Source organism: Clostridioides sp. ZZV14-6387 (genome assembly GCF_020657835.1).
Classification (GTDB): domain Bacteria; phylum Bacillota; class Clostridia; order Peptostreptococcales; family Peptostreptococcaceae; genus Clostridioides; species Clostridioides difficile_A.
In genome coordinates this window covers 1-115,343 of the sequence record NZ_JAGWCW010000006.1, presented here as the reverse complement: position 1 = coordinate 115,343, position 115,343 = coordinate 1, and the positions used below count along the sequence as shown (strand labels likewise).

Sequence of the window (115,343 nt, the reverse complement as noted above, 5' to 3'; positions counted from 1 at the left end):
TTAATACTAAATTATCACCTAAAAAATATAGCATTGGGAAAGAGAGTTTCATTTTAATTGGAGTGTTAAGTTTAACTATGTTTTGCTCTATATTGATTGTAAATCCTGGCACAAGAAAAAATATAATTAGATTCATAAAAATAAAAAAATAATTTTTAGAAAGGTATTGCTTATCAAATTATGAGTTTGTTAAGTGATACCTTTCATTATTATGAAAACTATATATTGTTATCAATAAAATGTACAATACATATAATTTGACTAAATAGTATAAAAATAATAGAATATTGAAAAAAAATTGACAAATGAAGGTATAGGTATTAAAATATATTAAATATATACATAAAAAGTGATTTACTAACAAATAAATGAAATATATGCTAATAAAAGGTTCAATTTGTAAAAATGTAAGATTTATAAAAAAATAAGGGAGGATATTATCATGAGAGCAATTTTAACAGTAATTGGGAAGGACAAACCAGGTATAGTAGCAGGAATCAGTGATGAGTTATTCAAGCAAAATATTAACATAGTAGATATTTCACAAAAGATATTACAAGAGTATTTTACAATGATTATGATAGTTGATTTAGAGAAAGCATTAAACTCTTTTGAGCAAACGGTTGAAGACTTAATAAAAAGAGGAAAAGAATTATCAGTAGATGTAAAAATTCAAAGAGAAGAAATATTTAACTCAATGCATAATCTGTAAAAAACAGTAATAGGGAGGTGATAATAGTGAATGTAGGAAATATACTTGAGACAATCAAAATGATAGATGAAGAACAATTAGATATAAGAACTATAACTATGGGGATTTCTTTATTAGATTGTATAGACCCTGATGGAGATAAGGCTAGAGAGAAAATATATAACAAGATTATGAATTCTGCTAAAGACTTAGTAAAAGTTGGAAAAGATATAGAGCGTGAATATGGTATTCCAATTGTAAATAAGAGAGTATCAGTAACTCCAATATCTATTATTGCAGGTGCAACAGATGAAAGTGACTATGTAAAGTTTGCACAGACATTAGATAAAGCTGCAGAGGATTTAGGTATAGATTTTATAGGTGGATTCTCAGCATTGGTTCAAAAAGGGTATACAAAGGGTGATAAGATATTAATTAAATCAATTCCAAAAGCCTTGGCAAGTACAAACAAGGTATGTGCTTCAGTAAATGTAGGTTCTACAAGATGTGGTATAAATATGGATGCAGTAAAAGAAATGGGAGAAATTATAAAAGAAACTGCAGAATTAACGAAAGATGCAAAGGGATTTGGTTGTGCAAAACTAGTAGTATTCTGTAACGCAGTTGAAGATAATCCATTTATGGCAGGAGCTTTCCATGGTGTTGGTGAAGCTGATAGGATAATAAATGTCGGTGTAAGTGGTCCTGGGGTTGTTAAAAGAGCCTTAGAAAAGGTAAAAGGAGAGCCATTTGATGTTGTAGCAGAGACAGTTAAGAAGACTGCCTTTAAAATTACAAGAGTTGGACAATTGGTAGCAAAAGAAGCTTCTAGTAGACTGGATGTACCATTTGGAATAATAGACCTATCATTAGCACCTACACCAGCTATTGGAGACTCAGTGGCAAATATATTAGAAGAAATGGGTCTTGAAGTTGTTGGTACTCATGGTACTACAGCAGCGTTGGCTCTTTTAAATGATGCTGTTAAAAAAGGTGGAGTCATGGCGTGCTCACATGTTGGAGGTCTAAGTGGTGCATTTATACCAGTATCAGAAGATGCGGGTATGATTGATGCTGTTATCAAAGGTGCTTTGAGTATAGATAAGCTTGAAGCAATGACTGCTATTTGTTCTGTAGGTCTTGATATGATAGCTGTTCCAGGAAGTACTACAGCAGGTACACTGGGAGCTATGATAGCTGATGAGGCAGCAATAGGTATGATTAATAATAAAACTACAGCAGTTAGAATTATACCAGCTCCAGGATGTGACGTAGGTGATATGGTGGAATTTGGAGGTCTTTTAGGGCGAGCACCAGTAATGCCTATAAATACAAATTCGTCTGAGTTATTTACTCAAAGAGGAGGAAGAATTCCAGCTCCTATACATTCATTTAAAAACTAAGTATGTTTACATATAGTAATATTTATAAAACTGATTAAAGATATTCATATATTAAAAAATTATAATTAAAACAATAATTCTAAAAATTATTTATTAAAATTATGATAATAATAAAGCGATATATAACCTAGTAAAATGGTCATATATCGCTTTATTTTAATACTATCTAATTAATATAAAATTTTTTATGTATTTTAAAAGTTATGTTATCTAATAGTAATTATACTAATTTTTGATGTTTGGTATATCAACTAAATAAAAAACTAAATTAAAAAATAAAAAAGTTAAAAAATAAAAATTTATCTAAATATTCAACACACATAATAATTATAAATATAAATAAAAAATAAAACGCTTGCAATAAATAAAATTGCTACAATATAAAACTCTACTATTTAAAATATTGACTTAAAATATAAATTTATAAGTCTTATAAATTTAAGCAATTTCTTCTTCTACATCAGTACCACGTATTTTGTCAGCAGTAAGAACTTTAAAGGTACTGAATATTTTTGAGCCTACAAATCCTGCAATTACATTAAATAAAGCACATAGCCCAGCTGTTATAAGAACCTGATTAACTGGATTATAGGCAAACATTATAGCAAATCCAGCCACAGGTGTAGCTGTACCTGGTGTCATGTTTACAAGACCCATCAAAGCTACAATGATACCAGAAAAAGCTCCTCCAAAGAAATTAGTAGAATATATTGGTATTGGATTAGCTGAAATTATGTCTGATTGAGTCAGGGGTTCAATAGCAACAGATATAATATCTTTTTTAGAACCTAACTTTAATCTTGCGAATAGTGTTGAGTTCATAAAAGCTGAACCAAAAGCTCCTAATGCTCCTATTGCCATAGGAAGACCAGTAAGACCGATTATAGATGTAAGAGCCATTGAACTAAGTGGGGATGTTCCAACCACTGTTATCAGACCTCCTAATATAATTCCCATTATTATAGGGCTAATATTAGTAGCCTCTATTAGAACTTGTCCAATTTGTAATAGTGTACTATTAACTAATGGGTCTACATTTGATGCTATAAAACGAGATAGTGGAGCACATAAAAGTATTACAACTACTAAATCTACTCCAGGTGGTACTTTTTTCTCTATAAACTTAATTAAGAAAGAAACAAAGTATCCAGCAACGAATCCAGATAATATAGAGAAATCTAAACATGATAATCCTATTAAAACTGCATAAACTGGGGATACTCCTAAAGCTAAAGGTACAAGTATAGCAGCAGCAACTCCACCAAGACTACCATTAGCAGCACCAACACTTCTAAAAAATTCCATACCTAGAACATCACCAAGTAAAGAAAGGTTGAATGCCTCTACTAAAAAAGTAGCACATGCAGCATTTGCTAAGGCTCCCATAGCTTTCATACCATATGGAGCTTTGTAACTAAAAATTGTGAAACAACATAGAACCAATAAAAGTAAACCTGTTCCTAATAAAATTTCTGACATAAGAAAATCCTCCTTGTATTTTTTTTAGGACATAAACCTTTGCTGTGATAACGTTATCCTAATGCATGAATGCCTAAATGAATTAATATCAACAAAACAAAAGTCATTTTAAATTTTAATTGGTTTTATATTGCATCTAAAAATAAAAATAACTATAAAAGAATATAAAGTAAGTTTGAGATGTAAAATGTAAATTAAACTTATACTTTATAATATAATTATATATAAATAATACAGTCTTGTATAGGAAGATTGATAAAAAATAAATTTAATATGAAAAAAACAATTATTAATACATAAAATATTAGTCTATAAAAAAGGAATAAACATTTTTTAGAAGAAGTACTTATAATGATAGAAATTTTATAGGGGGAGAGTTTTTGAAAAAGATTAAATATACCAGATTGATGATACTTGGTATTCTTATATATTTAGTATTTAATGTTTTAGTAATGATTATTAGCAAAAATGTAGATACATTGGTATTAAAAGTAGAAAAATTTGATGCAAAGATTCATGTAGAAGGAAATATAGAAAAAGATGCTAATGACCAAAGCAATTATCTATCAGCATACATAAGTAAAGAAGATTCTAAGAACTTTGAAAAAAATCAAAATGTAGCAATTGAATATCGTGAGCAAAAAATAGATGCAAAAGTTTACAAAATATATAAAAATAATAATAAAATAATGCTAAAATTAAAAATAAGTAACCAAATTGTTTCAAATCAGGATACAAGTGTCGAAGAATTTGATATAATATATAATCAGATGGAGTGTTTAAAAATACCTAAAACTTCTATAAAAACAAAAGACAATAAACGTGGTGTATATGTAATTGATGAACAATCACAAAGTGTAAAATTTGTCATATTAGAAGGAATAACTTATGAAAATGAATCTTCTGTATTTGTGGATTATTATAAAAATGACATAAATGGGGTGACAAGTGTTAATCTATATGACAAAATAATTTTAAGACCTAATTGTATAAACACAAATATAAGGATAAAGTAGGTGATAGTAATGGGTTCTATTAAAGATAATTTATCTGAAATAAGAAGTAAAATTGAAAAGGCTGCAAAAAAGGTAAATCGAGATAGCAAAGAAATAACCCTTTTAGCAGTCACAAAAACTGTGGATGTGGATTTAGTTAATGAGGCAATGAATGAAGGAATTACTTCTGTTGGTGAAAATAAACCTCAAGAATTGGCTAGAAAGTATGATATTATAGGTGACAAATTAAACTGGCACTTGATAGGAACTTTGCAAACGAATAAAGTTAAGTACATAATAGATAAAGTTTGTATGATACATTCTTTAGATAGAATTGCATTATGTGAAGAGATTCAAAAACGTGCAGAGCAAATAAATAGAGAGATAGATTGCTTAATACAAGTGAATATATCTAAAGAAGAATCTAAGCATGGACTTGATAAAGATGAAGTTATAGATTTTGTCAAAGAAGTGTCAGAAAAATATAAAAATATAAAGATAAAAGGTCTAATGACAATGGCACCTTTTATAGAAGATGAAAATGAAATAAGAGGTGTATTCAAAGGTCTTAAAGATTTATCAACACAAATAAAAGAGCTAAATATACCTAATGTAGAAATGGATGCTTTGTCAATGGGAATGAGTCATGATTATGAGATTGCTATAGAGGAAGGGGCTACCATTGTTAGGGTTGGAACATCAATCTTTGGAGAAAGAAACTACAATAAAAAATAATTACTCAAATCTGAATAAATTCTAAGGAGGAAGTTAATAATGTCAAATGGAATAATATCTAAATTTAAGAACTGGATAGTTGACGAAGAAGAAGATTACATTGAAGAAGAATATGAAGGTGGTATGGACGATATAGTTCAAGAAGAAGAAATAAATAGTGGATTTAGTACTGCAAAAGCAAATAAAATTGTAAATTTACATACAACAAGTCAAATGAAAGTTGTAATAGTTGAACCTAAAGTTTATGATGAAGCTGCAACTATAGCAGACCATCTAAAACAAAGAAGGGCAGTTATAGTGAATTTGGAAGGGTTGACTAATTCTGAAGTTCGTAAATCTATATTTAACTTTATGAATGGAGCAGTTTATGTTTTAGATGGAAGTATACAAAAGGTTTCTAAATCAATATTTATATTAGCTCCTAACAATGTGGATATAGATGCAAATATGAAAAAAGAATTAGAAAGTAAAGCATTCTTCCCTTGGCAAAATAAATAGTAAAAAGGCGGTTAATATATGGGAACAATAAGAATTGCACTTTATTATCTTTTGGATATAATAGCATGGATGATAGTTATAAAAAGCTTGATGACTTGGTTTCCAAATGGAAGACAAAGCAAAATTTTCGAGATTTTAGAAAATCTTACAGAGCCAATAGAAGGACCAATAAGGTCAATAATGTACAGATACACAAACGGACCTATAGATTTTTCTCCTTTAATTGCAATAGTATTATTGATGTTCCTAAGACAATTAGTATTGGTTATATTCTAAGGTGATAGAATGGATAAATTAAAATTAACAAATCACATAAAGGATATAGACTTGAAAAATAAAATGTTTAAAGTAATAGACAAGGCTAATAGTTGTATAAAAAACTATGATGTTAAGTTTACTGAGTTTCTTAATCCATATGAAGTGAAAAATGCTGTAGCGATATTAAATTCTACAAATGAAATAAAATACAGTGTGGATGGAGGTTATGAACAAGCTGAAAGAAGCACTGTATTTATTTATCCATTTTACATGGAATATGAGGATATAGAAGATACTCTTAGATTTTTACAGATAGAAGGGAATTTCAAATTTAAGAATATATCTCATAAAGATTATTTAGGTGCAATTATGAGTCTAGGTATAAAAAGAGAAAAAATTGGAGATATAATTATACATGATAGCTTTTGTCAAGTAATTGTAAGTAGTGATATTTGCGATTTTATAATCGTGAATTTGGAGAAAGTTTCAAGAAATAATGTAATTGTAAAGGAAATTTCCAGAGAAAACATTGTTAATAGTTCTTCAAAATATAAGGAAGTATCATTTACAGTATCTTCAGATAGGTTAGATTGTGTCATAAGTGGTCTTTACAATATATCTAGACAAGATAGTGCAAAATACATAAATGGAGAAAAAGTCCATGTCAATTATGAAAAGATAACTTCAACCTCTAAAATAGTTAAAAATGATGATTTGATTTCTGTTAGAGGCAAAGGAAGAGCTAATGTAACACAAATAGGAGATATTACTAAAAAAGGTAAAATAAAAGTTCAAGCAAGATTAATTGTATAAGGACTAATTTAAATTATAGCTGGGAGGAAATGTAATGCTAACTCCAATTGAGATAGAAAATAAAGAGTTTAAAAAAGGTTTAAGAGGGTATAGAGATGAAGAGGTTGATGAATTTTTAGACATCATTAAAGAAGATTATGAATCTCTATGTAGAGAAAATACAGCTCTTAAAGAAAAATTAGGATTATATCAAGACCAAGTAAACAAGTATGAAAATATTGAAGAGACATTAAAAGCTACTCTAATAACTGCTCAAAGTGCAGCAGAAGACACTTGTAGCGCGGCTAATAAAAAAGCTAAAATAATTGTTGAAGAGGCAGACTTAAAAGCTAGACAAATTATAGAACAAGCCAATAATCGTGTTATAGAGATAAGAAAAGAGTATGATGCTTTAGTTAAAGAATTTAAGATATTTAGAAATAAATTTAAATCACTATTAGAAGATGAGATAAGAAGTGTTGATGAAATTTTTTATGATGTAGATGAAAAATGTGTAAATGCATTTGAAGGAACAACAGTGTATAATTATAGTAATGATGAAGCTGCTACAACTCTAGAATAAAGCTATGATTTATTGGATTTTTAGGTGAAATTATTGTAGAAGTTTGAGAAATCTATAACAAAAATTTAAAATAGGATAAAAATGTAAGAAAAATAGAAATTATTATATTTTTCAAAAATATATTGACTATTCAAATTATTTGTTATAGAATTTCATATAAACACAGATAAATTTTTAAAAGCGTTGATAGAGACAATTATCTTTAGATAATTTTACAGAGAATTGGGTATGCTGAGAACCAATGAATTTATAAAGGTAAAAATCACTCTTGAGCTGCAGGCTGAACGATTAAATTCTATTAAGCTGTGCCGGTTAGTACCGTTATACTATTAGAGTGTTATATGTGGATAGAATTAAATTCACATATAGAATTAGGGTGGTAACGCGATTTATAACTCGTCCCTTTGTTTAAAGGGGACGAGTTTTTTAGTATTTAAATTTATGTGAAAGAATAAAAAATTTTGGAATTATAATATTTATAGGAAAGGGTGATTTATATGGCGAAATTTAAGCCATTAGTAGACAGTTCAGTAAAACAAGCAGAAGCACAAGTTTTTGATTATTGGAAAGATATAAATATACTTGAAAAAACTTTAGAAAAAGGGGAAAATGACCCAAGTTTTGTATTCTATGAGGGACCTCCTACAGCCAATGGAAATCCTGGAGTACACCATGTTTTATCTAGAACACTTAAAGATTCAGTTTGTAGATATAAAACAATGTCTGGTTATCAAGTAAAGAGAAAAGCTGGTTGGGATACACACGGATTACCAGTTGAAATACAAGTAGAGAAAGAATTAGGTCTTACTAGTAAGCAACAAATAGAAGAGTATGGAATAGCTGAGTTCAACCAAAAATGTAGAGAATCAGTTTTCTCATTTGAAAAACAATGGAGAATAATGACTGAGAGAATGGCTTATGAAGTTGATTTAGATAATCCATATATAACTTTAGACAATAACTATATAGAGTCTGTATGGTGGATACTTAATAAATTCAACAAAGAAGGATATATCTATGAAGGGCATAAAATACTTCCTTATTGCCCAAGATGTGGAACTGGTCTTGCTAGTCATGAGGTTGCACAAGGATATAAAGAAGTAAAAACTAATACAGTTATAGCTAAATTTAAGAAAAAAGATGCTGATGAATATTTCCTAGCATGGACAACAACTCCATGGACTTTACCATCAAATGTTTCATTAACAGTAAATGCTGATGTTGATTACTTAAAAGTTAAGAAAGGTGACGAGGTATATTATGTATCTAAACCTTTAGCTAATAAAGTACTAGGTGAAGATTATGAAGTTTTAGAAGAAATGAAGGGTAAAGACCTAGAAGGATTAGAATATGAACAATTAATGCCTTTTGTAGAAGTTGACAAAAAAGCATTTTTCATTACAGTAGGAGATTATGTAACTACTGAAGATGGTACTGGAATAGTTCATACAGCACCAGCATTTGGTGAAGATGACTATAATACAGGTAAAAGATATGATTTACCAGTTGTACAACCAGTAGATGAAACTGGTAAATTTACAGCTACTCCTTGGGAAGGTAAATTTGTAATGGAAGATGGGCTAGATGTTGAAATAATAAAATGGCTGGCTTCTGAAAATAAATTATATAGTAAAGAAAAAGTAGTTCATAACTATCCGCATTGTTGGAGATGTCAAACTCCACTAGTATACTATGCAAAACCAAGCTGGTATATAGAGATGACTAAACTTAAAGATAAATTAATAGAAAATAACAATGGTGTAAAATGGTTCCCAAGCTTTGTAGGTGAAAAGAGATTTGGAAACTGGTTAGAAAATCTAAATGACTGGGCAATATCAAGAACTAGATATTGGGGAACTCCACTTCCTATATGGAGATGTGAATGTGGTCATACAGATTCAGTAGGTTCAAGAGCTGAATTAGCTCAAAAAGCTATAGAAGATGTAAATCCAGAGACAGTTGAACTTCATAGACCATATGTAGATGATATACATTTAAAATGTGAAAAATGTGGAAAACCAATGACAAGAGTAACAGAAGTTATAGACTGTTGGTTTGATAGTGGGGCTATGCCATTTGCTCAACATCACTATCCATTTGAAAATAAAGAGAACTTTGACCAATTATTCCCAGCTGATTATATATCAGAAGGTATAGACCAGACTAGAGGTTGGTTCTACTCATTACTTGCAGTATCAACATTTGTATTAGGTAAAGCACCATATAAGAGTGTGTTAGTTCCAGACCTTGTACTTGATAAAGAAGGAAAGAAAATGAGTAAATCAAGAGGAAATACAGTAAATCCAATGGAGTTATTTGACCAATATGGAGCAGATGCATTAAGATGGTATCTACTATATGTTTCTCCACCATGGACTCCAACTAAATTTGATATGGATGGATTAAAAGAAATACAAAGTAAATTTATAGGAACTATGAAGAATGTATATAACTTCTTCACTTTATATGCAAATACAGATGATATAAATCCAACTGAATTCTTTGTAGAATATAAAGATAGACCAGAACTTGATAGATGGATACTATCTAAGTTTAATAATTTAATGAAAGATGTAGAAGAAAATTTAGCTATATTTGAATTAAATAAGACTTTAAGAATGATACAAGATTTCATAAACGATGATTTATCTAACTGGTATATCAGACGTTCAAGAAGAAGATTCTGGGCAACTGAGTTAACAGAAGATAAAAAAGCAGTATATAATACAACTTATGAATTATTACATGGTCTTTGCAGAGCTATAGCTCCATTTGCACCATATATGTCAGAAGAAATGTACAGAAATCTAACAGGAGAAGTATCTGTTCACTTAGCTGAATATCCTAAGCCTAATGAAGAATTAATGGATGCTAAATTAGAAGAAAAAATGGATTTAGCTAAAAATCTAGTTACTTTAGGTAGAGCTTCAAGAGAAGTTGAAAGAATAAAAGTTCGTCAACCATTACAAAAAGTATTAGTAGATGGTAAGTTTGAAGATACAATAAGTGATGTAGTTGATTTAATAAAAGAAGAACTTAATGTTAAAGAGGTAGTATTTGCTAAAGACTTAGATGAGTACATGAACTTTAGTCTAAAACCAAACTTTAAGGCAGCAGGACCATTACTAGGTGCTAAGATGAATTTATTTGTAGGAGCATTAAATAAATTAAATGCACATGAAGCTGTTAATAAACTTGAAAATGGTGAAAGTTTAACAGTTGATTTAGATGGTGAAGCGTTTGAGTTTAATAAGGATTTAGTGTTAATAGGTATAACTGCTAAAGAAGGATTTAATGTATCTGTTGAAAACAATCTTTTCGTTATACTAGATACTAAGTTAACTGAAGAATTGGTTGATGAAGGTTATGCTAGAGAATTTATATCTAAAGTACAGCAATTAAGAAAATCTAATAACTTTGAAGTATTAGATAATATAGTGATAGATTACTGTGGTGATGATGAAATTGCTAAGGCTGTTGACCATTTCGATGAATATATCAAGTCTGAGACTTTAGCTTTAGAAATAAACAGAGTGGATGATAAATCTTTAGAAGAACAAAACTTAAATGACCATATGACAGGTATAAAAGTTACAAAAAAATAAAAATAATAGTTAGTTAATTAAAATCCCTATAGAAATTAGTTTATAAATTTCTATAGGGATTTTTTAATACAGTATAATTATCTATTCAATAAAATGTTGAAATATTCCAAAATTTACAGTAAATAAATCTATATAAATCATATAAATTATTTATAGTATGTGATAGAATATTAGTGAATAAACGTTTAAGTGAGGATGAATAATATTTTAGAGTAAACTACTTCTAATAAATTTATTTATAAATTTATTGTGTATAATGCAGGGTGGTTTATTTATTATGCAAAGGGGTGCGTTTTGATGTATGGTGAAAGTAAAAAGCTAAGTATTGATAATAACATATTTTTACAATATGGTCTTATTATATTGGGGATGATTCTATCAACCATAGGAATAAATTTATATCTAGCACCAGCCAAGTTATTAAGTGGAGGAGTAGCTGGGATTTGTGTTATATTATATAAGTTATTTGGTATAAATCAAGGAATATCCAGTTTTTTGATGAATATACCAATATTTATTATAGCTAAAAAGTATTTTGATAATAAATTTTTGTTAATAAGCTTTGTTAATATGCTGTTATTTTCTGTTGCTCTTGGATTAACACAGGATATTGCTAAATATTTTCCAATAGATGACACTATGCTACAGTGTATTTATGGTGGTGCCTTAACTGGAATAGGTATGGGGTTGACTTTTAAAGCAAGAGCTACTGCTGGAGGTCTTGACATAATAGCAGCTATAATGAAAAGAAAGTACGATATACCTATGAAAAATACATTTTTATTTATAAATTTCTTTGTAGTATGTGCAGGTGCATTTTTATTTGGAGCTAAGTTGGTAATGTATACTTTAATTGCTATGTATATAATTTCTTTTACAATGGACATAGCAAAGGATTGTTTTGATAGAAAAAAATCTATACTTCTAATATCTAATAAATATGATGAAATATCCAAAGTAATAATGAATAAGATGGGAAGAGGAGTAACTTTTCTAGAGGCAGAAGGAGCATATACACAAAATAAGAAAAAAATGATTTATTGTATAATATCTGCAAATGAGATAGGTAAATTTAAAGATTTGATTTATGATATGGATAGTGAAGCCTTTATTTCTGTTAATAATGTGGAAGAAGTAAAAGGAGGAGGTTTTAAAGATAAGTTTCTTTAAAATGGCAATGTTAAAAAATACCATATGTATTGTGATTGCACCTAGTTAGATGTATACTATAATTAATGGGGTACATGAAGTACTCAATAATATACTAGGAGGTATAAGAATATGTTAAGAGAGAGATTTGTAGTAAGAAATCACCATAATCCACACACAAGTGGATGTTGTGGAACTGGGGGAGAAGGCTGTTGTGGAGGAGATAATCATGAGCATTCACATCAACATTCTCATAGTCATGGGCATGGACATGAACATGTAAATGGTGTAGGTCACGACCATAATCATGAGGATGGTTTCTCAGGGACTCATGAGCATAGTCATGAGCATGCACATACACATGGGCATGAACACTCAGATGGACATACGCATGAACATAAATAGAGATATTTAAAATTTATAAAAGATTTTTATTTTGTGATTCCATGAAGGTTTAAATAAAAATTAAATGTTTTAAATAAAATTATTAATAATAAATAAGAAAGTGAACTGTTAAATTCAAAGAATTTAATAGTTCACTTTTGTTACATATTAAGCATTAAATTTAAATCCAATGGTTAACTAAAAAAGAAGCTATATTTTCATAAGGTATTTTTTCTGTCCTTAATAAGCTTTGGACAACTAAACCATCTACTATAGACATAAGTAAGAAGGAAAATGATTCAGCATCTTGTTCATTTTCACTTCTACTGTATTTTTCTAAGGACTCAACAATTTCAGATTTAAGAGTAGTTCTCCATTCAATATATTTTAATCTCATTCTTTCTTTCAAATCATCATTTGAAGTAATTGCTTCACAAATAAGATACATATGTACTCTACCACGACTTTCTATAGTAGATATTTTCTCTAAGATTAAATTAACCATTTCTATTTGAGAATTTTTTGATTTGACGTTTTTTACACAGTTTAATATAGCACTGGTTATAACTTCTAAATGAGTGTCTGCAATATCATATATAATATCATTTTTAGATGCGTAGTGATAATACAAAGTACCTTTACTTATATTTACATCTTTTGCAATATCAGCAAGACTAGTATTTTGAACTCCATTTTTGGCTATTAAATTAGTTGCAGATGATAAAATAGCCTGTTTCATATTGTTTGTTTTCATAAAACCTACCTTTCTATGTATATTTATAACAAATTAATAACATTATAAGCTTATGGATATTTATTGTCAATAAAGCAAGAATCTATATCTATTGACTTTTTTTCATTCAAAATATAAAATAGTAATTAAATCGGTCGTACGACCGACTGAATAAATAAAAACAATATCTTATAGTGAGGTTAATATGGATAAAATAAAATTGATAGTGGATAGTGCATGTGACTTACCTAATGATATAATAGAAAAATACAACATTGAAGTTGTTGGTTTAAATGTATCTTTTGGAGAAGAAAGTTATATATCTGGAAAGGAAATAGATAATGAAACTTTCTATAGAAAAATGAGTGAAAGCAAAGTACTACCAAAAACATCATGTCCTTCACCTGATAAATTTTTAGAAGCATATCATTGTCAGGAAGAAAGTATATTGGTGATTAATATAAGTTCAAGACTATCTGGGACTTATAATAGTGCACTTTTGGCAAAAGATATGTTTGAAAAGGAAGGGAACAATAAAAAAATTGAGGTTATAGACTCACTTAGTGGGTCAATTGGAATAGGACAACTTGTGTTAAAAGCAGCAATATTAATCAAAGAAGGAAAAGAAATCGAAGAAGTTGTTTCAATAATAGATAAATACAAAGATAATCCACCATTTTTGGGGACTTTAGAGACATTAGAAAATGCTATCAAGGGTGGAAGAATAAACCCTATAGCAGGAAAAATTATAAATACATTGAATTTTAAGGCTATAATACAAGTTGCAGATGGTATTGTAACTCCAATAGATAAGGCAAGAGGTGAAGGGAATAGCTTGAAAAAGTTGATTAATTTAGTAGAATCCAAGATTAAAGACAGAGAAGAAAAGGTCTTATTTATAGGACATGCAAACTGTCCTGAGAAGGCTCAAAAAGTAAGGGAAGTTATGGAGAAAGATGTAAAATATAAAGATGTTGTAATCTGTGAAGTTGGCTCAGTTATGGGTACATATACTTCAAAAGGTGCAATTTTAATTACTGCTATATAAATCATGATGTGAAAAATTGAAGCCATATAAAAATGCTTAAAGCATTTTTATATGGCTTGTTTTAATTTTAGTAAGTTAATTTTATAATTAACCAACTACACATATTTCTTTATCATATTTATTTAATATCTCACAACCATCTTCAGTAACAAGTACTAAATCTTCTATTCTAACTCCGAATTCACCTGGTAAATATATACCTGGTTCTATAGAGAATATCATTCCTGGTTGTACAGTATCTGTATTTATAGAAGATACATCTCCCTTATCATGAACTTCAAGTCCTATAGAGTGACCTGTTCTATGAGTGAAGTATTGTCCATATCCTTTTTCAGTTATGTAATCACGAGCAGCAGCATCTATATCACAGAATCTAACTCCTGGTTTTACAATAGCTTCAGCTCTCTTATTAGCTTCAAGAACTATTTCAAATATCTCTCTACCTTTTTCAGGTATTTCTTTATAGAATACAGTTCTTGTCATATCAGCACAATAATTGTCTTTTATACAACCTATGTCTAATATTATTGCATCTCCTGGTTTTACAAGTGCGTTTCCAGGCTCACCATGTGGGTTAGCTCCATTAGGTCCAAATCCTATAATAGGGTCAAATGAAAATCCATCAGCACCTAAATCTTCATATATTTTAGATAATTTACCAACAAGTTGTTTCTCTGTAAGTTCACCAGAAACAGTAGCTTTAAGTTGCTCCATACCCTTGTCATTTAATCTTGAAGCTATTCTCATTAATTCTTTTTCTTCTTCATCTTTACACATTCTTAAAGTATCTATTATATAAGATGAATTTACAAATTTGCTTCCTCCACCTAATTCCATTAAGCTTAATAAGAATCTAGCTGGCCAGTTTTTATCAACACCCATAGTAGCATTTTTGTCTATATGTTCAGTTATTATTTCTACTGGATTTTGAGTATCATTAAACCAAATCATTTCAACACCTAAATCTTCTGTAACAGGGAATAATTCATTTATAAATAATTTATTATTTCCATTTAAATTTAGGTATAATGCTAATAATCTTTCGCCTGGGTGGATTAGTGCTCCTGTTAGATAAAATATCGAAGTAGGGTCACTTACCAACATTTGAGAAATATCATCTTTTTTCATTTGTTCAAGTACAGCATTCAATCTTTGAGTCTTCATAATAATTTCCTCCTAATCAAAATTTAATACAAATCAATTTTAGCATTATTAAACAAAAAAGAGTATACTTTTCTTTTAGAAATATAAAAAATTTTTGTTATATATTTTTTATATTAAATTTAATCATCACTTTTACATTAAATATAGAGGTAAATTATTTTTTATTGTGAAAAATTTATAAAAATAATAAATAAAATTTATAAATTTGTGATTTTAAGTTTTTTATATCATCATGAAAAATAACAAATAAAATTTTATATTAAAATAATATTGAAACAATTTTAAAAATTTAGTATGATTAGAATTAAAGTGGCAGAGCTTTTGAGATTTACCACTTTTAATAAAATTTGATTTCAAAGTATTTAGATTTTTTTAATAAAAGACCTTAATAATTTAAAAACTCTGAATGCTATTGATTTAATGACAGTGAATCTGTTTTATCAATTTTGAAATCAACTTTTAACTAATTAATAGAGAGGAGAATTTAAATTAGGATGGAAAAGAAAAAAATAGGCCTGTGGAGTTTGGTATTTATGAATGTATCAGCTTTATATGGTATCAGATGGATAGCTAAATCTACAGCATCAAGCTTTGGTTTAGGATTAGGTGCAATACCTATGTGGTTATTATTCTCATTTATATATTTTGTACCAGGAGCTTTAATTTGTGCTGAATTAGCTTCTACATATCAAAAAGGCGATGGAGGTTTATATGATTGGGTTAAGGAAGCCTTTGGAGAAAAATATGGATTTTTAGTTTCTTGGCTAAATTGGACAGCTAAAATATTTTGGTATTCTTCATTCTTAACTTTTTTAGCAGTAAATGTTTCTTATACAATAGGAAATCCAGCACTTGCAGATAATAAGATGTTTGTACTTATATTATCTTTAGTAATATTCTGGGCATTATCTCTTATAGCAACTAAAGGAATAAGTTTTACAAAGATATTTACTAATACAGGTGCATTAGGTTCAACAATACCAAGTGCTATACTTATAATATTTTCATTTGTAGCAGTATTTGTATTGAAAAAACATGATATAGCTTCAACATATACAATAGCTTCAATGACTCCAAAGCTTAACATGGATGCATTTGTCGCTATATCAGCTATAATGTTTGGTTTAGCAGGAGCAGAAACTGCAGCTAACTTTATAACAGAGATAGATAAGCCTGAAAAGAACTTCCCTAAAGCTATATTAATATCAGCTGGGATAGTAGCTTCATTATATGTATTAGGTTCAATTGCAATAACAATGATAATACCACCAGACCAAATTACTGCTTCTAAAGGTGTATTGGATGCACTTGCAGCTGTTTGTCAATCTTTAGGAATAGGCTCTTGGTTGGTTCAATTAATAGCTTTTGGTATAGCTTTCTCAATACTAGGAGCAATAGTTCTTTACATAGCATCACCAATAAAAATGTTATTTGGTAGTGTCAAAAAAGGAGTATTCCCAGATAGCTTAGTAGAAGTAAATGAACATAAAATACCTTCTAAAGCTGTTATACTTCAAGCAATAATAGTTACTATAATATTATTAGTGACTACATTAATGCCTTCTGTTGATGCTATATATAATGTTCTTGTAACTATGACAGCATTAACTGCTTTATTCCCATATGTGTTATTATATGCTTCTTATATTAAATTAAGAAAAGAGAGACCAGATGAAATTAGACCTTATACTATGGCAAAATCAACAAGTACTTGTATAGGTTTAGCGAAAATGGTTCTAGTAGTAACTGTAGTTGGTATACTATTATCTGCAGCACCAGTTATGCCTACATTTGTTGAAAATATCATATATGAGATAGAGATGATTGGTGGAGGTCTTCTAGTTATACTATCTGGTATATGGTTGTGGAATAGATATGAAAAGAAAACAGCTAAATAAAAATGTATTTTAATAATTTCTTTTGGATATTATAATATATAGTTGACAATTTATAGTGTAAGGAATATTATAAAATAAAGAAATTAATAAATTTAATCCTGTGATAAGAAATAGTAAATAAATATACTTTTGTACAGAGAGTTAAGGGTGCTGAGAACTTAATAAAAAGTGTTTATTGAATGGGTCTTTAAGGAGTAAGGTGAAATGTAGTTTAAGGCTACAGAGTATCTGATATCGTGTGTGCACGTTACAGCATATATTGAGATATATATATTCAACTTTGAGTATATATAAATTTAGGTGGTACCACGGAAAATATATCCGTCCTATTGATTTAGGACGGATTTTTTAATATAGAAAATTTAGGAGGAAAAATGAACGTAATAGGAATTATAGGTGCAATGGATGAAGAAGTAAGTATTTTAGTTAATTTAATGGATATTAAAGAAACTGTAAAAAAAGCTAGTTTAGAGTTTCATCAAGGAACATTAGAAGGAAAAAATGTAGTATTAGTAAAATGTGGTATAGGTAAAGTTAATTCTGCTCTTTGTGCACAGATACTAATAAGTGAATTTAAAGTTGATGCTATTGTTAATACAGGTGTAGCAGGTGCTTTGAACGAAAATCTTGATGTTAATGACATAGTGATATCGACTGATGCTATACAATATGATATAGATACTACAGCATTTGGAGACCCTAAGGGAGTTATACCAAGAATGAAGACTTCTGTATTTAAAGCAGATGAAAGACTTATAGATGCTGCTTACAAATCTTCTGTAGAGGAAGTAAAGACTCACAAAGTACTGAAAGGAAGAGTTGTTACAGGAGATAAATTTATAAATTCTAAAGAATTAAAAGATGAATTAGTAAATGATTTTGGTGGGTATTGTGGAGAAATGGAAGGTGGAGCTATAGCTCATGTATGTTATCTAAATAATACTCCATTCGTAATAATAAGAGCAATGTCTGATAAGGCAGATGGAAGTGCTGATGTTACGTATGATGTATTTGTACACGATGCTGCCAACAATTCTAAGGATATAGTTTTAAATATGTTAAAATCAATATAAATATAAGGAGGTACAAGTAAAATGAGTGAAAAAAAAGTTATATTTAGTGGTGCACAACCATCAGGAAAAATGACTTTAGGAAATTATATAGGAGCTATAAAAAACTGGACTGAACTTCAAGATAATTATGATTGCTATTATAGTATAGTTGATTTACATGCAATAACAGTACCTCAAGACCCTAAAGTTTTGAGAGCTAATGCTATAGAATTGCTTGCTCAATATATAGCTTGTGGATTAGACCCAGAAAAAAATACTATATTTATTCAATCTCATGTTAAAGAGCATGTTGAACTTATGTGGGTATTAAGTACAATGACTTATATGGGAGAATTAAGCAGAATGACTCAGTTTAAGGATAAATCACAAAAAAGTGAAGCAAATCTAAATGCAGGTTTGTTTACTTATCCAGTCCTTATGGCTGCTGACATATTATTATATCAAACTGATTTGGTTCCAGTTGGAGATGACCAAAAACAACATTTAGAGTTATCTCGTGATTTAGCAAATAGATTTAATAATAGATTCTCACCTACATTTGTGGTTCCAGAAGGATACTATCCAAAAGGTGGAGCAAGAGTAATGAGTTTACAAGAGCCAACTAAGAAAATGAGTAAATCTGATTCAAATGAAAATGCCTTTATATTATTAGCAGATGATTCAGATACTATAAAGAGAAAGATAAAGAGAAGTGTTACTGATTCTTTAGGTGTTGTAAAATATACTGATGAGCAACCTGGTATTAAAAATCTACTTGATATATACTCTAATTTAAGCAAAAAGAGTGTGGAAGAGATTGTAAACATGTATGAAGGTAAAGGTTATGGAGTATTTAAAGAAGATGTGGCTGAAGTAGTAGCAGAAAGTTTAAGACCTATAAGAGAAAGATATGTGGACCTTCTTAATAATAAAGATTATTTAGAAAAAATATATAGTATGGGAGCAGAAAAAGCTGAAAAACAAGCTAGAAAGACTCTTAGAAAAGTTTATAAAAAAGTTGGTTTTATAGAAAGAAGATATTAATGATTAACTATAGATAAACATTTATCTTTTTAGTTAAATAAATTATAATAATAAATTAAAAATAATATTTATTTATGAAAAGGTTGTAAGTAGATTTGTATAAAAATACATTTACATACGACCTTTTCTTATCAAATAAGTTTAATAATTATTAGAAGATTTACTTAGATTCTTTTAATTTTCTCCATAAAGTACTTCTGCATATCCCAAGCTTATCAGCCACTATTTGTTTATTCCATTTACATTCATTTAAATAAGATAAAATAATTTCTCTTTCCATTACTTCAAGGGTATCTCTGTGTATCTTAATAATCTCCTTACTTTCTTTTTTGTCTTCTACAACATTATTTTCCATAACATCAGTTGTATTTTCTAAACAATTATAAATCAAATTATTATTATTATTTTCTTTGCCATAAAGAAGTACAAATCTATGAATAGTATTCTCTAATTCTCTAACATTACCTGGCCAATTATAATTTGTTAATATATCCAACTCATGTTTTTCTAAATATGGAATGTTTACTTTGTATTTTTTTGAATAGTAATTTAAAAAATGAATGGATAAAATCTCAATATCTCCCTTTCTATCAGAGAGAGTAGGTAAGTTCAAATTTAATATATTTAAACGATAATACAAGTCAGTTCTGAATTTATTATTGCGAGTTAATTTATTCATATCTTGATTTGTAGCTGCTATTATTCTAACATCAACTGAAATTATAGAATCTGAACCTATTCTATTAAATTCTTTTTCTTGTATTACCCTTAACAATTTACTCTGGAGAGAAATTGGTAGAGAATTAATTTCATCTAAAAAAATTGTTCCTGTATGAGCTAGTTCAAATAAGCCTTTTTTTCCATTTTTTTTTGCACCTGAGAATGCTCCTTCTTCATAACCAAAAAATTCACTTTCAAGAAGATTTTCAGGAATTGCTCCACAATTTATAGGTACAAAAGGTCCATTTTTTCTGTTACTTTCATTATGTATACTTTGTGCTAATAATTCTTTTCCAGTACCACTATTTCCAGATATTAGAATGCTTGCATCTGTTGAAGCATAGATGCGTGCAGAATTAATAACATTTTTAATAGCATTACTTTTTCCTATTATATCATCAAAATTATACTTTGCTACAAATCCTTTAGCATTCAATTTTGACCTAATTTTCTGTTCTTGCTCTTGAATTTTTTCAACGTTATGGAAACGTAATATCTTTTCTGCAAAACCACTTTCATTAAGATTGGATTTTTCTATCAGAAAATTTGACTTATCAATTTTGATTATTTCTTTGTCCTTACCTTCTTTATTTAAAAAATCAGCTATTGTGTTGTTTATGTCAACAATTTTTTTATTAAACACCTGAATATTTTTAATACCTAAGATATCTTCTAAGGTTGAGTTAATCAGTACCACTTTATCACCATTAATTGCCATGACACCTTCTGATATATAGTTTACAATTAATTTTAGACTTTCTAATTGTTTTCTTTCTTTTTTTCTTACTTTAATTATAGAAAGAGCTTGTTTTATAGCTTCAATTACAGAAGTTTTACTTGATTTAACAAATACTACAGGCATTTTATTTGATGTACCACTTTCTAATGCGGCTATTCCTCCGCCCACCATTGCATCCATACCATCGGATTTTCCACAAATTACTTGGTTATGAATGTCATCTATAGTTTCAAAAGCATATATTTTAAGTTTATGTAGATTAAGGATATTTTTAATTATGTCAACTTTGTCTGTTATCAATTCTATTGTTTCTGAATGCATTATAATACCTATATTATCACCATATATCTTTGCAGAATTAACCGCATTTATAATATCAAAGTAATCAGGCTCCATTCTAATTATAACTGTATTTTTAAATATTTTACTTATGTGACTTGCCACACCACCTCTACTAATTATTACTTCAGGATATGAATACTCTGTAAAAAGATTGTTTAATTTACTTATTAAATAATCATTTATATTGTATCCCTCAATTACAGTTGGATATAAATTCATTTCATTAAGTATCTCAGATAATTGGGATTCAAATCCCTCATAAGGAGATAAAATCACCAAATCTTTTTCTAAATTGTTTGTTTCTGAATTAGTTATTTTCAATTTAATCACCTTCAAATCGTAATAATATGTCTAAATCAAGTCTTTAAAGTGTATCTATTAACAATCATTATATATATGTTTGTTTAATTATTCAACAAAATGTTTTATAAGATTATATAAATAAACATTATTGATTTATAACTATAATAAATATTAAACATAGAATACCCATTTGAATCTATTTCAAAGAGCTGGAATAGCATTGATGAGCAAGAAAACGATTTTTTAAAAAATTATTTGGCATACTTGTTGCTTATTATACTGTTGAAAGACTTAATTACATTTAGATAGGAGAAATATAATATGATTGATTTAAGAAGTGATACACTTACACAACCATCAGAAGAAATGTTAAAAATGATTCTTTTAGCACAAACTGGAGATGCGGGTAGAGAAGATGAGTATGGTAGAGGAGAAGATAAAACAGTTAATGAATTAGAAGATTTTGCAGCACAATTAACTGGAAAAGAATCTGCTGCATTTTTTCCTTCAGGAACATTGGCAAATACTACAGCAATCCTTACATATTGTAAGCCTAGAGATAAGGTACTTGTAGATGAAAAACAACATATTTTACTTAGCGAAAAAGTGGTTTTTGATTCACGTTTTGGACAGTTGTTGCCAATTAAATTTAAATTAGCAGAAGATGGTATTCCTGATAAAAGTGATATCATTAGACTAATTAAAACAAATAATATCAAATTGATAAGTATTGAAAATACACACAATTTTGCAGGTGGTAAATGTATACCTTTGGAAGATTTAAAAGAATTAAGAAAAGTATCTATAAAACATAATATTCCTATTCATATGGATGGAGCTAGACTATTTAATGCATCTATTGCAACAGGGGTTGATGTAAAAGATATTTGTAAGAATGTGGATTCAGTTATGTTTTGTATTTCTAAAGGTTTAGGTGGACCTATAGGTTCAATTTTATCTGGGAGTAAAGATTTCATAGGTGAAGCTAGAAAACTTAGAAAGCTATTAGGTGGTAATATGAGACAAGCTGGCATAATAGCTGCTACTGGAATCTATGCTCTAAAGCATAATGTAGAAAGATTAGCTATTGACCATAAAAATGCAAAATATTTAGCCGATAATTTAAAAGATATTAAGGATATAAATATAGACCATAATGTTCAAAGTAATATTGTCATTATAAATATAGGCAAATCTAGAGTAGCTCAAGAGGAGTTTTGTAATAAATTATTACAGAATGGTTTGAAGGTCACAGTATTGCCATCTGGAGAGATTAGATTAGTATTTTATAAAGGAATTACTACTGAAAATGTAAAGCAAGCTGTGAAAATCATAAAACAAGTTTTAAATGAAATATAAAAAGTTATAAAAAAGATTAGTGTTTATAAAAGTTATTAAAAAACGTATAAAGGGGTGGCAAGTTTTATGGAAAAGGTAGATAATAATAAAAAATATATTATTTTAGGTATACTATTTATTGCTTGGTTTGTAGGGTATTGTGATAAGATGGCAATTAATGTTGCTGCAATACCAATAAGTAAAGAGTATGGTCTAAATCCAACACAAGTGGGTTTTTTAATTAGTTCATTTTCTTTTGGTATGGCCATTATGTCCCTTTTTGGAGGATACTTTGCTGATAAATATGAATCTAAAAAATTGATTATAGTAATAGTATCTATATGGGCTATATTTTCTACACTTACAGGTATGTCATGGTCATTTGTTTCTCTTATGGTGATAAGGTTTATGTATGGATGTGCAGAAGGAATATTTCCACCAGCAAGTTCAGTTACAATAGCAGAGAATTTTAAAAAAGAGCAATTTGGAAGAGCAAAGTCTTTTCTTATATCAGCAGGTCAGTTAGGGACTGCTTTTGCGGGTTTAATTATAGCGTATTTGGCATTTTCTTATGGATGGAGAAAAGCATTTTTCATTTTTGCCATAGCTGACTTAATAATTGCTTTGTCTTTGTACTTATTAAATAAAAATGAAAAAAATACAGGTAAGAGTACACAAAAAACAAAATCAAAAAAAGTTCCTCTTAAAGAAGCTTTTAAAAATCCTATTGTGTGGAAGACACCAATTATTCAATTTGGCGTAGGATTTTTAATGTGGGGATTAAACTCTTGGTTGCCACAATACTGGGTGAATGTCAAACATTTAGATATTAAAACTATGGCTACTTATTCAATGATACCAGCACTTGCATCATTTGTTTTTGTAAATATATCAGGATGGATTATTGACAAATATTTTGTTGGACGTGAGAAAATAGCTATTATTGCTTCTCTAATCATAATGTGCATTTCTGTTTTCTTAATGTATAATACTGGAAGTATTGTTTTAGGATTTATATATCAAACGATTGCTAATTTGGGAGTATGTTGTCTGAGCCCAGCATTTTATACATTAGTGTTAAAATATGTTCGAAAGGATTTAGTTGGTACAGCAACTGGATTTATAGCTTTTGGGTCATCTGTTGCTGGAATTATTGCACCATTAATAATGGGTCTTTCAATTACTCTTCTTAAAGGGTCTTATATAGCAGTTTTCGGAATGATTATAGTTATACTTATATTATGTATATTTCTTGCAGCTACAATTAATACACGTGAACAAGCTGAAAAAAACATGAATGAGCAGAATTTGTAGTGAATAAGGTTTTTTAATATTTGGAATGAATAATATTTATAAAGGGAGTGTGTATTATGTATTATAATTTTGAAAGAATTGATGAAGTAGAATTTAAGAAAGAGCTTATTAAGGTTCGCAGAGACTTACATAAATATCCAGAATCAGCATGGACTGAGTATCGTACTACTGTAAAAATAATTGAAATGTTTGAAGAATTAAAAATTACTTATATGTATGGAACTGAAATTCATTCACCTGAACATATGCTTGGAAAGCCTGATATAGACATTCAAGAAGAGTGCATTAAACGTGCTATCAAAGAAACTGGAAGAGAAGATTTAATCAATAAAATTGCTGGAGGATTTACAGGAGTAGTTGGTATTATTGAAGGAGAACAAACTGGTCCTACTGTTGCAATTCGTTTTGATATTGATTGTAATGATTTGATAGAAAGTGATGAACCTGGACATGTTCCTGTAAAGGAAGGTTTCAATTCAGAGCATCATGGATGTATGCATGCCTGTGGTCATGATGCACATACTGCTATTGGATTTGGGACAGCAAAGATTTTATCAAAATACAAAGACAAGATTAAAGGAAAAGTTATGCTTATATTTCAACCTGCTGAAGAAGGTGGAAGAGGTGCAATTTCTTTAGTAGAAAAAGGAATTCTACATGAGGTTGATTACATATTTGGTGGTCATATTGCAAATGTAACAGGTAATTTAGGAGCAATAGCAGCTGGTAGTTATGGATATCTTGTTAGTAGTAAATTTGATGTCTGTTTTGAGGGAAAATCAGCTCATGCAGGTAATTGTCCAGAGGTTGGTCATAATGCCCTTGCTGCAGCAGCAACAGCAACACTAAATATGCTTGCTATACCTAGAACTGGAAAAGGTGCAAGTCGTATTAATATTGGAGTGTTGCAAGCAGGTACAGGGCGTAATGTTATCCCTGATAATGCTATTTTGAAAGCTGAAACAAGAGGTATTACAAATGAAATTAATGAATATATGCTTGAAAGTGCAATTAGAGTATGTGAATCTTCTGCATTAATGTATAAGTGTAAATATAGTCTAAATTTTAAAGGAAAATCTGCTGATTCTTATTGTGATAAAGATTTTGTAGAGTTTGTAGCAAAATCAGGTAAATGTATTGATGGGATTAGAGAAATAGTTGATTATGCTGATTTGGGTGCAGGAGAAGATTTTACATTTATGATGAATGATGTTCATAAGCATGGTGGAAAAGCGACATATCTTCTACTTGATGCTGAATTAACTGAAAAACATCATAATAGAAATTTTGATTATAATGAGGATATTATACCAATCTCTGCCATGTTATACTCTAAAGTTGTTTTAGATATCTCATCCAACTATTAAAGTTGTTATAAAAAATTAAGATAAATATAAAATGGGGGCATATCAAACAGAGATTAGCCCCTATTTATATGTAAATGTTGATAAACTTAATTTTACATATATAGAAATATACATAAAAAAAGATGAGCTTCTGCTCATCTCAAAGGGGTTAGATTATTCTTACTTTGGGGAAAGTAGAATAAAGGTAAAAGTTAACTAACGTTAACTTTGTCTTTTTTGCATATCACTACTGAGCATAAAAAAATCAGAAAACCATAGCCTTCTGAACTAACTTTAAATATGTACTTTATACCCAATATGTAATTTATGAGTTAATTTTAACTCTTATAATAAAAATTGTCAATAATATATCAAAAAAACATTTTTTAAATTTATATAATTAAACAGATTTATGTTTCTATATAGATGATATGATACAATAACTATGGAATTTATTTTTATGTATTTAACTTACAGTAAAAATAATAAATTTAAAGTGTATGAATAGTTACTTTTTAAGAGGGAAAATATGAAAACATCAATTTTAATAGCATTAATAGAAAAAACAAGTCTTATTGTTGTATTATTTCTTCTGATAACAAAGTCAAAAACGTTTAAGCAAATATTTCAAAAAGAAGAATACAGTTTTAATGATTTGGTATGTATAGCATTAGTTTTTACCTTTTTGGCTATATTTGGTACTTACAATGGTATAAATTATATGGGTTCAATAGTAAATACCAGAATAATATCTATAGTATCAGGAGGTGTTTTATTTGGACCAATGGTAGGTATTACAGCAGGGGTTCTTTCTGGTATTCATAGATACTTTATGGATATTGGAGGTATAACATCTGTCCCATGTCTTTTATCAAGTATCCTAGCAGGTGTATTGTCTGGATTTCTATACAAGAGGATACCAAAACAACATAGAGTAATATATGGCATACTGGTAGGTATGGTTTCTGAAAGTTTTACTATACTACTTATATATTTAATATCGCATCCACATTCTTTAGCGATTCAAATAATTGGTGGAATATATTTGCCTTTAATTGTTGGACAGATTGGAATAGGATTTGTTATATCCATAGTTGAGGGGATTGAAAAAGATAAAAAGGATATAGAAGCAAGAAATAAAGCAGAAATAAAGGCACTTCAAAGACAGATTAATCCTCATTTTTTATTTAATTCCTTAAACACAATAGCTTCATTTATAAGATTCAGTCCAGATAAAGCCAGAGAACTAATAATAAATTTATCAACTTATTTAAGATATAATCTGGAATATAGTGATAATTTAATAGATATAAATAAAGAAGTTGAGCAGGTCAAATCTTTTGTAGAGATAGAAAAGGCTAGATTTGGAGAATTATTAACTGTATCTTATGATATAGATGATGTAAATATAAAGATTCCAAGTTTGATTATACAACCATTGGTGGAAAATGCAATAATACATGGGATTTTAGAAAGTGGTAGAGCTGGTACAGTAAAAATATCTATAAAAAAATTACAATATTCATTAGAAAATACTGTAAGAATATCAATTGAAGATGATGGTATAGGTATAAGTGAGGAAATCATAAATAATGTATATCAAGATAATATGCCTGAAAATAAGATTGGGCTTTATAATGTGCATTTAAGACTCAAATTAATGTATGGAAATGGGCTTAATATGAGAAGAACTGACAATGGGACTTTGATAGTATTTTATGTAAAGGAGTAGTAGGATGAGAGCTATAATAGTGGAAGATGAGTTTCCAGCAAGAAAGGAATTGAGATATTTTATTGAAAATAAAAGTAGCATTGAGGTAGTGAGTGAATTTACTAATGGTATAGAGGTGTTAGATTTTATTCAGGAAAATAAAATAGATGTAATTTTCTTGGATATAAATATACCTCATCTTGATGGTATATTGCTTGCAAAAACATTGAATCAATTTAAATCGAGACCTAAAATTATTTTTATAACAGCGTATGAAAATTATGCAGTTGATGCTTTTTCTTTGGGTGTATTTGATTATGTGCTTAAGCCATATTCTGAAGAGCGAATAATTTCTATGCTGAATAAGTTAGAAAAAAGTGAAATGAATAGTTCTGAACTATCTAATGATAATAATAATTTATCCAATGACAGGAAAGACATAATAAATCAAAATATAGAAGAAATAACACATAAAATTAGTCTTTGGAAAGGTGACAAACTGGTTGTAATAGATATTGATGATATATATTATTGTGAAGCCAATGAAAGGCAGACATTCATATATACAGAGAAAGAAAAGTTTATATTAAAAGAAGGAATTTCAGAAGTAGAAACTATGGTAAATGATAAAGCTTTTTTTAGAACACATAGGTCTTATATCGTAAATTTAAGCAAAGTAAAAGAAATTATACCATGGTTTAATAATACATACATATTAAAATTAAAAAATAGTGATTATGAGGTAACTGTAAGTAGAAGCAAAGTAAAAGAATTTAGGTTATTGATGCATATATAAAGTCATTTCATGTACTTAAATATGCACTTAATGTAATTAACATTTATATTAGCATAAAAAAGTATTACTATTTGAACTGGAAATAGTTTTCTTAAACTTATAAAAATTTATAAAGCAATTATACAAAAAACTAAGGGGATGAATTTATGGTAAGTTTTTTAGGTTCAATAGTAGTACTTATAGCAGGGTATTTTATCTATGGTACATTTGTAGAAAAGGTTTTTGGAATCAATGATAAAAATCAAACTCCAGCTATAGCTTGTAGAGATGGAGTAGATTATGTTCCAATGAAATGGAAGAGAATCTTTTTAATTCAATTTTTAAATATCGCAGGATTAGGACCTATATTTGGTGCTATACAAGGAGCATTATTTGGACCATCAGCATTTTTATGGATTGTATTTGGAACAATCTTTGCAGGTGGAGTACATGATTTTGCTTCTGGATATTTATCAATGAAGAATAAAGGTACATCTGCATCAGAGCTGGTAGGTCTTTATTTAGGTAATGGTGCAAAAATAGCAATGAGAATATTTAGTGTTATTCTTCTAGTACTGGTTGGAGTTGTGTTTGTAACAGGTCCAGCAGGATTATTAAAAACATTGACAGGTATAAATACGCAAATATGGGTTGGGGTGATAATTCTTTATTATATTATGGCTACTGTTTTACCAATAGACAAATTAATTGGTAAAATATATCCTGTATTTGGAGCTGCTTTGTTAATTATGGCAGTAGGTGTAGCAGGAGGATTAATAATAAAGGGATATAACATACCAAATATAAATTTACAAAATATGAATCCAAATGGAACACCTTTATTTCCATACTTATTTATAACAATAGCATGTGGAGCAATATCAGGTTTCCATGCAACACAATCACCACTTATGGCAAGATGTGTTGAAAAAGAGAGTGAAGCAAGACCTGTATTTTATGGGTCAATGGTTGCAGAAGGTATAATAGCTTTAGTTTGGGCAGCAGCAGCTATGTCATATTTCCATGGTATACCTCAACTTAATGTAATATTTAATGATGGTGGAGCAGCAACAGTTGTAAATACAGTGTCTGTTGGATTGATGGGTCCTATTGGAGGGGCTTTGGCTATACTTGGAGTTGTAGCATGTCCTATAACTTCTGGAGATACAGCATTTAGAAGTGCTAGATTAACAATAGCAGATGCAATGAATTATAATCAAGATGCAGTTAAAAATAGATTTTTAATAGCTTTACCATTGTTTGCAGTTGGTGTTGCTCTTACATTTATAGATTTTAATATAATTTGGAGATATTTCTCTTGGGCAAATCAGACACTAGCTATGATAATGTTGTGGACTGGTTCTGCATATTTGGTTAAAGCAAATAAAAATCATTATATAACTACATTACCAGCACTTTTTATGACTGTAGTTACATTTAGTTACATAATGCAGGCAAAAGAAGGTTTTAGATTGCCAGTTAATATATCTAATGGAATAGGTATTGTTGTTGCAATAATCCTGGGACTTTTATTCTTTAAAAAGGCTAAAGATATCAAAGAACAAAATAGTCATAAATTGGCAAGTTAGAGAAATGTTTATTATAAAAAATTAAAAATTTATATTTAAATTATGTTCAAAAAATTGTAGGTAAATTTAAAATTTACCTACAATTTTTTTTATCAAATCTTATTTTTTACTGTATGTTTAATTTAGTTTTCCACATACTATTTTTATGATATAAATATGAAAATAGAGGTGTTGAAAATGGATACTAAAAAATATAAAGATAGATTATTAAAGGAAAAAGAAAAATTAACTAATTTAGTAGTAGATATGAAAGACAATACTTTATTTGGAGATACGACTAAACATACAAGCGAAAAGTATTCATCAGGAGAGCTATCTAGTTATGATAATCATATAGGAGATATGGGAACAGATGTATATATGCAAAATATGCAAAATAGCTTAATAAATCATGAAGAAGGAAGAATGTATCAAATAGATTTAGCCTTATCTAAAATAGAAGATGGAACGTATGGGATTTGTGACTTATGTCATAAAAAAATAGATTTAGAAAGATTGGATATATTACCAGATACAAATTTATGTAATAGTTGTGCTAATAAGAATGATGATTTATTAGGAGATGCAAGTGAAAATCCTGAAGTTGAAAATACTAATTTTTATTCTGAATACTTGACTGATTTGACTGATTTAAATAAAAATGAATTATTGAAAGACTAAAAACTGACATCACATATTATTCAAGTGAATTGGAAAAGAGGTAATGACATGAAAAAGGTAATATGGGGTATATGTATATGTTTATTATCACTAGTAGGTGTGTATACATATAATCATAATCAAGATAACTTAAAAGAAACTTATAGTTTGAGTGATAGTAAAATCAGTGATTATGAAGATGTGATAATAAAAAAAGGAAATGATGATGAAAAGGTTATAGCTTTGACCTTTGATGATGGTCCAGATGAGGTCTTTACACCACAAGTACTTGATATACTAAAGAAAAATGATGTGAAGGCAACTTTTTTTGTGGTTGGAGAAAAGGTAGAATATAATAAAAAATTATTAAAAAGACAGTATGATGAGGGACACGAGATAGGGAATCATACGTTCACACATATAAATGTTGCAAAAAATAGTTATGGTAAGGTAGAAAAAGAAATAACAGACACACAAAATGCTGTAAAAAATGTAATTGGAGTAGAACCCAAAATATTTAGACCTCCATATAGAGCCATGAGTAAGAGTGTTTGTGATATTATAGTTTCTAAGCGTATGAACATAATTCTATGGTCAAACTTAGACCCTAGAGATTGGTCTAATCCCGGGGTGGGAAGTATTATAAATACTATTCTTACAAAAGTTCAAAATGGTAATATAATACTTTTACATGATTATAATAATAAAAGAAATGATAAGTCACAAACTATACAAGCCTTAGAAGTAGTAATACCTAAATTAAAAGAAAAAGGATATAAATTTGTAACAATATCAGAACTTATAGCTCACTTAGATAAAAATGAACAAGTACAAAAATAAAAAATACTTATTAAAATATTAATGATGTTTGTATTGCAAATTTACAAGCATCATTAATATTTTAAGATAGTTGCTCTTTGGAGTATTTTTTTTGTATAATAGTAATAGCGTGTTTCAAATAAAATTGATTTTTAAATAATTTATAGGGGGAAAAATAATTGCTATATGTATTAATAATAATTCTACTTATAGGATTAGACCAACTGTCTAAAATATGGGTATTGAATAATTTGGTAGATGTATCAACAATACCAATAATAAATAATGTATTTCATTTAACTTATGTAGAAAATAGAGGTGCAGCATTTGGATTACTACAAAATAACCAATGGATATTTATAATAGTTGCATTACTTGCAACAGTATTTGGATTATATTATCTTAATACAAGAAAAGTACATATATTTGGTAAGCTGGGTATTATATTAATAATATCAGGAGCATTAGGAAATCTAGTTGATAGAGTTAGACTGGGTTTTGTAGTAGATTATTTCGACTTTAGGATTATATGGGAATATGTATTTAATATAGCAGATGTATTTGTAGTTGTAGGAACTGTATTTTTATGCATATATGTTTTATTTTTTGAAAGTAAAAGTAGGTGATTTAATGGATGAAGTAAAAGAGTTTTTGGTACTTGAAGAAGAAGAAGAGATTAGACTTGATGTTTATCTAGCAGAGCAACTAGGTGATATGTCACGAAGTTATATACAAAAAATTATAAAAGATGGTAAAGTAAAGGTTAATGATAAGGTAGAAAAGGCTAAGTATCTAGTTAAAGAAGACGATAATATTGTTATAGAGATACCAGAACCTAAAGTTTTAGAAGTTGTAGCTCAAGATATTCCAATAGATATTGTATATGAAGATGATGATGTTTTGATAATAAACAAACCTCAAGACATGGTTGTTCATCCGGCTCCTGGAAATTATGAAAATACATTGGTAAATGGGATTTTATACCATTGTAAAGATAAATTATCATCAATAAATGGTGTTATTAGACCAGGTATAGTTCATAGGATAGACAAAGATACTTCTGGTCTTCTTATGATAGCTAAGAATAATTATGCACATAATTTTTTAGCAGAACAATTAAAGGAACATACTATAACTAGAGAGTATGAATTTATATGTTATGGTGTGGTTAAAGAAGATAAAATAACTGTAGACAAGCCTATAGGAAGAAACCCTAAAGATAGGCTAAAAATGGCTATAGTAAAAGATGGTAGAAATGCAACTACGCATTTTGAAGTAGTAGAAAGATTTGATAAATTTACTCATATGAGGGCTAGACTTGAAACTGGTAGAACTCATCAAATAAGAGTTCATGCTTTATCTATAAATCACCCGCTTTTAGGTGATAGTGTATATGGTCCAAAAGAAAATAAATTTAAATTAAAAGGACAAACTTTACATGCCAAGAAGTTAGGATTTATACATCCTACTACAAAGGAGTATATTGAATTTAATTCAGAATTACCCGAGTATTTCAAGGAAGTTATTAGAAAAATTAAATAAGAGTTTGTGTGGTACTATAAATCATTTATTTGTTTTTGTATAAGTGATAAATTTAGTGAAATTTAACTAAAATATTTTATATTAAAGTATTTTGCTTAAAAAAGCTTGAAAAATTTGAAATATAAATATATAATTTGAGTTAATGGATTATAAAAATTATCTTTAAACGATACAGAGATATCGTAAGACAATTGCTAAATTAGACTGTATATTTTTATATAAGAGCTTCTTGTCTTGTGATGAGGAGTTTTTTGTTGTTTAAATTGAAATTTTAATTAAGAATAAAATTATAAAAATTAAAAGAAAGGAGTAGACTTGTCAAAAATATATATTATATATTTGACAATAATTATGATATGGTAGAAAAAGCTCAATTAATGGATGAAAAAGCAATAGTAAGAGCAATTACTAGGATAAGTCATGAAATAATTGAAAGAAATAAAGGTGTAGAAAATCTAGTTTTAGTTGGAATAAAAACCAGAGGTGTACCAATTGCAAATAGAATTTCTAAAAGAATAGAACAAATAGAAGGAACAAAAGTGGATACAGGAGATATTGATATAACCTTGTATAGAGATGATTTGGAAAAAATTGATGTGGAACCTGTAGTTAAGGGAACGTATTTAGACTTTAATGTAAATGATAAGACTGTGGTTCTAGTTGATGATGTTTTGTATACAGGAAGAACTGTGAGAGCAGCGCTGGATGCTATTATTGATATAGGAAGACCTAAGTCAATACAATTGGCAGTATTAGTGGATAGAGGACATAGAGAGTTGCCTATAAGAGCAGATTATGTAGGAAAAAATGTACCTACTTCTAGACATGAAATTATATCTGTTAGTTTACTAGAAATTGATGGAGAAGATTCAGTTACAATCAAAGAATAATAATTTTAATATATTGTATAAAAGCTTAGCATTGAATAGTCAGGGAGGAGGATAAAGCTTACATAGATTGCACAAAATAAATATTATAATTTTATGTATGTGTGTCTTAATGTAGTCTTTATTCTCCTTTATTTGAGTTTTAAATGTCGTAAAATGTAAAAAAAGATAAGTTTTATGATAAGTATATAGAGATTAAAAAATAGAATCTAGGGAATGATAATTAATTAAAAGATATTAATTAAACAGAGGATTTATTTATATATAATAATTTTGGAGGTTTTTATGAAAAAAACGATAATGTCTTTACAGCATCTATTAGCCATGTTTGGAGCGACGGTATTAGTTCCCATTTTGACAGGCTTCAATCCGTCAGTTGCGATTTTCTGTGCTGGTGTTGGTACATTGATATTTCATTTTTGTACAGAAGGAAAAGTACCTGCCTTTTTAGGTTCAAGTTTTGCATTTATACCAGTTATACTGGCTGCTAAAGAGGCATATGGTGGAGACTTAGCATATGCTCAAGGTGGTATAATAGTAGCAGGATTAATTTATATTATAATGTCAATTATAGTAAAAGTAGTTGGAGTAAATAAAATTAAATTGTATTTTCCAGCACAAGTTACAGGAGCTATGATAGTAGTTATAGGATTAAATTTATTGCCAACAGCTTTTAGTATGGCTTCAGCAAATTTTGTAATAGCATTTATAACTTTAGCAATAGCAATTTTAACTAATAAATTTGGTAGAGGATTTATAAAGCAATTAGGAATATTAATAGCTGTTTTTTCTGGCTATATAATATGTTTAATATTAAATTTAGTAGATGTAACTACAATTACAGAAGCAAGTTTATTTGCAATACCTAATTTTACAATACCTAAGTTTAGCTTGGGAGCAATTGTAATTATATCTCCAGTTGTATTAGCTGTATTTATGGAACATATAGGAGATATGACTACTAATGGAGCTGTAGTTGGTAAAAACTTTATAGAAAATCCAGGTTTAAACAGAACTTTACTTGGAGATGGATTTGCAACTATAGTTGCAGGTTGTTTAGGTGGACCAGCTAATACAACTTATGGAGAAAATACAGCTGTACTTGCTATAACTAAAAACTATGACCCTTCAATACTTAGACGTACAGCAGTCTTTGCTATATTACTTGCTTGTGTAGGTAAGTTTGGAGGATTTCTTCAAAGTATACCAAGCTCAGTTATGGGTGGAATTAGTATAATGCTATTTTCAATGATAACTTATGTGGGATTAAAAACTATAAGAGATAGTTCTTGTGTAGAAAGTAAAATCAATTTGTTAATAATAGCAGTTATATTACTAATAGGTCTTGGAACAACATACCTGTCTAATAAAGGTATATCCATAGGGATACCAATAACAAGTACAGTAAAGATAACAGGTCTTAGCTTAGCTGCAATTGTTGGAATTGTATTAAATAGAATTTTAAATAATAAGGATTTTAAAGTTGAAGAATAGTAAATAATGACTTGTGTAATTTTAAATAATTAAATTTATATAGACATTTATAATTAATGTTGATATAATGGTTAAAAATAAATGAAAGAAAGGGCAAGGTAACTGGGACAATGAGAATATAATCTATTTTTTATAATTTAAAGTATTGTAATTTTTGAAAAGTCTATTTTGGTGGCTTTATTTACGATGCTTAAATTAAGGAGAGTAGATTATAGTCTATACGTTTGTTTGTTATGCCTATTTATGTAAATCTCTCCTTATATTTAAGTGTGTTAAGGAGGGATTTTTTTATGTTGTTAGTAAAAGTAGAAAATTTAAAGAAATATTATTCTGATAGATTAATTTTAGATATAGATAAGTTTGAAGTGTCAGAAGGTGAGAAAATAGGTCTAGTTGGTTCAAATGGTCAAGGAAAAACAACTTTATTAAAGGCAATATTAGGTGAAATAGAAATAGATGAAGGTCATATTCATCTTACAGATAGCTATTCTTATATAAGTCAAAGTGAGAATAACATTGAAATGTGTAGTAATAGTAAAGAAAAGAGTATTTTAAATGCTCCAGATAGATTTGAAGAGTACTTATCAGGAGGTGAAAAAATCAAGCTAAAGATAGCAGATGCGCTAAGTGATAAGAAAAGTATATTAATAGCTGATGAACCAACTTCAAACTTAGATAAAAAAAGTATTGGTATTTTAGAAAATATGTTTAAAAGGTATGAAGGTGCATTATTATTAATATCTCATGACAGACGTTTCTTAGATGAGTTATGTACAACTATAGTGGAGTTAGAGGATGGAAAATTAAAAGCTTACAAAGGTAATTACACTGATTATTTAATGCAAAAAGATGAAGAAGTAAAAAGAGCTGATTTTGAGTATCAGGAATATGTTAAAGAGAAAAAAAGACTTGAAAAAGCTCTTTTATACAAAAAAGCTTTAAGTGATGGTGTAAGAAAAACTCCAAAACGAATGGGTAATTCAGAGGCCAGATTACACAAAATGGGTGGGCAAACTAATAAGAAAAAATTAGACTCAAATGTGAAGGCTATAAAAAGTAGAATTGATAATCTTGAGATAAAGAATAAACCTAAGGTCTCCACTGAAATGAAGATTAAGATTCAAGATGGTATGGAGATAATTAGCAAAAACTTAGTAGAGATAAAAGATATGACTTTAAATCTAGGAAATAAATGTCTACTAGATAATGTTTCTTTTAAAATAAAAAGAGGCAAAAAAATAGCTTTATTAGGTGAGAATGGATGTGGAAAAAGTACTCTGATAAAAGAAATATTAAGTAATAAAAATGACTGTATAAAAATAAATAACAAGGTAAATATAGGTTATTTCGACCAACATCAAAATATCTTAGATGAAGAAAATAGTGTTTTATACAACATTAAGGTTAATAGTTCATTTGATGAGTCTTTTATAAGAATAAATTTAAATTTATTTGGATTTAATGGTGATGATGTCTACAAAAAGGTAAAAGTACTAAGTGGTGGAGAAAAAGTAAAAGTAGCACTATGTAAAATAATATTGGAAGATAACAACTTTTTAGTGTTTGATGAACCAACAAACTACTTAGATATAAAATCTATGGAAGCACTAGAAAAGGCATTGATAAATACTGATAAAACTATGCTTATAGTATCTCATGATAGAATATTTACATCACATATTTGTAACTACATTATGGAAATAAAAAATAATAAAATAAGAGAGTTTGATTGTTCTTATGATGAATATATAATCAATAGAAATAAAAAAACTCCGAGTAGAGAAAACAAAACTAAAAAAGAAAATCTTTTAGTATTAGAAAATAGACTTACAAATATTATCTCTATGTTGTCTATAGAAAAAGATAATATAAAGAAAGAACATTATGAATCAGAATATAATGAGTTGTTAAAGCAAATCAGTAAAATAAAAAATAGTTTGTTAGAAGATTAAATGTATCTTCATCATTTTAACAATGAAAAAGAGGCTATCCCTATTTTGAGATAGCCTTTTTTCATTTGACAGACAATGTATAATTATTTGATATCAAATCTTGTATTTAATTTAAAATTTATTCTGATTTAACTTTAAGCTTGGCTACCATTTCTTCTTCGGGAGTAACATAAATAGTACTATTAGTCTCATAAATAACCATCCCTGGTTTAGAACCACTAGGTTTTTTTACATTTTTTCTTTTAGTATAGTCTATAGGTACCTGAGAAGAAAGCTTTGACTTACTAAAAAATGCTGCTAGCATTGCCCCTTCAAATATAGTGTTATCAGGAACTTCTTTACCAGCACATTTTATTATTACATGAGAGCCAGGAATATTCTTTGTGTGCATCCACAAGTCATCATTATCAGCAAGTCTTAGTGTAAGATAGTCATTCTGTTTATTATTTTTACCAACTAAAATCTTAAATCCATCAGAAGAAATAAACTCATGAGGTTTTGTAGAAGGAATAGTATCTTTTTTACTGTTCTTCTTTTGAGCCTTGATATAACCAACCTTAGCAAGTTCTTCTTTTATATCTTGTAATTCAGCTAAATTTTCGCAGTTTTCAATACTTAAAATTATATTTTCTAAGTAATCTATTTCTTCCTTATTTAATGAAATCTGATGAGATATTTCAACTTTAGCATGTTTCATTTTATTATACTTTTTAAAATATTTCTGAGCATTTTCAGATGGTGTCAGGTTTTTATTTAATTCTATAGTTACATTCTTACAATTTTCATCATAAAAATTAGCAACTTCAATACTCTCCATACCTTTTTCTACCATATAGATATATGAAGTAATCAACTCTCCTTTTACCTTGTAAATATCTGCATTTTCAGACTCTGATAATTCTTCCTCTTGTTTTTTTAGTTTATTATAAAGTCTATCGAGTTTAACTGATATACTCTTCTTTAAGTCAGATGAACGTTGATTAATTCTATCCTTAATATCTTTAGTTCTATAAAAATCTTCTAGAATACGAGACATACTATCTTTATTGATATATGATAAATCACTAAATAATGTAAGATTTACACAACTGAAATCTACTACTTTATCCACTTTTTTATCTATAACAATACAAGGTGAGTATTTGCTAGCATTTATAGCACTGAACAAACTACAAAATTCTTTGTATAAAGAATCAAACTGTTCACTAGTTACATCCTTTATAGAAGTACTTTGATTTATATTTGCTCGGTAACAGATTTCTTTTGCTATAGTAGGGCTTATGCCTAGAAATTTAGAATATATAGACTTAAAAATAGGTCCTTCAAATTCATTCAAGTTATTAATAAACAAATCTTTAGATATACTCTCAAGAGGGTTAAGTTTATCTTGTTTTGGTGGCAACGAATAGCTATGAGCAGGTAAAACCTGACGCACTCTACTTATGCTAAGAGGTACTCTTTTTATTGAATCTATAATTTTGTCATCTTCATCATGAGTTATTATTATGTTGCTGTGTCTTCCCATAATTTCAATCATAATATTTTTAGTTGTCTTTTCTTTTAGTTCATCCAAAGATTCAATACTTATCTTTATTATTCTTTCAAAACCTATTTGAGAAATTTCTACTATGTTACCACCTTGTATGTATTTTCTAAGTAACATACAAAACATAGGTGCTTTTAGAGGGTTTTCTTTTTGATAATTACTTGTAAGATAGACTCTAGGATTTGAAGCACTTGCACTTAAGACCAATCTAAAATTTTCTTTATTATTTCTTATATTAAAAATTACCTCATCGTCTTCAGGTTGATGTATTTTATCTATTTTACCACCTGTAAGTTTTGATGATAATTCATCTACTATTGAATGTATAACTAATCCATCTAATGCCATATATAGCACCCCTTTCTTTGACCAAAATAGTCAGTAAATTAATTATACACATAATATATGCTTTGTGACTAGGGGAAATTTAAACAAGATAGTAATATTTAAATTGAATAATTATTTATGCTTATTATGAAAGGAAATACTATATTTTAAAATTAATAATTTAAAGTTGATTAAATGTAAAATAAATATAGTATAATTATTGTGTAAAGTATAAGTTATTATATATAAGCTTTAAAAAATAAATCAATTTTAAAGTGTAATAGTATATAAATTATGAAAGAAGGTTGAAAAAATGAAATTTATTGATTTAAGAAGTGATACTGTTACTATGCCTACTGATGAAATGAGAGAAGCTATGGCAAAGGCTCCTGTTGGAGATTCAATCTTTAGGGATGACCCAACTGTAAATAAACTTGAAGAATTAGCAGCAGCTAAAGTTGGAAAAGAAGATGCTATTTTTCTTCCAAGTGGAACTTTTGGAAATCAACTAGCTTTATTTACTCACTGTCTAAGAGGACAAGAAATCATTATTGGTAAAGGTTATCATATTGTAACTCATGAAGTTGGAGCACCTGCTGTAATAGCTGGAGTTCAACTTAGAACTATAGATGAAGATGAAAATGGAGCTCTTAATCCTGAACTTGTTGAAAAGGCAATTAGAAGAGATGACATACATGAACCACAAACAGGTCTTATATGTGTGGAAAATGCGTATTCAGGCGGAACTGTTGTGAGCCTTGAAAATTTAAAAGAGATTAAAAAGATAGCTGAGAAACACAACTTACCAGTACATCTTGATGGAGCAAGATTATTTAATGCTGCCTTAACTTTAGGTATAGAAGCTAAAGAAATGGCAAAGTATTGTGATAGTGTTATGTTCTGTGTATCAAAAGGTTTAGCTGCACCAATGGGCTCTATACTTGCTGGAAGTAAAGAATTTATAGCAAAAGCTAGAAGAAAGCAAAAAGTTATGGGTGGTGGAATGAGACAAGTTGGTATAGTTGCAGCTGCTGGTATCATTGCCATTGAAAAAATGACATTAAGATTAAATGAAGACCACGAAAATGCAAAGTATTTAGCCTGTGAATTAAATAAAATAGATGGCATTGAAGTAAACAACATTAATCCAGATATAAGCATGGTATTCTTTAAAATGAGTGAAGATGTTATAAAAGAGGATGTTTTAATAAAAGAACTTTTTGACAGAAATATAAAAATTAATAAAATGGAAAATGGTGAGTATAGATTTGTAACTCATGTAGATATTACGAAAGAAGATTTAGACTATGTTTTAAAAACACTTAAAGAGTTAATAGGTGTATGTTAATATAAATCTAAAAAAGAGAATTATAGATAGTTATTAGAAATTTAATTATAAAATTCATAGATAGTTTAAATAAAACATACATAAAATTCATATAGAAATATTATTATATAAACATAGAAAGAACTAGCTTAAAAACATAATATAATTACCCTAATTGTAATGGCAACTCTCCCTCACATCCTCAAATTATAGTTGTCATTACAAAACTTTTCCCATAAATTATAAGTTTATGGGAATTTTTTTATGTTATAATAGTTTAAGTGTTAATTTACAAAGGAGCGATACTTATGAAATTTTGGAAACTACATGGAATAGGTAATGATTTTATTGCAGTAGATGGAAGATTCGACAATATAGATTCATCAAATTATACTGCTTTAGCAAAAAAAGTATGCCATAGAAGATTTTCTGTAGGAGCGGATGGCTTATTAGTCGTAAAAGATTCAAAAGTTGCAGATGTAGAAATGGTATATTACAATTCTGATGGCTCAAGAGCAGCCATGTGTGGAAATGGTCTTAGATGTTTTTGTAAATTTGTTTATGATAATGGAATAGTAAAAAAAGAAAATTTTACAGTAGATACATTGGATGGCATTAAAGATATAAAAATAAATCTTACAAATGGTGAAATAAATTCCATAAGAGTTAATATGGGAAAAGGAAGTTTTATAGCTAAAGATGTTCCAGTATCTACAGATAGAGAGCGTTTTGTACAAGAAAGTATAAAAGTTCTAGATAGGGATTTTATGCTTACTTCTATGTTGATGGGGGTTCCCCATACAGTAGTTATAGTAGATGAGCTAGATGTAGATGATGTTTGTAAATATGGAAAAGAGATTGAAAATAATAAAATATTTCCTGAAAAAACGAATGTAAATTTTGTAAAGGTAGAAGATAAGTATAATATACATGTTTACACTTGGGAGAGAGGTTGTGGATATACTTTAGGATGTGGGACTGGTATGACTGCATCAGCAATAGTATGCAATTTACTTAACATGGTAGAAAGTAGAGTAAATGTAACTTCTCAAGGAGGAACAGTTAAAATAGATGTAGGAGAGTTCTCTTATATGACAGGTCCAGCAGTAAAAATATGTGAAGGTGTTTTGGAGGATTAATTAATGGCTATAAGTATGACTGGTTTTGGAAGAGGGGAATACAAAGATGACAATTATTATTTTTTAGTGGAATGTAAAACAATAAATCATAAGTATTCAGATATAAATATACGTCTTCCAAGAAAAATTTCATTTTTAGAGGATAAAGTTAGAAATTTAGTAAAAAATTATGTAAAAAGAGGAAGAGTAGATTTATACATAAAATTTGACTTATTAGGCAAAGAAGATGTAAACTTAAACTTTGATGAAGGACTAGCTTCTCAATATATAGAGATACTAAAAGGAATAAAAAATAAATTCGATATTATAGATGATATTAGTGTTATGAATGTTGCAAGGTTTCCTGATATTGTAAAAATAGAAGAAAAAGAAGATGATGAAGATTTATTATGGTCAATGTTGAATCAAGCTGTTGAAGATGCATTAATAAAATTAAAAGAAATGAGAAGCGAAGAAGGTAAAAAATTAGCAGAAGATATTACTATGAGATGTGATTTATTAAAAACTCATATAGAAGAAATTGAAAAATATTCAAGTAGTGTTGTAGAAGATTATAGAGAAAAATTGAATTTGAGAATAAGTGAATTATTGGATGACCCAAGCATAATGGATGAGAATAGATTAGCACAAGAAGTTGCAATATATGCAGATAAAAGCAGTATAACAGAAGAAATAGTTAGATTTAAAAGTCATATAGGTCAACTTAAAAACACTATATTTAAAGATGATTCTATAGGTAGAAAAATAGATTTCTTAATACAAGAGATGAACAGAGAGACTAATACTATAGGCTCAAAGTCATCTGATATAAATATAACTAATTTAGTAGTGGAAGTAAAAAGTGAATTAGAAAAAATAAGAGAACAAATACAAAATATAGAGTAAGAATACAATATTAGAAGGGGAATGCTTAAATGTTTGCGAAAAAAGGATTATTGCTAGTTGTATCAGGACCATCAGGTGCAGGAAAAGGTACTATTTGCAAAGAACTACTTAAAGAAAATGATACAATAAAACTTTCTGTATCAGCTACTACAAGAAAACCAAGGACTGGAGAAGTTGATGGAGTAAATTATTTTTTCATAAGTAAGGAAAAATTTGAAGAAATGATAAAAAAAGGTGAGTTTTTGGAGTATGCTCAAATTTATGATAACTTTTATGGAACTCCAAAAGCAGCAATAATGGAATGTTTAGAAAAAGGGCAGGATGTGCTATTAGAGATTGAAATGCAAGGAGCAAAACAAATAAAAGAAGTTTGCCCAGAGGGAGTATTTATATTTGTACTACCACCATCACTTGAAGAACTAAAAAATAGAATTGTTGGAAGAGGTACAGAAACAGAATCTGAAATAGAAAAGAGATTTAGTTGTGCATATGAAGAGATTAAAATGATTAAGGATTATGATTATTTTATATTTAATGAAGATGTAAAAACATCTGCTAAAGAAATAGAAGGTATAATATCATCTGAAAAGAATAAAGTTAGCAGATATAAAAATATTATAATAGAGAAATTCAAGGAGGAATTATAATTATGTTAAAACCATCTATCAATGAGGTACTAGAAAAAATAGACAACAGATACTATTTAGTAGGGACTGTTTCAAAGAGAGCAAGAAAATTAATTGATGGAGAAGAACCATACGTTTCAAATAAAGCTAAAGAGAAGCCTGTATGTGTAGCCACTAAGGAAGTTGCAAGTGGAAAAATAACATATAGATTGTTAACAGAAGAAGAAATCGAGATAGAAGAAGCTAGACACCACGCTGAGCAACACAAACAAATTTCAGAAGAGGAGTAAGGTCATGCTAAAAGATAAAACTGTTGTAATTGGCATAAGCGGCGGAATAGCTGCATATAAAGCTTGTGATGTTGTAAGTAAGTTAAAAAAACTAAATGCAAATATCCATGTTATAATGACAAAATCGGCAACAGAATTTGTTAAACCACTTACACTTCAATCGCTAAGTCAAAATTATGTAGTAGAAGATATGTTTGAAGAACCAAAGACTTGGGCAGTTGAGCATATATCATTAGCAAAAAAGGCAGATTTATTCTTAATAGTGCCAGCAAGTGCAAATATTATAGGAAAAATTGCAAATGGTATAGCTGATGATATGTTGACAACTACTGTTATGGCAACTAAAGCACAAGTTTTGATAGCACCAGCTATGAATACTAATATGTATGAAAATCCAATTGTCCAAAAAAATATTCAAACTTTAAAGGACTTCGGGTATAAATTTATTGAACCAGAAAGTGGAAGACTTGCATGTGGAGATATTGGATCAGGTAAATTGGCTAATCCAGATGTAATAGTGGAAGAAGTCTTAGCTAATATGACTAAAGAACAAGACTTAAAAGGTCAAAGTATTATAGTTACAGCTGGTCCAACTGTAGAAAGTATAGACCCAGTAAGATATTTAACTAATAGGTCTTCTGGGAAAATGGGATATTCTATAGCAAGAGAAGCTATATATAGAGGCGCTGATGTAACATTAATATCAGGTCCTACAAATCTTTCTATCCCACAAAACCTTAAAAAATTTGTAAAAATAGAGTCAGCACAGGATTTGTATGAAGCAGTAGTATCAAATCTAAGTGAAAATAAAATAGTAATTCAAAGTGCAGCAGTTGCAGATTACAAACCAAAGACATATTCTGACAAAAAGATTAAAAAGAAGAATGATGATTTATCAATAGAACTAAGTAGGAATTATGATATTGCTTATGAAATAGGAAAAATAAAAGAAGACAGGATATTAGTAGGATTTGCAGCTGAAACTAACGACCTTATAGAACATGCCAAAGGAAAAATAAAAAAGAAAAATCTAGATTTTATTGTGGCAAATGATTTAACTAAAGAAGGTGCTGGTTTTAGAACTGACACTAACATTGTAAAAATAATAGATGTAGAAGGAAATATTACTGAGTATCCTAAAATGAAAAAAGAAGAAGTAGCTAATGTTATTTTAAATAAAATTAAAGTGTTACTTGAGAAATAAGAACTTTTTTAAATATGATATTTGTGTATTTTATCACAGCTAAAGTAGCTGAAAGCTGCAATTTAATTTTAGCGAGTAAAAACTCGCAAATGTCAGTTAAATTGTAGTTTTCAGCATTTATTTTGCCATAAAGTATAAAATATAATTAATAGTTAACTATTAAGATATAATTAATATTATTAATGACTTGAAATTTTTTATAAATACTGAGATTTTTGACATTTTGTAAAATATATTAGAATATGAACAGTAGATTAAATTTAAGTAGAGGTTTTACAATGAAAAAATATGCAAAGGTAATAGTGAGAAGTAATACTATATACACAGATAATTTATTTACATATCAAATTCCTGTATTTTTATCGGAATCTATAAGAATTGGACATAGAATATTAGTTCCATTTGGAAGGGGTAATAAACCAACAGAAGCCTTTGTATTTCAATTTACAGATAATTTAGAAGAAAAAATAAAGACAAAAGAAATAATTGATGTATTAGATGAGAATCCAATATTTAGAGAAGAAGACTTGGAATTGGTTTATTGGATGAAAAATAGATATTTGTGCACTTATATAGAATGTATAAATTTAATATATCCAAAAGGATACAAATTAAATAATTATAAGGTAATATTATTAGGTGAAAATTTAATTGAGTTAAACGAAGCTCAATTAAAGGAAAAGATATTGACCTTAAGTGATAAAAATAGAGAAATAGTAGAAAAAGTAATTGATAGTAAAGGAAAAATTAAGGTTGATAAGTTAAAATATATACCAAATCTAAATAGTTCTTTGTACACGATGAATAAAAATGGAATTATAAAGTTATGTTGGGAATACAAAAACCACAAAAATGAAAAGAAAGTATGTTATATATCTTTGAGCTTGGAAAGTGATAAAATTGATGATTATATAGAACAAAATAAAATAAATGTGGGAAGCAAGCAAAAAGAGATATTAAGTTTTCTTAAAAATAATGAAAATGTAGAGATAAATGATTTATTAGACTTATTAAATGCTTCAAGACAAAGTATAACTTCTTTAAATAAAAAAAAGTTAATAACATTAGAGTTTAAGGATTATTATAGAGAACCAAAAAGTATTTACAAATCTACATCAAAAAGTATAAAATTAAACAATGAGCAACAACAAGCGGTTGATGAGATAAAGTCGAATATGTTTGTGGATGATAAAAAACCATACTTAATTCATGGTGTAACAGGAAGTGGAAAAACTGAAGTTTATATGGAAATAATAGAATTTGCATTAAATCAAGGTTTAGATAGTATATTTTTAGTTCCTGAAATAGCATTAACTCCTCAAACAATAGATAGGTTGAAGAGTAGATTTGGTGATTTAGTAGGAGTGTTTCACAGTAAACTATCTGAAGGGGAAAAGCACGATGTCTATAAAGCTGTAAAAGCAGGTAGAATAAGAATTTTAATTGGAGCTAGGTCAGCTATATTTGCACCTTTTAATTCTTTAGGACTTATAATAATTGATGAATTTCATGAGTCATCATATAAGTCTGAGAAGAATCCAAAATTTAATGCCATAGAGGTAGCTAGATTTATGGCATTAAAAAATAATTTAACTCTTATTTTAGGTTCAGCTACTCCTTCAATTGAAGAATATTATAAAGCAAAATCTGGAGAATACAAACTCATAAATATAAAAAATAGAGCAAATGATAAACCTCTTCCTAATATTGAAGTTGTAGACATGAAAGAAGAACTGAATAAGGGAAATAGGAGTATATTCAGTTTTAAACTACAAAAAGAAATAAGTTGTGCAATTGAAGAGCATAGTCAAGTTATACTATTCTTAAATAGAAGAGGTTATGCAAATTTTGTATCTTGTAGAAAGTGTGGGTATGTGTTCCAATGTGAAAATTGTGATATATCTTTAACTTATCATAAGAAAAGTAACACTGGAAGATGTCACTATTGTGGTTATGAGAAAGAAATCCCAAAGGAGTGTCCTGAGTGTAAAAGTCATTATGTTAAACCTTTTGGAGTTGGTACTCAAAAGATTGAGGAAGAATTAAAAAGCATTTTTCCAGATGTAAGAACATTACGAATGGATAAGGATACAACTTCAAAAAAAGGTGCTTTAGATGAAATACTAAATAAATTTAAAGATAAAGAAGCAGATGTACTTATTGGGACGCAGATGTTAAGTAAAGGGTTAGATTTTGATAATGTAACTTTAGTGGGTATTTTATCTGCAGATATGATATTAAATTTTCCAGACTTTAAAAGTTTTGAAACTACATTTCAGTTGATAACTCAAGTCTCTGGAAGAGCGGGGAGAGCTGATAAAGAGGGAAAAGTAGTACTTCAGACCTATGACACTGAACACTATGCTATTAAGCATGCTATTGAATATGATTATGAGGGTTTTTATGAAGATGAGATAAAAATAAGAAAAGCGTTTGGATATTCTCCTTTTAATAACATGTTGAGTGTAGTTGTTAGTGGGGAAAATGAAAGGTTAGTAATAAAAAATATAAAAAATATGCATGCATCATTGATTTATTTATTAGAAAAAAGGGGTATAAATGATTTAGGATTTATATTAGGTCCAAACCCATGTTCAATATCAAAAATAAATCAAAATTATCGATGGCAGATACTCTTTAAAGATGAAAATATTGAAATTAATCTGTTAAAGGGTATAATAAAATATATATGTATAACAAAACGAGATTTGATATTTGATAAGGATATCAATGTATCTATAGATATTAATCCAAACAGTGTATTATAAATTTAGGAGGAAATATAATGGCTTTAAGACAAATAGTTCAAATAGGAGAACCAGTATTAAGAAAGAAATCAAAAAAGGTTGAAAAAATTGATGAAAAAATAATACAATTATTAGATGATATGGCAGAAACTATGTATGATGCTGATGGTGTTGGATTAGCTGCACCTCAAGTTGGAATTTTAAAAAGAGCAGTAGTAATAGATATTGGAGAAGAACTTATAGAACTTATAAATCCTGAAATAATAGAAACATCTGGAGAGCAAATAGATGAGGAAGGATGTTTAAGTGTTGTTGGAGAAGCTGGAGATGTTAGAAGACCAAATTATGTAAAAGTTAGAGCTTTAAATAGAAATGGTGAAACTATAGAGCTAGAAGGGGAAGAACTTTTAGCTAGAGCATTTTGTCATGAGATAGACCATTTAGATGGAATTTTATTTGTTGACAGAATAGAAAAGTAGTAGGAGTTGATTTAATGAAAATAGTATTTATGGGGACACCTGATATAGCTGTTCCTTGTTTACAAAAAATAATAGATGAAAAGTATGATATATTAGGTGTTGTAACTCAGCCAGACAAACCAAAAGGAAGAGGTAAAAAACTGGGAATGAGTCCAGTAAAAGAGCTTGCAATTGAAAATAATATACCTGTATATCAACCAATCAAAGCTAGAGATGAAGAATTTATAGATACAATGAAATCTCTAAATCCAGATGTAGTAGTAGTTGTAGCTTTTGGACAGATACTTCCAAAAGAGATACTAGAAATTCCTAAACTTGGATGTATAAATGTTCATGTGTCTTTACTTCCAAAATATAGAGGTGCTGCACCTATAAATTGGGTAATAATAAACGGTGAGGAAAAGACTGGTGTTACAACTATGTACATGGATGAAGGTTTAGATACTGGAGACATGATATTAAAAACAGAAGTAAATCTTGATGAAAATATAACAGCAGGAGAACTTCATGATAAAATGATGAATATGGGTGCAGAAACTTTAAAGGAAACATTAAAGTTAATTGAAGAAGGCACTGCACCAAGAGAGGTGCAAAACCATGAAGAATTTTCTTATGCCCCAATAATGAATAAATCATTAGGAAATATAGATTTTTCAAAAAATGCTATGGAAATACACAATTTAATTAGAGGTGTAAATCCATGGCCAAGTGCTTATACTACTTATAATGGTGTTACAATGAAAATTTGGAAAACTAAAGTATTAGATGAAAAAAGTACAAAAAATGCAGGTACAATAATTGATGTAAATAAAGATGGTATAAAAGTTAGTACTAAAGATAAGGTACTTTTAATTGAAGAAATTCAGATGCCAAATAAAAAGAGAATGTTGGTTGGTGAATATATAAAAGGGAATACTATAGAAACTGGTTTAGTATTGGGTTAGGTGAAAACTATGACAGATATAAGGAAGTATTTAACAAGTGTTGGGATTTTAATTTTAATATTAGGGATTTTAATAGGAGTTGTAAACTTTTTTATAATGAGTTTAACTCAAATATTTTCTTTAGCAATAAATATTATAATAATATCACTAATACTTATAATACTATGTTCAACAATAATTACTTATAGAGTAATTAAAGGTAAGAATGTTAACTCAAATATAATGAAAATAAACTTTAAGATTGCCAGTTGCTTATTTCCTATTGTATCTTTCATTGCATCATCATTTGGTATGTCAAAAAGTGAGATTAGAAGGATATATATAAAGTTAAATAATGAATATATATACAGTAATAAATATAATTTTAATCCAGAGGATATAATAATTTTAATACCTCATTGTATTCAAGAGAATAGTTGTAAATTAAAAGTTACTAATGATATAGATAATTGTAAAGAATGTGGAAGATGCAACATAGGAGAATTAACTAAGTTAAAGAAGAAAAGTAAAGTAAAAATTTTTGTAGCTACAGGTGGAACTTTAGCTAGAAAGATTATAATAGACAATAAACCTAAAGCTGTTATAGCTGTTGCATGTGAAAGAGATTTAACATCTGGAATACAAGATATAAAAAAAATTCCTGTTTTAGGTGTATTTAACAAAAGACCTAATGGACCTTGTGTAAATACTAATGTAGATATGATAGATATTGAAAAAGCTATAGATTTTTTAACAGGAAAACAAACTAACTTGTAATTAAACTGTTTTTAAGCTATATGAATATTAAGAGGATGTGTAAAAATATATTTTAGGAGAGTGTTATTTATGTACCCTGTATATGGCGGGTTTTGGGGATTTGACCCTACGATGATTATATTAATTCCAGCTATACTATTCACTGCATATGCGCAATTTAAAGTGAGTTCAACAACAAATAAGTATTTGAGAGTAAAAACACGTCGAGGATATACTGGAGAACAAACAGCAAGAAGAGTACTTGATTCAAATGGTCTATATGATGTAAGTATAGAAATGGTTAGAGGTCATTTAAGTGACCACTATGACCCAAGAAGAAAGGTAGTAAGGTTATCAGAAGATGTATATTATGGTTCTTCTATAACTTCTGTTGCAGTAGCTGCACATGAGTGTGGTCATGCAATGCAGCATGCTAAAGGTTATGCTCCTCTTCAAATAAGAAGTAGCTTAGTGCCAGTAGTAAATTTTGCATCAAGTATATCTTGGTTTCTAATATTTATAGGATTTATTATGGCTGGTCCATTTTTAAAAATTGGGATACTATTGTTTTCAGCTTCAGTATTATTTCAGATAATAACATTACCTGTAGAATTTAATGCTTCAAGTAGAGCAATTGTTCAACTTGGAAATTTAGGGATTATAGATGAAAGTGAGTCAAGACAAAGTAGAAAAGTACTTTCAGCAGCTGCTTTAACATATGTTGCAGCAGCATTGGTTTCAATACTTCAATTACTTAGATTGTTACTAATAGCTCAAAGAAGAGATGACTAAAAGTAAAGTGGGTTGTTTAGAAACAACCCTTTTTTATGTTTAATAAAAGGGAGAAATTTATATGGACGCAAGAGAAATTGGATTTAAAGTATTATGCGATATAGAGAAAAACAATAACTATTCAAATATTGCAATAAACAAACATTTTAAAAACTTAGAAATAAGTGATATGGATAGAGGACTTGCAACAGAATTAATCTATGGAGTAATAGAAAATAAGTATTATTTAGATTACATAATCAATAAACTTTCAAAAATAAAAGTAAAAAAAATGTCAACTTATGTTAAAATCTTTTTAAGAATGGGAACATATCAAATTTTATTTTTGGATAGTATATCAGATTATGCAGCAGTTAATGAAACTGTAAAATTAGCTAAGAAATACGATAAAAAATCTTCTGGTTTCATAAATGCTATTCTTAGAAATGAAATAAGAAGTAAAGATACTATAATGGACATAACTGAGGAAGATAGTGTAAAATACCTATCTATAAAGTATTCTTATAATTCTTGGATTATAAAAAATTGGATGGATAATTTTGGACAAGAATTTACTGAAGATTTATTGGAAGCAAACAATGAAAAGCCGAGTATCTATATAAGAACAAATACACTTAAAACAAGTAGAGAAGAACTTATTGAAAAATTAAATGCAATGGGTATTGTATGTTTTAAAGTTCCTATGGTAGAAGAAGCTATTAAAGTCGAAAAAATGAAGAATATAGAAAAAAATGAATTATTTAAGGCTGGTTTATTTACAATTCAAGATATAAGTTCTATGATAGTAGGGAAAGTAATTAATCCAAAAGAAGATTCATCTGTTTTGGATGTATGTAGTGCTCCTGGTGGAAAATCTACTCACTTAGCTACTTTGATGAATAATACTGGTAAAGTAATAGCTAGAGACATTTTTGACCATAAATTAAAGCTTATAAAAGCTACTGTAAATAGGCTAGGTATTAAAAATGTATATGTAGAAAAGTTTGATGCTTCTGAAATTGATGAAAATAGTATAAGTAAATTCGATTATGTTTTGGCAGATGTTCCTTGTTCTGGCCTTGGCATAATAAGACGTAAGCCAGAAATTAAGTACAAGAAAGAAGAAGAATTAAAAGATATTACTTCTATACAAAAGCAAATTTTAGAAAATGCATCAAAGTATGTTAAGATTGGTGGAAATTTAGTATATAGTACATGTACAATTCAAGATGTGGAAAATATAAATATAATTACTTCTTTTATTGAAGACAATAATAATTTTGAATTAACTCCAATTGATACAATAAATGTAGACTTGGATAATCAAGATAAAGGATATTTAAAGATATATCCTAATATTCATGGAATAGATGGTTTTTTCATAGCAAAATTAAAGAGAATAAGGTAGTGAAGATAATGGAAAAGAAAAAGGTAGTATTAAAAAATTTTACTGAAGATGAACTTAAAGAATTTATGAAAACTATAGATGAAAAGCCTTTTAGAGGAAGTCAAATATTTGCCTGGATATATAAGGGTGCAAAAACTTTTGATGATATGAATAATATACCAAAAAGTTTGAGAAATAAATTAGAGGAAGTCTCATGTATAGGACATATAGATATAGAATTAAAATTAGAGTCTAAAGTAGATGGTACAAAAAAATATTTGTTTTTATTAGATGATGGAAATATAATAGAAACTGTGATGATGGATTATGATAGTAGGGTTACTGTCTGTATTTCTAATCAAGTGGGTTGTAGAATGGGATGTAATTTCTGTGCATCTACAATGGATGGATTGATTAGAAATTTAGAACCTTGGGAGATTTTAGACCAAGTTATTAAAATTCAAGAAGATACTGGAAAGAGAGTATCAAATCTTGTATTGATGGGAAGTGGCGAGCCACTTGATAATTTTGAAAACACAAAACAATTTTTAAAGATAATTAATGAAAAAAATGGACTTAATATAGGGTATAGACACATAACTCTTTCAACTTGTGGGATAGTACCTAAAATGTATGAATTGGCAGACTTAAAAATAGCTATAAATTTAGCTTTATCACTTCATTCACCATATGACGAAGAAAGGCGAAAAATTATGCCTGTAGCCAATGCTTACTCCATTAAAGAAATATTGGATGCATGTAGATATTATATAAAAAAGACGAATAGAAGGGTCACATTTGAATATTCTCTTATAAAAGGAGTAAATGACTCAGAACAAGAAGCAAGGGCATTAGCTAAGCTCCTAAAAGGTATGCTTTGCCATGTGAATTTAATTCCAATAAATAAAGTCGAAGAAAGAGAATATGAAAAGCCTGATAAAGCATTTATTTATAAGTTTAGGGATAGTTTAGAGAAAAATAATATACCTGCCACAGTTAGAATGTCTATGGGTTCTGATATTAGTGGAGCTTGTGGGCAATTGAGAAGAAAATACAAGTAATTTGTAAGGAGGAAGTCGTATGGTTTATAGTTGTGCCTCCCATATAGGTAAAATAAGAAAAAACAATGAAGACTATTGTGAGGGAGAAGTTATAGATACAGAACATGGTCCAATAGGAATATTTGCCATAGCTGATGGAATGGGCGGTCATAAAAAAGGTGAGGTTGCCAGTAAATTAGCAGTAGAAAATATAATTGATTTTCTAAAAGAAAACTTATTACAGCATGATAATGTAAAAATAGACTATATAGATGATATATTAAAACAGGCTTATAATAATGTAAACTCAATTGTGCACAAAAAATCTATGGAAGATATAGAATTTGAAGGAATGGGAACTACATTAGTTACAGCTATAGTGTATAATAATGTCTTATATGTGGCAAATGTTGGAGATAGCAGATGTTATTTGTTAACAGGTGAAAAATTTGATAAAATAACTATAGACCATTCCGTGGTTGAAGAACTTATGATGGCTCATGTTATTACAGAAGAGGAGGCAAGAAGACATCCACAAAGGAATAGAATAACTAGAGCAATTGGAACAGATGATATGGTTGTTGTAGATATTTTTAAGAAAGAAATTAAAAAAAGTGATATAATACTTCTTGCGACAGATGGATTAACTGGGTTTATTGACGATGAAGATATAAGAGATTTAATATTAGATTATGAATACGAGAGAATTAGTAATATAAGTGAAGAATTGATAAGTATGGCCAATGATGTTTCTGGTAAAGATAATGTTTCGGTTATAGTGATAAAAGTATAATTAGGACGGTGATATTGTGGGAGATACAATTTTAGGAAATCGATATGAAATCATCAGAAAGATTGGTGATGGAGGTATGGCCTTTGTATATGAGGCTAAAGACAGGTTATTAAATAGGACCGTTGCGCTCAAGGTACTTAGACCTGAATTTGTTGATGATGATGAATTTTTAACAAAATTTAAAAGAGAGGCAGAGGCAGTAGCGAGTCTTTCTCATCCAAATATAGTAAATGTTTATGATGTTGGTGAAGATGGAAAAGTTCACTACATTGTAATGGAGTTTGTAGATGGTAAGAACTTAAAAGAGATTATACAAGATGAAGGTACATTAGATGAATATACTGCATTAGATATAACAAAACAAATAGCTATGGCACTTAGTGCTGCGCATAAAAAGGGGATTATACATAGAGATATAAAACCTCATAATATTCTCATATCCAATGAAGGAAGAGTAGTAAAAGTAGCTGATTTTGGTATAGCTAAAGCTGTCTCAAACTCAACAATGACCAATATTGGGAGTATAATTGGTTCAGTACATTATTTTTCACCAGAACAAGCCAAAGGTAAATTTGTAACTAATAATGCTGACTTGTATTCTTTAGGTATAGTCTTATATGAAATGTTGATAGGAAAAGTTCCATTTAGAGGAGATAGTCCAATTTCTATAGCTCTTCAACATATTAATGATGATATAGATTTTACATCAGAAGAAAAGGTTAGGATTCCACAAAGTGTAAGAACTACAATAAAAAAGCTTACAGAAAAATCTAGTGCAGATAGATACCAATCTGCTGAGGAATTGATAGAAGACATTGAGTATATAGAAAAAAATATCGATTTAGATTTTATAAAAGAATATGATGATTTTGCAACTAAGAAAATTGATGAAAAGGAAATTAATAAAGTTGTAAATCCAATACTTGCAAAGCCAGCTCCCGAAAAAGTAGTCAAGCCTGTTGAAGTTGCTGATTTGGATGAAGATGATGATTACTACGATGATTTTTATGATGAAGATGAAGATGAAGATGAGGAAGAGATAATGAGAGCTAAGAAGAATCAGAAACCGAAGAATACTCCAAGTAAGAGGGCTAAGAAAAAGAAGAAAAAACAGGAAAGTCCAAAGTCTAGAAAAAGATTAAAAGTAATAGCTGCTATTTTAATAGTGATATTATGTGCTCAAGTATTCTTAGCATATAAATTTTTATTTGCAGGAGGATTTGGGAATAAGTCTTTAAGTGTTCCTAATCTTGTAAATATGACTTTAGAAGAAGCTCAAAGTACTGTTGAAAAAGAAGGATTATCCTTAAGTGTAAAAAGTGAAGAATATAGTAGTGAAGTAGATGAAAACTGTATAATATCACAGACACCTGAAGGAGGAAGTACAAATGTTAAGAAGGGTGATACTATAAATGTTGTTGTAAGTAAAGGTGCAAATCAAGCTTCTGTTCCTAATGTAGTAGGACTCACTTTGAGTAATGCAAAACAACTTATTGAAGAAAATAATTTAAAAGTGGGAACAGTTAAGTATGAGTATAGTTCAATATATAAAGAAGGTACAGTTTTAAATCAAAGTCCAGGAGCTAGTTCATCAAGAGCTCAAGAGGGTGATGAGATAAACCTATATGTGAGTAAAGGCTCAGAAAAATCAAATACACAGACACCAACAACACCAGACAAAACACCAACAACACCTGATGATGATACAAAAACACCTGGTTCAAACTCAGGAAATAATGGTAGTAACTCAGGAGGCTCAAACTCAGGAAACAGTGGAGGAAATTCAGGAAATAATGGTAGTAACTCAGGAGGCTCAAACTCAGGAAATAGTGGCGGAAACTCAGGAAATAATGGCAGTAACTCAGGAGATAATGGAGATAACTCAGGAGGTTCAAATTCGGGCGGAAATGGAGATAACTCAGGAGGCTCAAACTCAGGAAATAGTGGAGATAATTCAGGAGGTTCAAGTTCAGGAGGAAATGGAGAAACTCCATCTGGAACTGGCGGAAATATTGGTAAAACAGAATAAACATTAGCAAAATAAGAGCTGTCTTTTTATGGAAACTATTTTCTTTAAAGAGGCAGTTTGTTTTGTATAAAATATGAAATTGGTTATAATAAAGGAGAAAAGCATTTATGATAAATAAAACAGTTTTAATTACAGGAGGAGCTAGAGGTATTGGTAAAGCTATGTCTGAAGCTTTTGCAAAAGAAGGATATAATGTATTAATAAATTTTAATAAGTCAGAAGATGAAGCTAATGAGTTATATACTAAATTAAGTGAAAAAAATTCCTATGTAAAACTTTTTAAAGCAGATGTTTCAAATAGAGTAGAAGTAGAGAATATGATAGATTACTGTGTAAAAGAATTTGGTGGATTGGATGTACTTGTAAATAATGCTGGTATAAGTCAAGACAAGTTATTTACAGATATAACTGATGAAGACTGGGATAGGATGATGAATATTAACTTAAAAGGATGTTTTTATTGTTCACAAGTGGCTTTAAAATACATGATATCAGAAAAAAAAGGGAATATAATTAATATATCTTCGATTTGGGGAATATCAGGTGCTTCTTGTGAAGTGCATTATTCTATAACAAAAGCAGGTATAATAGGTATGACAAAGGCATTAGCTAAAGAAGTTGGACCATCAAATATTAGGATAAATAGTATAGCTCCAGGAGTCATTAATACTGACATGCTATCTGAATATAATAGTGAAGATATAAATGTTCTTGTAGAAGAAACTCCACTAATGAGGCTAGGTACTCCAGACGATATAGCAAATTGTGCTATTTTCTTAGCATCAGATAAATCAAATTTTATCACTGGTCAGGTAATTAGCCCAAATGGAGGATTTGTTATTTAAAAAAAATGTGGTATTATATAAAAATAGGAAATAATAACACGATATACTGCTAATGAACAGTATGTGTTTATATAAATTTTATAAAGGGAGGCATTTGATGCTAGAAGGAAAAATTATAAAGGGGATTAGTGGATTTTATTATGTTGATACAGATAATGGTATTTATGAATGCAAGGCTAGAGGAATCTTTAGAAAGAAGAAAATAACACCTTTAGTTGGTGATAGAGTAAAAATAAGTATTGTTGATGAAGAAGAAAAAAAAGGTATTTTAGAAGAAATAGATAGTAGAGATACAGAACTTATAAGACCTCCTATAGCAAACGTAGATAAGGCGTTAATAGTATTTGCAATAAAAAATCCTAAACCAAACTTGTCTCTTTTAGATAGATTTATAGTTTTGGCAGAAAAAGAAAATTTAGAAACTGTAATAATCCTTACAAAAGCAGATTTAGATGATAATGATACGTTAGAAACTGTTAAAAATATATATGAACTTAGTGGATATAAGGTTATTCCAGTAAGTAATATTACTAAGTTAAATATAGAGAAAGTAAAAGAAGAATTAAAGGAAAATGTTGTAGTATTTGCAGGCCCATCTGGAGTTGGAAAATCAAGCTTATTAAATGAAATAGATGCGAACTTTAAACTACAAACTGGAGTAGTAAGTGATAAAATAAAAAGAGGAAAGCATACTACTCGCCATGCAGAACTCTTAAAGTTGGAATTTGGTGGAATGGTTGCAGATACACCAGGTTTTAGTTCGCTTGCACTTGAAGACATAGAAGAAGTTGAGCTTAAAGATTATTTTATAGAATTTGATAAATTTAATGATTGTAAGTTTGGTTCAAAATGTATTCACGAAAATGAACCTAATTGTGCTATAAAAGAAGCTGTTGCAAATGGAGAAATATCTAAAGAAAGATATGATAGTTATATACAGCTACTAAATGAAATAAGACAAAATAACAGTAGGAGGTATTAGAAGTATGATTAAATTAGCACCATCAATATTATCAGCAGATTTTGCGAAATTATTGGAAGATGTAAGAAAGGTAGAGAGTGCAGGATGTGAGTATCTTCATATCGATGTAATGGATGGACACTTTGTACCAAACATTACATTAGGTCCACTTGTAGTTAAAAGCTTAAAAAAAGAAAATATAAATATGGTATTTGATGCTCATCTTATGATAGAAAATCCAGACCAATATATTGAAGAGTTTGTAAAAGCAGGATGTGACATAATAACTGTTCATCAGGAAGCTTGTGTGCATCTACATAGAACTATACAAAATATAAAATCACATGGAATAAAAGCTGGTGTTGTACTTAATCCAGCTACACCAATAGATACTATTAAGCATGTTCTACCTGATTTGGATATGGTATTATTAATGTCTGTTAATCCTGGATTTGGAGGTCAATCATTTATACCTTGTGTTCTAGATAAAATTAAGGAGTTAAAAGCTATTATAGATAATCAAGGCTTAAACATCGATATAGAAGTTGATGGTGGTATAAGCCCTAAAAATGTGGCTGAAGTTGTAAAAGCAGGGGCTAATGTAATAGTAGCAGGTTCTGCAATATTTGGAAGTGATGACATTCAAGAAACCGTTAATTTATTTAGAAAGAATGCTTCTCTTGAAGAATTGGTTTAAATTTAATAATGAAAATATGTATTATTTTAAATGGAGAAATTGAAGATTACGAAATTACAAGAGATATTATAACTAAAGAATGTTATGACTATATAATATGTGCAGATGGAGGGGCAAATCATGCCTACAAAATGGAAATCATGCCAGATTATATATTAGGCGATTTAGATTCAGTGGAAGAAGAAAAGGTAGATTTCTATAGAAACAAAGGTGTTAAATTTGAAAAATTTCCATCTAAGAAAGATGAGACTGATACAGAGCTTTGTCTTTTTTTAGCTAAGACTCTTAAAGCAAATCATATTGATTTTTTTGGAGCTTTAGGTGGAAGGATTGACCATACAATTACCAATGTAAATCTATTATACTATCTAAAAGAAGATGGTATATATTCTAGAATACTATCAGATAAAGAAGAAATGTATATAGTTATGAATGAGGAAATTACCTTATATGGCAATGCAGGTGACACTATTTCTGTAATAGCTATAAAAGGAGATGCTAAAGGGGTAACACTTACTGGTTTAGAATATCCTCTAGATAACTATTATATGAAATACTCTGTGCCTATTGGAATGTCAAATGTTATGCTAAGTGATTCTTGCAGAATTAAAGTAGAGCAAGGGTGTGCACTTGTAGTTAGAAATTTATAAAAATCGATTTTGACAATTGATTTTATATTACAAAGCAGATACAATCAAGTAAAATATATTTATGATTGTATCTGTTTTTTAGTATATAATTATAAATATATGATAAATTTTGGACATAAGGGGGATTTTTTTGTGGTAGATAGTATTATTTTTGATTTAGATGGAACATTATGGGATTCAACTGAAGAAGTATGCAAGGTCTGGCAGGATGTTTTAAATAAACATGAAGATATAGACTTAAATGTCACAAGAGAGTTGTTTAGAAGTGTTATGGGTCTTTCTTTTGATGAAATAGCTAATCGTTTATTTCCAAATCTAAATGAAGAAGAAAGAAAGAATTTATTGAATGAATGTTCTTTAAAAGAATGTGACTATTTATCTGAAAATGGAGCTAAGTTATTTGACGATATAGAAGATACTCTGAAGTTGTTATCTCAAAAATATAAATTATTCATAGTAAGTAATTGTCAGGCTGGATATATAGAATCTTTTTTAAAAGCACATAAATTAGAACAGTATTTTATAGATTTTGAATGTCCTGGAAATACTGGTTTGCATAAAGGTGAGAATAATAAGCTTATAATCGATAGAAATAAATTAAGTAATCCAATTTATATTGGAGACACTCAAGGTGATGCAAATAGTGCTAAGTTCGTGAATATACCTTTTATATATGCAAAATATGGATTTGGAAATGTGGATGGATATGAATATTCTATAGACTCATTTAAAGATTTATTAGAACATGATATATTAAAATAAGGTGAGTTTAAAGATTATATTAATATAATAAAAAAGTTATGGGGGGATTTAAAAATGGAATTACAAGATACTATTTTTAAAAGACAAAGTGTAAGAAAATTTAAAAATGAAGATGTTTCAGATGAAGATATTTTAAAAATGATAAAAGCAGCTGGAGCAGCTCCATCAGGGAAAAATATTCAAAACTGGCATTTTGTAGTTATAAAGAGACGTGATTTAATGGAAAAAATCGCAGATGTAATAACTAAAAAACAACAAGAAATACTTGTAGAAATGGATAAAGTATCAGTAGAAAAAGCTAATAGATTTAGAAAGTTTGTACCAAACTTTACATTATTCTACTTAAAAGCTCCAGTTTTAGTATTAGTTTTTACAAAAGTATATAATCCATCAGGGTATTATGAATTAGAGCTTATAGATGCACCTAAAGAGACTATAGATAAGTTATTTATAAGAAATCCAGGTATGCAAAGTTTAGGTGCTGCAATTGAAAACTTTACATTATCAGCAATTGAATTAGGGTATGGCTCTTGTTGGTTGACAAGTCAAAACTATGCAGCAGATGAGATAGAAGCCATTTTAGAAGCAGAAACTGGATTTGAAAAGGGAGAGTATTTTTTAGGCGCAATGTTAGCTCTTGGAGTACCAGAAGACAACCTAAAGAGTCCATCTAAAAAGCCAGTAGAAGAAATATGTACATTTATAAAGTAAAAATAATGATTTTTATAAAAATAAATTAAAATAAAAATAAGTATGTTAAAAGTTAAAAAGTAGATTTTATTGATATTATATTTCAAATCATTGATTTGATTAATACAATAAGAGCTACTTTTTTTGTGTATATTAATGTTGAACGTCTTTAAATCTTTAGAAAATCTTTAGAAAAGTATGTATAATATCTTTAGTTTTTAACTTTAATATTAAGTATATAAACAAAATAAAACAATACTAAATTGTGCTAGAGGGAGGTTTTTAAAATGAGAATTAAGTTCAAATAACTGAAATCAAGAGATATAAATCTATAAAAAAATGGAAAAACTTCTATCATATTGTATAATCATAGATGTAAAGAAAACTTTCAAATTAATTAATAAAAGGAGATTAAAATGAATTCATATAATATTTTGGTGGTAGAAGATGAAAAGGAAATAGCAGATGCTATAGAAATATATCTATTAAATCAAGGATATAATGTTTTTAAGGGGTACAATGGAGTGGAAGGGCTTAAAGTTATAGAAGACCAAGAAATACATTTAGCTATAATTGATATAATGATGCCTAAAATGGATGGAATAACACTTACCATGAAACTTAGAGAAAATCATAATTTCCCAGTAATAATGTTATCTGCAAAATCAGAGGAAGTTGATAAAATAATGGGACTTAACATAGGAGCAGATGATTATGTGACAAAGCCTTTTAAACCATTAGAGTTATTGGCTAGAGTTAATTCACAACTTAGAAGATATACTAAGTATCTAAACATGATTGGAGATAAAGAGCAAAGTGTAGAAACTAGTGACAGTGTATTTGTAATAGGTGGATTAGAATTAAATGAAAACACGAAAGAAGTTAGTATTGATGGAAAATATATAAAAACAACTCCTATAGAATTTAAAATACTAAGTTTACTTATGAGAAATGCAGGAAGAGTTTTTTCTGCTGATGAAATATACGAAAGAGTTTGGAATGAGAATGCTGTAAATACAGATACAGTCATGGTACATGTTAGGAATATAAGGGAAAAAATAGAGATAGACCCAAAAAATCCAAAATATTTGAAGGTGGTGTGGGGTGTTGGATACAAAATTGAAAAAATTTAAAGATAAATATATAGTTACTATTATAGTTTTTATACTCATGTTATCAGCATCATTAGGTATGATTAGTCAATATTCTACTATACAAGCAGGTGCTAAAGGTGGAGCTAAGAATCCATTTGAACAAGAAGGTTTTGTAGATGATATATATAAAGGTAGTTATGTTTTATATCATAATATGAAAGAAGATCAAGAAGGTAAAATGATACAACCATCAAAGCTTTTTATAAATGAAGAGACTATAAACTATATAAAAAATGTAAGTAAAGAAAAAAACTTATATGATGGTTCAGAAAGCTATTATACAGATGATAGTATTAATGCAGATTTTAATGAAAACTTTGAAAGTTGGGAGTCTTTTATTAATAATTCAGGAAAAAATTTAAAATATTATTTGCTTGATAAAGAAAAAAATTTCGAACTTTTCAATGAAGATAAAGAATTAAGGGCTCTTGATACAACAAAGAATGATAGTTCAGGAGAAAATTCTGATGAAAGTCAGACAAAAAATACAACAATGAGCAATGAAGAGAGACAAAGTAAGCTTAAGGATATAAAGGATAATTATAGATTTTATGTTGCAATGAATTTTGATAAAGATGGAAAAGTAAATGTTGTCGATTCTTATGGAGTAAATCAAAAAGTTATTAACCAAATGTTGCTATCTAAAGCAAGAGAAGATTTAATGAATACCAATTTAGGTGGAAATTCAATTTCATATAAACTAACACCAATAAAAAATGTAACAGTAGTATATGCTGTGCCTAAAGTAATAAGCAAAGATGATAGTACAGAGTATGGTTATGGAAGTATTTATAACAGTGATAATATAAGTGCATATATAAACAATGTAGAAAATAATTCTTATTATAAAATTTCTGGAATGATTTTAAAAATTATATTAGCTATAGTCGTGATTGTAGCTTTGGCATTCCCATATAGAAAATCTAAGGAATTAATGGGATTTGATACATTATCAAAAATACCATTAGAGATACTTTTTATTGCTGTTGTTATTGTACAGGGGATTGTAGACTTATATCCAACTGGAATAATAAGTGGTACCTTGAATGGAAATTATGTAGAGTATCTAATAAATAATGATATAAGTGCTAAAATGGCAAGTATATTGGTAAGCTTGATGAATCTAACTTATTGGTTTGTAATATTCTCAATAATATTTGTATTTATAACACTTTTAAAATATATTTTAAATGTTGGAATAAGAGAGTATTTTGTAAAGAGTACTATAACAGGAATGTTCCTTGTATGGTTTAAAAAAGTAGGAAAAAAAGCTATTAATAAAATTAGAACAATAGATTTGAAAGAAAAACCAAATAAAACTATAGTTATAATTCTTGGAGTAAACTTATTAATTATAGTTATAATGTGTAGTATGTGGTTCTTTGGGATAATACTAGCAATAATTTACTCAATAGTTTTATTTAAAGTACTATCTGATTATTCTAAAAAGACAGTATGTGAATATAATCAACTTTTAGATGTTACGAAGAAAATTTCAGATGGAAACTTAGAAGTAAATATGGAAAAAGATTTAGGATTTTTTAATCCTATAAAAGATGAACTAGGAAATATTCAAACTGGGTTTAAAAAAGCTGTTGATGAAGAAGTTAAGAGTCAAAAGATGAAAACAGAGCTTATATCAAATGTATCACATGACTTAAAAACACCTTTAACATCTATAATCACTTATATAGATTTATTAAAAGATGAAAATATAACAGAAGAAAATCGTAGATTGTACATTGATACATTGGATAGAAAATCACAAAGATTACAACATTTAATAGAAGATTTGTTTGAAGTAAGTAAGGTAAATAGTGGAGATGTACATTTGAATATAGTAAATGTGGATATTGTATCTCTAATGAAACAGACACTTTTAGAATTAGATGACAAAATTACAGATTCATCTCTAATATTAAAAAATAATTTTTCTAGTGAAAAGATAATATTACCACTGGATAGTCAGCGTACATTTAGAGTATTTGAAAATCTTATAATGAATATAAGTAAGTATGCAATGCCAAGCTCAAGAGTGTATATTGATATTTTAGAAACAGATAATAAAGTAACTGTTATGCTTAAGAATATGTCTGCAACTGAGATTGATTTTAGTGTAGATGATATAATGGAGAGATTTGTAAGAGGGGATAAGTCACGTAATACAGAAGGCTCTGGACTTGGTCTAGCAATAGCAAAAAGTTTTGTAGAGTTGCAGGGTGGAAAGATGAATATAAGTGTGGATGGTGATTTATTTAAAGTTACAATTACTTTTAATAAAAACTAAAGTAAATTTTTATAAGTACAATATTAAAATATAATTACAATTTGTTAAAATAAAAACGGTGAATCCTAATATATAGGATTCACCATTTTTGGTCTGTAGAATTGAGTAACTTACTAATTATCTCTTGTATATATTACTATAGCATCTCTCAAAAACTTTGCTAGCCCAGGCTGTTCTTTATCATAGTATGATGTAAAGCGTTCATCATATACATACATCTGCGCTAAAGAGGCATGAGCTTCCTTAGAATATGTATTCCAAGTGTAACTCAACCACTTATGATGTAATCTTGCAACTTCCTGAGAAAGTTCATTAGAAGCATCACCAGTTTTAAAAGCTTTCTTGAGTTTAGCAATTATTTCAATATTTAAGTTTTGCCAATCTTCATAATCTTGCTTAGACATATTTTTAAATTTTTTATTTGATGCATCTACTGCATCCTTACCATATTTCTCTCTAATTTCAGTTCCATAATTTTTTTCATTTTCATCAATCATTTTTTCTTTAAAACCTTCAAATTTTTCTATATCTGTCATATTGTATTTTCCCTCCCTTAAAGCTATAGTTTTATTTACATTTTCTATTAACAAGTCAATTTGTTTTCTTTTAGCTAGTAACTTGTTGTGATGTTCTTTTAATGCATTTAGACTGTCAAAAGTTGGTGAATTTATAATATTCTTTATATTTTCTAAGCTAATGCCTAATTCTCTATAAAAAAGTATTTGTTGTAGTTTATTAACTTCATTTTGACCATATATACGATAACCTGACGAATTTATTTTAAGTGGTTTAAGAAGTTCAATTTCATCATAGTATCTAAGTGTTCTAGTGCTTATACCAGCTATTTTGCTTAATTTTTGAACTGTATATTCCATGAGTAATACCTCCTATAAATTAAATATACACTTTTACGCAACGTCAATGTCAATATATTAAAATATAAAAATTCATATCTTTTAATAAAAATATAAAAAAATATATTTACTGGATATTTTACACACAAGTGTCAATACTCACTAGTGAAAATTAAAAAAATAATATTTATAGATTTTCTTTATTGAAATATAGAGAGTCTGTAATCTAGGAGGAACTGTATGAATTTAAAAAGAAGCAACGAAAAACGAGAAGAGTATATAAGAATGTATTCAGATAAAGAAAGTTTTTTAAGTTTGATTCAAAATTTTACAAGTGTCTCAATAGCAAAAGAATTAACTCTTAAAAATATAGAGTTAGAAACATCTTTTATATGTGAATATAAAGGAAAGGAAGTTGATATAATATATAAGGTTTTTTCTAAAAATCATAAGGTATCACATTATATAGTACTGGAGTTTCAAACAGAAATGGATACTGATATTGTATCAAGATTAAAATCATATAGAGAGCAAATTTGGAAAAGCTTTATTATGAAAAAGAGTCTTGAAGAAATTGAAGACAAGAATTTTAAACTTCCCAAAGTTATACCAGTGGTTTTATATAGTGGACCTGAAAGATTAAGCAGAAAAAGAGGTATTTTAGATATGATAGAATCTATATCAGAGGAGAGTAATAATTCTAGTATAAAAAATTAAAATTACATATTATGTTTGTTGGTCTAAAATGGAAAACTATCGCATAAACTTGAATATGAAAATATTTATAGATACAAGTTCTATGTGGAGGTGTTCCATGAGAAATAACAAGTCTAAGGTATTGCTAGGAATACTATGTCTGGCAACAGGAATGGCTGTAATTTTGTCTATGTTGCTTCCTGGCTGGATTTGGTCAGCACTTACCGCATTAATACTTATTGGATGTGGAGCATTATTATTTTTTTGTTAAAATAATTTTAACTATAAAGTGTGGGGTGAGTATTGATGAAAGTAGTAACAATAAAGTTACCAAAATGGATTTCAAATATAGTCTTAAAATTCATGAGAAAGAGTAAAAATGATTAAATTAAAAAGCCTACTTACGGAAGTAGGCTTTTAAACGTGGTTACTAAGCTCTTTCAATCTTACCAGAACGTAAACATCTAGTACAAACTTTTACTCTCTTAGGAGCTCCATCTATAATCGCTCTTACGCTTCTTAAGTTAGCTGACCATGTTCTTTTATTATGTTTATTTGAGTGTGATACTTGGTTTCCAGAAACCTTACCTTTACCACATACGCTACATACTTTTGCCATCTACGCACACCTCCTTAAAATGATAACTATTTAAAGACTAAAAACATATTTATATTATCATAAATAACAAAAATTTGCAATAGAAATATATATTTGCCTTACACATATTGAAGAATTTCTTATTATCATATAAAATTATATATATAATTTTATATAAAGTAAATATATTTGGAAAATAATTATTATTTTTCTTTGAATATATATACTATAGAAGAAATTTTATCCAAAAACTTTTCTAGGTTTAAATTATACCATATTTATAGTATGATATGATTATAATTTTATATAATAAATAAGTAAAAATAGTAAAAAATAAATTAAGAAGTATTTTTAATAAAAATAAGCTTAAGGGGGTCAACCATGAGTGCAAAGGTAACGAATCAATATGGAAGTATAGAAATAGATAATCAAGTAATAGCTCAAGTCATATATAGAGCTGCAATGGAAAGTTATGGTTTAGTAGGTTTAGCGTATAAATCCAAAGGAATAGTAGAGTTATTAAAAGGCGAAAACGCTACTAAAGGTGTTAGAGTTGAAGAAGTTGAAGAAGATGCCATAGCAATAGAACTTTATGTTATAATACAATATGGTACAAATATATCTACTGTTGCCAATAATATAATAGATAGAGTAAAATATGTAGTTGAAAAAATGACTGGCGTAAGAGTCACTAGAATTGATATTAATGTACAAGGAATAAGAGTTAAGTAATTTCATAGGAGGAAACAAATGATTCAGTATATAGATGGTAAAAGGTTAAGAGAGATGTTTATTTCAGGTGCAAACAATCTCCAAAACAATAAAGATTTGGTTGACAAGTTAAATGTATTTCCTGTACCAGATGGAGATACAGGGACTAATATGTCATTAACTATATCTTATGCCTTAAAAGAATTAGCAAAAGTGGAAACTGATAACATATCGGACATAGGAAAGGCATTATCTAAAGGTTCTTTAATGGGAGCTAGAGGAAACTCAGGAGTTATACTTTCGCAAATAATAAGAGGTATAGCTAAGTCTATAGAAGGAAAAAGTAAATTATCAACAGATGATTTAGCAAAAGCTTTTAAAAATGGCTCAGATACAGCATATAAAGCTGTCATAAAACCAATTGAAGGAACTATACTTACTGTAGTTAGAGAAAGTGGCGAATTTGCAATAAAAGCTGCCAAAAAAGAAAAAGATATAGTAAAGTTTTTAAGTATGCTTGTAAAGGAATCTAATGCTTCATTAGAAAGAACTCCAGACCTTCTAAAAAATCTAAAAGATGCTGGTGTAGTTGACTCTGGTGGAAAAGGTCTTGTACTTATATACGAAGGAATGTTAGCTTCTATAAAGGGAAATGATATAGAAATAAAAAATGCTAACTTGGATGTTAATACTTCAGCAAGTATGGATTTTGCAAAGAGTACTACTAGTACAGATGATATAAAATATTGTTATTGTACAGAATTTATACTAGAAAGTTCTAAGGTAGAAGACACTAAAATAAGAGATATAATGATGGCTTATGGTGATAGCTTAGCAGTAGTTGGAGACGATGGAGTCATAAAGGTACATGTACACACTAATGACCCAGGAAATGTGCTTCAAGAAGCTCTAAAGTATGGTCAATTATTAACTATAAAAATAGAAAACATGAAGTTACAACATGAAAATACATTATTAGATGTAGAAGAGAAGAAAGAAAAAGAAGAGGAACCTTTAGAAGAAGAAAAAGAGTTTGGGTTTATAGCTACTTCTATGGGTGAAGGATTGGCAAATATATTTAAAGACTTTGGAGTTGACCATATAATAGAAGGTGGTCAAACTATGAATCCAAGCACAGAAGATTTTATGAATGCCATAAATAATATAAATGCTAAAAATATATTTATTTTCCCAAATAACAGCAATATAATAATGGCTGCTAATCAAGCTAAAGAATTGAGTGAGAAAAATATAATAGTTATACCTACAAAAAACACACCTCAAGGATTTGCTGCATTAGTAACATTTAATGGAGAGTTAAGTGAAGATGAGAATAAAGAAGCTATGATGGATGCTTTAAACTCAGTTAAATCAGGTCAAGTAACTTTTGCTGTTAGGGATACAGTAATGAATGAAATTGATGTTAAAGAAGGTAATATAATTGGAATTGCAGAAGGAAATTTATTATCAGCAGGAGATTATGTGGATGAAGTAACATCAAACCTTATTGAAAAGTTGGTTGATGAAGATACTGCTATAATAACATTATTCTTTGGTGAAGATGTTACAGAATCTCAAGCAAATGAACTACGTACTTCTTTAGAAGAAAAGTTTGAAGATGTAGATGTAGAATTATATTATGGAGGACAACCTCTTTATTATTACTTAATTTCAGTTGAATAATGATTATAAGAACCTGTATGACCAAGTAGCTTTTATAAAGTTGGTTGTACAGGATTTTTGTGTAGTAGGTGATATATTTGTTGGATTTATATAAAGATGTTCAATATGTTAAGGGGATAGGACCTAAAAAAGCTGATAAGCTGAATAAATTGGGAATATTTACTTTAAAAGACTTATTGTATTATTTTCCAAGACAGTTTGAAGATAGAAATAATCTAAAGAAAATAGCACAATTAGAGGATGATGAGAAAGTTACAATAAAAGCAGTCATATCAAGTATAAATACGTTTAGTCCAAAAGAAGGTATGACATTGACAAAAATTGATGTAAAAGATGAGACTGGTTCAGCTAAATTGGTGTTTTTTAACAAGAGTTATATAAAAAATACATTTCGTCCAGGTGATTCAATATTAGTTTTTGGTAAGGTTAAGAAAAAATTTAATAATTTAGAGCTTACATCATGTGAGTTAGAGTATCTTACTAATTCACCTAAGAATACGTGTAGATTTATGCCTGTGTACCAGCTTACATATGGTGTTACAAATAAAGAAATTATGAGTATAATTAGAACAGTACTTGAAGATAAAGAACTAATTATACAAGAATATATGCCAAAGAGAATTATAGAGAAGTATAGACTATGTAATATAGATTTTGCAGTTAGAAATATACATTCTCCAAGCAATAAAGAATCATTAAAAATAGCTTTATATAGAATTGTATTTGAAGAATTACTTATACTACAACTTGGATTATTTGTATTTAAAAGTGGAAGAAATAAAGAAGATGGAATAAAATTTGAAATAAGTAAAGATTTAAAAAACATAATAAGTTCTTTACCATTTAAATTGACTAAAGCTCAAAATCGAGCATTGGATGAAATTATACAAGATATGGATTCTGATAAAATAATGAATAGGTTAGTTCAAGGTGATGTAGGGAGTGGTAAGACAGTAGTAGCCCTTTTGGCACTTGCAAATTGCGTTTTAAATGGATATCAAGGCGCTTTGATGGCACCTACAGAGATATTAGCAGGACAACACTATATTTCTCTTACTGAATCTCTGAAAGATTTTGGAATAAATGTAGGCTTATTAATAGGTAGCCTTACAAAAAAACAAAAGGATACAGTATTAGAACAAATCAAAAATAATGAAATTGATATATTGATAGGAACACATGCACTAATAGAAGACAAGGTTGAATTTAACAATATTGGTTTAGTTATAACAGATGAGCAACATAGATTTGGTGTTATGCAAAGAAGTAAGCTTTCAATGAAAGGTGCAAATCCAGATATATTAGTAATGACAGCTACACCAATACCTCGAACTTTAGCACTTATACTTTATGGAGATTTAGATATTTCTATTATAGATGAACTTCCACCAGGGAGACAACCAATAGAAACACTTGCTATCGAAAAGAATAAAAGAGATAGAGCCTATAATAACCTTGTAAGAAGAGAGGTTGAAGCAGGCAGACAGGTATATATTGTATGTCCTTTGGTAGAAGAAAGTGAAGCCATAGAAGCTAAATCAGCTGTTGAACTTGTAGAGGAATTAAGAGCTGAATATTTCCAAGATTTAAGGCTTGGATTGCTTCATGGTAAAATGAAGTCAAGTGAAAAAGACGAAGTAATGGGTCGTTTTAAAAATAAAGAAATAGATATTTTAGTATCAACAACAGTTATAGAAGTTGGTGTCAATGTGCCAAATGCAACACTAATGATAATAGAAAATGCAGAGAGATTTGGACTTGCACAATTACATCAGCTTAGAGGACGAGTTGGGAGAGGAAGTCATAAATCGTATTGTGTACTAATTTATGATTCTAAAACAGAAGTATGCAGACAGCGAATGGCTATAATGGAAGAGACAAATGATGGTTTTAAGATTTCAGAGAAGGATTTAGAAATAAGAGGACCTGGCGAGTTTTTTGGAACAAGGCAACATGGACTTCCAGAACTCAAAGTAGCAAACTTGTTTAAACATATAAAAATATTAAAGTTAGCTCAACAAGAAGCTAGATATATATTAGGTGAAGATAATAATCTACAATTGAAAGAAAATATGCCACTTAAAAAAGAAATTATAGATAAATTTAAAGATACATTGAAAGAAATTTCATTAAATTAATTTTAGATTATGTTAAAATATTATTAATGTAATAATGTGATGAAGGGAGATTGTCATATTGAGAGTAATTTCAGGAAAAGCGAGAGGATTAAAACTAAATACTCCAAAAAATGAAGATGTAAGGCCAACTACAGATAGAGTAAAAGAATCTCTATTTAATATAATAAATTCATATATAATGGAAAGTGAAGTTCTGGATTTATTTGCTGGGACGGGTTCTTTAGGAATAGAGTGTTTATCTAGAGGAGCCAAGGCATGTACTTTTGTAGATATCAGTAAGGAAAGCATAGATATTGTTAAGTCTAATATAAAAAAGGCAAGAGTTGAAAATGAAAGCATTATTTTAAACCTAGATTTTAAAACTGCTGTAGACAAGCTTAAATCACAAAATAGTAAATTTGACATAATTTTTATGGACCCTCCATATTATAAAAATATGTTTATAGAAGCTATTGAAAAAATTGATAATTCTAATCTGTTGAATGAAGATGGAATAATAGTTGTAGAACATGATACTAATGATTTGTTTCCAGACAAAATATGTAAATTAGAAAAAACTAGAGATAAGAAATATGGAAATACTACATTAACTTTTTATAAGATGGAGGCATAATATGGAAAATAAACCTAGAAAAGCTATATTTGCAGGAAGCTTTGACCCAATTACTAATGGACATTTAGATATTATTTGCAGGGCTTCTAAGTTATTTGACGAATTACAAATAGGAGTATTAAATAATCCTAATAAAAAAGGTCTATTTAGCTTTGATGAGAGAGTAAAGCTTATAGAAAAAAGTACAAGCCATTTAAATAATATAAAAGTTGTAACTTTTGATGGTTTATTAATAAATTACTGTCAGGAAAATGGGATTGGAGCGCTAGTTAGAGGTGTGAGAAGTGGCGCTGATGTTGATTATGAACTTCAAATGGCTCATATGAATAGAGAACTTAATCCAAATATAGAGACTATAATTTTACCAAGCTGTACAAAATACTCATTTATAAGCTCATCTTTGATAAAAGAGGTTTTGCTCTTTGATGCTGATATAAAAAATTTGGTTCCAAAGATTGTTTTGGAAGAATTAAAGAAAAAAACTACTGGGGGTAATTGATATATGAAGATAGATTTAGAAATGATTGAACTATTTGATCAATTAGAGGAGATATTCAGAAGCGCCTCTACGATTCCTTTCTCACATAAATGTACGGTAGATAAAGACGAAGTTTTAGCCATAATTAACGACATAAGAACTTTGATACCAGAGGAAGTGACACAAGCAGTATGGATTAATAGAGAAAGAAATAAAATAATAAGCCAAGCTAAGCAAGATGCTGCAAATATAGTTGAACAAGCAAAAAAAGAAGCTGAAAGAATACAACAAGAGTATCATGAGAATATAGAAGAGTTAAAGAAAAATTCTGAAGATGTGGTAAAAGCATATGTAGAATCAAGTGAACCTGTTGTTCAAGCAGACCAAAGAGCTAAGGAGATAGTTGAGAGAGCTGAAAGAATAGCAAATGAGATAAGAATTGGGTCAATTGAATATGCAGAAGATGTGCTTTCTAGTGTTGAGTATAATTTGAAGGAAATATTAGAAGAAGTAAAAAGAGATAAGAATGAACTTAGACCTAAAAAGTAAATTTTAAATGAATAAAGTGGGGCTATCATACAAATAATTTTAAATGATTTGTGATAGCTCTTTTTTATTATAGAAATTCTTTTAGATTAGAGTTAAAATGTGCAAAATTATAAAATCATGTGCAATTATTTGGTATGGAATTATATATAGAAAATATAGATAATAAAATTAAGGAGGTAGTATGAAAGAAAGGGCTAAAAAAATATTAGGTTTTATTATTAAAAATAATAATGTAACATCACAAGAATTACAAGAAAAGTTTAATGTATCAAAGAGAACTATTTATTATGATATCTTAGCTATAAATGAACAACTAGGAAAAAATGGTAATATAAAAAATGTAAAACACAAATTTACATTTGAAGGTAACTTAGTTAATGCAAGAAAAATAATTTCAACTGAAGAAGATAAGTTTTTGGATAGTGACTATAGAAGAACTTTTATATTAAACAAAATATTACTTGGTGAAAAGATATCTATAGAAAAACTAACAAATGAAATGTTACTTTCAAAAAATACAGTAGTGCAGACAATAACTGATGTAAAAAAATACCTTCAGACAATGGGATTAAAACTAGAATATAATGGAAAATACAAAATTATAGGTGATGAATATGCTATTAGAGAACTATTTTTATTACTTACACAAGAAAATGTACTAGAAATTAATTGTATAAGTGAGGAAGTCACTAAATTTGATACAAAAGGATATATAAATCTTACAGATTATTCTTTATTAAATCTAACTAAGTTTACAGAATTTGTAAATAAAAGGATAAGAGATGGGAAAACATTATACTCATATAAATACCTAAATGAAGCTAAAAAAATTAGTTACTTTAATAATTGTAAAGACCTTCTATGTGAAGAAGCAAATGAAAATGAACAGGCTTATGTATGTACTTATGTAAGTTCACTACCTAGTTTAAATAGTGAAATTAAGGGAGATGTTGTTGAAGAATATGTAGATAAACTTATAGACAAGTTTGAAGTGAATACAGCAATAAAATTAGAAAGTAAGCATGAATTTAAGAAAAACATTTTAAGACATCTACATTCTTCTTACAACAGAATAAGATTTAAGTTCCCTATTAGCAACCCCATGCTAGATGAAACAAAGTATAAACATGAGTCACTTTATAAAATTATAAAATCAATTATAGAGAATGAAGAAGAGTTTCCTATATTTGAGGGTATAAGGGAAGAGGAAATAGGGTTTATAGCAGCATATTTTGGTGGATACCTAAGAGGGTCTAGAGATAATGGTCTAAGAAGAAATAAAGTTTTATTAGTTTGTCCTAATGGTCTTATGGTATCGAAAAGCTTGGAAATACAGCTATACAAATATATACCAACTATAGAAATAGTGGGGATAGTGTCTATTAAGCAACTGAAAGAAGTAAAAGTATACTACGATTACATAATTACGACTATCGATATACAAGATGTAAGTAATGTAATAGTTGTAAATCCTCTTTTAACAGCATCAGATATTCAATTACTTATGAATAAACTCATAAGTGTAAAGGAAAATGATAAATATTTCAATCTTGAACTAATAATGCAAGTTATAAGAAAAAATGGAGTTATTAATAATGAAGAAGCACTAAAGTCTGATTTATTAAACATAATACACAAGATAGATGAAGGAGAGATGTATCAACCAATGTTAAAGGAATTAATTAATGAAGAAAGAGTTAACATAGTAAGTAGTGTTAAAGATTGGAAAGAGGCAATAAAAATAGCCTCAGAACCCTTATTAGAAGATAATTCTATAGAAGAGTTATATGTAGAGAATATGATAAAATCAGTTGAAAAATATGGACCTTATATTGTTTTAGCTGACAGATTTGCTCTACCACATGCAAGTTCTAAAGAGGGAGTAAACAAGCTAGCGATGTCTTTACTTATAGTAGAAGAAGAAGTTGACTTATTAGGAAAGCCAGTAAACATATTCATGGTACTGGCTGCTATAGATAATACTACTCACATTAGAGCATTAGCATCACTATCAGAGATGATGTATGAAGAAGAAAATATAAAGTTAATAATTAATAGCAATAAAAGTTCAATACTAGAGCTTATAAATAAACAAAATTAGGAGGACTGAAAAATGAAGATATTAGCAGTATGCGGATTTGGTGTAGGTTCATCAATGGTGTTAAAAATGACAATACAAAAAGTTTTAAAGCAGTTAGATATAGAAGGTGAAGTAGAAAATACAGATATAAACTCAGCTAGAGGAACAGATTGTGACTGTATATTTACAAGTCAAGAATTATTAAATGAATTAAAAGGAACTTGCAATGTGCCAGTATATCCAGTTAAGAAGTATATGGATTTATCAGAAGTTAAAGAAGTTGTTCAAACTTTTTTAAATGATAAGAAATAGTATAAATTTTTAAAAATAAATTTAAGATAAGTAAAATAGAATAAAAGATTACTAAAACTGAAAATAGTAAGAGGGAGAGGAGGAATTTAGTGGTACAAAACTTAAATAGTTGACCTATCACTAAAAAAATATAATGCTTGATTTTATTTCAAATAATATTTTACGTAATCCATCTATGCTAATTGGATTAATAGCAGCATTTGGCCTTATATTGCAGAAAAAGAAAGCATCAGATGTCATAAAGGGGGCATTACTTGCAGCTTTCGGAATCATAATCATGGAGACTGGAACAGGCATGTTAGTCAGTTCAATAGCACCAATTAATGGAGCTTTCCAGAGTATAAGTGGTGGTGCAGTAACAAAAGGTTTAAGTGATGTAACTTTTACTGCAAGTTATGGGGGGATTATAGGTTTAGCCATGTTTGTAGGTCTGGCTCTTCATTTAATGATAGCGAGGTTTACACCTATTAAGACTATTTTTTTAACAGGTCACATGCTTTACTGGTTCCCATTTATATTTGTAGCATCAGGAGTTGAAGCGGGATTAAGTGGTGGAGTATTAATAGCCTTTGCAGCAGTATTATCAGCACTTTACTGGTCAATAATGCCTTGGTTATTAAGAAAGTATGTATTTGATGTTATTGGAGACGAGTCATTTACACTAGGACATCCATCAGGTTGTCTAGCGCTTATATCAGGATTTGTTGCTAAGTTAGTAGGAAATAAAGAAAAGTCTACAGAAGATATAAACATACCTCAAAGTATATCATTCTTTAGAGAAATATCTATAAGTGGAGGAATGGCAGTATTTCTAATGTTTATAGTTGTTGGAATAGTGATACCAGATGCGTTTAAAGATGCTAATGAATTTATTGGAACATATGCAATAAAACAAGGTCTTTCTTTTGGGGCAGGTCTTATAATAATGCTTCATGGTGTAAGAATGTTAATAAATCAGATAATGCCTGCATTCCAAGGTATATCAGAAAAAGTTGTGCCAAATGCGCTACCAGCTTTTGACTGTCCAATATTATTTAATTATAAGCCAAATGCTGTATTAATAGGATTTTTAGTTGCCATGTTAACATCTACAGCTATGATTTTAATATGTAACTACTTTAATGTATTTAATATGTTACTTATACCACTTGTTATAACTTCATTCTTTGAGTGTGGAGCAGCAGCCGTAATAGGAGAATCACAAGGAGGCATACGTGGAGCTATAATAGGTACAGCTGTAGCTGCAATATTTATGGTAGCTTTAGTAGGAGTATCTGCTGTAATTTACTCAGGTACTATTCAAAACTGGATACTAATATTTGGTGGTAATGACCTTTCTTTATTTGGCATAATCAGTAAATTTATGGGGTCATTATTTGGAGGAGTATTATAGACATGGAATTTAAATACATAAGTGAGATAAAGAGATTAATCGATATAATAGAAAATGAAGAAAAAGCCAATATGGAAAGAGCAGTGGAAATCCTTGTTCAAGCAATAGAAAACAAGAAAGCAATATTTTCTTTTGGAGCTTCACATGCAGGAATACTAACAGAAGAATTATTCTACAGAGCAGGTGGTTGTGTTCTTATAAATCCAGTATTTGCGAAATCTTTGATGTTAGATACAGCACCTATAACCCACACTAGCAAGATGGAAAGGTTAGAAGGATATGGTTCAACCTTAGCTGATAAGACTCCAATTAAAGAAGGAGATGTAGTTATAATTCACTCAGTATCTGGTAGAAATCCAGTAAGTATAGAATTTGCTATAGAGGCTAAAAAAAGAAATGCAATAGTAATATGCATAACCAATTTAAGTTACTCAAAGAGTGTATCATCAAGACATTCTTTAGGGAAAAATCTTTATGAAGTATGTGATTTGGTAATAGATAATCATGGTCAAAAGGGAGATGCTTGTGTAGAAATAGATGGTCTAAATCAAAAAGTTAGCCCAACTTCTACTGTAATTGCAACTACTGTTATGAATTCTATTATAGCTCAAATTACTCAAGAACTAGTTAATAGAGGATTAAAGAATCCACCAATTTTTTATAGTGCAAATATAGATGGTGGAGATGAATTAAATAAGAAGATTTTTGAAGAGTATAAAAATGTAATTCACTACGAATATTAAGGTGAAGGATGTGTTTTAATAAATTCTAAAGTATTATAACAATATAAATAAGTAGTATAAAATAAAGAGGATATCTCAAAATAGAGATAAGCCTCTTTTTAATTGTTGAAATGATGAAAATATATTTGATTTTATACAAAAAAGAGTCCTCATGAACTAAAAAGCTCATTTTAGAAAACGTTGTCATAGAAAAAAACTATAATAAAAAAAAGTGCATAGAAAAAACTGATTAGACAATAAATACACGCTTTGATAATATTTTAAATGGAATAAAATATGTAGAATTATAATGAAAAATAAAATAAGATGGAGGGAATAAAATTGGGTATGTTGAAAAAATTATGTTCACTAGCTATGGTGGCAATTATGACTACAACTCTTATAACAGGGTGTTCAAGCGGGAATGGAAAAGATTCAAAAAAGGATGGAGAAAAAGAAAAGTTAGTTCTTTGGATGCCACCAGTAGAAGATAATATGAAGGAAGTTTGGGACCCTATTTTAGATAAATTTGAGGAAAAAAATAACTGCGAAGTAGATTTACAGATAATTCCTTGGGACAATTATTCTGAAAAATTTGCAACAGCTATAAGTGCTGATGAAGGTCCGGATGTGGGATATATGTATGCAGAAATGTATCCACAATTTATACAAAGTGGCGCAGTAGAAGATTTAACTAACTACGCAACTAAAGAAGACAAAGAACAATCTATTTATATAAAGACATCTGAAATGATGGGTGGAATGTATGGAATGCCATTCCAAGCAGCAAATCCAGGTGTACTGTACTATAACAAAGATATCTTAGAAAAAATAGGAGAAAAACCTCCTAAAACATGGGAAGATTTTAAAAGAATCTGTAAAAAAGCAACACAAGATACTGATGGTGATGGAAAGATAGACCAATGGGGATTGGCTCAAGGATGGGGAGCTAAAACTTTTGGTAACTTAAATTGGAACTGGTACCCTTACTTGTGGCAAGCTGGTGGGGATATATATAATGATGATTTAAAATCAGTTAAGTTTAATAATAAAAATGGTTTAGATGCAGCAAATTTCTTAAAAGAATTACAAGCATATGTACCTGAAGATTCTTTATCTAAAGATAGTAATGAAATAATAGAAAGTGTATTTGGTCCAGGAAAAGCAGCATTTACAGTAATGCTATCTTCTGCTGCAACAAGTGTATTTGATAAATCATTCCCAGACTTAAATTGGGGATTTGTAACTGGATTAGAAGATAAGAAAGCAGCGACTTTTGGAGCAGTAGACCATTTATCTCTAATGTCATCAGCAAAAAACAAAGAACTTGCATACAAACTAATACAACATATGTTAAGTGTTGAATCGATGACAGAATTCCATAAAGCAATACCAAGAGCACCAATAACAAAAGGTGAACCATATCAAGGTGATGAAAGATTTAAAGAAATGGTTGAAAATGACAAAGATATATATAGACCATTAGTTGTAGGTCCTCATGGTGTTGAAATATATGAATATTTATGGAAAGAACTTCAAACAATGATTTCAGGAGATAAAACTCCAAAACAAGCATTGGATGATGCTGCAAAATATTCAAATGATTTATTAGCACAATAAAAGTTTACAGCTGTAAGACGTTTTATAGTATCTTGCAGATTAAAATTAGCATTGTATCATAGTACAATGCTAATATTTATATTGGAGAGGATAAAATGGAAAACTTAGTTAGAGATTTTGAAGGAAATTCAAAAAAGAAAAGAATAAGATTGAATATTAAACCATATATCTATATATTGCCATTAGGTATAATTTTAGTGGCATTTTATGTGATACCAATAATAATGTCAATATATTTTAGCTTTACAAAGTATAACATTATTAGTCCAGCTACATTTATAGGTTTAGAAAACTATAAAAAGTTGTTTACAGATGAAACACTAAAAGTATCTATTATAAATACAATTAAATTTACTATTGTTGTAGTACCATGTCAGACTATTTTATCATTGGTTTTGGCGGTTTGGATTACTGGGAAGGGAAATAGTAAAATAGCTTCATTTGCTAAAGGTGCAATATTTATACCAGTATTATCATCTATGGTTTTGATAGGTATGGTATGGAGAGCTTTATTAAATGGTGAAGGTTCAATTGTATATCAAGTATTAGGTGTTTTTGGCATAGAGTCTTCCAAACTTTTAGGAGACAGTAAGACCGCACTACCTACACTTATGTTTATATCTATGTGGAAAAATATAGGGTATTTTATGGTGATTTACATTTCGGGAATAATGAATTTACCAAAACATTGTTATGAAGTGGCAAAGGTTGATGGAGCTACAAAACTTCAAGAATTTATGAAAATAACAGTTCCTTTATTGAAGCCAACAACAATAATGGTTGTGTTTTTAGGAACTATATGGTCACTACAGGTATTTGACTTAATCTATACTGTGACTGGTGGAGGACCAGGGATATCTACTATGAGTATAGTTATGCATGCTTTTAACTTGAACTTTAAAAATTTTAATTCTGGATATGCAATGACTGTAGCAAATGTATTATTCTTGTTGATAGCTGTAGTCTCAATTTTGCAGAATAAATTTGTAAGACGAGATAGTTCAGATATTTAGAAAGGTAGGTACAAAATGAAAGCGACAAGAAGATTATTGAGTGACGGTTTGTTATTATTTATAGCATGTGTAAGCTTGGTACCTTTTATATATATGTTGATAATATCTTTAAAGGTAACATATAATTCATATAATTTAGATATATCTTTTTCAACAGTGACACTACAAAATTATATAGATATATTTACTAAGAAAGGATTTACACAATACTTTTTAAATACAGCGATAGTATCTTTTTCAGGTGTAATATTAAACTTAGTATTTAGTACACTAGCAGGATATTCTTTTGCAAAGATGGATTTTAAAGGTAGTGATAAGTTATTTTTATTTATGATAATGACTTTAATTATACCATCTCAAGTTACAATGATACCACTTTATATAATAATGAAACATTTAGGCTGGATAAACAGTTACCTTGCACTTATTATGCCAATACCAACTGCATTTGGTGTATTTATAATGAGACAAGCTATTTTAGGAGTACCAAAAGAGCTATTAGAGTCAGCAAAAATAGATGGTTGTTCGGACCTTAGGATTTTAATACAAATAGTGCTTCCTCTAATTAAACCAGCATTAATTACATTAGCAATATTTACTTTTATGGGAGCATGGAATGAATTTATGTGGCCTCTTATAGCCACAACTAAAGATACAATGAGAACATTAACAGTTGGATTATCAACTCTTAAGACATTCCAGATAACAAACTATGGACAAATGATGGCAGGTGCAACAATAACATTTTTACCTCCATTTATTTTCTATTTGATTTTACAGAGTAAATTTGTAGAAGGTGTATCTCTGTCAGGAATAAAGGGTTAGATACTTTAATTTAAAATATAAAATAGAATTATGTAGATGTGGAGGAGTTTAAAATATGGAGATTTCATATGTATTGAAGGATTGTACATTTAAACACAATAAATATTCAGTTATAGAAGCTGAGACTTGGGAACCTAAAGATTTAGATATTGTAGTAGCTAAGGGGGAGAAGTTTGCTTTTCAAATTATGCTAAAAGCGACGGAAGAATTTAATTGTACAATTGATGGAAGTAGTACTATATCATGGAAAGGTCTTGGAAATAGAGTAAGACTTAAGTTAAATGTACCTAATGAATTAGAAAATGATTTTAGTATCAATGTAATGGGATATGTTCAAGATGATACAAAGGCATTTGTAAATGATGCTATTTTGAGAGATAAAGATGTATTAGTAGAACAACATTTACCTCAAATGTTTTGGATTGAAGGTCAAGTACCTGAGGACTTTACAGAAGATAACTTTAATATAGGTATTGATGTATTCAAAAGCTTTGGATATGAAGATGAAGAAAAAGTTTGTACTATTGATGTACCTGTGGAAGTAAAAAATGTTGTATTAAAATCTTTAGATGAAAGCAGATTCTTTTTGGATTTATGGCAACATCCAAGTTGTTTAGCCAGAATGTATAAAGTTGAATTATGGTCTGATGTCCATTTTGAAATAATTGATAACTATTTAAAAGAACTAGCTTCTTTAGGGGAAAAAGTTGCAACTGTGATAGTTTCTGATTATCCATGGGCAGGGCAAAGTTGTTATAAAGTTTATAAAAATCCATCAAACTTATATGAATACAATATGGTGAGTGTTTCAAAAGGTATAGATGGAAAGATTAAATGTAATTTTGAAAGTATGGACAGGTATATAAATATAGCTAATAAGCATAAAATGGCTCAGGAAATAGATTTATTTGGTTTGTTGGGCAATTGGTGTGCTGGTGAATTTGGAAACCCTATAGAAGGCTATAAAGACCCAATAAGAGTAAGATATTATGATGAAAATGATAAGGTATTTAAGTTTATAAATAATACAGGAGATTTAAAAGAATATATAGGATTAGTTTTAAATCACTTAATAGAATGTGGGTTATGGGATAGAGTTAGAGTGATAGCTGATGAACCAAATAATCCAGAAGTAGTAAAAGAGTGTATCGAGTTTATAAACTCTACTGTAGATGAATATAAAGTTAAGTACAAATCAGCAACACATGACCAAAATTTCTTAGATAGAGCTAAAGATGAAGTTGATGATATGTCAATAAACTTAAAACTTACTATTCAAAATTACAAAGATATAGACAAGTTAAAGAAAAAGGTTAATGATAAGGGTGGAATATTAACTTGGTTTGTATGCTGTTTTCCAGAGAAGCCAAATAGTTTTATAAGTTCTCCTTTTGTGGAAAATAGAATAATAGGATGGTATACTTATTATTTTGGTCTTGATGGATTTTTAAGATGGGATTACAATTTATGGACGGAAGACCCTTGGAGGGATGCAAGTTACAAATTCCCTATTTGGAAGGCTGGAGATATGTTCTTTGTTTATCCTGGAAAAGATTTAAAGCCAGTTAGAAGTGTTAGAATGGAGAATTTAAGATTTGGAATACAAGATTTTGAATTATTTACTATGTTGGAAAAAGAAAAGGGAAGAGAATATATAGAAGTTGAACTTATGCAAGAATTATTAAATAAAAAAGAAAATGCTGAGATTAAAGGTTTTGGAAACATAGAACTAGGATATTCACTTGATAATTTTGGATATGATAAAGTTAAAAAACAAGTGTTAGATTTATTAGATAAATTGTAAAAAAATAAAAGGCAGTGTATTACTAAGTAGTTAAAACTATTTAGTAATATACTGCCTTTTTTTAGATGTATCAAGTATTTTTAAATTATAATCAATGTAAAGTTTATAAATGAGAATAATTATATATAACATGATGCAATTTAATTTGTTATAATAAAGATTGCATAATATTATGTAGAAAATAATATTGTTAGGGGGAGAGTAAGATAAAAAGAATAGGTGTTATTATAATATGTTTTTTAAGTATAGTGTTTGTTTGGTTTTATTTTATAATAAGAGGAAATAGTGATACAGTCACGATGCAACGAGGCATAAATATAGGTAATGCACTAGAATCACCCAAAGATTTTCCTTGGGATGTAAAAATGTCAAATAAATTTTTTGATGATATAAAAAATGCAGGTTTTGATACAGTACGTATACCTGTAAGGTTTTCTGATTATACATCAACTTCTAAAGATTTTAAAATTGATGAGGAATTTTTTAAGAAAATTGATGGATATATAAACTATGCGTTGGATAAAGATTTAATAGTTGTGTTGGATTTGCATCATTTTGAGGAAATTATGAAAGAACCAGAAGTTAATAAAGATAAGTTTTTAAAAATATGGCAACAGATAGCTAATAGATACCAAAGATACGATAAAAGATTGGTATTTGAATTGTTAAATGAGCCTAAAGAAAACCTATCTTCACAGTTATTAAATGAATACATTAAAGAAGCAGTAAATATAATTAGAAAAACTAACCCTAAAAGAACCATTATAGTTGGACCATACAATTTCTATCAAATTGATTATTTAAATGAATTAAATATTCCTAAAGATTCTAATATAGTAGTTTCTTTTCACTATTATGAGCCAAATGATTTTGCATTCCAAGGAAATATATACCACAAGGGCTTTGAACACTTGAGCAATATTACTTGGGAAGGAACCGATGAACAAATGGAGTATATAAGAAAAAGGTTTGATATTGTGGAAAATTGGGCAAATAAAAATAAAGTAAAGGTTTTTCTGGGTGAATTTGGAATAACAAAAGAAGCACCAGAAGCTTCAAGAAAAGCTTGGGTAAAAGCTGTAAGAAAAGAGGCTGAAAAAAGAAATTTTTCATGGGCTTATTGGGAGCTTGCTTCTGGATTTGGAATATATAATCAAACTGAAGGGACTTGGGATAAAGATATGTTAAATTCATTAATAGAAAAGAGATGATTTTTGTGAAAAAAAATTCAAAGAAAATACTTATAACTTTAACTATCATTACTAATATCATATATATTTTTTGGAGAATTTTTTATACAGTGCCTAAAGAAGAGGGGATGTTTGCATTAATATGCGCTATAATACTTCTTTTTGTAGAGATACTAGGAATGATGGAAATGTTTGTACATTATTATGGTATGTCAAATATTGAGTGTCCTGAAAAGCCAATTATAAGTGAAGAGCTTTATACACATGTGGATGTATTCGTTGCAACATATAACGAATCTGTTGATTTAGTGAGAAAAACTATAAATGGATGTATCCATATGCAATATCCAGATAAGAAAAAGGTACATATATACATATGTGATGATGGAAATCGTGAAGAAATGCGTATTCTAGCAGAAAAAATGGGGGTTAATTATATAACTAGAACGGAAAGAGAAGGAGCAAAAGCTGGGAATTTAAATAATGCAATGAAACATACAAATTCTCCTTTGATTGTTACATTTGATGCAGATATGATACCAATGCATGATTTCTTGATTGCTACAATACCATACTTTTTGAAAAATGAGCAAGCTAAAAAAGATGGAAAAGAAGAGGAGTATGAAAAAGTTGGTTTTGTGCAAACGCCACAAAGCTTTTATAATCCAGATTTATTTCAATTTAATCTGCACTCTGAAGGTAGAATTCCAAATGAGCAGGATTATTTTTATAGAGATATTCAGTTGGCTAGAAACAGAACAAATTCTGTAATTTATGGTGGTAGTAATACTGTTATTTCAAGAGAAGCTTTAGAAGAAGTTGATGGATTTTATACTAATTCCATTACAGAAGATTTTGCAACAGGTATATTAATTCAAAGCAAGGGGTATAGATGTTATGCTATTCCAGAAGTACATGCATCAGGTCTATCTCCTACTGACTTAAAAAGTCTTATTAAACAACGTGAAAGATGGGCACGTGGGTGTATACAAACTGGTAGACGACTAAATATTTTATTTAGGAGAGGTTTAGGTTTTTGGCAGAAAATAAGTTATATTTCTTCAATTACTTATTGGTATGCAAGTATAAAACGATTTGTATATATAATGGCACCTATATTATTTTCTGTATTTAATGTGATTGTAGTAAAATGTACACTACTTCAAGTATTGGTATTTTGGTTACCTATGTATATTCTAAGTAGTTTATCTCTTAAAATATTTTCTCAAAACATAAGAAATACTAGATGGACCAATATATATGAAACTATAATGTTTCAGTCTTTAATGCCATCAGTGATACTCGAAACGTTTGCAATATCCAAAAATAAATTTTCAGTCACAAATAAGAATAAGTTAGAAGAAAATAAAATGTATAAGTTTTTACAGGGTATCCCGTATTTTATTTATATAGTGTTATCTATAATAGGAATTTTAAAAATGTTTATATCAATATTTAAAATAGGTTCAATGACATATTCAGTCGTCTTGTTTTGGCTAATAGGAAATCTTTTCAATCTTGTTATGGCTACTTTATTTATATCAGGAAGACAACAATTAAGAAAGTCTGAGCGTTATGTTGCTGAAATTGAATTTAAGTTAAAGCAAAATTCGTATGTACTTTCTTCAAAGACAATCGATATATCAGAAAATGGATTTGCATTTTTGTTAGATAAGCCAGAATATATTTGTCCAGAAAAAGAGTTTGAAGTAGAGTTTAGAGAAAAATCAGGAAATGAGACGTATATAGCTAATATGAAAGCAAAGATTGTTAATGTTGTAGAAGTAAGTTCAAAATGGAAATATGCAGCCTATATTACACATATTGAAGATAATGAAGTAGATAACTGGATGTGTATTGTTCATGATAGAATACCTACTTTACCAATGACAATATCTAATCAACTAGGTTTCTTTGATGACTTGCAAATTAATGTAAAAAAACGTATTGAAAAAGCTAGAACATTATCACGAAGAAGTCCAAGAATCAATATGAATTTTCATATGGATGTAGAAAATATAGGCAAATTAAGAATGGTAAACTTTAATTATCAATATGTATTATTAAATTTTGAGAATAAAAATATTTATCCTAAAGAAGTAACATTGGAAATTAATGAAAATATTGTGTTAGAATGTGATTTATGTGAGGGCAAAACCGATGAAAGAGGTATCTTATATAAAGTAAATAACATTGACAGTATAATGCAAAATTTCTTTTTAAGAAATGAAATGATGGATTGGATATTACAAAATAAGACAGTTGTTGTTTCAGAACCTAGTAAAAAGAAAGAACAGAGTAATGATGAGTTTGAACCCATGGAATATATTTAGGAGAGATGAGATGAAAACTTTAAAAGTGTTTTTTTGTTCTGTGAAATATCTTATTTTGGTGTTTGTTTTTTTAATAAATGCTACTTTTATAAGTTCAGCAACGAGTGACAAAATATTAGATTTATCTTTTAAGAAGATAGATAATGACCTAAGTTCTAAGATTATACATGAAGATAGAAGTATAAAAATAGAAACAGATAGTTCTAAAAATGATAAGGAACATTATTTATATATTTATCAAAATATAAAAGAAAATTGGAGTATATACCATAATTTTTATATTGAGATTCAAAATAAAAACAAAAGTTCTCAAAGAATAAATTTAAGTATACAAAGTAAGAATATGCTTGAGTTTAGGTTAAAAGAAGGAAGTGAAGTATTTTTTGAAGATAAAAATATAATATATTCAGATAGAATAAAAGATGGATGTATAGAAGTGCCAGGAGAGTTTGATGGTAAAATCTATGTGAATTTTAATAGTTTTATAAATGATAAGGATAATATATTACTGGATTCAAATATGCTATCAAATGTTGTCAGTTGGGGGATTACATTTATCCCATCTGATGAAGAACATAATGTTATTGCTATAAAAAAGTTATCTTTATTAGTTGAGGAGCAGTTAGAATCTTTGCATAACATTAAAATAATTGGTGATGAAGAAGTACAAATACCTGTATTGGGTCAAAGTATAAGTCAGTACGAGGTGCTAGGTCTTGAAAGTAATTCAAAAATTAAGTATTCTCTTACTGAAAAACAAGATAATGTAAATATATCTCAAACAGGTAAATTAACATTAAGTAATAAAGCTAAACCAGAACAAATTATTTTACAAGTTAATGTTGATGAGAAATTTAAAGTTGGAAAGAAAATAAAATTGACTCAGTCTTGGAGTATTAATCAAAAAGATAAAGATGGTGTTCCATATACATTAGTATCTCCTAAACAATCACCAACAGTACAAGATATGAAAAAGATAAACTTTATGAATAATATTATAATATTTATTCAAATTTTATTTATATCTTTAGTAATAATATGTTTTGGAATATATTTGTATTGGAAAAAACGCTCAAAAACTAAGTAGAGAGAGGAGGTTTGAGTGTGTTATTTTCAAGCTTAATTTTTTTATTTTATTTCCTGCCAATAACTTTAGTATTGTATTATATGTTTAGATTTAATCGAACTATACAAAATATGATATTGCTTGTTGTTAGTCTATTTTTTTATGCTTGGGGAGAACCGAAATTTGTTGTCATTATGGTAGCTTCTATAATAGTGAATTACATATTTGGTTTACTAGTAGATAGATATAGGGAAAGTAAAATAAAAGTAAAAGTTTTTTTAGTTTTAATGTGTGTATATAATATAGGTGTTTTATTTATATTTAAATACCTAGCTTTTGCACTAAGAAATATTAGCGAACTTATTAGTACTGAGTTGACTATACCTAGTATTGTTTTACCTATAGGAATTTCATTCTTCACATTTCAAGGGATGTCTTACGTTATAGATGTTTATCGTAGACATGGAGATGTTCAAAAGAATCCTTTTTATGTGGGGCTTTATATAGCTTTTTTTCCACAATTAATAGCAGGGCCTATAGTTAGATATGAAAGTGTAGCAGAACAAATTCATAATAGAAAAGAAACTTGGAACAAGTTTTCCATTGGGACTTGTAGGTTTATAACAGGTCTAGGTAAAAAAGTATTAATTTCAAATAATATGGCTATAGTAGCAGATTATATTTATACCATGAATAGTCAAGGAGAAATAGCTACATCACTTGCATGGCTTGGTTCCATAGCTTATACCCTGCAAATATTCTTTGACTTTTCTGCTTACTCAGATATGGCTATAGGTCTAGGTCTTATGTTTGGATTTAAATTTGAAGAAAACTTTAATTATCCATATATATCAAAATCAATTACTGAATTTTGGAGAAGGTGGCATATTTCTTTAGGGATGTGGTTTAAGAGTTATATCTATTTTCCGCTTGGAGGTTCTAGAGTGGCAAATAAAGATATTATGATTAGAAATATGTTTATAGTATGGTTATTTACTGGAATATGGCATGGAGCAGAATGGACATTTGTAATATGGGGAATTTTAAATTTTGTTTTCTTAATTATAGAGAGATTTATAATGCTTGAAAAAATTGAAAATCGTAATTTTATAAAGCATGTTTACACTTTATTAGTAGTTAATTTTGGGTGGGTATTATTTAGGTCACCTAATTTAAAAGAAGCATATAATTATTTTAAAGCTATGTTTGGAGGAAATGGAGCCATATGGAGTGATTATACATATATGTTTTTGAAAGAATATTGGATTTTCTTTATATTTGCATTTATTTTTAGCATGCCTATTGCGAAGAAAATCAATAAGTTTGTTGTTGAACAGGCTAAATACAGTATGCTATTTAATGTGTTTTATCCAATATCGGCAATTTTATTATTCTTTATTTCTGTGACATATTTAGTAACTGGAAGCTATAATCCATTTATTTATTTTAATTTTTAGTTAAGGGGGAAAAGTATGAATAGATTTTTTAAAGTAAGATTAATAACAGCAATCATATTCTTAATTGTTTTATTCGCTTTCTCTATCTTTAATATTTGTTATTCTGGAAAAGATATGATACAGGAAATAAAAAATTCAGTTGCTGAGAAAAGTAGTCTAAAAGATACAATATCATCTATTGATAATACCGTAAATGATAAAGTAATATATAAAAACACATTTATTGAAACTTATGGATATTTACAAAAGCTAATGGGTAAAAATGAGTTTTCAAAGTTTAGTGTTGTAAAGGATACTTCTGGGAAGATGCATTATACATATTTTGCTAAAGCTCCAAATCAAGTTGGAGTACTAGCAGATAGGGTGAGAAAATTCTCTGAGGAGATGAACAAACAAAACACTAAATTAGTTTATTTAATGACTCCAGATAAATATATAAAAGGAGTGACAAAATTTCCAAAAGGGATACCTTATTCTTATAGTAATGAGACTGCAGATAATTTTTTAAATCAACTAAAAAAGTACAATGTCGACTATATTGATTTTAGGGAAAGTATTTTAAAAAGTGGCATTCCAAAAGATGATTTATTTTTTAAAACAGACCATCACTGGAAAGTAGAAACTTCTTTTTGGGCGTTTGGTGAACTAGTTGAACAACTTAATAAAAAATACAGTATGAATTTAGATGAAAATCATTATTATAGAGATAAGGATAATTATAATTCAATTGTATACCCTAAATCATTTCTTGGTTCTATGGGAAGAAAGACTGGTATTTTGTATGGTGGTATAGATGATTTTACATTGATTTATCCTAAATTTAAGACTGATTATACTTATTATACAGATTCTAAGTCACAGAAATTTGAATTAAAAGGAAGGTTTGAAGAGAGTCTGATATTGTCATATCCTTTTAATGCAGACCTTAATTTAATGGATGGTCAATCTGATAAGTATTTTACTTATTTATTGGGAAATAGACCATTAGTTAAAATAAAAAATATAGAAAATCCAGAAGGATTAAAAGTGCTATTTGTTAAAGACTCTTTAATTGTACCAACAGCCGCATTCTTTTCTTCTGTTTGTTCAACTATAGATATGATAGACCCTAGATATTATGATGGAGATATTTTGGAATATGCAAAGTCTCAAGACTATGATTTTGTTTTTATATCTGTATATCCTCAAAATCTTACAAAAGAATTCTTTCCATTTTGTGAGTAAATTTGTAAATAAAATTTCTGATAAAATAAAAAATAAATGGCTAACTTATTGAAAGTTAGCCATTTATTTTTTTACTTATTTTAAGAAATATTTTTTTTACTAAATACTTCTTTATCGACTTTTCCAAGTGATTTTCCTACAGTAATTGATGATACCATAGCACCATTAACATTTATCATTGTACGTCCCATATCCAATATAGGGTCTATTGCAAGGATTCCACCAACTAATGGAAAATAAGAGCCAAGGCCAACTCCAGATATAACAACTGAAACTGCCATTGTAGCAGTTCCTGGAAGTCCTGCTATTCCAAAAGAACTAATTGTTATAACTATTAACAACATAACATAAAAGCTTATGTCCATGTTTACGCCAGCCATATTAGCAAGTGTAACAGCCATTAAAGCAGGATATATACCTGCGCAACCATTCATACCCATATTTGCACCTAGACTTGCTGTAAAGCTTGATACACCCTCATCAACTCCATGATTTTGTACTAAGCTTTCTATCGTTACAGGCAATGTTCCTAAACTAGAACGCGAAGTAAATGCTAGAAGTAGAGCTTCTGTTGAATTTTTTATATAAGTAATGGGATTTAGTCCATTTAAAGTTATAAAAATTAAGTGTATAACAAATAATACTGCAACTGATATATAAAGTGCTAATATAAAATGTAAAACAGATACTATTGAGCTAATACCTTGTGAAGTTATTGTATTTGCAAGTAGGGCAACTACAGCATAAGGCATAAATTTGATAACAGTCATAGATACACTTACAATTATTTTGTAAGATGCTTCTATAAAATCTATAAATGGTTTTATCGTTTCAGAATGTTTTTTGTTTAATCTTTTTATTGATGTAGCTATAAATGTAGCAAATATTATTGTAGCTACGATATTTCCATTTGCCATAGCCATTACAGGATTTGATGGAAGTAATCCTCTTAAAGTATCCACAAGAGAATTTATTTCTTTAAGTTCTTGAGTTCCTCCTAAAGCAGGTAGATTAACTCCTACACCCAACTTCATTATATTTGCAACTACAATTCCAACAATAGCAGCTATAGCCGTAGTAGTAAGAAGCATACCTAAAGACCTAAAAGTAAGTGTCCCAAGATTATTATCTTTCATATTAATAATTACCTTTATAATTGATAAGAAAACTAAAGGTACTACTAACATTTTTAATAAGTCCATAAATCCAGAGCCAAATAGACTATACCATTTACTTACTTCTTGTAGCCAAGTAACTTGAGTTGTATCATTAGGAAAACCAGCAAAAGCTTGAATTATAATTCCTAATATAAGTCCGAGTATTGTAGCATATATTGTTCTCAATGAAAATTTGATTTTTTTCTTTTCAAATTGCCTAACAATAAAGAATGTGCCTAAAAGCAAGATTATAAAAAAAATCGTTTTAAAATCTGTAATCATAAGAAATTGTGATAAGAATGAACTTTCCAATATTTTTTCTCCTTTATCTAAAAATAAATTTTTCTAAGTCTAAATAATATCAATATATTAAAAAAATGTCAATATTATATCATAATTTACTAAAATAGAATAAATTAATTTAATTTACGTAAATATGATTAAATACAGAAAAATAGGGTATAATATGTGTTTAAAGAATTTGACTTTGGGTAAGAAAAGATAAAATAGCTTTTGTGAAATTTGATTTCAAACAAAATGATGTGAAAAAAATAACGATAATTTATTATAAAGATGTGTACATAGAATATATATCAAATGAAAAGCTCAAAATAAGTAAAGAAATTAATTAGACATCAAAGGAGAGATAAAATGAGAGTAATAATAATTGGTGGTGTTGCAGCTGGGATGAGTGCTGCAGCTAAATTAAAAAGAATAAAACCTGAATATGAGGTTGTTGTTTACGAAAAAACAGAGATAGTATCTTTTGGTGCTTGTGGATTGCCATATTTTGTTGGTGGATATTTTGATGATGCTAATGACTTATTAGCAAGAACACCTGAAAAACTTAGAGAATCTGGAATTGATTTAAATATATTTAAAGAAGTTATTGAAGTTGATAGTGAATCTAAAAAAATAAAAGTAAAAAATATAAAAACAGGTGAAATACATGAAGATTACTATGATAAATTGATGATAGCAACTGGGGCAAGAAGTATTATGCCTCCTATAAAAAATGTAGAATTGAAGAATGTTTCTATGTTAAAAAGTTTAGATGATGGAGAATATTTAAAAAAGATTTTAAGTGACAAAGAAAATAAAAGAGTTACAATAATAGGTGCTGGATTTATAGGATTAGAAGCAGTTGAGGCATGTAAGAAGTTAGGCAAAGATGTACATGTAATTCAATTGGAAGATAGAATATTACCTCAAGTATTTGATAAGGAAATTACAGATGTTTTAGAGGAAAAAATAAGAAGACATGATGTTAAATTGCACTTGGATGAAATGGTTGTAGAGCTGTATGGAGAAGATAAAGTAGAAAAAGTTATAACAAATAAAGGAGAAATAGATACAGATGTAGTAATAATTGCTACTGGTGTTAGACCTAATACAGAGTTTTTGTCAAATACTAATATAGAAATGCTAAAAAATGGAGCTATAGTAGTTGATGAGTATGGAAGAACTTCTGTAAAAGATATATACTCTGCGGGTGACTGTTCAACCATAAAGAATATAGTAAGTAATGAAAATGTATATGTACCTTTAGCAACTGGAGCTAATAAATTAGGTAGGATAGTAGGAGAAAATCTAGGAGGAAGAGAAGTTTCTTATCAAGGTTCACTATCTTCAAGTTGTATAAAAATTATGGATATGGAAGCAGCTTCAACTGGAATTACAGAAAGACAAGCTAAAGCTTTAGGTATAAATGTTAAATCTAAATTTATTTCTGATTATAATCAAACTCATTATTATCCAGGAAGAAATAAGATATATGTAAAACTTGTTTATGATGCAGATACAAAAGTTATTTTAGGAGGACAAGTGGCTGGGTTTAAGGATGCTGTGCAAAGAGCAAATGTATTGGCAGCTGCTATTTTTGGAAAAATGACCACAAATCAGCTTGGAATGTTAGACTTGTGTTATGCTCCTCCATTTGCAAGAACCTGGGATGTGTTAAATGTGGCTGGAAATGTATCTAAATAATATTATTTAGATTATAGCCAACAAGTAATTGAAGGAATGAATTTACACGAAGATATTTCTATAAATGTAAAATTCATTCCTAAGTTTTTGTTAATAAATATAAATAGATATTTATTCATCAAAATTTAAGTGTAGGCTTAGCCTATCTTCTCCAAGAATTGTATTTTCAAAAACATTAGTGGCATTTTCTAAGTACATATTAGGCATATCTAATGATGGACTAAAATGTGTTAATAAGAGTTGTTTAACATTTCCTAGTTTTGCAAGATTTGCAGCTTCTCTAAAAGTCATATGTTTGTTTTTAACAGCTTTTGATATATCTAAATCATCGCCATACATAGCTTCACATATGAATAAATCGCTATCTTTTATAAAGCTTGGTATTGATTCTATAGGTCTTGTATCAGTCGTAAGACTTATTTTAACGCCCTTTCTTGATTCTCCTAAGACCATATCTGGAGTGTACTTTTTTGAATCTAAAACTACACTTTGACCTTCTTGGAGTTTTTTCCACAATATTTTAGGAACTTCATTTCTAGTTGCCTTATCTATATCAAATTTAGGATTTCTTCTAAAATTAAAACTATACCCTAAACACTCTATGGAGTGTTCTAAATCAATTGTTGAAATTTCTACATTTCTTAAAAACTCATTATCTAAAGTAAAATTACCTTGAGGATTTTCTATGATTTTTAAAGTATATGGTATATATTCTACTAAATTTTTCATAGAACGAATACAATCAACTATTCCAACTGGGCCAATTATAGTTAAATCACTTGTACGACCACTATTTCCAATCGTTGATAAAAGTCCTAAAAGTCCAAATATATGGTCACCATGTAAATGGGTTATACAAATCAAGTCTATATCTTTAAAGCCACATTTTTTTAGCTTCATGGATACCTGAGTGCCCTCACCACAATCAATTAGTATTTTTCTACCTTTATAGTTTATGAACACAGAAGATAGAAATCTGTTTGGCATAGGGACATTTCCACCACATCCAAGTAAAGTTAAATCTATCATTTTTTCCCCTTTCTAAAATTAACACAAATCTGTTGTTTGTTTTTATTATAATATCCTATTATAATTATTTTAACATTAAATATATCAATAAATGTGTATTTGAGTCAAGAAATATTGTCAAATAGTTTTTTTGTATTGAAATATATAAAAACTTTATGAGAAGAAATTGAATTTTATTTTTAGAAACATTTAAAGGAGGATAAATTAATGAAAATATTAAAGAAAATAACTATTTTGTCATTGATTACATTAACTTTGGTTGGATGTAGTAATGGAGAAAGTAAAAAAACTATTGAAGGTTCTAAGAAAACTCAAAGCTCTAAAGAATATGAACAAGCAATAATAGTACATAAAGATGCAAATATATTGAAAGATAGGTATGAGCCACCAAAAGGTTTTAAAAGAGTGGATGTAGAAAAAGGTAGTTTTGAATCATTTCTTAGAAATACTAAGTTGAAAAATTATGGAGAAAAGGTAAAGTATTATGATGGCAGAACTAAGGAATCAAAAGGCATTTATGATAGTGTATTTGATGTTGATATTGGTAATAGAGATTTACATCAATGTGCAGATGCAATTATGCTTATGAGAGCTGAATACTTATATCAGAATAAAAGGTATGACGAAATAAGTTTTGATTTTGTCGATGGTTTTAAGGCTAAGTATTCAAAGTGGGTAGAAGGATATAGAATTTCAGTAAAAGATAGTGGTTCAAGTTGGTATAAATCAACTGAATATTCAACATCTTATGAGAGCTTTAGAAAGTTTATGGATATAGTATTTGCTTATTCAGGAACTTTATCTCTTGAAAAAGAATTGAAACCTGTAAAAGTTGATGATATGAAGATAGGAGATGTGTTTATAATTGGTGGAAGCCCAGGACATGCAAGTATAATTATGGATATGGCAGAAAATGAAAAGACTGGAGAAAAAGTATTTATGATAGCTCAAAGCTATATGCCTGCACAACAAACTCAGCTTCTTATTAATCGCAAAAACGTAAACCTAAGTCCTTGGTATAGTTTAGACTTTAAAGGTGATTTAACAATACCTCAATGGACTTTTAAAAGAGACCAATTGAAAAGATTTTAAAATAATTTTATATAAAATAAAAGAAAAATACATATGAGAAAAAATGTAATTAGATTAAAACTAATTGGATATGGACAAAATTAAATTGATAGATAGATATTAAAGGTTATGTTAATTAATCTTATGTATATTTAATATTTATCTAAAAGGTTTTATGTAAAATATAAATTTTATCTAAAGCTAAAACTAATTTGAGGAGGATAATTTATATTGAAAATTAGGAGATATTTAATTTTGGTAATTATAATTCTAATTACAACAAGTCAGAGTGTTATTTCTTATGGGCTAGAGCAAATTGAAGAAATAACTATTTTTCACACTAATGACATACATGGAAGATATGCTGAAGGTAATGAACATATACAAATAGGTAATCTAGCTACATTGAAAAAAGACACTCCAAACTCAATTTTAGTAGATGCAGGAGATTGTTTACATGGACTTCCAATAGTAAATATGGACAAAGGGAAAGAAGCAATCGAATTGATTAAGTGTGCTGGGTATGACTACATTACTCCTGGTAATCATGACTTTAATTATGGAAAAGATAGATTGTTTGAATTATCTCAAATGGCTAGTTCAGGAGAGAACAATTTAAAATTTTTATCATCAAATATCCTCAAAAATGGTGAAAAAGTATTTGATAGTAATGATATAAAAGAAATAGATGGTATAAAGATAGGATTTTTTGGACTTACAACTCAAGAAACAAAGAGCAAAACAGGATTTAAAAATGTGGAAGGATTGGAGTTTACAAATCCTATAGAGAATGCAACAGAGCAAGTAAATGAGTTGAAAGGAAAAGGTGCAGATGTAATAGTTGCAATATGCCATATTGGTACTAATAATTTAAGTAAGCCAAATAGTATAGATATAGCAAATGAAGTCCAAGGTATCGATTTAATTATTGATGGGCATAGTCATACTAAGTTTGAAAATGGCAAGCAAGTTGGTGACACATTGATTGTAAGTACAGGACAATATCTAGAACATATTGGCGAAGTAAAACTAACACTTAATACTAGTGATATAGAAAATATAAAAATAGAAAATAAATCAGCTAGATTGATAGATAAGGAAGAAGCATTAAAATATGAATTGGATGATAGTATAAGTAAAAAGATTGATGAAATAAAAGAACATCAAGAAAAAATATTAGATAAAGTTATAGGCGTAACAAAAAATACTCTAGATGGCTCATATGAAAATGTAAGGACAAAAGAAACTAATTTAGGTAATTTAATAAGTGATATTTTACTTGATAAGACTAAGGCTGATATTTCTCTATTTAATGGAGGAAATATCAGAGATACAATAGAAAAAGGGAACATAACAAGAAGAGATATTGTAGATGTATTTCCTTTTAATAATACGATAGTTACCAAAGAACTTACAGGAGCACAAATTAAAGATGTATTAGAGCAAGGAGTAAAACTCTATCCAGAAAAGAATTCAGCCTTTTTACAAGTAGGAGGAATGTCATATTATTTTGACCCAAAACAAAAAGAAGGAGAAAAAATAACTGGTATTTTAAAAGATGGAAAACCATTAAATTTGGATAAAAAGTATGTGGTTGCAACTAATGATTATATAGCATCAGGTGGAGATGACTTTAGTTGCTTTTCAAAAGAGCCAGTATTAAAGGATTTCGGAAATTTAGAGAGTATGGTAATTGAATATATAGAGTACAAAAAAGAAATATCACAAAATATAGATGGAAGAATTAGTATCAAATCTAAAAAAGAGATAGCAAGTAATAATCAAGAGAGTGAATTGATAGTAGGAGAAAATAAAGAAAATATTAGTGATAATGAAGGTAGTACATCTAATAATGATATAAAAAATTCTGATAGTTATAAAAGTAAAAAAACAGATAAAATAAAACCTATAGAGAGTTCTAATACAGGAGTATATAAAAGAGAAGCTAAAGAAAAATCTCCTAAAACAGGAGACTTAGGTTTTTCAAATAGTATGATTGTATTTATAGCATCAAGTACATTACTATACTTATTAAACTTTAATCAAATAGATTTAAAAAACAAAAAGTCAAAATAAAAATTAATAAGTAAGAGTTAGCAAATAAAAATTTAATCTTAGACACTAATAAAAGTGAAAAGGTAATTAGTTGTATAAATACTAATTACCTTTGTTTTTTTGTGTTTAAGTATATTTATATCTAAGTAAAATCCAATTAATAATCTATAAATATTTATAAATTAATAAATAAAATGATTTTACTAGTATGATATAATTTAGCTAGTATGTATGATAATGGAGGATAGAAGGATGAATAATATATTACTTTTGGAAGATGATAAATCTTTAAATAGGGGAATCAGTTTTAAACTAAAAAAAGAAGGATACAATGTTTTTAATGCATTTAGCATAGAAGAAGCAAAAAATATTTTCGTAAAAGAAGAGATAAATTTAATTATTTCTGATATAGGTCTTCCTGATGGAAGTGGTTTTGATTTTTGCGAGGAGATTAGAAATAAAAGTGATGTTTACATAATAATGCTAACAGCCCTTGATGAAGAAGTAGATATTGTCACAGGATATGATTTAGGTGCAGATGATTATATCACAAAGCCATTTAGTTTGATGGTATTGATATCCAAAGTGAATGCACTTATGAAAAGGGTAAATACAGTAAAAAATTATACTTTATTAGTTTGTGATGATTTATTTTTTTATTATATAGAAAATAAGTTGATTATAAAAACAGATAATAAAGAAGAAGAGATAATTTTGAGTAAAACAGAAACTAAACTCTTAAGATATCTTATGGAAAATTCAATGCAGACGTTGACGAAAGAACAAATATTAGAATCTCTATGGGACAATAGTGGAAATTTTGTAGATGATAATACTATTGCAGTAAATATAAGAAGACTTAGACAGAAAGTAGAAAAAAATCCATCTGAACCTAAGTATATAAAGACAGTAAGAGGGGTTGGATATATGTGGGGGGAAAGGAGTATAAAAAAATGTTAAAAAGTATGAATCTCAAAGATAACTTCAGTATGAGAGATGATTATATAATGAGAAGAGTTATTGGATGTTCTGTTTTATCTGTGCTAATAATAACACTTATGTTTATACTCTTTGAATACAATAGATTACATAAATTATATGAATATCAAATAAAAAACACCCAAAGTATTGTAGGGGTATTGATTGATAAATATCCCAATGATGAAATAGATATAGTAAAATCTATTTACAATTCTGACTATAGTAAGGTAGATATTGGAGAAAAAGCATTTAAAAAATTTGGATATGGATTAGAAAATAAAATGTCAAATGATAAAAATTTTGGACTGTACTTAAAATCTTTTTTTAGAGAATCAGTTCTTGTTTTTTTAGTAATGTTTATAGTTGTTACAAGCATAATCTATTATTTTATAAGATACATAAATAAAAGATTGAGTAAAATTTACTTTATAGTAGATAAGATGTCACAAGAAAATTACTTGAAAGACACTACTGACCTAGAAGATACTGGTTATCTAGTAGAGTATAATGAGTATTTTAAAGAAGGTACATTTAGCAAAATAAATAACTGCCTATATGAGCTGAATAGAAGCTTAAAGATAAAATTTATTAAATTGGAGAAAGAAAAAGAGAGTGTGAAATCATTAGTAACAGATATCTCTCATCAACTAAAAACTCCTTTAGCATCATTAAAATTGTATAATACATTGCTTATAGAAGAAGAATTAGATGAAGACGAAGCTCAAGAATTTCTATTAACTAACAAAAATTCTATAAATAAATTAGAAAACTTGATAAACTCTTTGGTTAACATATCAAGGCTAGAGATTAGTATGATAAACATAAAAAAAGAAGATAATGATATAAAAAATACCATTTTAAATGCTATAAAAAGTGTAGTGCCTAAAGCTAAGATTAAAAACATAACATTAAATATAAATGAATTCGATAGTAGGATTATACCTCATGATAAAAAATGGACTGAAGAGAGTATTTTCAATGTATTAGATAATGCTGTAAAATATACACAAATAAATGGAGAAATAAACATCTCTGTAGAAGAAACTGTTAATTATTTTAAAATTATAATAGAAGATAATGGTAGTGGAATTAAAAAGAGTGAGTTCAATAACATATTTAAACGTTTTTATAGAGGTATATCTGAGGAAGTTGAATCTATAGAAGGTAGTGGAGTAGGATTGTATCTAAGTAGAAAAATATTAGAAGAACAGGGTGGAAATATTATAGTTTCTTCTAAAGTAGGGGTAGGAAGCAAGTTTTCTCTGTTTCTTACAACTATGTAATATTAAATGAAAGGAAAATGTAAGCCTCTACATTTATTATATAAGTATAAACAGCTCCAGAAATAAAACGTAATAAAAAATGGAGTAATATAACTTAGAATGAGAGGATAATTTTATGAAAATACTATATACTGAAAACTTATCAAAACATTATGGAACAGGAGAGAGCTTAGTAAGAGCTTTAGATAATGTCAACTTAGAAATAAATGAAGGTGAATTTGTTGCAATAATAGGAAAATCAGGTTCTGGAAAAAGCACTCTTTTACATATGATTGGAGGTCTTGATATACCTACATCTGGGAATGTATATATAGATAATAAAAACATATTTACATTAAAAGAAGAAGAACTTGCTGTATTCAGAAGAAGAAAAATAGGATTTATATTTCAAAGTTATAACTTGATACCATCTCTTAATGTGTGGGAAAATGTAGTGTTACCAATTGGTCTAGATAGTAGAGAAGTAGATGAACAATTTATAAAAGAGCTTTTAAAATCATTGGGACTTGAAAATAAACACGATGTTTTGCCAAATACATTATCAGGTGGTCAACAACAAAGGGTGGCAATAGCAAGGGCATTAGCTACAAGACCAGCTATAATACTTGCAGATGAACCAACTGGAAACCTAGATTCTAAAACATCTGATGAAGTTATGAGTATTCTAAAGTCTATGTCTAAGAAATACAGTCAAACTTTAGTTATGATAACTCATGATGATAGTATAGCTCAAATGGCTGATAGAGTTATATTTATAGAAGATGGTAGGGTATCAAAGGTTGGTGATAAAAATGATTAATACTACTAAAATAGCAAAAAGTAATCTAAAGCAAAATAAATCAAAAAGTATTCTAATAATAATTACTATAATACTTTCAACTTTAATGCTTTCATCTATTGGAATTTATATTGTTGATGCAGGAACCTATCAGAAAGAAAATACTATAAAGTATTCAGGTAATTATCAAGGTATATTAGCTAATGCGGATGAAAAACAAGCTAATATATTGAGTAATCATGCAGATGTAGAGTTAACTGGTAAAATGAATGGAGTAGGTTTTGAGAAGTTAGAAGATGATTCAAATATTTCTCTAGCATACATGAATGAAGATGCTTTAAAATTAAATAATTTTGAGTTTGTCAAAGGGAAGTTACCAACAAAAGAAAATGAAATTGTGTTAGATAGAGGAGCTTTAAAAGCACTTGGTTATAGTAACAAAAACTTAGGTGAAAAGATAAAAATATCTTATAATGATTATAAAAGCGATAAAAGAATTGAAAAAGAATTCATTATAACTGGAATTTTAAAAACTAGTGAAATATCTGAAGCAGGTAAATTTTATACAGCTATTATATCAGAAACATATATGAAAAATACTAGAGATATGTCACAAGAAGATTTTAATATATATGTGAAATTAAATGATAAAAGTAATTTATCGATAGAACAAGCAAAATCAAAATTAAATAAGGTTGCTAATGATATAGGACTGGATACTATTAATGTAGCTGTAAATGAAAATTATATAAATGCTTTAAAACCTGATATGGAAACAATTATGGGTGGAGTATTTGTAGGACTAGTAATTGTATTGTCTAGTATTTTAGTAATATACAATATATTCTACATTTCAATAGTTACGAAGGTTCAAGAATTTGGAAAGCTTAGAGCAATTGGTGCGACTAAAAAACAAGTAAAAAATATAGTGTTTAAGGAAGGTTTTATCTTAGCAGGGATAGCAATACCAATAGGAACAATCTTAGGATATGCACTTTCAAATATTATAATAAAATCAGTTATGGATATAGATGTAAAATCATCACAATTACCAGTTATATTATTGGTTATAATAATAAGCTTTATGTCTGTTGTGTTATCACTTTTAAAGCCAATGAAAGTAGCATCAAAAGTATCTATAGTTGATGCAGTAAGATATACTGGAAATAAAATAAGTAATAAAAATAAGAGAAAAGGTTATAAAAATATAAATTTAAAGAGATTATCACAAGCTAATTTAGAAAGAAACAAAAAACGTACTTACATGACACTGGTATCTCTTATATTGAGTGGAACCATATTTATAACAGTATCAACTGCCTTAGAAAGTTTTGATGCTGAAAAGATGGCAAGAGCAAATTTTCCTTATGATATAGAGGTTAGACTTGCTGGTTATGAAATGGATAGTGATAAAAATCCTAAAAATAATTTGAATATTTTGCAAATGAATAATCCTTTAAGTAAAGACTTTTTAAATCAAATAAAAGATATAGAGGGAATTAAAAAGATAGAGTCTGCAAGAAGTGTAAAGGTTGGAATGGATGATTATGATGTTGAATTTAAACATGACCTTTTACAGAGTGTAGATGAAAATGATGTCAAAGCATTAAATAATAATTTAGTAGATGGAAAAATAAATTTTGAAAGACTGCAAACAGGAGATGAAATAGTAATTACTCATGTTGATACAGCAAAAGAAATGGGAGTAAAGGCAGGAGATAAAATAAAATTAACTCTATATGATGGAGATAAAATAATAAAAAAAGAATTTAAAGTTCAAGCAATAGCTATGGGGTCTCCAAGCTTTGGCATTGGAAAAGATTTTATAGATAGAACTTTGAAACATGATTCAACAAGTAGTTTAGGAATATATACAGAAGAAGGAAAGTATCAAGAAATAAAAGATAGTATAAAGAAAATCGCTAAATCTAATGGTTTTTTAGAGACAGATTTTTTAGATAGTAGAGTAGAATCAAATAAGGCTGTTATTTCATTTATAAAGATAATGGGATACACTTTAACAGGTATAATAGGTGTGATTGGATTTATGAATCTTGTAAATACAATGATAACTAGTATAGTTACTAGAAAGAAAGAACTTGGTATGCTTCAAGCTATTGGTCTTACTAATAAACAATTAGTAAAAATGCTTAACTCAGAAGCTATATATTATACTTCTAGAATGATGATAGGAAGTATTTTATCTGGAGGAATATTAGGATACATTGCTGTTATATTTCTAAAAAAGACTGGATTATCTTATGCAACATATGCTTTACCAATAGTACCAATCCTATTGATGGCTGTATGTATTCTTATAGCTCAATTTATAACAACGTATTTAATAGGAAAAAGTTTCAATAAAGAATCACTTATTGATAGAGTAAGATATAGTGAATAAAATATGGACATTTAATGGGTAGTTTTTAAGTAATAAAAAGAAGAATATAAAAAGATTAAAATATATAGATACAGAGTAGATATTCTAAAATGATATTTGCTCTGTATTTTATTGTGCAATTATTTGTATGTCTAATAGAGTGAGATTGTTTATAGGGGAAATGTATTGGTACAATTTTAAAAAAACATAAAATTGTACCATATAAAATGAAAATTTTGTATAATAATCGTATAGAAAATAAAAAGGAGCTGAATATATATGAACAATAAAATTAATTATGCACCAGGACCAACAGAAACTAGAGAAAATGTAAGATTAGCAAGGGCAGAGAAGACAACAAACCCAGATATAGATGTTGATTTTGTTGAATTTTATAAAAAGACATGTGAAAAGTTTGGTAATATAGTTGGTACAAAAAATGATGTTTACATATTGAGTGGAGAAGGTATATTAGGGCTTGAAGCTGCCTGTGCATCACTTACAGAAAAGGGAGACAGAGTCCTTGTAATTGATAATGGGATATATGGAGAAGGTTTTAAAGATTTTGTAACAATGTATGGTGGAGAGTATGTGCTTTTTTCAAGTAAATATACTAAAAGTATAGATGTTGATGAATTAAAGGCATTTTTAGATAAAGATAGTAACTTTAAGTATGCAACAGTTGTACACTGTGATACTCCAACTGGTGTATTAAACGATGTAAGTAAAATATGTCCATTACTTAAGGCATATGGAATATTAACTGTAGTTGATTCTGTAGCAGGTATGGTTGGAGAGAGATTAAATGTAGATGAATCTAAAATAGACATAATATTAGGTGGTTCGCAAAAAGCTATCTCTGCACCAGCAGGTCTTACTATAGTTGGGATAAGTAAAGATGCAAAAAATTGTATAAAGAATAGAAAAACGAATATAACAGGTTTTTATTGCAATTTAAATATATGGGAAGGTTATTATGAAAAAAAATACTTTCCTTATACAATGCCAATAAGCGACATAATAGGTCTTGATAAAGCTCTTGATAATATATTAGAAGAGGGAATAGAAAAAGTATTAGATAGACATGAAAAAATAGCTTATAGTGTCAGAAAATCTATTGAGGAATATGGTCTAGAATTATTTTTAGAAGAAGGGTATTCTAATACAGTCACAGCTATAAAAATTCCTGAAAGTATAGGAGCTTTAAAACTTACCAAATACATGCTTAAAAATTATAATACACTTGTTGCAACATCATTAAATCAATACATGGACACTATTTTAAGAATAGGTCATATGGGAGAAAATGCTAATCTAAACAAAATAGAACACATACTAAATATTTTGGATAAAAGTTTAAATACATTAGGATTTAAAGGAAATGGAAGTTTATTAGATTTATTTAATAAGTATTATTTTTAATAGTTAGACAAGGGGGATGAAGCATGGAAATTATAGCTAAACAAAAATTTACGACGAAAGACATGGTAGAAACTTCACTATTAATAGCTTTAGTGTTTATTGCAACCAAATTTATAAATATAAGATTGCCAATATCTATAAATGGTGGGCTTGTTCATTTAGGAACAGCAATGTTATTCATATCAGCGATAGTATTTGGAAGTAAGAAAGGTGGTTTATCAGGTGCTATTGGTATGTCACTTTTTGATTTAATATCTGGATGGACTCTATGGGCTCCATTTACTTTTATAGTTAGAGGTATCATGGGTTATTTACTTGGAAAAATTGTATGGGCAAATGGCAAGAATGGAAACAATTTTTTAATAAATGTAATAGGAATAGTTGTTTCATCAATTTGGATGTTGTTTGGATATTATGTAACAGAGGTTATACTTTATGGAAATTTTGTAGTACCTCTTACATCAATACCAGGTAATTTAATGCAAGTATTAATAGGTCTTATAATAGCACTTCCTATTTCTAAAATATTGAAAAAATGTATGAAATGATAATAAAGTAGACTAAAATTTTCTGATAGCATAAATTATATTGTATAATATTAAGGTGAAGTAAATAATAATAAAAATATTTTAGGATAGGGGTTAACTCAATATGTTATCAGTTACAAGATATTCAGTTAGAAGTGCTCGTTTAAAGCCATGGGTAAAGTTTATTTGGTATCTTAAGACAGATGAAAATATATTGTTAAACAATAAGTTATTACCCACAGATAGTATAGATATTATTCTTAATCTTTCTGATATTATAGAATATAAAATTGGAAACCAAAACTATACAACGAGTAATATACATTTTAATGGAATAAGAGACAAGTATGGATTTATCATTCAACGTGGAAATATACGTGTTATGGGAATTTCTTTTTATCCATTTGGTCTTTATCCATTTTTAAAGGTACCAATTTCAGAATTTAATGGTCAAATTGTAAATCTAGAACAAGTATCAGATATCTTTGCAAAAAAGTTGGAAGACTCTTTAAATAAAACATCATCAGTAGAAAAGTATGTTTTATATTTAGAAGAAGTGTTATTATCTATACTAGAAGAAGGTTTGATTGAAAATAAATCTGTAAAAATTTTGGATTCATTTATATATGACAATAGGTATAGTAATATAAAATCTTTTTGTGATGATATGAATATAAATATTAAAACTTTGGAAAGAATCTGCTTAAAATATACAGGATATACACCTAAAATTTTAAAGAGAATATGTAGATTTAAAATGGCAAGTAATCAGCTTATTCGTACCTATAAAAATAATGAACTTTTTGATTTTATTTATGAAAATGAGTACTATGACCAGGCACACTTTATAAAAGAATTTAAAGAATTTTCAGGGACATCACCAATTAAATTTATTAGTGAGAATAAGACTATTAAAGAAAATATAAGGTATAGTTACTTGTAATTACACTGTCGATTTTTTACAATACCTCTAATTTAGTTTTTGATATGATATAAGAAAAATAAATTGGAGGTTTTGTATATGAAAATTATTACAGAGATAGTGGAGTTTAGTGTGGAAGAAAACTTGTCAAAAGGGGAGTTTATAGAGATTGTAAATGATTTAGAAATGAAATTTCATTCTATACAACCTGGTTTTATTGATACTGAGCTTTTACATGATGAAAAAAGCCAAAAATGGATTATGATACAACATTGGGATTCTATGGAAGAACTTAAGAATTCTTCTAGCAAGATGTTTAAGGAGTCTTCAACTGAGAAATTTAGAAAAGCTTTAAAAAGTCAAACTGTTAAAATGAACATAATACCACAAATTAAAAGCTGGAAATTATAGTTTTAAATCTAAAAAGTAATTAAACCACAAAAAAATAAATTAGCCAAATAACATTTTGTATTAAAATTGTTATTTGGCTTTTAGTATCTATTTTAATATTTAAATATTGTTATCTAAAAGAACTATTGCTGTACGAGAGGCAATAGGTAGTTTTGAAGATGGTGGGGCTGAGCTAAAATAGACATTATAGTCTAGTAAGTTTTCTTTTTTTGTGTTTCCTCCAAATTCTATCATATCAGTACTTAGTACTGTCTTGTAGTTTGTATTTTGAAATTTTGAAATATCAACTGACTGTATTAGATTAGGGTGGAAATTAAATATAAATAAATATTTGCCTTTACTGTATACTAAAAGTTTTTTATCATTATCCATATGTATAAGTTCGTAGCCATTTTGGATAAAAACATCACTGTATTTTGTAAGTTCAAGCATAGCTTTATCAAAGTTTAATAATTGTTTATATTTTAAAGTATCATTTTCTGAAAGGCTCCATTGCCTTCTAGCATACTTATAACTCCAATTGTTTCCTTCTCGTGGAAAATCAATCCATTCAGGATGTCCAAATTCATTTCCCATAAAATTTAGATATCCTTCACCAGCTAGAGAAAAAGTTATTAATTTGATTAGCTTAATTAGAGAGATAGCTCTATTTATAATATGATTATTTGAGTTTATTTCCATGTTCCAGTACATTTCCCTATCAGCTAGCCAAAAAATAATTGTTTTGTCACCAACTAATGCTTGGTCATGAGATTCACAATAACCTATATTTTTTTCACCAGGGCGTCTAGTTGTAAGTTCATACCACATTTTACCCAAATCCCAATTTTCATCAGATAAGTTAGAAATAGTTTTTATCCAAAAATCTGGGACACCCATTGCAAGCCTATAGTCAAATCCAATTCCACCATCTTTTATAGGTATACACATACCAGGCATTCCACTCATATCTTCTGCAATACTTATTGAGCTAGGTTTAATCTCTTTTATCAATTCATTTGCAAATTGGAGATATGTTATAGCCTCAATATCTGTATTCATACTAAAATATTTTTTATAACTATCAAATGAAACTCCAAGACCATGGTTATGATATAACATTGAGGTTACACCATCAAATCTAAAACCATCAAAATGATACTCATCTAACCAAAATTTTATATTTGAAAGTAAGAAATGGATTACTTCAGGTTTACCATAGTTAAAGAGTTTTGTACCCCAAGCAGGATGATTTCCTTTTGGACCTGAGTGGAAGAATTGATGTTCACTTCCATCAAACTCATTTATTCCCTCTAGAGTATTTTTTACAGCATGAGAATGAACTAAATCTAATAAAACAGCAATTCCCATGGAATGAGCAGTATTTATAAGATTTTTTAAGTCTTCAGGAGTACCAAACCTAGAAGAGATTGCATAAAAATTTGAAACTTGATACCCAAAAGATGCGTAATATGGGTGTTCCATAATAGCCATAAGCTGAATAGTGTTATATCCAGATTTTTTTATTTTAGGAAGTATATTTTCAGTAAACTCACTATAAGTCCCAATAGATTCATTTTCAGTAGCCATACCTATATGACATTCATAGATTAGTGGAGAAGTTATGCTTTTTAAGTCAAACTCATTGTCAGTCCAAATAAATGGAGTCTCTGGCTGCCATACTTGTCCATTAAATCCACCAAAATCTTTTTGAATTACTCTTTTTATATATAGTGGTATACGGTCAAATGTTTTTCCATTTGCAATGACTTGTACTTTTACCTCTGACTTATGAGGTAAACTATCTTTGTTGGGAATAAATATTTCCCAATTACCAGAACCAATTTTTTTTAGAGGATGAGATTTTCTATTCCAATTATTAAAGTCACCAATTAATGATAAACTGTCTGCATTTGGAGCCCATTCCCTGTAAAACCATCCATCATTTGTCTGATGAAAGCCATAGTAAAGATGAGCATTTGCAAAAGAACTAAAATCTTTATAATTGGTTAATAATTTTGCTTTAACATCTTCATAATGTTTCATTCGCTTTTTTATATCAGATTCAAATGGCTGTAGGTATACATCAATATCTAAAATTTTAAATCTTTTTTGACTTTTCATTTTGTTTCTCCTCCATAATAAATATTACATCTAAAAAATAATATTTATCTCATACTATCTTCTCTATATAATTGATATATATTATATAATCCTAATAAAAAGCTTAAGCCACCAATGATTAATTTCATAATTTACCTCCTTAGTATTTACACTTATATATCATATTCATCAAAATTTAAAAGTTTGTTTAAAACTCTTTTAATAATATCATAATCAAAGCCTTTATAGGAAAGATGTTGAGAAATTTTTTGATATATTTTCTTTTTATCTTCCTTCTTTACCCTTTCAAACCTTTTCTTTGCTAGATACATAGCATTTTCAAATTCAGTATCCTTATCCAATTCAGACACAGCTTCATCAATTGTACTTCTATTGATACCTTTATTGTATAGATTTTGCTTAATTCTGTTTTTGCCACATCTATTTAAATTAACATTTGTATTAACTATTTTTTGAGCCAATACACTATCATTTACGAGATTATAATTTTTAAGAAAATCTATAACTCTATCAATTATGTTTTCATCAAATTCTGCTGATAACTTTTCTTTTATTTTTTTTTCGGACTGGTCAGCATGAGATAAAATATTTAGTGCTTTATTTTTAGCTTTTATATACATTTCATCGTCCAAAATAGGTTTTAATTCGTCTTCATTTATTTCATTCCCTTTTTTTAAGTTGAATGTATAAACAAGTTCTTTAAATATAGCAATAAAAAATTTATCATCTACATAAATATTAACTCTATCATCATTTCTTTTTTGTTGTTCTATCTTAGTAATTATACCCATAAATCCTCCCTTTTTGTATGTAATTATATTAACAAAAGCAACTAATAAAATTTAATAAAAAACTTACATTTATATGTTATATTTTATCAAAATTAAGACAAAATAGTAAAAAGTTATTTTTATTAAAAAGTAAAGTAAAAACATGTTAAATAATTATTTTTTAAAGCATTTTTTATCATATAAATATAATTATATACCAAAAAAAATAAATTATAAGCTTTAAGAAATAAAAAATAATGGTACAATAGTATTATAACATTAAAAGGAGACAAAATATGAAAAGCGAAAATCTAGTTAAGAAGGCGGAGTTGAAAAATACTGAAAAACTAGAGAAATTTAATCGCCATAAAGGCAAAATCAAAATAGGTATATTGGGAGGTACTTTTGACCCTATACATTATGCTCATTTAGCAACAGCAGAGTTTATTAGAGACAAGTATGACATTGACAAAATTATCTTTATACCATCAGGAAATCCACCACATAAGTTATGTATCACTACAGACAAGTATGATAGATATAATATGACACTTCTAGCAACTGAAAGCAATGAAGATTTTTTAGTTTCAAAAGTAGAAATCGAAAGAAAAAAAAGGACTTATACAATAGATACATTAAAATACTTGAAGAAAAAATACAAAAATGCAGATATTTATTTTATAACAGGGGCAGATGCTATTTGTAGTGTTGAAGAGTGGAAAGATGTAAAGAAAAACTTTGAGTTAGCTACCTTTATAGCTGCAACTAGACCAGGAATTAGTTTGTTAAGGTCACAAGAGACTATAGAAAAACTAACTAAAAAGTACGATGCTGACATTATAACAGTTTATGTTCCATCACTGGATATATCATCCACATATATAAGGGAACAGCTAAATGAAGGCAAGTCAATACGTTACTTAGTACCCGAAAATGTAGAAAATTATTTATATGAAAATAAACTATATCAATATGGAGATGATTAAATGAACTTAGAGAATATTAACCAGAGACTAAATCAAATGTTACCAGTGGGGAGGCTTAGCCACTCAAAAAATGTTGCAAAATGTGCTGAAAAATTATGTGAGATTTATGAGTGTGACAAAGAAAAAGCTTGTTTAGCAGGAATGATTCATGATTGTGCAAAGTATTTAAGTGATAAAGAAATAGAAGATTATGTAAATAAGTATGAAATATACTTAGACCCAATAGAGGATGGAAATCGCTCTCTATCTCATAGTGTAATTGGGTCATACATATGTCAGTATGAGTTTGGAATAGAAGATGAAGATATTATAAATGCAATCAAATATCATACAACAGGAAGAGAAGATATGTCTCTTTTAGAAAAAATAATTTACATAGCTGATTTAATTGAAGAAGGTAGAAAATTCCCAGTTGTAGATACATTAAGAGAGTTGGCATATGGAGGAAAGCTTGATGAAGCACTTTTAACTTCTTTTAACAATACTTTAATGTTTGTTATTAATAAAAAAGAAGAGATACATCCAAGAACAGTTATGGCAAGAAACTATCTAATTAAACGAAAGTTATTATAAAAAACATACATAAAGGCAAATATATTAATAAATTTAAAATTGACTATGTTACAAAGTCGTATTAATATGTTACAATAACTAAGTGTATTTTAATTAGGAAAGTGAGGAATTTTATATGACAGTGGAACAAATGACAAAAATAGCATATGATGCCATAGAAGATAAACTGGGTCAAGATACAGTTATAATAAATATAGGAAAAGTTTCTAGTTTGTGTGATTACTTTATTATCACTACAGCATCTTCTCAGAGACAGGTAAAAGCTATTGCTGATAATGTAGAAGATGAATTAGCAAAACTAGGACTAGAGCCAAGAGGAAAAGAAGGACAAAGCACTCAAACTTGGGTACTTCTTGATTATGGAGATGTAATGGTTCATGTATTTAATGAGGAAAACAGAGGATTTTATAATTTAGAAAAATTATGGAAAGATGCGCCTTATATAGATATTGACACATTAGCATAAACATGATAATATATGTTATTATAGTTAGAAAATTTCAAAAATTATATTAAATTGAATAGACTAGAGCAGTAAAAGATTATATTTTTTCAGAGAGTTAGTGGAAGGTGAGAACTAATATTATATAACTTTGAACTTACTAGATTGAAATCTATTCTCCATAGCTGGATTAAAAGCTATCTAAGAGAGTCTATATAATGTAGACTAATTAGGGTGGTACCGCGAAGATTTATCCTCGTCCCTAAACGTAAGTTTAGTGATGGGGATTTTTTATTTTCAAGGCATTATTTGGAAATTATAAGTAAATAATATTAAATAAGGTAGTTGAACACAACTAAAATAGGAGGCAAAATATGAGCGTATATAATTTTAAAGAAGTAGAATCGAAATGGCAAAAAATCTGGAAAGACAATAAGCAGTATAAAATGGATACAGCACAAACTGAAAAACCTAATTATTACACATTAGAAATGTTCCCTTATCCATCTGGAAAGATACACATGGGTCATGTTAGAAACTATTCTATAGGTGATGTTGTCGCAAGATTCAAAAAAATGGAAGGGTATAATGTACTTCATCCAATGGGATGGGATTCTTTTGGTTTGCCAGCTGAAAATGCTGCTATAAAACATGGTATACATCCACACAAATGGACAATGGAAAATATAGAAGAAATGAAAGAACAATTAAATTTATTAGGTCTTAGCTATGATTGGGATAAGGAAGTAGCAACTTCAACTCCAGAATACTATAGATTTACTCAAGAGATATTTTTGAAGTTTTTAGAACATGGGCTTGCATATAAGAAAAAATCTTATGTTAACTGGTGTCCTTCTTGTGAGACTGTTCTTGCAAATGAGCAAGTTGTTCAAGGAGCATGTGAGAGATGTAAAGCAACAGTATTAAAGAAAGATTTGGAGCAATGGTATTTTAAGACTACTGAATTTGCAGAAGAATTACTTAATGATTTAGATACATTAGATGGATGGCCAGAAAAGGTTAAAATAATGCAAAAAAACTGGATAGGTAAGAGTACAGGAGCAGACTTAGTTTTTGATATAGATGGAACTGATAAGTCTATGACAGTGTTTACAACTAGACCAGATACAACTTATGGAGTTACTTATATGGTACTTGCTCCAGAACATGAGTTAGTTAAAGAATTGGTTGCTGGTACTGAATATGAAGCAGAAGTTGAAGCTTTCGTTCAAAAAATGCATACAATGACAGAAATAGAAAGAACAGCTGCTGATGTAGAAAAAGAAGGAATGTTTATAGGTAGATATGTTATAAACCCTTTAAATGGTAAGAAGGTTCCTTTATGGATAGCTAATTATGTATTAGTTGAATATGGAACTGGAGCTATAATGGCAGTTCCTGCACATGATGAAAGAGATAGAGATTTTGCTGAGAAATATAATTTAGATATAATAGATGTAATAACAGAAGATAACAAAATAATAAATTCAGAAGAGTTTAATGGATTAGATGCTTCAGAAGGATTTGAAGGAATAATAGATAAATTAGAAAAAGAAGGTAGAGGAAAGAGAACTATTAACTATAGATTAAGAGACTGGTTAGTTTCAAGACAAAGATACTGGGGTTGTCCTATACCTGTAGTTTATTGTGATGAGTGTGGAATAGTTCCAGTTAAAAAAGAAGATTTACCAGTTCTTTTACCAACAGATGTTGAGTTTACTGGAAAAGGTGAATCTCCACTTACTACTTCAAAGCAATTTATGTCAACAACTTGTCCTCACTGTGGAAAACCAGCTAGAAGAGAAGTTGATACTATGGATACATTTGTAGATTCTTCTTGGTATTTCTTAAGATATGTGGATAGTAATAATGAAAATGAGCCATTTAGTAAAGAGTTAGTTAATAGATGGCATCCAGTAGACCAATATATAGGTGGAGTGGAACATGCTATAATGCACTTATTATATGCAAGATGGTTTGTAAAAGCATTTAAGAGCATGGGTATGGTAGATTTCGATGAGCCATTTAAAAACTTACTTACTCAAGGAATGGTTCTTATGGATGGTTCTAAAATGAGCAAATCTAAAGGCAATACAGTATCACCTATGGATATAATTGATGAGTATGGAGCAGATACTGCAAGACTTTTCGTATTATTTGCAGCACCACCAGAAAGAGATTTAGACTGGTCAGAGCAAGGTGTTGATGGATGTTTTAGATTCTTAAATAGAGTTTATAGATTGGTTGATGAGTTAGCAGATGTAGTTAAAAAGGATGTAGAGTTTGGAGAATTAAATTCTCAAGATAAAGATATGAGATATACTATACATTCTACACTTAAAAAAGTTACTGCTGATTTAAGTGAAAAATTTGGATTTAATACTGCTATATCAGCTCTTATGGAATTAATAAATGATATGTATAAATATAAAGAATTAGATAATATAAATGAAGCAGTTATAAAAGAAGGTGTACAAACTATAGTAACTATAATAGCACCATTTGCACCTCATTTAGGTGAAGAATTATGGACTATGATAGGTAAAGATGGAAGTGTATTTGATATAGACTGGCCTAAGTATGATGAAAAAGCTTTGGTAAAAGATGAAATAGAAGTTGTTGTACAAGTTAATGGAAAAGTTAGAGGAAAATTAACTGTTAACTCAAATATATCTAAAGAAGAAATGGAAAAAGTAGCTTTAGAAGATGAAAAAATAAAAGGATTAGTTGAAGGTAAAACTATAGTTAAAGTTGTTGCTGTACCTAAGAAGTTAGTCAATGTAGTTGTGAAATAAATTAAAACTATAAGATAAAATAAGACCCCTATTACAAATTAATTAAAAATTGTAATAGGGGTTTATTATTTTAAGATTTATTATAATTAACAGTAGATTCCTTTTTCAAAGAAGTCTTTGATTTCATCAAGATTATCAGTTTTCCCAAGTGCTAAGATAAGTTTTATTCTAGCTTTTTGACCTGGAAGGTCTCCACCAAATATACATCCAAGATTTTTTAAATCTCTACCAGAACCATAATAACCATAGCTATCAAACACTCTACCTGAGTGGCATCTAGAAACTATAACAACAGGAAGTCCTTTTTCTCTAGCATATTCAACTCCAGAAAGCATATGAGGAGGAATATTACCTCTACCCATTGCCTCAATAACTATACCTTTATATCCACTATCAACAGCAAATCTTATAAAATCTGCATTCTCTCCTACATATGCTTTAAATAAAGCAACTTTAGATTCTACCTTATCAGTATCTATAATTGTTCTATTTACAATATCTCTTGTAAGAACAAGTTCATTGCAGTCAATTATTCCTAATGGACCACTAGTTAAAGATTTAAATGTATTTAAAGAAAGAGTATTTGTCTTAGTAGCCTCAGAAGCTAATAATACTTCGTTATTTAGGACTACAAGAACACCTTTGCCCATAGCATCTTTAGATACAGCAGTACAAACTGAAGCAGATAAATTACTTGAACCATCATATCCAAGCTCAGAGCTACTTCTCATAGCACCTGTGACTATTACGGGTTTGATGTTATCAATTGTAAGGTCTAGAAAATAAGCTGTTTCTTCTAAACTATCTGTACCATGTGTTATTACAACTCCTGTAATATCTTTTCTTGCTAATAAATCATTTACATAATTTTTCAATTCCATCATTCTATAAGGCGTTATATGAGGTCCTGGAATTTCATCAAAGTTAAAGACCTCCACATCTGCGACTTTATCAATATTGGTAACCATTGATAATATTTGTTCCCCCGATAAAGTTGGTATAGCAGCTCCTACTTTATCATCCACTGTCATAGATATAGTTCCACCAGTAAAAACTATGGCAACTTTTTTCTTAATACTCATACTATTCTCTGCCTTTCATAAATAAAATTTATAATTCCGATAGGATTATATCAAAAAAAGTAGCTAAGGTCTACATAAATTCTTTTATTCATATAATTTAGATATTTCAGTGTAATATAACTATTTCTTAGTTTTTTGCCATTCAGTAATGTAACCATTTAGTATTTCTCTGATAGCTTTTCCTATCTTAGTGTAAGCCTCATCATATAAATTTGCTAGAGATATTCTGATTGACCATTCAGGACCATAAAATCCATTTCCACTAAGTAAGACTACAGAATAGTCATTAGCTAATTTATAAAGAACATCCACTGGAGCAGAAATTTTACTTATAAATTTAAATAAATCTTCTCCATAGTTTAATTTAGCCCATTCTTCAATATCAAATTGAGTATAATATGCAGCATTATTTTTACTTTCATTGATTGGAAGCTCTAAAGCTTCAAACAATAGTTTTTGACGTCTATGACAGATACTCATATTAAGTTTTTTGTAGGCATCAACTTTGTCAATTAAGGCAAATGCAGAGAAAAATGCCATTTGTACTTGCTGAGGAGTAGAAAGACCAGCAGTATGATTAAGAGCAACAAGTCTACTATCAGCAACAACTCTTTCCATAAATGAAAGACTAGAAGGATTAAGACTCATATCACTGTAACGCTTATCTACTGATTTTTTTAATTCTCCAGTTAAATCATTTATTTTCTTATCAAAAACATTCTTCTTATGAAGTGCAAATGTACCAAGTCTCCATCCTGTAACTCCAAAATATTTTGAATAAGAATAAACACCAACAGTGTTATAAGGAAGTTTTGACATCAATGATGAAAAGTCTTCTACAAAAGTTCCATACACATCATCTGATATTATCATTAAATCTTTATTATAATTCTCAATCACATCTATTAGGTTATTACAAGATGTGTCATCCATAGCTATAGATGCAGGATTATTAGGATTAACAACAAATAAAGCTTTAATAGACTTGTCACGAAGTTTTTCTAATTCTTTTTTAGTGTATTGCCATGTATGAGCACCTTTTTCATCAACTGCATTAGCATTTATATTTACAACTTTAAAATCATAACGAGGAAGATTAGGTATTTCAAGATAAGGTGTAAATATTGGAGTCATCAAAGCTATAGTATCACCTTTTTTTAGTAGTTCATTAGCCATTAATGAATCAAAAATATAACACATGGCAGCTGTAGCACCTTCAACAGCAAAAATCTCTACATCACCATATTTACCTGATATATCATATTTCATTTCTTGAACCAAGTAATCATGCACTATTTTTTCCATATGAGGTAACATTCTATCTGGAAGTGGATAGTTATCACCAATAATTCCATCAGCTAGTTCATGAACAAATTCATCTCCATCAAATCCAAGTTCATTTATACCAAAGTTTATAATATCTCTAGCTAAGTATGCTCCAGGCATATCTATATTTTCATTTATAAATTTAAAAAATCTTTCTTTTATACCTTTCTTTTGAGGCATTCCAGCCAAATGACCTAAATCCCAATTAGAACGAGTTTCAGTAATAGCAAAATGACCAAAAGTAAAAAAGGCTTCTCTAGCAGTTGAACAAGTCCAATTTGGATTACCACGACCTGCATCAAGTAACTCTCTGTTATTTTCTTTTGCAGTGTATTTTGCAATATCTATTAATTTGTCCTTAAATTCAAAAGGGCTTATTTTTCCATATATGTTTTTGATTTCTTTATAAGTATTATTTTTCATGTTAAATTCCTCCTTATGTAATAAGTTTCACATTTTTATAATAAAATAAACAAGTTAGCAAAATGATTATACTTTAATTATAATAGGTTTATAGAAAAAGTAAAGTATAAAATTAAAATGATTATTCTATTTAACCTTATTAAATA

The 115,343-nt window shown here is 28.5% G+C and carries 101 protein-coding genes and 2 other annotated features (1 of these 103 running past the window's edge); of the genes, 88 read left to right on the top strand and 13 right to left on the bottom strand.

Annotated features, from left to right (window positions below; translation table 11 throughout):
• The 3 genes from KGF38_RS05660 to KGF38_RS05650 form a co-directional block, all read left to right on the top strand.
• Positions 1-152, top strand: the 3' end of a protein-coding gene (locus tag KGF38_RS05660) for a hypothetical protein (RefSeq protein WP_074178496.1). 1,798 nt of this gene lie to the left of the window's left edge; 152 of the gene's 1,950 nt are visible here — the last part of the coding sequence; the start codon falls outside the window, past its left edge; the stop codon is at positions 150-152.
• A 290-nt stretch (positions 153-442) separates the two neighbouring features.
• The gene (locus KGF38_RS05655) at positions 443-712 is read left to right on the top strand and encodes an ACT domain-containing protein (RefSeq protein ID WP_054271200.1); all 270 of its coding nucleotides are present in this window, start codon (positions 443-445) and stop codon (positions 710-712) included.
• A 26-nt stretch (positions 713-738) separates the two neighbouring features.
• On the top strand, positions 739-2,094 hold the full coding sequence (locus tag KGF38_RS05650; protein WP_054271199.1) for a PFL family protein: 1,356 nt from the start codon (positions 739-741) through the stop codon (positions 2,092-2,094).
• Between the two features lie 438 nt (positions 2,095-2,532).
• On the opposite strand, the gene KGF38_RS05645 is transcribed toward KGF38_RS05650, so the two are convergent.
• A complete protein-coding gene (locus KGF38_RS05645) occupies positions 2,533-3,573 on the bottom strand; it encodes a PTS sugar transporter subunit IIC (protein WP_054271198.1) in 1,041 nt (346 codons plus the stop codon).
• 380 nt (positions 3,574-3,953) lie between these two features.
• Here KGF38_RS05645 and KGF38_RS05640 point away from each other — a divergent pair, with 380 nt between their 5' ends.
• The 9 genes from KGF38_RS05640 to KGF38_RS05600 all read left to right on the top strand — a co-directional run bounded on the left by KGF38_RS05640 (position 3,954) and on the right by KGF38_RS05600 (position 12,593).
• Positions 3,954-4,589: an HlyD family efflux transporter periplasmic adaptor subunit gene (locus KGF38_RS05640; protein WP_054271197.1), complete on the top strand. Its 636-nt coding sequence runs from the start codon at positions 3,954-3,956 to the stop codon at positions 4,587-4,589.
• 9 nt (positions 4,590-4,598) lie between these two features.
• The gene (locus tag KGF38_RS05635) at positions 4,599-5,303 is read left to right on the top strand and encodes a YggS family pyridoxal phosphate-dependent enzyme (protein WP_176702458.1); all 705 of its coding nucleotides are present in this window, start codon (positions 4,599-4,601) and stop codon (positions 5,301-5,303) included.
• Positions 5,304-5,342: 39 nt separating this feature from the next.
• The gene (locus KGF38_RS05630) at positions 5,343-5,801 is read left to right on the top strand and encodes a cell division protein SepF (protein ID WP_021385412.1); all 459 of its coding nucleotides are present in this window, start codon (positions 5,343-5,345) and stop codon (positions 5,799-5,801) included.
• An 18-nt stretch (positions 5,802-5,819) separates the two neighbouring features.
• The gene (locus KGF38_RS05625) at positions 5,820-6,077 is read left to right on the top strand and encodes a YggT family protein (RefSeq protein WP_021385428.1); all 258 of its coding nucleotides are present in this window, start codon (positions 5,820-5,822) and stop codon (positions 6,075-6,077) included.
• 9 nt (positions 6,078-6,086) lie between these two features.
• Entirely contained in the window at positions 6,087-6,872 is a 786-nt protein-coding gene (locus KGF38_RS05620; RefSeq protein ID WP_054271195.1) for an RNA-binding protein, read from the top strand.
• A gap of 34 nt (positions 6,873-6,906) precedes the next feature.
• A complete protein-coding gene (locus KGF38_RS05615; protein ID WP_003426928.1) occupies positions 6,907-7,434 on the top strand; it encodes a DivIVA domain-containing protein in 528 nt (175 codons plus the stop codon).
• A gap of 174 nt (positions 7,435-7,608) precedes the next feature.
• Positions 7,609-7,841 (top strand) — a binding site (T-box leader).
• A gap of 90 nt (positions 7,842-7,931) precedes the next feature.
• Positions 7,932-11,039, top strand: coding sequence for an isoleucine--tRNA ligase (gene ileS, locus KGF38_RS05610; RefSeq protein WP_074178494.1), 3,108 nt, complete (start codon positions 7,932-7,934; stop codon positions 11,037-11,039).
• A 297-nt stretch (positions 11,040-11,336) separates the two neighbouring features.
• The gene (locus tag KGF38_RS05605) at positions 11,337-12,209 is read left to right on the top strand and encodes a YitT family protein (protein WP_074178493.1); all 873 of its coding nucleotides are present in this window, start codon (positions 11,337-11,339) and stop codon (positions 12,207-12,209) included.
• A gap of 111 nt (positions 12,210-12,320) precedes the next feature.
• Positions 12,321-12,593, top strand: coding sequence for a hypothetical protein (locus KGF38_RS05600; protein ID WP_054271192.1), 273 nt, complete (start codon positions 12,321-12,323; stop codon positions 12,591-12,593).
• Positions 12,594-12,753: 160 nt separating this feature from the next.
• On the opposite strand, the gene KGF38_RS05595 is transcribed toward KGF38_RS05600, so the two are convergent.
• Positions 12,754-13,326 (bottom strand): TetR/AcrR family transcriptional regulator, encoded by a 573-nt coding sequence (locus KGF38_RS05595; RefSeq protein ID WP_054271191.1) that lies wholly within the window; start codon positions 13,324-13,326, stop codon positions 12,754-12,756.
• A 184-nt stretch (positions 13,327-13,510) separates the two neighbouring features.
• Between KGF38_RS05595 and KGF38_RS05590 the strand changes: the two genes are divergently transcribed.
• A complete protein-coding gene (locus tag KGF38_RS05590; RefSeq protein WP_074178492.1) occupies positions 13,511-14,353 on the top strand; it encodes a DegV family protein in 843 nt (280 codons plus the stop codon).
• Between the two features lie 87 nt (positions 14,354-14,440).
• On the opposite strand, the gene KGF38_RS05585 is transcribed toward KGF38_RS05590, so the two are convergent.
• Positions 14,441-15,517 (bottom strand): M24 family metallopeptidase, encoded by a 1,077-nt coding sequence (locus KGF38_RS05585; protein WP_054271189.1) that lies wholly within the window; start codon positions 15,515-15,517, stop codon positions 14,441-14,443.
• 494 nt (positions 15,518-16,011) lie between these two features.
• Between KGF38_RS05585 and KGF38_RS05580 the strand changes: the two genes are divergently transcribed.
• The 3 genes from KGF38_RS05580 to trpS all read left to right on the top strand — a co-directional run bounded on the left by KGF38_RS05580 (position 16,012) and on the right by trpS (position 19,511).
• Positions 16,012-17,415 (top strand): amino acid permease, encoded by a 1,404-nt coding sequence (locus KGF38_RS05580; RefSeq protein ID WP_074178490.1) that lies wholly within the window; start codon positions 16,012-16,014, stop codon positions 17,413-17,415.
• A 91-nt stretch (positions 17,416-17,506) separates the two neighbouring features.
• Positions 17,507-17,747, top strand: a binding site (T-box leader).
• A gap of 42 nt (positions 17,748-17,789) precedes the next feature.
• Positions 17,790-18,488 (top strand): 5'-methylthioadenosine/adenosylhomocysteine nucleosidase, encoded by a 699-nt coding sequence (locus tag KGF38_RS05575; RefSeq protein ID WP_054277265.1) that lies wholly within the window; start codon positions 17,790-17,792, stop codon positions 18,486-18,488.
• Between the two features lie 21 nt (positions 18,489-18,509).
• The gene (gene trpS, locus KGF38_RS05570) at positions 18,510-19,511 is read left to right on the top strand and encodes a tryptophan--tRNA ligase (RefSeq protein ID WP_054271186.1); all 1,002 of its coding nucleotides are present in this window, start codon (positions 18,510-18,512) and stop codon (positions 19,509-19,511) included.
• 160 nt (positions 19,512-19,671) lie between these two features.
• Here trpS and KGF38_RS05565 read toward each other — a convergent pair whose 3' ends face one another.
• Positions 19,672-21,633, bottom strand: a complete 1,962-nt coding sequence (locus KGF38_RS05565) for a sigma 54-interacting transcriptional regulator (protein WP_079770231.1) — start codon at positions 21,631-21,633, stop codon at positions 19,672-19,674.
• Between the two features lie 303 nt (positions 21,634-21,936).
• Between KGF38_RS05565 and KGF38_RS05560 the strand changes: the two genes are divergently transcribed.
• From KGF38_RS05560 to cplR, 13 genes are all read left to right on the top strand, one after another.
• Positions 21,937-22,974 (top strand): threonine aldolase family protein, encoded by a 1,038-nt coding sequence (locus KGF38_RS05560; protein ID WP_074178489.1) that lies wholly within the window; start codon positions 21,937-21,939, stop codon positions 22,972-22,974.
• Positions 22,975-23,040: 66 nt separating this feature from the next.
• On the top strand, positions 23,041-24,267 hold the full coding sequence (locus KGF38_RS05555; protein ID WP_054271183.1) for an MFS transporter: 1,227 nt from the start codon (positions 23,041-23,043) through the stop codon (positions 24,265-24,267).
• 56 nt (positions 24,268-24,323) lie between these two features.
• The gene (locus KGF38_RS05550; RefSeq protein ID WP_074178488.1) at positions 24,324-25,634 is read left to right on the top strand and encodes an amidohydrolase; all 1,311 of its coding nucleotides are present in this window, start codon (positions 24,324-24,326) and stop codon (positions 25,632-25,634) included.
• Positions 25,635-26,142: 508 nt separating this feature from the next.
• A complete protein-coding gene (locus tag KGF38_RS05545) occupies positions 26,143-27,345 on the top strand; it encodes a sensor histidine kinase (protein ID WP_054277260.1) in 1,203 nt (400 codons plus the stop codon).
• 4 nt (positions 27,346-27,349) lie between these two features.
• Positions 27,350-28,120, top strand: coding sequence for a LytR/AlgR family response regulator transcription factor (locus KGF38_RS05540; protein WP_074178487.1), 771 nt, complete (start codon positions 27,350-27,352; stop codon positions 28,118-28,120).
• Between the two features lie 146 nt (positions 28,121-28,266).
• Positions 28,267-29,688, top strand: coding sequence for a carbon starvation protein A (locus KGF38_RS05535; RefSeq protein ID WP_054271179.1), 1,422 nt, complete (start codon positions 28,267-28,269; stop codon positions 29,686-29,688).
• A gap of 177 nt (positions 29,689-29,865) precedes the next feature.
• Positions 29,866-30,348 (top strand): TraR/DksA C4-type zinc finger protein, encoded by a 483-nt coding sequence (locus tag KGF38_RS05530; RefSeq protein WP_054271178.1) that lies wholly within the window; start codon positions 29,866-29,868, stop codon positions 30,346-30,348.
• 48 nt (positions 30,349-30,396) lie between these two features.
• Complete coding sequence (locus tag KGF38_RS05525) at positions 30,397-31,167, top strand: polysaccharide deacetylase family protein (RefSeq protein WP_054277258.1); 771 nt, start codon at positions 30,397-30,399, stop codon at positions 31,165-31,167.
• A gap of 158 nt (positions 31,168-31,325) precedes the next feature.
• Entirely contained in the window at positions 31,326-31,772 is a 447-nt protein-coding gene (gene lspA, locus KGF38_RS05520) for a signal peptidase II (RefSeq protein ID WP_054271176.1), read from the top strand.
• Positions 31,741-32,688 (top strand): RluA family pseudouridine synthase, encoded by a 948-nt coding sequence (locus KGF38_RS05515; RefSeq protein ID WP_054271175.1) that lies wholly within the window; start codon positions 31,741-31,743, stop codon positions 32,686-32,688. The genes lspA and KGF38_RS05515 overlap by 32 nt, the downstream gene beginning before the upstream one ends.
• Positions 32,689-33,044: 356 nt before the next feature.
• Positions 33,045-33,578 (top strand): bifunctional pyr operon transcriptional regulator/uracil phosphoribosyltransferase PyrR, encoded by a 534-nt coding sequence (gene pyrR / locus KGF38_RS05510; protein ID WP_054277257.1) that lies wholly within the window; start codon positions 33,045-33,047, stop codon positions 33,576-33,578.
• A 282-nt stretch (positions 33,579-33,860) separates the two neighbouring features.
• On the top strand, positions 33,861-35,069 hold the full coding sequence (locus KGF38_RS05505; protein WP_054271173.1) for a uracil-xanthine permease family protein: 1,209 nt from the start codon (positions 33,861-33,863) through the stop codon (positions 35,067-35,069).
• 290 nt (positions 35,070-35,359) lie between these two features.
• On the top strand, positions 35,360-37,021 hold the full coding sequence (gene cplR / locus KGF38_RS05500; RefSeq protein ID WP_074178485.1) for an ABC-F type ribosomal protection protein CplR: 1,662 nt from the start codon (positions 35,360-35,362) through the stop codon (positions 37,019-37,021).
• 118 nt (positions 37,022-37,139) lie between these two features.
• On the opposite strand, the gene KGF38_RS05495 is transcribed toward cplR, so the two are convergent.
• Positions 37,140-38,915 carry an NFACT family protein gene (locus KGF38_RS05495; protein WP_074178484.1) on the bottom strand — a complete coding sequence of 592 codons (1,776 nt, stop codon included), beginning with the start codon at positions 38,913-38,915 and terminating at the stop codon, positions 37,140-37,142.
• A gap of 292 nt (positions 38,916-39,207) precedes the next feature.
• Here KGF38_RS05495 and ltaE point away from each other — a divergent pair, with 292 nt between their 5' ends.
• The 23 genes from ltaE to KGF38_RS05380 all read left to right on the top strand — a co-directional run bounded on the left by ltaE (position 39,208) and on the right by KGF38_RS05380 (position 63,336).
• A complete protein-coding gene (ltaE, locus tag KGF38_RS05490) occupies positions 39,208-40,242 on the top strand; it encodes a low-specificity L-threonine aldolase (protein ID WP_054277255.1) in 1,035 nt (344 codons plus the stop codon).
• Between the two features lie 287 nt (positions 40,243-40,529).
• Positions 40,530-41,360, top strand: a complete 831-nt coding sequence (gene dapF / locus KGF38_RS05485) for a diaminopimelate epimerase (RefSeq protein ID WP_079770230.1) — start codon at positions 40,530-40,532, stop codon at positions 41,358-41,360.
• 3 nt (positions 41,361-41,363) lie between these two features.
• Positions 41,364-42,245, top strand: coding sequence for a YicC/YloC family endoribonuclease (locus KGF38_RS05480; protein ID WP_054277253.1), 882 nt, complete (start codon positions 41,364-41,366; stop codon positions 42,243-42,245).
• Between the two features lie 29 nt (positions 42,246-42,274).
• Positions 42,275-42,892 carry a guanylate kinase gene (gene gmk / locus KGF38_RS05475; protein WP_054271167.1) on the top strand — a complete coding sequence of 206 codons (618 nt, stop codon included), beginning with the start codon at positions 42,275-42,277 and terminating at the stop codon, positions 42,890-42,892.
• Positions 42,893-42,894: 2 nt separating this feature from the next.
• The gene (gene rpoZ / locus KGF38_RS05470; protein ID WP_021385513.1) at positions 42,895-43,161 is read left to right on the top strand and encodes a DNA-directed RNA polymerase subunit omega; all 267 of its coding nucleotides are present in this window, start codon (positions 42,895-42,897) and stop codon (positions 43,159-43,161) included.
• Between the two features lie 4 nt (positions 43,162-43,165).
• Positions 43,166-44,365, top strand: coding sequence for a bifunctional phosphopantothenoylcysteine decarboxylase/phosphopantothenate--cysteine ligase CoaBC (coaBC, locus tag KGF38_RS05465; RefSeq protein WP_074178483.1), 1,200 nt, complete (start codon positions 43,166-43,168; stop codon positions 44,363-44,365).
• 278 nt (positions 44,366-44,643) lie between these two features.
• The gene (priA, locus tag KGF38_RS05460) at positions 44,644-47,133 is read left to right on the top strand and encodes a primosomal protein N' (RefSeq protein ID WP_054271165.1); all 2,490 of its coding nucleotides are present in this window, start codon (positions 44,644-44,646) and stop codon (positions 47,131-47,133) included.
• Positions 47,134-47,150: 17 nt separating this feature from the next.
• On the top strand, positions 47,151-47,591 hold the full coding sequence (def, locus tag KGF38_RS05455) for a peptide deformylase (RefSeq protein WP_074178482.1): 441 nt from the start codon (positions 47,151-47,153) through the stop codon (positions 47,589-47,591).
• Between the two features lie 14 nt (positions 47,592-47,605).
• Positions 47,606-48,535, top strand: a complete 930-nt coding sequence (fmt, locus tag KGF38_RS05450; RefSeq protein WP_074178481.1) for a methionyl-tRNA formyltransferase — start codon at positions 47,606-47,608, stop codon at positions 48,533-48,535.
• Between the two features lie 9 nt (positions 48,536-48,544).
• Entirely contained in the window at positions 48,545-49,291 is a 747-nt protein-coding gene (locus tag KGF38_RS05445) for a DUF116 domain-containing protein (protein ID WP_074178480.1), read from the top strand.
• Positions 49,292-49,360: 69 nt separating this feature from the next.
• Positions 49,361-50,062 carry a zinc metallopeptidase gene (locus tag KGF38_RS05440; RefSeq protein WP_054271161.1) on the top strand — a complete coding sequence of 234 codons (702 nt, stop codon included), beginning with the start codon at positions 49,361-49,363 and terminating at the stop codon, positions 50,060-50,062.
• 61 nt (positions 50,063-50,123) lie between these two features.
• Positions 50,124-51,449, top strand: coding sequence for a 16S rRNA (cytosine(967)-C(5))-methyltransferase RsmB (rsmB, locus tag KGF38_RS05435; RefSeq protein ID WP_074178479.1), 1,326 nt, complete (start codon positions 50,124-50,126; stop codon positions 51,447-51,449).
• Positions 51,450-51,457: 8 nt separating this feature from the next.
• Positions 51,458-52,489 carry a 23S rRNA (adenine(2503)-C(2))-methyltransferase RlmN gene (rlmN, locus tag KGF38_RS05430; protein WP_074178555.1) on the top strand — a complete coding sequence of 344 codons (1,032 nt, stop codon included), beginning with the start codon at positions 51,458-51,460 and terminating at the stop codon, positions 52,487-52,489.
• A 19-nt stretch (positions 52,490-52,508) separates the two neighbouring features.
• Entirely contained in the window at positions 52,509-53,261 is a 753-nt protein-coding gene (locus KGF38_RS05425) for a Stp1/IreP family PP2C-type Ser/Thr phosphatase (protein WP_054271159.1), read from the top strand.
• 16 nt (positions 53,262-53,277) lie between these two features.
• Complete coding sequence (prkC, locus tag KGF38_RS05420) at positions 53,278-55,290, top strand: PASTA domain-containing Ser/Thr kinase PrkC (RefSeq protein WP_074178478.1); 2,013 nt, start codon at positions 53,278-53,280, stop codon at positions 55,288-55,290.
• A 107-nt stretch (positions 55,291-55,397) separates the two neighbouring features.
• Complete coding sequence (ymfI, locus tag KGF38_RS05415) at positions 55,398-56,135, top strand: elongation factor P 5-aminopentanone reductase (protein WP_054271157.1); 738 nt, start codon at positions 55,398-55,400, stop codon at positions 56,133-56,135.
• A 97-nt stretch (positions 56,136-56,232) separates the two neighbouring features.
• Positions 56,233-57,117, top strand: coding sequence for a ribosome small subunit-dependent GTPase A (gene rsgA, locus KGF38_RS05410; RefSeq protein ID WP_054271156.1), 885 nt, complete (start codon positions 56,233-56,235; stop codon positions 57,115-57,117).
• 4 nt (positions 57,118-57,121) lie between these two features.
• Positions 57,122-57,793, top strand: coding sequence for a ribulose-phosphate 3-epimerase (rpe, locus tag KGF38_RS05405; RefSeq protein WP_054271155.1), 672 nt, complete (start codon positions 57,122-57,124; stop codon positions 57,791-57,793).
• An 8-nt stretch (positions 57,794-57,801) separates the two neighbouring features.
• Positions 57,802-58,443 (top strand): thiamine diphosphokinase, encoded by a 642-nt coding sequence (locus KGF38_RS05400; protein ID WP_054277248.1) that lies wholly within the window; start codon positions 57,802-57,804, stop codon positions 58,441-58,443.
• 132 nt (positions 58,444-58,575) lie between these two features.
• Positions 58,576-59,205, top strand: coding sequence for an HAD family hydrolase (locus KGF38_RS05395; protein ID WP_074178477.1), 630 nt, complete (start codon positions 58,576-58,578; stop codon positions 59,203-59,205).
• Positions 59,206-59,259: 54 nt separating this feature from the next.
• Positions 59,260-59,916: a nitroreductase family protein gene (locus KGF38_RS05390; RefSeq protein ID WP_054271153.1), complete on the top strand. Its 657-nt coding sequence runs from the start codon at positions 59,260-59,262 to the stop codon at positions 59,914-59,916.
• A gap of 395 nt (positions 59,917-60,311) precedes the next feature.
• Positions 60,312-61,028 carry a response regulator transcription factor gene (locus KGF38_RS05385; protein ID WP_054277247.1) on the top strand — a complete coding sequence of 239 codons (717 nt, stop codon included), beginning with the start codon at positions 60,312-60,314 and terminating at the stop codon, positions 61,026-61,028.
• A complete protein-coding gene (locus tag KGF38_RS05380; RefSeq protein ID WP_227832257.1) occupies positions 61,000-63,336 on the top strand; it encodes a sensor histidine kinase in 2,337 nt (778 codons plus the stop codon). The genes KGF38_RS05385 and KGF38_RS05380 overlap by 29 nt, the downstream gene beginning before the upstream one ends.
• Before the next feature lie 113 nt (positions 63,337-63,449).
• Here the strand turns inward: KGF38_RS05380 and KGF38_RS05375 are convergent, their stop codons facing one another.
• Complete coding sequence (locus tag KGF38_RS05375) at positions 63,450-64,211, bottom strand: MerR family transcriptional regulator (RefSeq protein ID WP_074178476.1); 762 nt, start codon at positions 64,209-64,211, stop codon at positions 63,450-63,452.
• A gap of 219 nt (positions 64,212-64,430) precedes the next feature.
• Between KGF38_RS05375 and KGF38_RS05370 the strand changes: the two genes are divergently transcribed.
• Complete coding sequence (locus KGF38_RS05370) at positions 64,431-64,907, top strand: Rpn family recombination-promoting nuclease/putative transposase (RefSeq protein WP_074178475.1); 477 nt, start codon at positions 64,431-64,433, stop codon at positions 64,905-64,907.
• A 97-nt stretch (positions 64,908-65,004) separates the two neighbouring features.
• Positions 65,005-65,157, top strand: a complete 153-nt coding sequence (locus KGF38_RS05365; RefSeq protein ID WP_009893656.1) for a hypothetical protein — start codon at positions 65,005-65,007, stop codon at positions 65,155-65,157.
• A gap of 159 nt (positions 65,158-65,316) precedes the next feature.
• On the opposite strand, the gene rpmB is transcribed toward KGF38_RS05365, so the two are convergent.
• Positions 65,317-65,505 (bottom strand): 50S ribosomal protein L28, encoded by a 189-nt coding sequence (gene rpmB / locus KGF38_RS05360; protein ID WP_003416297.1) that lies wholly within the window; start codon positions 65,503-65,505, stop codon positions 65,317-65,319.
• Between the two features lie 360 nt (positions 65,506-65,865).
• On the opposite strand from rpmB, the gene KGF38_RS05355 reads away from it, so the two are divergent.
• The 19 genes from KGF38_RS05355 to KGF38_RS05265 all read left to right on the top strand — a co-directional run bounded on the left by KGF38_RS05355 (position 65,866) and on the right by KGF38_RS05265 (position 88,695).
• Positions 65,866-66,216, top strand: a complete 351-nt coding sequence (locus KGF38_RS05355; protein WP_021385398.1) for an Asp23/Gls24 family envelope stress response protein — start codon at positions 65,866-65,868, stop codon at positions 66,214-66,216.
• Positions 66,217-66,234: 18 nt separating this feature from the next.
• Positions 66,235-67,878 carry a DAK2 domain-containing protein gene (locus KGF38_RS05350; protein WP_054271148.1) on the top strand — a complete coding sequence of 548 codons (1,644 nt, stop codon included), beginning with the start codon at positions 66,235-66,237 and terminating at the stop codon, positions 67,876-67,878.
• 80 nt (positions 67,879-67,958) lie between these two features.
• Positions 67,959-70,016 (top strand): ATP-dependent DNA helicase RecG, encoded by a 2,058-nt coding sequence (gene recG, locus KGF38_RS05345; protein WP_161803442.1) that lies wholly within the window; start codon positions 67,959-67,961, stop codon positions 70,014-70,016.
• Positions 70,017-70,074: 58 nt separating this feature from the next.
• Positions 70,075-70,629 carry a 16S rRNA (guanine(966)-N(2))-methyltransferase RsmD gene (rsmD, locus tag KGF38_RS05340; protein WP_054271147.1) on the top strand — a complete coding sequence of 185 codons (555 nt, stop codon included), beginning with the start codon at positions 70,075-70,077 and terminating at the stop codon, positions 70,627-70,629.
• A 1-nt stretch (position 70,630) separates the two neighbouring features.
• Complete coding sequence (gene coaD / locus KGF38_RS05335; RefSeq protein ID WP_054271146.1) at positions 70,631-71,128, top strand: pantetheine-phosphate adenylyltransferase; 498 nt, start codon at positions 70,631-70,633, stop codon at positions 71,126-71,128.
• A gap of 3 nt (positions 71,129-71,131) precedes the next feature.
• Positions 71,132-71,656 (top strand): hypothetical protein, encoded by a 525-nt coding sequence (locus KGF38_RS05330; protein ID WP_054271145.1) that lies wholly within the window; start codon positions 71,132-71,134, stop codon positions 71,654-71,656.
• 181 nt (positions 71,657-71,837) lie between these two features.
• Positions 71,838-73,757, top strand: coding sequence for a BglG family transcription antiterminator (locus tag KGF38_RS05325; protein WP_074178473.1), 1,920 nt, complete (start codon positions 71,838-71,840; stop codon positions 73,755-73,757).
• Between the two features lie 12 nt (positions 73,758-73,769).
• Complete coding sequence (locus KGF38_RS05320; protein WP_054271143.1) at positions 73,770-74,048, top strand: PTS sugar transporter subunit IIB; 279 nt, start codon at positions 73,770-73,772, stop codon at positions 74,046-74,048.
• A gap of 133 nt (positions 74,049-74,181) precedes the next feature.
• Positions 74,182-75,441 (top strand): PTS ascorbate transporter subunit IIC, encoded by a 1,260-nt coding sequence (locus KGF38_RS05315; RefSeq protein ID WP_054271142.1) that lies wholly within the window; start codon positions 74,182-74,184, stop codon positions 75,439-75,441.
• Between the two features lie 2 nt (positions 75,442-75,443).
• A complete protein-coding gene (locus KGF38_RS05310) occupies positions 75,444-76,184 on the top strand; it encodes an SIS domain-containing protein (protein WP_074178472.1) in 741 nt (246 codons plus the stop codon).
• A 306-nt stretch (positions 76,185-76,490) separates the two neighbouring features.
• A complete protein-coding gene (locus tag KGF38_RS05305; protein ID WP_161803382.1) occupies positions 76,491-77,783 on the top strand; it encodes an ABC transporter substrate-binding protein in 1,293 nt (430 codons plus the stop codon).
• 95 nt (positions 77,784-77,878) lie between these two features.
• Positions 77,879-78,796 (top strand): carbohydrate ABC transporter permease, encoded by a 918-nt coding sequence (locus KGF38_RS05300; RefSeq protein ID WP_054271140.1) that lies wholly within the window; start codon positions 77,879-77,881, stop codon positions 78,794-78,796.
• 15 nt (positions 78,797-78,811) lie between these two features.
• Positions 78,812-79,621, top strand: a complete 810-nt coding sequence (locus KGF38_RS05295) for a carbohydrate ABC transporter permease (RefSeq protein ID WP_054271139.1) — start codon at positions 78,812-78,814, stop codon at positions 79,619-79,621.
• 55 nt (positions 79,622-79,676) lie between these two features.
• Complete coding sequence (locus KGF38_RS05290; RefSeq protein ID WP_054277242.1) at positions 79,677-81,425, top strand: DUF4091 domain-containing protein; 1,749 nt, start codon at positions 79,677-79,679, stop codon at positions 81,423-81,425.
• Positions 81,426-81,790: 365 nt separating this feature from the next.
• Positions 81,791-82,636 (top strand): glycoside hydrolase family 5 protein, encoded by an 846-nt coding sequence (locus KGF38_RS05285; RefSeq protein ID WP_223152800.1) that lies wholly within the window; start codon positions 81,791-81,793, stop codon positions 82,634-82,636.
• Positions 82,637-82,725: 89 nt separating this feature from the next.
• Positions 82,726-84,948, top strand: coding sequence for a glycosyltransferase (locus KGF38_RS05280; protein ID WP_227832256.1), 2,223 nt, complete (start codon positions 82,726-82,728; stop codon positions 84,946-84,948).
• A gap of 10 nt (positions 84,949-84,958) precedes the next feature.
• A complete protein-coding gene (locus tag KGF38_RS05275; RefSeq protein WP_074178469.1) occupies positions 84,959-86,035 on the top strand; it encodes a hypothetical protein in 1,077 nt (358 codons plus the stop codon).
• 17 nt (positions 86,036-86,052) lie between these two features.
• Entirely contained in the window at positions 86,053-87,471 is a 1,419-nt protein-coding gene (locus tag KGF38_RS05270; protein WP_054277238.1) for an MBOAT family O-acyltransferase, read from the top strand.
• 15 nt (positions 87,472-87,486) lie between these two features.
• Positions 87,487-88,695 carry an alginate O-acetyltransferase AlgX-related protein gene (locus KGF38_RS05265; RefSeq protein WP_054271134.1) on the top strand — a complete coding sequence of 403 codons (1,209 nt, stop codon included), beginning with the start codon at positions 87,487-87,489 and terminating at the stop codon, positions 88,693-88,695.
• 80 nt (positions 88,696-88,775) lie between these two features.
• Here KGF38_RS05265 and KGF38_RS05260 read toward each other — a convergent pair whose 3' ends face one another.
• Positions 88,776-90,164: a cation:dicarboxylate symporter family transporter gene (locus tag KGF38_RS05260; protein ID WP_054271133.1), complete on the bottom strand. Its 1,389-nt coding sequence runs from the start codon at positions 90,162-90,164 to the stop codon at positions 88,776-88,778.
• Between the two features lie 339 nt (positions 90,165-90,503).
• Here KGF38_RS05260 and KGF38_RS05255 point away from each other — a divergent pair, with 339 nt between their 5' ends.
• A complete protein-coding gene (locus KGF38_RS05255; protein ID WP_227832255.1) occupies positions 90,504-91,838 on the top strand; it encodes a CoA-disulfide reductase in 1,335 nt (444 codons plus the stop codon).
• Positions 91,839-91,949: 111 nt separating this feature from the next.
• Here the strand turns inward: KGF38_RS05255 and KGF38_RS05250 are convergent, their stop codons facing one another.
• Positions 91,950-92,867, bottom strand: coding sequence for a ribonuclease Z (locus tag KGF38_RS05250; protein ID WP_227832254.1), 918 nt, complete (start codon positions 92,865-92,867; stop codon positions 91,950-91,952).
• A 207-nt stretch (positions 92,868-93,074) separates the two neighbouring features.
• On the opposite strand from KGF38_RS05250, the gene KGF38_RS05245 reads away from it, so the two are divergent.
• The 10 genes from KGF38_RS05245 (at position 93,075) to KGF38_RS05200 (ending at position 104,697) form a co-directional block, all read left to right on the top strand.
• Positions 93,075-93,959 (top strand): DUF4846 domain-containing protein, encoded by an 885-nt coding sequence (locus KGF38_RS05245; protein WP_227832253.1) that lies wholly within the window; start codon positions 93,075-93,077, stop codon positions 93,957-93,959.
• A gap of 234 nt (positions 93,960-94,193) precedes the next feature.
• Complete coding sequence (locus KGF38_RS05240) at positions 94,194-96,014, top strand: bifunctional metallophosphatase/5'-nucleotidase (RefSeq protein ID WP_227832252.1); 1,821 nt, start codon at positions 94,194-94,196, stop codon at positions 96,012-96,014.
• A gap of 231 nt (positions 96,015-96,245) precedes the next feature.
• Entirely contained in the window at positions 96,246-96,953 is a 708-nt protein-coding gene (locus KGF38_RS05235; RefSeq protein WP_227832251.1) for a response regulator transcription factor, read from the top strand.
• Entirely contained in the window at positions 96,947-98,257 is a 1,311-nt protein-coding gene (locus KGF38_RS05230) for a sensor histidine kinase (RefSeq protein WP_176702456.1), read from the top strand. Before KGF38_RS05235 ends, KGF38_RS05230 begins: the two co-directional genes overlap by 7 nt.
• Before the next feature lie 115 nt (positions 98,258-98,372).
• The gene (locus tag KGF38_RS05225; protein ID WP_054271126.1) at positions 98,373-99,056 is read left to right on the top strand and encodes an ABC transporter ATP-binding protein; all 684 of its coding nucleotides are present in this window, start codon (positions 98,373-98,375) and stop codon (positions 99,054-99,056) included.
• Positions 99,049-101,436, top strand: a complete 2,388-nt coding sequence (locus KGF38_RS05220) for an ABC transporter permease (protein WP_074178464.1) — start codon at positions 99,049-99,051, stop codon at positions 101,434-101,436. The genes KGF38_RS05225 and KGF38_RS05220 overlap by 8 nt, the downstream gene beginning before the upstream one ends.
• Before the next feature lie 258 nt (positions 101,437-101,694).
• Positions 101,695-102,837: a pyridoxal-phosphate-dependent aminotransferase family protein gene (locus KGF38_RS05215; protein WP_074178463.1), complete on the top strand. Its 1,143-nt coding sequence runs from the start codon at positions 101,695-101,697 to the stop codon at positions 102,835-102,837.
• 23 nt (positions 102,838-102,860) lie between these two features.
• Complete coding sequence (locus KGF38_RS05210; protein WP_074178462.1) at positions 102,861-103,385, top strand: ECF transporter S component; 525 nt, start codon at positions 102,861-102,863, stop codon at positions 103,383-103,385.
• A gap of 103 nt (positions 103,386-103,488) precedes the next feature.
• Entirely contained in the window at positions 103,489-104,307 is an 819-nt protein-coding gene (locus KGF38_RS05205) for a helix-turn-helix domain-containing protein (protein WP_054271122.1), read from the top strand.
• Between the two features lie 78 nt (positions 104,308-104,385).
• A complete protein-coding gene (locus KGF38_RS05200; RefSeq protein WP_074178461.1) occupies positions 104,386-104,697 on the top strand; it encodes an antibiotic biosynthesis monooxygenase family protein in 312 nt (103 codons plus the stop codon).
• 99 nt (positions 104,698-104,796) lie between these two features.
• Here KGF38_RS05200 and KGF38_RS05195 read toward each other — a convergent pair whose 3' ends face one another.
• Positions 104,797-106,800, bottom strand: a complete 2,004-nt coding sequence (locus KGF38_RS05195) for an alpha-amylase family glycosyl hydrolase (RefSeq protein ID WP_074178460.1) — start codon at positions 106,798-106,800, stop codon at positions 104,797-104,799.
• A gap of 152 nt (positions 106,801-106,952) precedes the next feature.
• On the bottom strand, positions 106,953-107,591 hold the full coding sequence (gene recX / locus KGF38_RS05190; RefSeq protein ID WP_054271119.1) for a recombination regulator RecX: 639 nt from the start codon (positions 107,589-107,591) through the stop codon (positions 106,953-106,955).
• A 275-nt stretch (positions 107,592-107,866) separates the two neighbouring features.
• Here recX and nadD point away from each other — a divergent pair, with 275 nt between their 5' ends.
• From nadD to leuS, 4 genes are all read left to right on the top strand, one after another.
• On the top strand, positions 107,867-108,556 hold the full coding sequence (nadD, locus tag KGF38_RS05185) for a nicotinate-nucleotide adenylyltransferase (RefSeq protein WP_054271118.1): 690 nt from the start codon (positions 107,867-107,869) through the stop codon (positions 108,554-108,556).
• Positions 108,557-109,129: a bis(5'-nucleosyl)-tetraphosphatase (symmetrical) YqeK gene (gene yqeK, locus KGF38_RS05180; RefSeq protein WP_054271117.1), complete on the top strand. Its 573-nt coding sequence runs from the start codon at positions 108,557-108,559 to the stop codon at positions 109,127-109,129. It begins immediately after the preceding gene.
• A 115-nt stretch (positions 109,130-109,244) separates the two neighbouring features.
• Positions 109,245-109,595 carry a ribosome silencing factor gene (rsfS, locus tag KGF38_RS05175; protein WP_054271116.1) on the top strand — a complete coding sequence of 117 codons (351 nt, stop codon included), beginning with the start codon at positions 109,245-109,247 and terminating at the stop codon, positions 109,593-109,595.
• Positions 109,596-109,945: 350 nt separating this feature from the next.
• The gene (gene leuS, locus KGF38_RS05170; RefSeq protein ID WP_074178459.1) at positions 109,946-112,366 is read left to right on the top strand and encodes a leucine--tRNA ligase; all 2,421 of its coding nucleotides are present in this window, start codon (positions 109,946-109,948) and stop codon (positions 112,364-112,366) included.
• An 86-nt stretch (positions 112,367-112,452) separates the two neighbouring features.
• Here leuS and KGF38_RS05165 read toward each other — a convergent pair whose 3' ends face one another.
• Both KGF38_RS05165 and aspD read right to left on the bottom strand, forming a co-directional pair.
• Positions 112,453-113,448 carry an asparaginase gene (locus KGF38_RS05165; protein WP_054271114.1) on the bottom strand — a complete coding sequence of 332 codons (996 nt, stop codon included), beginning with the start codon at positions 113,446-113,448 and terminating at the stop codon, positions 112,453-112,455.
• A gap of 120 nt (positions 113,449-113,568) precedes the next feature.
• Positions 113,569-115,197, bottom strand: coding sequence for an aspartate 4-decarboxylase (gene aspD / locus KGF38_RS05160; protein ID WP_054271113.1), 1,629 nt, complete (start codon positions 115,195-115,197; stop codon positions 113,569-113,571).
• Positions 115,198-115,343: the final 146 nt, after the last annotated feature.

Bases quoted from the DNA above. Each gene is read 5' to 3' on its own strand.
- KGF38_RS05390 (WP_054271153.1), top strand. From the start codon at position 59,260: ATGGAATTACAAGATACTATTTTTAAAAGACAAAGTGTAAGAAAATTT.
- KGF38_RS05305 (WP_161803382.1), top strand. From the start codon at position 76,491: ATGGAGGGAATAAAATTGGGTATGTTGAAAAAATTATGTTCACTAGCT.
- KGF38_RS05330 (WP_054271145.1), top strand. From the start codon at position 71,132: ATGAAGATAGATTTAGAAATGATTGAACTATTTGATCAATTAGAGGAG.
- nadD (WP_054271118.1), top strand. From the start codon at position 107,867: ATGAAAAGCGAAAATCTAGTTAAGAAGGCGGAGTTGAAAAATACTGAA.
- KGF38_RS05195 (WP_074178460.1), bottom strand. From the start codon at position 106,800: ATGAAAAGTCAAAAAAGATTTAAAATTTTAGATATTGATGTATACCTA.
- KGF38_RS05370 (WP_074178475.1), top strand. From the start codon at position 64,431: ATGAATTTAAAAAGAAGCAACGAAAAACGAGAAGAGTATATAAGAATG.
- KGF38_RS05595 (WP_054271191.1), bottom strand. From the start codon at position 13,326: ATGAAAACAAACAATATGAAACAGGCTATTTTATCATCTGCAACTAAT.
- rsfS (WP_054271116.1), top strand. From the start codon at position 109,245: ATGACAGTGGAACAAATGACAAAAATAGCATATGATGCCATAGAAGAT.
- KGF38_RS05580 (WP_074178490.1), top strand. From the start codon at position 16,012: ATGGAAAAGAAAAAAATAGGCCTGTGGAGTTTGGTATTTATGAATGTA.
- def (WP_074178482.1), top strand. From the start codon at position 47,151: ATGGCTTTAAGACAAATAGTTCAAATAGGAGAACCAGTATTAAGAAAG.
- KGF38_RS05290 (WP_054277242.1), top strand. From the start codon at position 79,677: ATGGAGATTTCATATGTATTGAAGGATTGTACATTTAAACACAATAAA.
- yqeK (WP_054271117.1), top strand. From the start codon at position 108,557: ATGAACTTAGAGAATATTAACCAGAGACTAAATCAAATGTTACCAGTG.
- KGF38_RS05235 (WP_227832251.1), top strand. From the start codon at position 96,246: ATGAATAATATATTACTTTTGGAAGATGATAAATCTTTAAATAGGGGA.
- KGF38_RS05230 (WP_176702456.1), top strand. From the start codon at position 96,947: ATGTTAAAAAGTATGAATCTCAAAGATAACTTCAGTATGAGAGATGAT.
- priA (WP_054271165.1), top strand. From the start codon at position 44,644: ATGAAAAAATATGCAAAGGTAATAGTGAGAAGTAATACTATATACACA.
- KGF38_RS05285 (WP_223152800.1), top strand. From the start codon at position 81,791: ATGTCAAATAAATTTTTTGATGATATAAAAAATGCAGGTTTTGATACA.
- KGF38_RS05535 (WP_054271179.1), top strand. From the start codon at position 28,267: ATGGTAAGTTTTTTAGGTTCAATAGTAGTACTTATAGCAGGGTATTTT.
- KGF38_RS05600 (WP_054271192.1), top strand. From the start codon at position 12,321: ATGTTAAGAGAGAGATTTGTAGTAAGAAATCACCATAATCCACACACA.
- KGF38_RS05540 (WP_074178487.1), top strand. From the start codon at position 27,350: ATGAGAGCTATAATAGTGGAAGATGAGTTTCCAGCAAGAAAGGAATTG.
- KGF38_RS05620 (WP_054271195.1), top strand. From the start codon at position 6,087: ATGGATAAATTAAAATTAACAAATCACATAAAGGATATAGACTTGAAA.
- KGF38_RS05365 (WP_009893656.1), top strand. From the start codon at position 65,005: ATGAGAAATAACAAGTCTAAGGTATTGCTAGGAATACTATGTCTGGCA.
- KGF38_RS05250 (WP_227832254.1), bottom strand. From the start codon at position 92,867: ATGATAGATTTAACTTTACTTGGATGTGGTGGAAATGTCCCTATGCCA.
- KGF38_RS05530 (WP_054271178.1), top strand. From the start codon at position 29,866: ATGGATACTAAAAAATATAAAGATAGATTATTAAAGGAAAAAGAAAAA.
- KGF38_RS05630 (WP_021385412.1), top strand. From the start codon at position 5,343: ATGTCAAATGGAATAATATCTAAATTTAAGAACTGGATAGTTGACGAA.
- KGF38_RS05555 (WP_054271183.1), top strand. From the start codon at position 23,041: ATGGAAAAGGTAGATAATAATAAAAAATATATTATTTTAGGTATACTA.
- rlmN (WP_074178555.1), top strand. From the start codon at position 51,458: ATGGAAAAGAAAAAGGTAGTATTAAAAAATTTTACTGAAGATGAACTT.
- KGF38_RS05300 (WP_054271140.1), top strand. From the start codon at position 77,879: ATGGAAAACTTAGTTAGAGATTTTGAAGGAAATTCAAAAAAGAAAAGA.
- KGF38_RS05585 (WP_054271189.1), bottom strand. From the start codon at position 15,517: ATGAAGACTCAAAGATTGAATGCTGTACTTGAACAAATGAAAAAAGAT.
- rpoZ (WP_021385513.1), top strand. From the start codon at position 42,895: ATGTTAAAACCATCTATCAATGAGGTACTAGAAAAAATAGACAACAGA.
- dapF (WP_079770230.1), top strand. From the start codon at position 40,530: ATGAAATTTTGGAAACTACATGGAATAGGTAATGATTTTATTGCAGTA.
- KGF38_RS05625 (WP_021385428.1), top strand. From the start codon at position 5,820: ATGGGAACAATAAGAATTGCACTTTATTATCTTTTGGATATAATAGCA.
- KGF38_RS05635 (WP_176702458.1), top strand. From the start codon at position 4,599: ATGGGTTCTATTAAAGATAATTTATCTGAAATAAGAAGTAAAATTGAA.
- KGF38_RS05525 (WP_054277258.1), top strand. From the start codon at position 30,397: ATGAAAAAGGTAATATGGGGTATATGTATATGTTTATTATCACTAGTA.
- coaD (WP_054271146.1), top strand. From the start codon at position 70,631: ATGGAAAATAAACCTAGAAAAGCTATATTTGCAGGAAGCTTTGACCCA.
- KGF38_RS05495 (WP_074178484.1), bottom strand. From the start codon at position 38,915: ATGGCATTAGATGGATTAGTTATACATTCAATAGTAGATGAATTATCA.
- KGF38_RS05325 (WP_074178473.1), top strand. From the start codon at position 71,838: ATGAAAGAAAGGGCTAAAAAAATATTAGGTTTTATTATTAAAAATAAT.
- leuS (WP_074178459.1), top strand. From the start codon at position 109,946: ATGAGCGTATATAATTTTAAAGAAGTAGAATCGAAATGGCAAAAAATC.
- KGF38_RS05515 (WP_054271175.1), top strand. From the start codon at position 31,741: ATGTTTTATTTTTTGAAAGTAAAAGTAGGTGATTTAATGGATGAAGTA.
- KGF38_RS05615 (WP_003426928.1), top strand. From the start codon at position 6,907: ATGCTAACTCCAATTGAGATAGAAAATAAAGAGTTTAAAAAAGGTTTA.
- KGF38_RS05320 (WP_054271143.1), top strand. From the start codon at position 73,770: ATGAAGATATTAGCAGTATGCGGATTTGGTGTAGGTTCATCAATGGTG.
- KGF38_RS05445 (WP_074178480.1), top strand. From the start codon at position 48,545: ATGACAGATATAAGGAAGTATTTAACAAGTGTTGGGATTTTAATTTTA.
- KGF38_RS05275 (WP_074178469.1), top strand. From the start codon at position 84,959: ATGAAAACTTTAAAAGTGTTTTTTTGTTCTGTGAAATATCTTATTTTG.
- ymfI (WP_054271157.1), top strand. From the start codon at position 55,398: ATGATAAATAAAACAGTTTTAATTACAGGAGGAGCTAGAGGTATTGGT.
- pyrR (WP_054277257.1), top strand. From the start codon at position 33,045: ATGGTAGAAAAAGCTCAATTAATGGATGAAAAAGCAATAGTAAGAGCA.
- KGF38_RS05200 (WP_074178461.1), top strand. From the start codon at position 104,386: ATGAAAATTATTACAGAGATAGTGGAGTTTAGTGTGGAAGAAAACTTG.
- KGF38_RS05590 (WP_074178492.1), top strand. From the start codon at position 13,511: ATGGATAAAATAAAATTGATAGTGGATAGTGCATGTGACTTACCTAAT.
- ltaE (WP_054277255.1), top strand. From the start codon at position 39,208: ATGAAATTTATTGATTTAAGAAGTGATACTGTTACTATGCCTACTGAT.
- KGF38_RS05310 (WP_074178472.1), top strand. From the start codon at position 75,444: ATGGAATTTAAATACATAAGTGAGATAAAGAGATTAATCGATATAATA.
- KGF38_RS05350 (WP_054271148.1), top strand. From the start codon at position 66,235: ATGATTCAGTATATAGATGGTAAAAGGTTAAGAGAGATGTTTATTTCA.
- KGF38_RS05255 (WP_227832255.1), top strand. From the start codon at position 90,504: ATGAGAGTAATAATAATTGGTGGTGTTGCAGCTGGGATGAGTGCTGCA.
- KGF38_RS05560 (WP_074178489.1), top strand. From the start codon at position 21,937: ATGATTGATTTAAGAAGTGATACACTTACACAACCATCAGAAGAAATG.
- KGF38_RS05440 (WP_054271161.1), top strand. From the start codon at position 49,361: ATGTACCCTGTATATGGCGGGTTTTGGGGATTTGACCCTACGATGATT.
- KGF38_RS05480 (WP_054277253.1), top strand. From the start codon at position 41,364: ATGGCTATAAGTATGACTGGTTTTGGAAGAGGGGAATACAAAGATGAC.
- KGF38_RS05165 (WP_054271114.1), bottom strand. From the start codon at position 113,448: ATGAGTATTAAGAAAAAAGTTGCCATAGTTTTTACTGGTGGAACTATA.
- gmk (WP_054271167.1), top strand. From the start codon at position 42,275: ATGTTTGCGAAAAAAGGATTATTGCTAGTTGTATCAGGACCATCAGGT.
- KGF38_RS05205 (WP_054271122.1), top strand. From the start codon at position 103,489: ATGTTATCAGTTACAAGATATTCAGTTAGAAGTGCTCGTTTAAAGCCA.
- ileS (WP_074178494.1), top strand. From the start codon at position 7,932: ATGGCGAAATTTAAGCCATTAGTAGACAGTTCAGTAAAACAAGCAGAA.
- rsmB (WP_074178479.1), top strand. From the start codon at position 50,124: ATGGACGCAAGAGAAATTGGATTTAAAGTATTATGCGATATAGAGAAA.
- KGF38_RS05265 (WP_054271134.1), top strand. From the start codon at position 87,487: ATGAATAGATTTTTTAAAGTAAGATTAATAACAGCAATCATATTCTTA.
- KGF38_RS05385 (WP_054277247.1), top strand. From the start codon at position 60,312: ATGAATTCATATAATATTTTGGTGGTAGAAGATGAAAAGGAAATAGCA.
- KGF38_RS05315 (WP_054271142.1), top strand. From the start codon at position 74,182: ATGCTTGATTTTATTTCAAATAATATTTTACGTAATCCATCTATGCTA.
- rpe (WP_054271155.1), top strand. From the start codon at position 57,122: ATGATTAAATTAGCACCATCAATATTATCAGCAGATTTTGCGAAATTA.
- KGF38_RS05550 (WP_074178488.1), top strand. From the start codon at position 24,324: ATGTATTATAATTTTGAAAGAATTGATGAAGTAGAATTTAAGAAAGAG.
- KGF38_RS05225 (WP_054271126.1), top strand. From the start codon at position 98,373: ATGAAAATACTATATACTGAAAACTTATCAAAACATTATGGAACAGGA.
- cplR (WP_074178485.1), top strand. From the start codon at position 35,360: ATGTTGTTAGTAAAAGTAGAAAATTTAAAGAAATATTATTCTGATAGA.
- KGF38_RS05645 (WP_054271198.1), bottom strand. From the start codon at position 3,573: ATGTCAGAAATTTTATTAGGAACAGGTTTACTTTTATTGGTTCTATGT.
- fmt (WP_074178481.1), top strand. From the start codon at position 47,606: ATGAAAATAGTATTTATGGGGACACCTGATATAGCTGTTCCTTGTTTA.
- rsgA (WP_054271156.1), top strand. From the start codon at position 56,233: ATGCTAGAAGGAAAAATTATAAAGGGGATTAGTGGATTTTATTATGTT.
- KGF38_RS05295 (WP_054271139.1), top strand. From the start codon at position 78,812: ATGAAAGCGACAAGAAGATTATTGAGTGACGGTTTGTTATTATTTATA.
- KGF38_RS05215 (WP_074178463.1), top strand. From the start codon at position 101,695: ATGAACAATAAAATTAATTATGCACCAGGACCAACAGAAACTAGAGAA.
- KGF38_RS05605 (WP_074178493.1), top strand. From the start codon at position 11,337: ATGTATGGTGAAAGTAAAAAGCTAAGTATTGATAATAACATATTTTTA.
- KGF38_RS05210 (WP_074178462.1), top strand. From the start codon at position 102,861: ATGGAAATTATAGCTAAACAAAAATTTACGACGAAAGACATGGTAGAA.
- KGF38_RS05375 (WP_074178476.1), bottom strand. From the start codon at position 64,211: ATGGAATATACAGTTCAAAAATTAAGCAAAATAGCTGGTATAAGCACT.
- recX (WP_054271119.1), bottom strand. From the start codon at position 107,591: ATGGGTATAATTACTAAGATAGAACAACAAAAAAGAAATGATGATAGA.
- KGF38_RS05355 (WP_021385398.1), top strand. From the start codon at position 65,866: ATGAGTGCAAAGGTAACGAATCAATATGGAAGTATAGAAATAGATAAT.
- trpS (WP_054271186.1), top strand. From the start codon at position 18,510: ATGAGTGAAAAAAAAGTTATATTTAGTGGTGCACAACCATCAGGAAAA.
- KGF38_RS05400 (WP_054277248.1), top strand. From the start codon at position 57,802: ATGAAAATATGTATTATTTTAAATGGAGAAATTGAAGATTACGAAATT.
- KGF38_RS05220 (WP_074178464.1), top strand. From the start codon at position 99,049: ATGATTAATACTACTAAAATAGCAAAAAGTAATCTAAAGCAAAATAAA.
- coaBC (WP_074178483.1), top strand. From the start codon at position 43,166: ATGCTAAAAGATAAAACTGTTGTAATTGGCATAAGCGGCGGAATAGCT.
- aspD (WP_054271113.1), bottom strand. From the start codon at position 115,197: ATGAAAAATAATACTTATAAAGAAATCAAAAACATATATGGAAAAATA.
- KGF38_RS05425 (WP_054271159.1), top strand. From the start codon at position 52,509: ATGGTTTATAGTTGTGCCTCCCATATAGGTAAAATAAGAAAAAACAAT.
- KGF38_RS05575 (WP_054277265.1), top strand. From the start codon at position 17,790: ATGAACGTAATAGGAATTATAGGTGCAATGGATGAAGAAGTAAGTATT.
- rpmB (WP_003416297.1), bottom strand. From the start codon at position 65,505: ATGGCAAAAGTATGTAGCGTATGTGGTAAAGGTAAGGTTTCTGGAAAC.
- KGF38_RS05505 (WP_054271173.1), top strand. From the start codon at position 33,861: ATGAAAAAAACGATAATGTCTTTACAGCATCTATTAGCCATGTTTGGA.
- KGF38_RS05545 (WP_054277260.1), top strand. From the start codon at position 26,143: ATGAAAACATCAATTTTAATAGCATTAATAGAAAAAACAAGTCTTATT.
- KGF38_RS05655 (WP_054271200.1), top strand. From the start codon at position 443: ATGAGAGCAATTTTAACAGTAATTGGGAAGGACAAACCAGGTATAGTA.
- KGF38_RS05245 (WP_227832253.1), top strand. From the start codon at position 93,075: ATGAAAATATTAAAGAAAATAACTATTTTGTCATTGATTACATTAACT.